Origin of the sequence: Streptomyces bullii (assembly GCF_042657145.1) — a bacterium.
In the GTDB taxonomy this organism is placed as follows: domain Bacteria; phylum Actinomycetota; class Actinomycetes; order Streptomycetales; family Streptomycetaceae; genus Streptomyces; species Streptomyces bullii.
On the sequence record NZ_JBHSNY010000001.1, the window covers coordinates 566,943 to 680,994 of the forward strand.

Sequence of the window (114,052 nt, forward strand, 5' to 3'; positions counted from 1 at the left end):
CTGCCCCCGAGCAGCTCGACGGTACGCCGACCGGGAACTGACTAGGCGTACCGGTAGATCTCGCTGTGGTCCTCCAGCTCGTCCGGTGTGACGTCCCACGGCGGCATCTTCTCGTGCCGTGCGATGACCCGGCCGTGCTGGTCGTTCCCTGGGGCGGGTGGCTTCGCCGGGAGATAACGGGCATTGGGGTGGCGCCGCTGCCAGCTGGACCAGATGAGGTCGACGAAGGCGTGGTGCATCCAGAAGACGGGGTCGTTGACGGATGCGCCGCCCACCATGTGGCCGCCGACCCAACGGTGCACCCGGTTGTGGGTGAGCCACGACGCGGGTCCCGACCCGGGCCCCCACCCCTCGAGCTTGTTGCGGAACCCCTTGGCCGACGTGGAGCCCCAGGGAGACGTGTCGTAGACGGTCTCCTGCATGACGCGCCCCAGATCCCTGGACGTGGGCAGCGTGAGCGGGTCGCGGGTGCGGCCCAGGTCACGCATGAGGTACTCGGTGTCGGTGACCCCCACCTTGATCGTCCACCGGCCGTGACGGTAGGCGAAGGGGCCGGACATCACCTGCCGGTCCGACCGCCGCCCGGTGCCGCCGAGCAGGTCGTCGGTCCACGGCACGGCGGTCGGTGTGCGGTCGCGCGTCCAGTCCCAGTACGGCAGGGTCACCGACTCGTCCACGCGGCGCAGCGCGTTCTCCAGGTCCAGCAGGAACTTGCGGTGCCAGGGCAGGAAGGACGGCGCCATGTGGGCGACGCGCAGCCCGCGCTCGCCGTCGGCGGTGTAGTACTGGATGTGCGTGCGCACGAATTCGTCGTACTCGCCCCGGCGTTTGACCTCCAGCAGCGCGTTGACGAAGCGTCGCCGTTCGGACGGCGTGAGCGTGCTGACGTCCTTACGGATGTACACCATGGCGATGCTCCCTCTCGGCTCCCCTGGCCCCACTCGGCGTATGACCGTCCTGCGGGTGACGGCTCCTGCCGCCGGGCGTGCCCGGCCGTGCGACGGGGCCGAGTTCGTCGACGGCGGCGCGCGCTGCGGCGAGCGGGGTGGCGTACGACTCGTAGTGGTCGATCATGCTCAGCCAGCTGCCGTCCGCCCGGCGCATCAGATGCAGCGGCCGACCGTCCACGGTGACGTGCCACGTGCCGGAGCCGCCGCTCCCGCACCGCCCGCCGCATCTGACGCCGGTGATGCGGCGCCCGCGATAGGTCTCGTCGAACCGCGCCTTCTCCGCGCCGGCCGACCTCGACGCCGCCAGGAACGGCGCGGCCATCACGCCGAGGGCCGCCGCGAACGCTCCCCGCACCACTCGCCGGCGTGCCGTCGTCGTCCGTCTGTGGCCGGCGCCGGCCGACATGCGGTCGTCGACGGGCAGGGGCTCACTGTGTACCGGTGCACACCGGGGTGGTCTGTTGCTCGCCAACGGTCTGTCTCCTCCTCGTCACGGGTCGGTCCCGCCCTTGCGCGGAGCACGGTCGAAAAGGGCCGATCCCGCGTGCGGCGGAATCGGCCCAGGGGCGGTCGCAGGCGCCCGAAGCACGGTGCGCGAAAAGCCCGGTAGAGGTCCGGCGAAAGCCTCGGACAACAGGGCGCCCGGACCGCTCAGTTCGGAGCGGGCACTCAGCTCGTCAGCTTGATGTTGCCCTGCTTGCCGAGGGCGCCGGTGGCCTTCTGGACGCCGTTGGGCGCCAGCGCGTTCTCCGAGCCGAGCAGGTCCGTCGCGTCCGACCCTCCCACCTTGACGCCCTTGACGGCGTTGTTCACCGCTCCGCCGAGGTCGGCGGGCTTGACCCCCGCGCCGTCCAGGGCGAGAGCGGGCGTGGCGAAACCGGCCACGAGCAGAGACCCGGCAACGACGGCGGCAGCCTTCAGAGACTTCATCGTGTTCCTTTCTTCGGCAACCCGAAAGTCACCAGCGGTAATTGCTACACCTCCTCCAACGAGCCCCCCGCGCCGTGGAAACCCCGAACGCGGAAAACCCCTGTCCTCCGCAGGAAAACTCACCCGAATGAAGGGCATGTCTTATCCGTGTTTCGCATCCTCCTATGAACGCGAGGCGAGAGCGGACGGGCGGGCGAGGCGACGTCCGTCACGCGAACGGACGTCGTACCGTCCCGCGCGAGGGTCGGTACGACGTCCGGAGAAGGGGACGAGTTGTGCCCGCTTCGCCACGCGCACAACTCCCGTTCTCAGGAAGGCGTGTCCACCGGCAGGCCGGGGATGGGCGGAACGGGCAGGCCGGTGCCGCCGAGGATGGCGGCGACGACGGCCGCGAGCTTGTTCGCCACGTCCGTGACGGCGGCGATGGCGCCGGCCACGTCACCGGACTGGGCGGCGACGACCAGGGCGTCCACGGACTCCTGCAGTTCGGCGAGCGCCTCGATCAGGGTATCGGCGCGCACACTCGCGTCGTGACGCGACGCGCTCCCCGCCGGCGGCGGCACGGACGCGGGGTTCGTCGACGTCGTCGGAGTGCTCGGCACCGCGGGCAGGGGCGCGGGGAGCGTGGTGCCGGGCGTAGCGGGAGTCGTCGTGCCAGGGGTCGTCGGCGTCGCGGGAGTTGTCGCACCAGGGGTCATGGGGCTCGCCGCGACTCTGGCGATGGCGATCCTGGCCGCGTCGCCGAGCCTGGTCGCCTCCGTGGCGGGCAGCCGGTGGTTCTGGGCCTTGAGCACGGCGTCCATCAGCGTGGTGACCGGCGGTACCACCGCGCCGATGTAACCCAGCTGCTGCACCTGGCTCTGCAGGGTGGCCGCGTCGGAGGCAGGGGCCGACTCACGAGTGCGGTCGCGCGCCGTGTCGGCCGCCACGGCGGCCGGAGCCGTGATGCCGAGCAGGAACGTGGCGCAGAGCGCGGAGGTCGCTATGCGCCGTGCCGAGAAAGCAGGCATGGGGGTCCTTTCGCAGGGAGGCGTAGGTCTTGGGGCCACCCTCAGTTCGGCGACAGCCCTCCGCAACCGAGCGGGCACAACGGGTGACGTCCGGCCTGCCCAAGGACCGGATCTCCGCTGGTGAGAGGCCCTGTCACCCCCTCCGGGAGCGCCACCCCGTTCGGCGCAGCACCCACGACGTGACGCTCGCGTCGGCCAGAGGCCGGGCGGGGTCGCCCGACCACGATGCGGGAAGTTTCGACCCTCTCATCCCTCTTGCCCGATATGAGAGAGATTCCGGGATAGAGTGACTCGTCACGAATCGTCAGAAACCCTAAGGTTCTTCGCGAAAGGGCAACGCCGGTCATGCGTAACGCCCGGGGTCTTTCCACTGCGGCACGCACGGGGATCCGCCTGTCCGACAGCCCGTCAGGCCGGAACGCCGGCCTTTCAGATCGTTCCGCGCGGTGATGAGCAGCCACCCCTCCGGATCGTTGCTCAGCGCGACGCGGCGGGCGGCTTCGCCCCACATCCTCCATGTCACCCAGCCGGTGGACGGCGGCGTCGCCCGTGTGGTCGCCGATCTGGTGCGTTCACAGCGTGCGGCCGGTCTCGACGTCACCGTCGCCTGTCCCGACGGCGACCTGGCACAGGCGCTGCGGGAGCTGGGCGCGGGCGTACGGCACTGGCCCGCCACGCGGGCGCCGGGACGGTCGCTTCCGGATGAGGTGCGTCGGCTCGCGCGCGTCGTCGGCGAGGTCCGGCCCGACGTGCTGCACGCACACAGCGCCAAGGCCGGGCTGGCCGCCCGGCTGGCAGTACGGGGGCGGTTCCCGACGGTGTTCCAGCCGCACGCCTGGTCGTTCGAGGCGGTCGGCGGTCTCGCGGCGGCGGCTGCCCTGGCGTGGGAGCGGTGGGCGGTGCGGTGGACCGCCCGCGTGGTCTGCGTCAGCGAGGCGGAGCGCGCGCTGGGCGTACGCGCCGGAGTCCGTGCCCCTTGCCGGGTGATCCCGAACGGGGTCGACCCGGAGCGTTTCCGCCCCACCGCCGGCACCGCTCCACGAGCCGTTCCGGCACCGCTCGCCGGCCTCGATCCAGCCGCTGCGCTGGTGGTGTGCGTGGCGCGGCTGTGTCGGCAGAAGGGTCAGGGCGTGCTGCTCGACGCGTGGCCCTCGGTGCTGCGGCGGGTGCCCGGGGCCCGGCTGGTGCTCGTCGGGGACGGGCCGGACGAGGGGCGGCTGCGGCACCGGGCGCCCGAGGGCGTGCTGTTCGCCGGTGCCGTCGCCGATGCCGCGCCCTGGTACCAGGCCGCCGACCTGGTGGTGCTGCCGTCCCGCTGGGAGGGCATGGCGCTGGCACCGCTGGAGGCGATGGCGTGCGGGCGGCCCGTGGTGGTCACGGACGTGGCCGGGGCCCGCGAGAGCCTGCCGCCCGGCCACCGGGCGCACTGTCTGGTTCCCGCCGGCCGACCGCGCCCGCTGGCCGACGCGCTCACCAGGCTGCTGCTCGATGCGCCGCTGCGCGAGTCGCTCGGCCGCCAGGGGCGCCGCCACGTACTGACCGCGCACGACGTGCGGCACTCGGCCGAGGCGGTCGCGGCCCTCTACCGCGAACTCCTCGGCTCCGGGCGCACGGTCACCCACGGCGCGGAACACACCGAGTGCAGGGAGTCCATCCGCTCGTGACCGTCGAACGTACCGTCCCTCCGCCCGCAGGCCAGCCGACGAAACCGGGATTTCCGCCCCTCTCGGTCCTCCCCCCGCGCGGCGCCCCCGGCGGCTACCGGTTCCCCGCCCGGCAGCGAACCGCGGCGCGGGGCGCACCCGCGCTGCCCCTGCTCGTCGCGGACGCGGTCGCCGCGCTCACCGCCGCGCCGGCCCTCCCCCACCCCCTGCTGACCGCGCCCCTGCTGCTCGCCGTCCTCTGGCTGAACGCGCAGGCGGCGCTGTACCGGCCCGTCGCCGTACCCGCCGTCATGGACGAACTCCCCGCCGTGTGCGCCCGGATCACCCTGAGCTGGTGCGCGCTCGCGGCCCTGGTGGCGGCGCTCTCCCCGGCGCACGCGCTGTCGGCCGGCACGCTGCTGACCGGCTGCGCCCTGCAGGCGGCGGTCGGTTGCGCCGGTCGCGGCGCGGTGCACTGGCGTCGCCGCCGTACCCTGGCCCGCCACCCCGCCGCGGCCCTCGTCGTGGGCCCGCCCGCCACCGCCCGGCGCGTGGCCGCCGCCTTCCTGCGCCGCGCGGAGTGCGGTCTGAGACCGGTGGGCATCGTCGCCGACGACGCGGCCGACGGTGAGGGGCTGCCGGTGCTTAGCACGCCGGAGGAGGTGCAGCGGGCCGTCATCCAGAACGGCGTACGGGCCGTGCTCGTCGTGCGGCCCACCAGCGCCCAGGACCCGCGGGTACGGGAGCTGGCCCAGGCGGGCTGCGCGCTGTGGGAGGTCGACGCCGACGTACCGGCGGCGTACGACCGGGCCGGGAGCCGCGCGCCCCGGCCCTCCGCCGCGCGGGAGCGGATCGCCGGCTTCTCCTGCCACCGCCTGGACTTCCGCCGCCGCTACGACAGCCCCGCCAAGCGCGTCTTCGACGTGCTGGTCTCCGGGGTGCTGCTCGTCCTCGCCGGCCCGGTGCTCCTGGTCTGCGCCGTCGCGCTGCGGATCAGCGAGGGGCCGGGCGTCGTCTTCCGTCAGGAGCGCGTCGGCAAGGACGGCCGCCCCTTCACGCTCCTGAAGTTCCGCACCCACCGCCCGGCCGACGTGCACGAGGCCGCGACCCGCTGGAGCGTGGCGGGCGAGCGGAGCATGAGCCCGTTCTGCCGCTTCCTGCGCCGGTCCTCGCTCGACGAGCTGCCCCAGCTGTGGAACGTCTTCCGCGGCGACATGAGCCTCGTCGGGCCGCGCCCCGAACGCCCGTACTTCGTCGCCGGGTTCAGCCGCACCCACCCCGGTTACGCCGCCCGCCACCGCATGCGCACCGGCATCACCGGGCTCGCCCAGGTCCACGGGCTGCGCGGCGACACCTCCATCGAGGACCGCGCCCGATTCGACAACGCGTACATCGACGACTGGTCGCTGTGGCTGGACATCCGCATCCTGCTGCGCACGGCCGCAGCGCTGACCCGCCCGACGGGGAGCTGAACGCCGGTGAGACACGCACGCGCCCTGCCGGCCGCTCGCGGGCTGATGCCCGTCCTGCCGGTGATCGCGGTGATCGCCCTGCTGGCGCTGCCCGTCGCGCCGGGCGGCGAGGGCGGCTGGACTCCCGCCGACGCCGCCTCCGGTGCCGTCGTGCTGTGCTGCGCCGTACGACTGCTGCACCGCCGGCGACGCCCCCTGTCGCCGACGGCCGCCGTGGTGCTGGGCCTGCCCGTGGTGGGGATCGCGGTCGCGGCGGCGGGAGCCGGGGAGCCCGGCGCGGCGGTCACGGGATTCTCGCGCTACCTGCAGATCTTCGTACTCGTGCCCGCGGCCGTCATGCTGCTCGTCCGCGACCGGCGCGACGTGCGGCTGCTGGCCTGGTCGGTGGTGGCGCTCGCGGTGTGGCAGGGGGCCGTCGGGGTGCACCAGTACGCGACCGGGACGGGCGCCTCGTACATGGGCCAGGAGATCCGGGCGGTGGGCACCTTCGGGCCCGGGGACGTCACGGGGATGGCGACCGTGGTCGGGTTCGGACTGGTGTGCGCGGTGGGTCTGGCGCTGGTACCGGGGCCCGTGCGGCAGCGGGTGTGGGCCGTGGTGTGCGCGGTGCTGCTCCTCGTGCCGCTGGCCGTGTCCTTCAGCCGCGGCGCGTGGATCGCGACGGCCCTCGCCTGCGCGGCGCAGCTGGTGCTGGCGGGCCTGCGGCGGGCCGTGGCGGTGGGCGCGGCCGTGGCCGCCGCCGCCGTGGTTCTCGTCGGGGGGTTCGGCATCGGGTCCGCCCTGCTTCAGGAGCGGTTGAGCAGCATCGGACAGGTCGCCGACGCCCCGGACCAGTCGGTGACCGACCGGTACACGATGTGGGCGGCGGCCTCCGACATGTGGCGCGAGCGGCCGCTCACGGGCGTCGGCCTCAAGGGCTTCCCCGACCACCGCGACAGCCACGCCTCACTGGCGCTGTCCTCGGGCAGCGACGTCGAGGGCGCGGGGATGGAGTACCGGAAGCAGCCCCTGCTGTCGCCGCACAACATGTACCTGCTGCTGCTCGGTGAGCAGGGCCTGACCGGGCTGCTGGCGCTGGCGGGGAGCTGGCTGGCGCTGCTGGTGCTGGGGTTGCGGAGGCTGGTCCGCGCCCGCAGGGCGCGGGACGCCGGTCTCGACTGCGGGCTCGTCGCCTGCGGGCTGCTGGTCTGGCAGCTGACCGACTTCGCGTACGCCGACATCGGCGGGCCCTCGACCGTCCTCACCGCCGTCTGCCTCGGGCTGACGGCGTGGTGGGCGCTGGCCCGTCCGGAGCCGGCCGCATCCGGTCTCTCCGGGGAGGCCGCGGCACGATGACGCTCACACCCCCGCGGGCAGAGGACACCACGGTCGCCCCGGCACGCCCCGGCCCGGACACAGCCGGCCCCCCGAACACCCAGGAGACCGCAGGCACCACCTGTGTCTCGCGCGGCTTCCTGGCCAGGGCCGCGTTCGTCACCGTCGTCCTCTCGCTGGCCGGTGCCCTGCTGGGCCTCGGCCGGGACCAGGCGCTGGCCCATCTGTTCGGGGCCGGGACCGAGACGGACGCCTTCCTGGTCGCCTGGACGGTGCCGGAGTTCGCGTCGACGCTGCTGATCGAGGACGGCCTCGCCTTCGCCCTGGTACCGGCGTTCAGCGCGGTCGTGGCCCGCCGCGCGCGGGGCGGCCCGGGCGATCCGGTGCGCGCCCTGGTCCGCGCCACGCTGCCCCGCCTGGCCCTGGCGTGCGCCGTGGTGTCGGCCTTGCTCGTCTGGGGGGCGCCGTACCTGGTCCAGGTGCTGGCGCCGGGGCTCCCGGACCCCGGGCTGGCGGTGGACTGCACCCGCCTGACCGGCACCTGCGTCCTGACCTTCGGTCTCGCCGGCTACTGCAGCGCGGCCCTGCGCGCGCACCGCCGTTTCGTCGCGCCCGCGGCCATCTACGTCGCCTACAACACCGCTGTGATCACGGCGATGTTCGTCCTCGGCGGCCGGTGGGGCGTACGGGCTGCGGCGGTCGGCGTCGCGGTGGGCGGGGCGCTGATGGTCGCCACCCAACTGCCTTCTCTGCTGCGGGAGTTGCGTCGCAGGCGGACGCCCCCAGGGAAGCAGGTGACGGACTCCCCGGCGGTGGACCGGCGCGCCATGAACCTGGCCCTCGTCGTCACCGTCCTGCTGTTCGCCCTGTGCCGCCAGTCGCAGGTCCTCATCGAGCGCTTCCTGGCCTCCACGCTCCCCGCCGGCGCCATCTCGCATCTGAACTACGCCCAGAAGGTGGCCCAGATGCCGATGGTCGTCGCCCTGATGCTGTGCACGGTCACCTTCCCGGTGGTGTCGCGGGCACTGGCCGAGGGCGACACCGAGCGGGCCCGTGACCGCGTCGAGCGCGATCTGCGGGCGGTGTCGGGTCTCGTGCTGCTCGGCACCGCGGCCGTCGTCGCGTGCGCCCCGCAGCTCGTCCACCTCCTGTTCCAGCGGGGCGCTTTCACCGCGCAGGACACCGCGGCCACCGCCGCCGTCATGCGGGTGTACGCCCTCGGCCTGCTGGGGCACGCCCTGGTGGGAGTGTTCGTCCGGTCCTACTTCTCGGCGGGGCGGCCCACCTGGTACCCCGTGGCCGCGATGGCCGCCGGGATCGTCGCCACCGCGTGGATCGGCGCGGGGGCGGTCGGCTCGTGGGGCGTGCTGGGAATCGCCGCGGCCAACGCGGTCGGCATCACCCTCACCGCCCTGATCCTGCTGCACGGCATGGAGACACGCGGCGTGCCGGTCCGCGTCCGGCCGCTGCTGGCCGCGTTGGGCAGGCCGCTGCGGGCGGCGGTGGCCGCCTGCGGCGTGGGCGCGCTCTGCGCGAGCCTCGTCGACTCCCCCGTCCTCGGGCTGGCGGCCGGTGGCACGGCCGTGACCGTCGTCTTCCTCCTGCTCGCCCGGAAGCCGGGCGGACAGCGCCTGGCACCCGCACTCCACACCGTCACCCGGAGGCTCTCCCATGCTCGTTTCCGCTGACCGCGGCCCCTCGGCCGCCCCCGCAGCCGGCACATCCCGGCGCCGAACGGGCCCGGCGCCCTGGGTGGCGATGTACCACTCCGTGGACGACTGCTCCGACGACCCGTACCGCATCACCGTCTCCCCCGGCCGCCTCGACCGGCAGCTCGGCTGGCTGCGCCGCCGGGGCCTGCGCGGCGCCGGGGTGCACGAGCTGCTCGCCGCGCGCGCCCGGGGAGAGGGACAGGACCTGGTGGGCCTGACCTTCGACGACGGGTACGCCGACTTCGTCACGCACGCCCTGCCGCTGCTGCGCCGCCACGGCTGCGGCGCCACGCTGTTCGTGCTGCCGGGCCGGCTCGGCGGCGAGAACGCCTGGGACCCGTGCGGCCCGCGCAAGCCGCTGCTGTCGGCCGAAGGCATCCGGCAGGCCGCCGCCGAGGGTGTCGAGATCGGCTCGCACGGCCTCACCCACGTGGACCTGACCCGGGCCGACGACGCCCTGCTCCGCGCCGAGGTCAGGGACAGCAGAGCAGCGCTCCGCGACGTGCTCGGCACGGACGTCCACGGCTTCTGCTACCCGTACGGACGGGTCGACCACCGCGCCGTCGACGCCGTGCGGGATGCGGGCTACAGCTACGCCTGCGCCACCGAACCCGGCGACCTGTCCGGCGTTCTCGCCCTTCCCCGCGTGCATGTCGGCGAACGGGACACGGCCTGGCGGCTGCGGCTGAAGCGCCTGCTGCGCCGCCGCCCCGTCGAGGGAGTGTGAGTCCGCGCGATGCCCGGGTGGAAGGCCCTGCACATCATCACCGGCCTCGGTGTCGGCGGTGCCGAACAACAACTCCGGCTGCTGCTGCGCCACCTGCCCGTCGACTGCGACGTCGTGACGCTCACCAACCCCGGGCCGGTCGCCGAGGGCCTGAGGGCGGACGGCGTCCGTGTCGTCCATCTGGGCATGGCCGGTAACCGCGACGTGTCCGCCCTGCCCCGCCTGGTGCGCCTGATCCGGTCCGGCGGCTACGACCTCGTCCACACCCACCTCTACCGCGCCGGTGTGTACGGCAGGGTCGCCGCGCGCCTGGCGGGCGTCCGGGCCGTCGTGGCCACCGAGCACTCCCTCGGCGGCACCCAGTTGGAGGGCCGCGCCCTGACCGCCGGCGTGCGCGCGCTGTACCTGGCCAGCGAGCGGCTGGGCCACGCCACGGTCGCGGTCTCGCCCACGGTGGCCGACCGGCTCCGGCGGTGGGGTGTGCCCGAGCCGCGCATCGAGATCGTGCCCAACGGCATCGACGTGGCACGCTTCCGCTTCGACCCGGTCGGCCGCGAACGCACCCGCCGCCGGCTCGGGCTGCCCGAGGGCGCGTACGTCATCGGCGGCATCGGCCGGCTCACCGCGGGCAAGCGGTTCGGCGTCCTGATCGAGGCGCTCGCCCGACTGCCCCCCGATCACAGGCTCCTGCTGGTCGGCGGCGGCCCGGAGGAGAACGTCCTGCGGCGCACCGCCCAGCGGGCCGGGGTGACCGACCGGGTGCTGTTCACCGGCGAACGGCCCTACGACCCCGAAGGTTCCCGCGGCCTCGATCTGCCGTCGCTGACCTCGGCCATGGATGTGCTGGCCTCGCCCAGCCCGGAGGAGTCCTTCGGTCTCGCCGTCGTGGAGGGCCTGGCGGCGGGGCTGCCGGTGCTCTACAGCTCGTGTCCGGCCGTCGAGGACCTCCCGCCGCACCTGTCCGCCGGGGCCCGCCGGGTGCGGGGCGGTGCGGAGGCGTTCGCCCGCGCCCTGGCCGAGACCCGCGCCCTGAGCGAGACCCGCGCCCCCGACGAGGCCGGGCCGGGTCGCCCACCGAGCCGCCCGGTCTCCGCCGCCGCCCGCCACTACTGCATCACCCGCACCGCCGCACGGCTGATGGACGTGTACGCGTCCGCCGTCTCCTGCTCGTCCCCGTCGCCCCTGGGAGTGACTCCACGATGACCTCCGACACCGAGACCCAGACGACCCTGTCGAACCCGGCGAACCCGGCGAACCCGGCGACCCCGGCGCCGCCGACCCGTCGGCACCCCGCACGCAGCCGCATGAGAGCGCTGCCGCCGTGGTCCCTGCTCGCGGCCGGCACGCTGGCCGGTGCCCTGGCCGGCGGCGCGTACGGCGCCCTCACACCGCCCGCCTACTCGGCCACGGCGTACGTCGTCGCCGTACCCACCAAGAAGTCGGACCCCCAGGCGGCGCTCGGCTTCGCCCAGGCGTACGGCCGCGTCGCCACTCAGCTCGCGGTGCTCGGGGACGCCCAGGAGGGGGCGGGCGTGCCGGTGCGGACGCTGCTCGAGAACGTGCGGACGGCGACCTCCCCGGACGCCCCCATGGTCGCCGTGACGGCCACCGCCGCACGCCCCGGCCTCGCCGTCGACATGGCCGACGCGGTCAGCCGCGCGCTGACCCGGCACGCCGACCGCGCCAAGGACGCCACGCACGTCGAACTCACACGGTTCTCCCGGGCCGTCAGGCCCACGGAACCGTCGTCGGCGTCCCCGGCGCTGACCGGCCTGGTCGGCGCGAGCGCGGGCGGCCTGCTCGGCGGCCTCGCGCTGCTGGTCCGCCCGCGCCGCGCCCCCGCCGGCGGGGCGCATCCGGCCGTCGTGCCCCACCCGGCCGCCGCCGACGCGCACGGACAGCAGTGAGCGGGGTGCTGCGGGCCCGCGAGGGCACTCTGCGGGTCGAACTGTGCACCGACGACCGGGAGTTCGCGGCACTGGCCCCGGCCTGGGAAAGGCTCTACCGAAGCTGCGACGCGGCGACCCCGTTCCAGAGCCACGCCTGGCTGCACTCGTGGTGGACCTCGTACGGCACACCCGGCCGACTGCGGCTGCTGCTCGTGCGGGACAGCGACACCCCCGGGGAACAGGGAGAACTCCGCGCGGCCGCGCCGCTGATGCTGGTGGTGCGCCCTGTGCCCCGGCTCGTCCCGCTGGGCGGGGCCATCTCCGACTTCGGGGACGTACTGCTCGACGACGGGCACGCCGGCCCCGCGGCGGCCGCCCTCTCCGATGCCCTGTCGGCGGCCGCCGGCACCGCGCTGATCGACTTCCGCGAAGTGCGGCCCGGCAGCGCGGTCGAGCGCGTCTACGAGCAGTGGCGGGGACCCCGTCTGCGCGTGCGCGACTCACTCTGCCTGGACCTGCCCGCCGTGCCGATGGAGCAGTTGGTGGCCCGGCTGCCCGGGGCGAAGGCCCGGCGGGCGCGGGCCAACCTGCGCAAACTGACCGCGCTGGGCGTGACACGCCGGACCGCTCCCCCCGACGAGGTGGGCGCGGCGCTGCGGCGGCTCCTCGCCCTGCACCGGCTGCAGTGGCAGGACCGCGGGGTGACACCGGAGCACCTGCGGGAGCGGTTCGCCGCGCATCTGGTGCGCGGGGTCGGCTCGTTGGTGCGTTCCGGTGACGCCGTGGTCACCGAGTTCCTGCTGGACGGCGAGGTGGTGGCCGTCGACCTGACGCTACTGGCCCCGCGCCTGGCGGCCTGCTATCTGTACGGCGTCCATCCGCTGCTGCGGGAGCGGAAGGCGGACATCGCCGTGATGCTGCTGGACGCCTGTGCCCAGCACACCGTCACCGGCGGGTGCGGTGCGCTGAGCCTGCTGCGCGGCGACGAACCGTACAAGCGCCGCTGGCGCCCCGAGCCGGTGGTCAACCAGCGGCTGCTGCTGGCCCGGCGACGCACCGTCCCGCTGCTGTCGGCGGTCGCCTGCGAGGTCGCCGCACGCAACCGGGGCCGGGAACTCGTGCGCGGGTGGAAGGAACGGGGCGGCGGGAAGGCGTGAGCCGCCCACCGCCTCCGTTCGTCGCGCGGTCACCGGTTGCGCGGCCACCAGTCGAAGCGGACGCAGAGCCGTCCGCCGAACAACTGCTCGACCCAGTCGCCCAGGTTCAGCGATGAGCACTCCGAGCGGAACAGCGGCGCCGACGGGGGCTGGGGCACCGGTGTGGGCAGCGGTTCCGACGTCGGCTGGGGCAGCGGCAGCGGACCGGTCCCGGGCTCGGTACGGCCGAAGAGCGCGGCCCGGTACACCTCGGCCGCCTTCGGGTTCTGCCGGCACTGCCACACGCCGTGCGGGCAGTAGTCGGTGAGCGTGTGGTACAGCGGCTTGTGCTGGTCGATCCAGGCGAGCATGCGCCGCATGTACTCCGCGTTGTCGCCGTTGCGGAACAGGCCCCACTCCGGGAACGAGATGGGCTTGCCGTGTTCCTTGGCGAAGTCGACGTGCTTCTGCAGTCCGTACGGCTCCGTCACCTGCCCGTCGAACGACAGGCCCTGCGGCTGGTCGTAGGTGTCCATGCCGATGATGTCGACGGTGTCGTCACCCGGATAGCACTCCGTCCACGGAACGGCGTCCAGTCCGCGGCTCGGCGTGAAGTCGAACCGGAACTTCTGCCCCGGCACCGCGCGCATGGCGGTGACGATCCTGTTCCAGTAGGCCTTCCAGGCCTGCGGGTCCGGGCCGCACCGATGGGTGTACGTCGTGCCGTTCATCTCCCAGCCGAGTACGAGCACGGTGTCCGGCACCCGCAACGCGATCAGCCGCTCGGCCAGGCGGCGGAAGTGCACGTCGAACTCCCCGGCCGCGCCGCGGCGCAGCAGGGAGCGAACCTCGGCGTCGGAGAGGCGCTCCTCGTTGCGTTCCAGCATGGGCACGTTGAGGACGAACATCCGGTCGGCCTTCTCCCGACGCCAGGCGGCCCAGTAGTCGAGGAAACCGGGGGCACCCTCGATGTTGCTCCAGCGGTCACCCGGCAGGTACGTGTGCCCGACGCGCAGTTCGGTACCGCCCAGCCACTGACTGAATCCGGCCATCAGGGCGACACCGTTGGACCCGTAGTCCAGGTAGGCGCCGAAGGCGGGTTGCGGGGCGAGGGGGACGGGCGGCGCGGACGGTACGACCGTGCCTGCCGTCGCGGACCCAGCGGGCGCGGGCGATGTCGGTACGGGCGATGCGGATACGGGGGCTGTCACCTGGGGCGTCGGCGGCACGGGCGGCGTCGGTACGGCCGCTGCGGGCGCGGGCGACGTCGAGACCGGCGCTGTCGGCACAGGCGTCCGGGCGGCGTTCTCGGTCTCGGCGCCCACGGCGTGCTCCAGTCCGGTCGACAGGGTGGCCGACGCGAGAAACCCGGCCGCGATGTACACAGGCCATCTTCTGCGGCGGCGTTTCTGAGTCGCCATGGCTGCCCCTTTCTCGCCGGCGGCAGCAGCCGCAGCGTGCGCGCTGCCACCCGTTTATCCGTATCCGCTCCATTGACCAGTCCTATATATGCCCGTATGACTAATGTGGTTCTCTGCCTGAGCTCACTGCGACCACTCGCACGAGTGAGCCAGGGCCGAGGAAAATGAGGTGAATTCGCTGTGCCCCGCGCATTTCACCGCGGGGTGGCCTGCGGGAACGCACTCGGGTGCCGGACGTGGCAACGTCCGGCACCCGGAGTACAGCACTACCGACGGGACGCGGCTCGGCCTCGTCGATACAGGATGACGCCACTGGTCAGCAGCAGCGCGGCCGCGCCCGAGGCCGCGATCGCCTGCTTGCCCACGCCGGTTTCGGGGAGGTGGGGCGGCTCCACCGGGGGCGAGGCCGGCGGCTTCGCCGGTGGCTCGGAGTGCGAAGGGGGCGGCGTCACCGGCGGCTTGTGGGTCGGCGGTGACGTGGTGGGCGGCTTCGCCGGCGGCGTGGTGGGCGGCTTGGTGGACGGTGTGTCGCCGTAGCCGCCCGGTTCCTCGCCGTACCCGGAGTCATCGCCGTAGCCGGAGTCCTCGCCGCGCCCCGAGTCTGCACCGTAGCCGGAGTCCTCGCCGTAGCCGGGGTCTTCGCCGTGGCCGGGGTCTTCGCCATGGCCGGAGTCCTCGCCATAGCCGGAGTCACCGTCGTAGCCGCCGTCGTGCTCGGCACCGGCGTCCTCACCGTAACCGTCGCCGTGCTCGGCACCGGCGTCTTCGCCATAGCCACCGCCGTCCTCGGCGCCGGCGTCCTCACCGTAACCGTCGCCGTGCTCGGCACCGGCGTCTTCGCCATAGCCACCGTCGGCCTCGGCGCCGGCGTCCTCGCCGTAACCGGACTCCTCATCGGAGCTGACGTCCTCGTCATAGCCGGGGTCGGCCTCGGCGCCGGCGTCCTCGCCGTAACCGGACTCCTCACCGGAACCGAAGTCGCCCTCGGTCCCGGCCTCTTCGCCATGGCCGGCGTCACCGTCGGCACCCACATCCTGGCCGTAGCCGGAGTCCTCTTCGGAGCCGGCGTCCTCGCCATAGCCCGAGTCGGCCTCGGCCCCGGCGTCCTCGCCGTAACCGGCTTCCTTCTCAGAGCTGACGTCCTCGCCGTAGCCGGAGTCACCCTCTGCTCCGGCTTCCTGGCCGTAGCCGGCGTCCTCGGCAGAACTGACGTCCTCGCCATAGCCGGAGTCGTCGCGAGAGCCGACGACCTCGCCGTGGCCGGACTCACCGCGGGAGGCGACCGTCTCGCCGGACCCGTTGCCCGCGGCCTGACCGGTCCCGCCGGCACCAGCCGCGGAACTGTTGCCGCCCTGACCCACGGGCCGACGGCCCTCACTGCGGCCGGAGTCGCGGGAGGCGGCGGACGACACCTGCGGCTTCGGGCCGCTGGTGCAGGAGTTTCCGTAGGACGGGGCGGTCGCGGCATCCTTGCCGAGGGACTTGTCACAGGCGTTGACGGACGCCTCGGAGTGCGAGTCCGCGAACGCCGTGATTCCGTACAAGGGCAGGATGCTCGTGGCGGCGGCAGCCACGACAATTCCCCTACTCAGGTTCTTTCGCAATCTCGTCGTCTTCCTGTTCGAAGAAAAGGGAAAGGGCCGGTTGTGCCCGAGGGATCGAGTCCTGAGCCGGCCGGTGCCACAGGCCGGGACCGGGTGGGAGTGCAGGCCACACGCACACCGCAGCATCGCCAGTCATGTACGAGCCATGCAGACTGCCTCCTGCGTGGTGACGAGAGGGCTGGCGCTCTCGTCAGCGTTTCCTCCTCTTCTTACGGCTGTGTCCCGAGACGGCTTCCCGCCTTCCGTAGTTCCGCCTCCGCTTGATCTTCTGGCTGGTCCAGTGATGGGACCCGGTGAAATGCCAGTACTGACAGTCAGAGCATCGGTAGATACGGTCGGGGATTTTCTCCAGTAGCGGCTGCTTGACCAGCCAGAGCCTCGCCTCGGATTCACTGCGGAACGATGCTTTTCCGGTCTCCGGACAACGCGGCAGGATGAGCGTATCAGTCATATTCTCTCCGAAGCGTGATCGACTCACACCCCCCTTGGAGAAGGATGGAGGGATGGGATCGATACTGCATGAGCAGTAATCCTCGGCCAAGAAGGTGACACCCTTACGGGCGAGCAGACATCGGATTTCATCCGAACGGCCTCGTTTGGCGATTGATATGAATGGGACCTGCCGGACGACAGGCGAGCGAACCACCCGAACGGCGGTTCGCGAGTTATCCCCCCACGGAAACACGGCAGCGACCATCAATGAGATGGCCGCTGCCGGTATGTGATCGACTCTGCATCACGGACCCAGGGTGAGTCGGTCGGACTGCTCACTTCTGGCGGCGGCCGTCTCCACCTGCAGGGGATCGTCCCCGAACCAGCCGCCGGAAGAAATGGGCCGATCAGCCGCGCGGGGCGGCCTGCGTGCAGAAGTTGCCGATGTTCGTGATGCTGTCGCCCAGGACGCTGACCGACGGGGCGATCGTGATCGTGGATGCGCGGAACTGCTGCTCGCATTCCAGAGCCTGCGCGTTTCCGACGGTGGTGTCGGAGCCACCGTCGTCGGCAGCCTGGGCGGTCCCGGCGCCCGTCAGGCCGATGCTGCCGACAACGGTGGTCACCAGCATGACCTTCTTGAACCTGCGCATACGGATCTCCATTTTTTCACTCTCGGCCACTACCAACGTGTGGCCACAACCAGCGCAAAAAGGGGAGGTCGAGCTCCAGCTGCCTCGACATCCCCTTGCGCGAGTTTCGGACTCTCCGCCCCGCGGTCCCCTGGCGAACGACATTCGATCAGGGACACAAACGGGGAGAGGGGCCGGGAAGCGGGTCTCGTACCGCGGGTACGAGACCCAGCTCTTCACGGCGTCTTGGAATCAGCCCGTGAGGGGCTCAGTCACCGATCACCGTGCAGAAGTTGCCGGTGTCCGCGTCCAGGTCGCCGGTGCCCGGGGTGACGGTGATGTCGCCGGCTTCGAACGACTGCTCACAGTCCACGACCTGCAGGTTGTCGACGAAGACATCGCCCGGGTACGGACCGTCGTAGCCATTGGCCTGGGCCACGCCGCCACCGACGAGACCCATGCCGCCGACCAGGGCTGCAACAGCCGCGGCCCTCTTGAGCTTCTGCATTCGCATCTCCGATTTCTCCACGCACACGACCCTCCTTACGGACCGTGCCCGAACAATCACTGACGATAACACACACCTCCCTAAACGCCGCATTCCTGACACACCCGAATGAGTGAGATGAATACTCCTATATACGATTTATAGGTATCGAAATCACTGGATCACACCCACGCCCCGCCAAACACCGAAGGCCAGTCGCCGACGAGTTGGGCAGCAAAAAGGACGGCAAGAAGAATCGAGGGGCGGGCTCGCGCCTCCGCGCGAGCCCGCCCCTCAAAGCGTCTTGGAATCAGTCCTCGACAGACCCGATCACCGTGCACTGGTTGCCGGTCTCAGCCTCGAAGTCACCAGCACCCGGCGTGAGGGTGATGTCGCCAGACTCGAACGCCTGCCCGCACTCGACGGCCTGCAGGTTGCCGATGGCGACTGCGCCCGGGTACGGGTCGCCGTCCTTTTCGCAGGCCTGGGCAACGCCGCCGCCGACAAGGCCCATGCCGCCGACCATCGCTGCTACGGCTGCGGCCTTCTTGAGCTTGTGCATCGCATCTCCGATTTCTCCACGCACACGACCCTCCTTACGGACCGTGCCCGAACAATCACTGACGATAACACACACCTCCCTAAACGCCGTATTCCTGGCACATCCGAATAAGCGTCCTCAATACACCCTTTTTAGTGACACGAGAATCACCGGACCACAGAAAGCCGACACGACTAAAACGCAAGGGGCGGGTTTCGCACCTCAGCGCGAAACCCGCCCCTCAAAGCGTCTTGGAATCAGTCCTCGACGGACCCGATCACCGTGCAGAAGTTGCCGGTGTTCGCCTCCGTGCTGCCCTCACCGCCGCCGATGGTGATGGCGCCAGACTCGAACGACTGCTCGCACTCGACGGCCTGGACGTTGTTGACGAAAACGTCGAACGGGTCGTCGTAGTCGTGGCCGCCGGCGTGGGCAATGCCGCCACCGACAAGACCCATGCCGCCGACCATGGCTGCCACCGCCGCGGCCTTCTTGAGCTTCTGCATAACATCTCCGTTTTCTCCACGCACACGACCCTCCTTACGGACCGTGCCCGAACAATCACAGACGATAACACACCCCCCACTAAAGCCGCATTTCTGACACACCCAAATGAGTGTTTCCAAAAGCGCCTCTTTCAGTGATGCGAAAATCGCCTCACTGAAAGCCGGCACGACGAAACTTGAGGGGCGGATTTCGCACCTCAGCGCGAAACCCGCCCCTCAAAGCGTCTTGGGATCAGTCCTCGACAGACCCGATCACCGTGCAGAAGTTGCCGGTGTTCGCCTCGGTGTCGCCCAGGTCCCCGGTGACGGCGATGTCGCCAGACTCGAACGACTGCTCGCACTCGACGGCCTGGACGTTGTTGATGAAAACGTCGAACGGGTCGTCGTAGTCGTGGCCGCCGGCGTGGGCGATGCCGCCGCCGACAAGGCCCATGCCGCCGACCATGGCGGCGACGGCTGCGGCCTTCTTGAGCTTCTGCATAACATCTCCGATTTCTCCACGCACACGACCCTCCTTACGGACCGTGTCCGAACAATCACAGACGATAACACACGCCTCTCTAAACGCCGCATTCCTGATGCACCCGAATGAGTGGCATCAATATTGCTATATATGCTTTAGCGATATGGGAATAACCGAACCGCGTCCGATCGGGTGCGCCCGAGAAAGGAGGAAGGGGCGGTCAGGGGGTGCAGAGCGTGGTGGTCTCACTGTCGGCCTGCAGCGTCGCGCAGGCCTGCGTGACCTTCGGAACGGTGAGAGTGACGCTCTGCTGAACGCCGGCCTGGACGGTCTGCTGCCAGCTCAGAAGTACGGCGCCGTCCGCGCTGAGGCTCACTCCGACGGTCCGCGACGCAGCGCAGCTGATGCTGAGGCTGATTTTGCTGTTCGCCGTGTCGCTGATCTTCTGGATGGCGACCGTACAGGGGAAGGCGCGCTGCGGAGCGGCGTGTGCGGGTGCGGGTGCGGCGGCGACGACGAGCGGTGCGCAGGTCAGCAGCACGGCGGCGGCCGAACGAAGCATGCGGTGAGGCATGGGTCCTCCCGGGCGGTACGGGGACCGACCACGCGCGAGGCGGACGGCACCCATGAGTGCGGCGCCGGAAATGTCCCCTCGGCGCCTTTCGGGAAGATGTGATCACGAGTGGGCGCACTCCGCAACGCACGTGCGCCGACCGGTTGATGACTTCGCCTCAGTGACGGGCGTGTGCGTGTGCCTGTCAGCCGCGGTACAGCGCGTCGATCTCCTCCGCGTACGCCGCCGTGACCGCGTGGCGTTTGATTTTCAGGGACGGGGTGAGCAGGCCGTTGTCCTCGGTGAAGTCGCCGTCCAGCAGACGGAACGCGCGGATGGACTCGGCGCGGGAGACCGCCTGGTTGGCGTAGTCGACGGCCTTTTGGACCTCGGCGCGTATGCGCGGGTCACGGACGACCTCGGACATCGGGGTGCCGGAGGGCAGTTTGCGGACCGCGAGCCAGTGGGCGACGGCCTCGGGGTCGAGGGTGATCAGGACGCCGACGTAGGGCCGGTTGTCGCCGACGACGAGGCACTGGCCGATGAGCGGGCGGCTGCGCAGCCGGTCCTCCAGGACGGCCGGGGAGACGTTCTTGCCGCCGGACGTGACGATGAGGTCCTTCTTGCGGCCGGTGATGGTGAGATAGCCGTCCTCGTCCAGGGCGCCGAGGTCGCCGGTGGTGAACCAGCCGTCGGTGAGGACCGCGTCCGTGGCGGCCGGGTCGTTCCAGTACGAGCCGAAGACGATGCCGCCGCTGACGAGGACCTCGCCGTCGTCGCCGATGCGGACGGCGGTGCCGGGGACCGGCAGGCCCACGGTGCCGGGGCGGGGTGTGAGGGGCGGGACGATGGTGGCGGCCGCGGTCGTCTCGGTCAGGCCGTAGCCCTCGTAGACGAGGATGCCGGCGGCGTAGAAGAAGAGGTTGAGGTCGCGGTCGAGCGGTGAGCCGCCGCTGATGGCGTAGCGCATGCGGCCGCCGAGCTCCATGCGGATACGGCGGTAGACGAGCAGGTCGTACAGGGCCCAGGCGGCGTACAGGCCCGGTCCGGGGCCCTTTCCCCTGCCCAGGAACCTGTTCAGGTGCGCCTCGGCGAAGCGGACGCCGATGCGGTGGGCGCGGTCGAAGGAGGCGCCGCGGCCCATCTTCTCGGCGGTGGCGCGGCCGGTGTCGTGGATCTTCTCGAAGAGGTACGGGACTCCGACGAGGAAGGTGGGCCGGAACGCCTTGAGAGCCGGGCGGAGTTCGTCGGGCTTGATGCTGGGGCAGTGGCCGATCTCGATGCGGGCCAGCAGGCAGGCGATCTGGAGGGTGCGGCCGAGGATGTGGGCGAGCGGGAGGAACAGCAGGGTGGAGGCGGTCTGGCCGGTGACCTCCTTGAAGATGGGGTGGAGCAGTTCGACGGTGTTGGCGGCCTCGGCGTGCAGGTTGGCGTGGGTGAGGACGCAGCCCTTGGGCCGGCCGGTGGTGCCGGAGGTGTAGCAGACGGTCGCGACCGTGTCGGGGGTCAGGGCGGTGCGGCTCTTGGTGACCGCCTCGTCGGGGACGTCCCGGCCGAGGGCGGTGAGGTCGTCCAGCGCGCCGCCGTCGAGGTGCCAGATCCGCGGGGGCTGGGGGTGTCCGGCGGTACCGGTGGTCACGGTGGCGGCGTTCTCGGCGGTCTCCGTGACGACGTACCGGGCGCCGGAGTCGCGGACGATCCATTCCACCTGGTCGGCCGAGGACGTGGCGTAGACGGGCACCGTCTGGCCGCCGGCCGACCAGATCGCGAAGTCCAGCACCGTCCACTCGTAGCGGGTGCGGGACATCACCGCGACCCGACCGCCGGGTTCCAGGCCTGCGGCGATCAGGCCCTTGGCGACGGCGGTGACCTCCTGGGCGAAGGCCGCCGCGGTGACGGGGTGCCAGGTGCCGTGCCGTTCGCGGCGCAGGACCACGGCATCGGGGGCCTGCACCGCGTTGGTGAACGGGATGTCGGCGGTGCTGCCGGTCGTCGGCCGGGGGGCGAGAGGTGCGGCGCGCACCTCGCGTACGGCGCCGTGTGCGTCCCTGACGGTCTCGATCTTCGTGCGGGTGGCCAGATCGGTGCGCTGTTTCGCCCGCTTCAGATCCCTGCGTACGCCCATGACGGCTCCCGGTCGCGGCTGAGGTGACGTGCTGCCGTACTTACTTACTCCAGGGTCAACTTACTCGCGCGTAAGGAAAGGTCAATGGGGCCGGTTCACTTCAGTCGGCTCGCCGTCTCGATCGCCTGGGCCAGCCGGCGCACGTCCCGGTCCTCCGTCCTGGCCGCCAACGCGTCGGCCCGCTCGGTGAGTTCGGACAGGCTCGGGGCGCCCGGGAGGGTGCGGCCGGTGGTGCGGAGGTGGTCGGCGAAGTAGGCGGCGGTGGCGGTGACCTGGAGGCCGCGGCCGGCGGTCCAGACGGAGTCCTGCAGCTCGCCGGTCTCCAGGGCGCCGGTCTCCTCGTGGGGGGCGCGGGTGCTCGGGTCGAGCCAGCGGACGGTGGCGGTGGCGAGGTGGCCGTGGGCTCCGGACTTGGTGCGGACGGCGTACAGGGCGGTGACGATGTGGCCGGGGCCGACCTCGCCGCCGTCGACGCGGTCGTCGCGGAAGTCGTCGTCGGCGACACGGCGGTTGTCGTAGCCGATCAGGCGGTACCGGGTCACGGTCGCGGGGTCGAAGGCGACCTGGGCCTTGGCATCGCGGGCGGTCAGCTCCACGTGGCGCGGGAGCTGCTCGCAGAAGACCTCGCGGGCGTCGGCCGCGTTCGACACGTACACCGTGTGGCCGTCGCCCTTGTCGGCGAGGCGTTCCATCAGGGCGTCGCCGTAGTCGCTGCCGACGCCCACGCCGAAGAGGGTGATGCCGTGTTCACGGCGTTCGCCGGCGATCCGCTCCAGGATCGTGTCGGGGTCGGTGTCGCCGGTGTTGGCGAGGGCGTCGGAGACCAGGACGACCCGGTTGGTGGCGCCCGCGCGCAGGCCCTCGACGGCGGTGGCGTAGCCGGTCGCCACGCCCGCGCCGAGGTTGGTGGAGTCGGTGGGCTTTAGGCCCTCGATGGCCTCGTGGATCTCGTCGCGGTGGCCGTCGAGGCGGGTCATGGGCAGGACGGTCTCGGCCTCGTCGCTGAAGGTGACGATCGCGACGGAGTCGTCGTCGCGCAGCCGGTCCGTCATCACGGACAGGGACTGCTGGGCGAGGTCGAGGCGGCCCGGCTCGGCCATGGAGCCCGAGATGTCGATGACGAAGGTCAGGGCGGCGGGCGGACGTTCGCCGGAGTCCCCGGCGGGCCGGGTGGCCAGGCCGACGCGGACCAGGGACCAGTCCTCGTCGTCGGTGCGGGCGCCGTCGACGGTGACCGTGAACCCGTCGCCGTCCGGGCGCACGTAGTCCTGACGGAAGCTGTTGACGAACTCCTCCGGGCGGACCGTCGACGGCTCGGGCAGCCTGCCCTCGGCCAGGGCACGGCGGGCGTAGCCGTAGGAGGCGGTGTCGACGTCGAGCGCGAAGGTGGAGAGGTGGTCCTGCGACGGGCGGGTCCGGTCGCGGTTGAGGTCCTCGGGGCCGGCCGGGGCCGGGAGACCCGAGTGGTGATCGCCGCGGTCCACCGCGGAGTCGTGGCCGCCGGTGCCGCTCGCGCCGCAACCGGTGAGCAGCAGGCCGCCCGCCGTGGTGAGCGCGAGCAGCGTGCCGCGCAGCCTCCGTGCCGGGTGCGTCGTGCCCCGCTCTTGTCGCTTCATCGTCCGTAGCCCCCTGGTCCGTTGACTGGTCCGTCGACGTGACTGTGACGCCGTAGGGGGCCGAAACGTGCGGCACGGACCGTTGCGGATGCGTCTCGAAGAGGGCACGGAGGCGGCCCGTCGAGACCGGAGGGCGATCCTCCGTCGACCTAGGACACCACGTCCTTGCGGGCGAAACCCCTGAAGGCCAGGGCGAACAGCACGAGGGCGTACGTCACGGACAGGGCCGTGCCCTGGATCATGCGGGACCAGTCCATCTGCGGCTGCACGGCGTCCAGCCAGGCGTACTGCCAGTGCGCGGGCAGGAAGTCGCGCCAGTCGCCGAGGGCCGTCACCTCGTCGAGGACGCTGCCGATGATGGTCAGGAACACCGCGCCGCCGACCGCGCCCAGCGGCGCGTCCGTCCGGGTGGACAGCCAGAACGCCAGCGCGGCGGTGACCAGTTGGGACACGAAGACGTACGCCACCACGATCAGCAGGCGCTGGGCGGCCGTGCCGGTGGGCAGGGTGCCGCCGGTGGGCAGCTCCAGCGGACCCCAGCCGTACGCCGCCGTGCCGACGGCGAGGGCGACGACCGGCAGCAGCACCAGCGCGGCCAGGCTGAGGGTGAGGCCGACGACGAGCTTGGACCACAGCAGGCGGGCCCGCGGCACGGGCGCCGCCAGCAGGTAGCGCAGGGAGGACCAGCCGGCCTCCGAGGCGACCGTGTCCCCGCAGAACAGGGCGACGGGGATGACGAGCAGGAAGCCCGCGGAGGCGAAGAGGTTCACCGCGGCGAAGTTCGCACCGGACGCGGTGGCCGTGTCCATCAGGTTCACCCGGTCGTTGCCGGCGCCCGGTTCGCCGCCGATCCGGAAGGCGACGAGGAGGACGATCGGCAGGGCGAACAGGACCGCGCCCATGACGAGCGTGCGGCGCCGCTTCAGCTGCCGGACCAGCTCGACCCTCAGGGGCAGCGTGCGGCCCGCACGGTACCCGTCGGCCACTGCGGCGCGGTCGGCGAGCGTGCTCATGCTTCAGCTCCGATCAGGGTGAGGAAGGCGTCCTCCAGGCGGCGGTGGGGGCCGATCGACTCGACGGGCACCTCCAGGCGGACGAGTTCGGCGATCAGGCGCCGGGTCGTGCCGTCGGCGCCGAGGCGGACCAGGAGTCCGTCGTCGGTGCGCACGGCCGAGGCGACGCCCGGCAGCGCGGCGACCTTCTCGACGACCGCGTCCTCGACGGGCTCGGCCGTGCCCACCAGGAGGGTGTCGCCCGAGCCGACGATCTCCGCGACCGGGCCCGCCTGCACGAGTCGGCCGTGGTCCATGACCACCAGGTGGGTGCAGGTCTGCTCGACCTCCGCGAGGAGGTGGCTGGAGACGATGACCGTGCGCCCGGCCGCCGCGTACCGGATCATCACCTCGCGCATCTCGCGGATCTGGGGCGGGTCGAGGCCGTTGGTCGGTTCGTCGAGGATGAGCAGGTCGGGCAGGCCCAGCATGGCCTGGGCGATGGCGAGGCGCTGGCGCATGCCCTGGGAGTAGGTGCGGACCGTGCGGGCCAGCGCGTCGCCGAGCCCGGCGATCTGCAGGGCCTCGTCCAGGTGGGCGTCCTCGGGCGGGCGGCCGGTCGCGCGCCAGTACAGCTCCAGGTTCTCGCGGCCCGACAGGTGCGGCAGGAAACCCGCGCCCTCGACGAAGGCGCCGACCCGGGACAGCACCGGGGCGCCGGGGCGGATGGCGTGGCCGAAGACGCGGATGTCCCCGCCGTCCGGCGTGATCAGGCCCATCAGCATGCGCAGGGTCGTCGTCTTGCCCGCGCCGTTGGGGCCGAGCAGGCCCAGCACCTGGCCCTTCTCCACGCGGAAGGACAGGTCCCGGACCGCGTACCGGTCGGACGACTTCGCGTACCGCTTGGTCAGACCGGTGATCTCCAGGGGGACGTCGGCCAGCGCCGGGTCGGGGGCGGGTGTCGCCGTGCGGCGCCTGCTCGTCAGCAGCAGTGCCAGCGCGATGCCCGCGCCGGCGAGCGGCATCCAGAACACCCACGCGGGCAGCGGGCCGTCGGTGGCCGTGCCGGCCAGTGCCGTCGGGATCGCCAGGTCGCCCTTGAGGGAGACCGTGTACGTCGCCGGGGCCGTCGGGGAGGCGTAGCCGAGGTCCGTGGAGGACAGGACCAGGCGCAGCCGGTGGCCGTCGTCCACCTCATGGTCGATCGCCGGGAGGGTGATGCGGACGTCCCTGCCGGCCTTCGCGCCCTCCACCCTGACGGGCGTGACCGACTGCGAGGGCAGCACCGGCTGGGTGCGGCCCGGGCCGACGTCGTACACCTTCGCGAAGAGCACGGCGTCGTCGCTCGTCGACTTCACGTGCACCGTGACCGTCGGGGAGCCGGTGATCTGCACGTCGTCCCGGAACGGCGCGGACTCGAAGGCGGCGAACTGGCCCGGGAAGTCGAGGGACACGCCGATGCCGAGCGAGGAGAGCCGGCTGAGGCCCGCCGCGCTGCCGAGGCCGGGCAGGGCCGAGACGGCGGGCGGTGAGGCTCCGGCCGGGTTGTCGAAGCGCTGCTCGCGCCCGGTCAGGGGGATGGCGCGCGGGTCGCTCTCCAGACCGGGGTAGCGATCCGCGGTCACACCGCTGAGCCGGGGTTCGCCGTCGCCGGAGCCGGTGCCGAGGGTGCGGGTGACCCGGAAGGCGGGGCCGGTGTCGGTGCCCTTGTCGTCCTTGAGGTAGCGGTCGAACCACGCCTGTGCGCGACCCTGGACGCGGCCGGTCTCCAGGTCGCCGCCGTCGTGTCCGCCGGCGATCCAGTCGACGTCGACCGGTGCGCCGTTGGCGCGGATGGCCTTCGCCGCCTGGTCGGCCTGGTCGAGCGGGAAGAGGGAGTCGGACTGGCCCTGCACGAGCAGCGTGGGCACCTTGATGCGGTCGGCGACGGCGGACGGCGAGCGCTCCCGCAGCAGTTCGCTCGCCTCGGGGTACGGGGTGCCCGACTCGGCGACCCGCTCGTACATCCGGCACAGCGCGGGCTCGAACCGGTCGCAGCCGCCGCCGGTGTTGACGAAGATGCCGGCCCACAGCTTCTTGAACACGCCGTTCGGGAACAGCGCGTCGGCGAGGTTCCAGTACGTGATCGCGGGGGCGATGGCGTCCACCCGGCTGTCGTGGCCCGCCGCCAGCAGCGCGATCGCGCCGCCGTAGGAGGCGCCGGTCACGCCGACGCGCGGGTCGCCGGGCTTGTCGAGCTCGACCTGGGGCTGTTTGGCGAGCCAGTCGATCAGCTTGGACACGTCGGCGACTTCGCCCCGGGGGTCGTTCAGGCCGATCTTCCCCGTCGACCTGCCGAAGCCGCGCGCCGACCAGGTGAGCACCGCGTAGCCGTCCCGGGCCAGGTCCTCCGCCTGCCGGCGCACGTCGTCCTTGCTGCCGCCGAAGCCGTGGCCGATCAGGACGGCGGGGCGGCGGCCGGCCGCGCCGGAGGTGAAGTACGAGGTGTCGATGCGCACCCCGTCCCCCAGGGCCATGACCCGGTCGGTGCGCCGCACCGGGGGTGTGTCGTCGGAGGCGACGGCCGACCCCACCGTCCAGGTACCGGCGCCGGCGAGCACCACGACGGCGGGCCCGGCGGCGAGCAGCCGCCGGGGCCTTCGCAGCAGCGCCCGCCATCCGGGCAGTCGAAGATCCATGCGTCAACGGTACGGGGTGAAGCTGTCGGGAAGTTATCGACCGGAGGCCGAACTCCGGACCCTCCCTGGGAGGTACACGACCGCTGTGGCGTACCGCGGTCGTGGTACGGGCGGAGCCGCGATACAGCCCGCGCCCCGGTGAGGGCGCCTACGCCTCAGGGATCGACACGAGCCACCGCGTCTCCCGGCGGGGACGGAGGTAGAGGGCCCAGTACAGGGTGGCCGCCGCGGTGATGCCGCCCGTCCACAGCAGGTGGCTCGTCTCCTGTTGAGTGAGGATGTACGTGAGGACGACGATCAGCAGGGCCGGTGCCGCCGGCCACAGCGGCATGCGCCACGCGCGGGTGTGCCGGTGCGCGCCGCGCCGGGCGAGCAGGGCGGCGACCGCCACGAGCAGGTACATGCCGGTGACGGAGACCCCCGTGACGCCGTACAGGGTGTCCAGGTCGACGAAGCACAGGGCCGCGCCGGGCACGCCCACCGCGAGCGTCGACACCCACGGGGAGCCGAGGCGGCCGAGCTTGGCGAGAAGGTGGTTCACCGGCTCGGGCCAGGCCTTGTCGCGGGCCGAGGCGAAGAGCACGCGCGAGTTCTGGATGACCATGACGATGCCCGCGTTGACGATGGCCAGGGCCACGCAGAGGCTGACGAAGGTGCCGACGGCGGAGTTGGACCAGGCGGTGACCATGGTGCCGATGTCGCCGCCGGTCAGCGCCCGGAGGTCCGGGGCGCCGAGCGTGATGGCGGCGACCGGGACGAGGATGATCACCGCGGAGATGCCGAGGGTGGCGAGCACCGTGCGGGCGACCGTGCGGCGCGGGTTCTCCAGTTCCTCGGAGAGGTACACGGCGGTCGAGAAGCCCTGCGTGACGAAGAGCGCGATGGCGAGCCCGGAGACGACCAGCAGGGCCGTGACGGTGTCCGTGCCGCCGTCCGCGCCGGCGACCTTCATCGAGACCAGGGTGCCGGGGCCGCGCTCGGCGTGCGCGAAGCCCAGGACCGCGACCACGGCCGCGGCGACGACCTCCAGGACCAGGAAGACGCCGGTGATCCAGGCGTTGGCGCGCAGGTCGAGCAGCCCGGCGAGGGTGGCGAGCAGCATGACGCCGGCGCCGGCCGTCGACGCGTCGAGGTGCACGACCGGCGCGAGGTAGTCGGCCGTGCCCATCGCGATGACCGGCGGGACGATCATCACGACCAGCAGCGACAGCACGAACACCAGCCAGCCGGCCAGCCGCCCGGCCAGTGTCGAGACCATGGCGTACTCGCCGCCCGCGCTGGGGATCAGCGTGCCGAGCTCGGAGTAGCAGAACGCGACGGCGACGCAGAGCAGCGAGCCGATGGCGATGGTGAGCGCGGTGGCGGTGCCGAGCGAGCCGAACAGGTCGGGGACGACCACGAACAGCGTGGAGGCGGGCGTCACGCACGACAGCGTGAGCAGGGTGCCGCCGACCACGCCGATGGAACGCTTGAGCTTCAGGGGACTGCCCGGCGGCTGCGGGACGGCGGTCTCGACAGGGCGGAGCGTGTCGGTCATGCGGCGGTTCCGATCGACTCGTACGGCGCGTGCAGCGGGGATTGCGCTGCATGGAACCCCGACGGAAACCGTCACGTCAATAGCCGTTTACCTACGAAATCCGAAGCTACAAGCCGCTCTTCCTGTCCATTTGGTCACAACACCTCAGTCGGCTCGGGTTGCTTGGCGCCCTGCGGGAACCGCAGGGCGCCGCCCGGAAAAAACCTCAGTGGTTGCGCGGGAAGCCCAGGTCCACGCCCGCCGGAGCGTCCGCCGGGTCCGGCCAGCGGGTGGTGACGACCTTGCCGCGGGTGTAGAAGTGCGTGCCGTCGTTGCCGTAGATGTGGTGGTCGCCGAAGAGCGAGTCCTTCCAGCCGCCGAAGGAGTGGTAGCCGACGGGGACCGGGATCGGGACGTTCACGCCGACCATGCCGGCCTCGACCTCCAGCTGGAAGCGGCGGGCCGCGCCGCCGTCCCGTGTGAAGATCGCCGTGCCGTTGCCGAACGGCGAGCCGTTGATGAGGTCCAGCGCCTCCTCGTACGTCTCGGTGCGCAGCACGCACAGCACCGGGCCGAAGATCTCGTCCTGGTAGGCCTTGGCGGTGGTCGGCACCTTGTCCAGCAGCGAGATGCCGATCCAGTGGCCGTCCTCGTGGCCGTCGACGGTGTAGCCGGTGCCGTCCAGGACGACCTCGCAGCCCTCCTCGGCCGCGCCCGTCACGTACGACGCCACCTTGTCGCGGTGGGCCTTGGTGATCAGCGGGCCCATCTCGGACGCCGGGTCGTCGCCCGGGCCGATCTTGATCTTCTCGGCGCGCTCGCGGATCTTCTCCACCAGCGTGTCGCCGATCGCGCCGACCGCCACGACCGCCGAGATGGCCATGCAGCGCTCGCCGGCCGAGCCGTAGGCCGCCGAGACGGCCGCGTCGGCCGCCGCGTCCAGGTCGGCGTCGGGCAGGACCAGCATGTGGTTCTTCGCGCCGCCCAGGGCCTGGACGCGTTTGCCGTTGGCGGAGGCGGTGGTGTGGATGTAGCGGGCGATGGGGGTGGAGCCTACGAAGGAGACGGCCTTGACGTCCGGGTGCTCCAGCAGCCGGTCCACGGCCACCTTGTCGCCGTGCACGACGTTGAAGACGCCGTCCGGCAGCCCCGCCTCGGCGAGCAGCTCGGCGAGACGGACGGACGCCGACGGGTCCTTCTCGCTCGGCTTCAGCACGAAGGTGTTGCCGCACGCGATGGCCATCGGGAACATCCACATCGGCACCATCGCCGGGAAGTTGAACGGCGTGATACCCGCGACGACACCGAGGGGCTGCCGGATCGCGGCCACGTCGACCCGGTTGGCGACCTGCGTGGACAGCTCGCCCTTCAGCTGCACGTTGATGCCGCACGCCAGGTCGACGATCTCCAGACCGCGCGCGACCTCGCCGAGAGCGTCCGAGTGCACCTTGCCGTGCTCGGCGGTGATCAGCTCGGCGATCTCGTCGCGGTGCGCGTCCAGCAGCGCGCGGAACCGGAACAGGATGGACGTGCGCTGGGCCAGGGACGACTGGCCCCAGGTGGCGAAGGCCGCCTTGGCCGCCGCGACCGCCGCGTCCACCTCCTCGACCGAGGCGAACGCGACCTTCGTGGTCACCTCGCCGGTCGCCGGGTTCGTCACCGGCCCGTACGCACCCGAGGCGCCTTCGGCGGTCCTGCCGCCGATCCAGTGGTTGACGATCTTCGTCATGCCGGGGAACTCCTTCACAGATGGCGGCGTCGGGTGGCGACGTGCCGTTCGTACAGCTCACGTGCCTTGACCGCGGACGGCCGTGTCGCGGTCTCGGCCACGGGAACATCCCACCAGGCCTGGGCGGGCGGCGCGCCCGACACAGTGTCTGCCGTTTGGGTCTCCACGTAGACACATGTGGGAGTGTCCGCGGCCCGGGCCTCCGCCAGCGCCGCCCGCAGGTCCCGTACGGTCTTCGCGCGCAGCACCCGCAGGCCGAGGCTGGCCGCGTTGGCGGCCAGGTCGACCGGCAGCGGGGCGCCCGTGAACGTGCCGTCGTCGGACCGGTACCGGTAGGCGGTGCCGAACCGCTCGGCGCCCACCGTCTCCGACAGGCCGCCGATGGACGCGTACCCGTGGTTCTGCACGATGACCACCTTGACGGCGATGCCCTCCTGCACGGCCGTCACGAGCTCCGTCGGCATCATCAGGTACGTGCCGTCGCCGACCAGCGCCCACACGGGACGGTCGGGGGCCGCCAGCTTCACGCCGATCGCGGCGGGGATCTCGTAGCCCATGCAGGAGTAGCCGTACTCCAGGTGGTACTGGTCCGACGACCGGGTCCGCCACAGCTTGTGCAGGTCGCCGGGGAGGGAACCGGCCGCGTTGACGACGATGTCCGACTCGTCGACCAGCGCGTCCAGCATGCCCAGGACCTGCGGCTGGGTCGGCCGGATGTCGGGTTCGTCCGCCTCGTAACAGGCGTCGACGCGCTGCTCCCAGCGCTCCTTGTCCTCGGTGTACTCGCGGGCGTAGGAGTCGGTGACCCGGTAGGCGTGCATCTCCAGGGCCTCGGTCAGTTCCTCCAGGCCGCTGCGGGCGTCCGCGATCAGCGGCATCCCGGCGAGCTTGTGGCCGTCGAAGGGGGCGATGGTGAGGTTGAGGAAGCGGACGTCCTCGCCGGTGAACAGGGTGCCGGAGGCCGTGGTGAAGTCGGTGTAGCGGGTGCCGACGCCGATCACCAGGTCGGCGGTGCGGGCCAGTTCGTCGGCCGCGGCCGTGCCGGTGTGGCCGATGCCGCCGACGTCCTGGGGGTGGTCCCAGCGCAGGGAGCCCTTGCCGGCCTGGGTGGAGGCGACCGGGATGCCGGTGGTCTCGGCGAACTCGGCGAGCGCTTCCTCGGCGCGGCTGTGGTGCACGCCGCCGCCCGCGACGACCAGGGGCCGCCGTGCGGCCCGGACGGCCCGTACGGCCTCGGCGAGCTCCGTCGGGTCGGCGCCGGGACGCCGTACCACCCAGACGCGCTCGGCGAAGAACTCCTCCGGCCAGTCGTACGCCTCGGCCTGCACGTCCTGCGGGAGGGCGAGCGTGACCGCGCCCGTCTCGACCGGGTCGGTGAGCACCCGCATGGCCTGCAGGGCCGAGGGGATCAGGGCCTCGGGGCGCGTGATCCGGTCGAAGTACCGGGACACCGGGCGCAGGCAGTCGTTGACGGACACGTCGCCCGCGTACGGCACCTCCAGCTGCTGCAGGACCGGGTCGGCGGGCCGGGTGGCGAAGACGTCGCCGGGGAGCAGCAGCACCGGGAGGTGGTTGATGGTCGCGAGCGCGGCTCCGGTGACGAGGTTGGTGGCGCCCGGGCCGATGGAGGTCGTCACCGCGTGCGTCGACAGGCGGTTGGACTGGCGGGCGTAGCCGACCGCCGCGTGCACCATGGCCTGCTCGTTGCGGCCCTGGTGGTAGGGCATCACGGGGGATGCGGGGGAGGTCCCCCCACTGGGCACGGTCGCGTACTCGACGAGCGCCTGGCCGATCCCGGCGACGTTGCCGTGGCCGAAGATGCCCCACGTCGCGCCGATCAGCCGCCGCCGTACGCCGTCCCGCTCGGTGTACTGGGCGGCCAGGAAGCGGACGAGTGCCTGTGCGACCGTGAGCCTCGTCGTTGAGGTCATCGGTAACCCCCTGGGTTTCTCCGTGGTCCGGGTGGAAGCGGATCCGGCGGAGGCGGATCCGTCACTCCCGTACGGCTCCACCGTGCCGTATGACTCGACGGCGCGCGCACGGAAGGCCGGTGGACCCCCCGCCGCACGCGGCGTGACGCGGGTGGGGAACCTCCGGCGCGGGACCGTGGCGGGCGGGGAGTCGTCGCTCGCACTTCGCTCCTGCCAGGGCGAAGCGGACTCCCACGCCGGAGGCGATCGGGGGCCGGGCGGCGCGGTGCCCGCCCGGCAGGGGGACGGTGCCGGTCATACGGCGGCCCTCACAGCAGTCCTACGGCGGTGTCCACCGCGGCGGCCACGTCGCCGTCCGCCGGATACAGCAGCGAACGGCCGACGACGAGGCCGCGCACGGTGGGCAGTTGCAGGGCGCCGCGCCACTTCTCGTACGCGGCGGTCTGGTCGTCGCCGACCTCGCCCCCGAGGAGGACGGCGGGCAGGGTCGAGGCCGCCATGACCTCGGCCATGTCGTCGGGGTTCTCGGTGACCGGGACCTTCAGCCAGGTGTAGGCCGAGGTGCCGCCCAGCCCGGAGGCGATGGCGATCGACTTGGTGACGGCTTCGGCGGACAGGTCGTTGACGACCCGGCCCGTGGTGCTGCGGTGGCTGAGGAACGGCTCGACGAAGACCGGGAGGCGGCGCGCGGCCATGTCGTCGATGGCACGGGCGGTGGACTCCAGGGTGGTCAGCGAGCCCGGGTCGTCGTAGTCGACGCGCAGGAGCAGCTTGCCGGCGTCGAAGCGGAGACGCTCGATGTCCTCGGGGCGGTGGCCGGTGAAGCGGTCGTCGAGCTCGAAGCTGGCGCCCTGCAGACCGCCCCGGTTCATGGAGCCCATGACGACCTTGCCGTCCAGGGCGCCGAGCAGGAGCAGGTCGTCGAGGATGTCGGCGGTGGCCAGCACGCCGTCGACGCCGGGGCGGGACAGCGCCAGGCAGAGGCGTTCGAGGAGGTCGGCGCGGTTCGCCATGGCCAGGCGCCGGTCGCCGACGCCGAGCGCGCCGCGCGCCGGGTGGTCGGCGGCGACGATCATCAGCCGGCCGGAGTCGCCCAACAGCGGCCTGCGCACGCGGCGGGCGGCGGCCTCGGCCACGGCCTCGGGGCGGTGGACCCGCAGCCGGACGAGTTCGCAGACGTCGACGGTCACCGTACGGCCCCCGCGGTGAGCGCCGCCCGGACCTCGTCCGGGGTCGGCATGGCGGACGAGCACTCCAGGCGGGAGGCGACGATGGCGCCGGCGGCGTTGGCGTGCCGCATGGTCGTCTCCAGGTCCCAGCCGGCCAGCAGCCCGTGGCACAGGGAGCCGCCGAAGGCGTCGCCGGCGCCGAGCCCGTTGAGGACGCGCACGGGCAGGGGCGGCACCTCGGCCTGCTCGCCCTCCCGGTTGACGGCCAGGACGCCCTTCGGGCCCTGCTTGACGACCGCGAGCTCGACGCCGGCGTCGAGGAGGGCGCGGGCGGCGGCGTGGGGTTCGCGGACTCCGGTGGCGACCTCCACCTCGTCGAGGTTGCCGACGGCGACCGTGGTGTGGCGCAGGGCCTCCTGGTAGAAGGGCCGGGCCGCGTCCGGGTCCGTCCAGAACATGGGGCGCCAGTCGAGGTCGAAGACCGTCGTGCCCGACTTGGCGCGATGGGCGAGGGCGGCGAGGGTCGCCGTACGGCTCGGCTCCTCGCTCAGGCCCGTGCCGGTCATCCAGAAGATGCGGGTCTCACGGATGGCGTCGAGGTCGAGGTCGTGGGCGTCGATCTCCAGGTCGGGCGCCTTGGGCTGCCGGTAGAAGTACAGCGGGAAGTCGTCCGGCGGGAAGACCTCGCAGAAGGTGACCGGGGTCGGCAGGCCGGGCACCGCCGTGACCCAGCGGTCGTCGACACCGAAGTCGCGCAGGGCCTCGTGCAGGTAGGTGCCGAAGGGGTCGTCGCCGGTACGGGTGATCACCGCCGTACGGCGTCCGAGGCGGGCCGCGGCGACCGCGACGTTGGTGGCGGAGCCGCCGAGGAACTTGCCGAAGGACGTGACCTGCGGCAGCGGGACACCCGTCTGGAGCGGGTAGAGGTCCACTCCGATCCGCCCCATGGTGATCAGGTCGTACGCCATCGTGGTCCCTTCGGTATTGGCTCTCCCCGGCTTTGTAGTCCCGCACGCGAAGCCCTGTCAATGTTTTGTCCGGACATTCGGACCACACTTTGACAGCGCTTTCCGGGCTGTCCGGGAATGCGGGATTTCCTGCGGGGCGCACCTCCGGGGGGTGGGGCGGGTCCGGTGGCTCGCCGGCGTTCACGTGGCGTCCAGGCACGGGCCCCGCTGCTCCCGGGGGTTCGTGTCACGTCCGGGGACGGGCCCCCCGCCTCCCAGGAGTCGGCGGCCGGGGCCGCTGGGCGGCCCGCAGCGGGCCCGTACGGACGGCGGCCGGGCGTTTGGCGGGAGGGGGCCCGGGCCGACAGGCCGCCGCCGCGCACCGTGAGTCCACGGTCGTGGCGAGCAGCGGTCTTGGTGAGCCGTCCGCGTGCCCTCGCGTCAACGCGCCCCGCCGTCGGACCGTCGGGCTCGTTTGCCTCATCCGTGTCACAAAAGCCCGCTTCGTGTCACATGTGTCGCATGTACGCGGGCCTTCCGTCACACCCGTCGCACAGGCCCTGCCCTGTGATCACCGTGCGTCGTTGACCGGGCACATGGCTTGGTGATCGCCAGCGCACCCGGCTCCCCCGGACGGCCGCTTCCGGCCGCCGCCGCGGTGCGCGCAGGGAGGTGCAACTCATGACGGACCGAAGGCTCTGGTCCTACAAGGAGATCGCTGCCCACATCCGGGTGCAGCCGGACACCGTGCGCTCCTACCGCAAACACGGCTTGCTGCCCCCGCCGGACCACGTGGAGGGCGGCAAACCGTTCTGGTACGCGGACACGGTCCGGGCCTGGGTGGCCTCCAGGCCCGGCAACCGGGGGCGCAGAGCGGCTGAGGAGTCCTGACGGTCGCCGTGGGCCCGTCAGCCCGTCAGCCGTCGGCCCGTCAGCTCCAGGGCTCGGCGACCGTCACACCCGCCCCCGGCGCCGTCCCCATCGCCGCCAGCGCCGAGGGAACCGCGTCCAGCGTGATCGTGGACGTCACCAGGAGGTCGGGGCGCAGCACACCCGCCCGGACCAGCTCCAGCATCGGCGGATAGGTGTGCGCGGCCATGCCGTGGCTGCCGAGGAGTTCGAGCTCCAGGGCGATCGCGCGGGCCATCGGAACCGGCGTCGTACCGGCCGGCGAGGGCAGCAGACCGACCTGGACGTGTCGGCCGCGGCGGCGCAGGCCGTCGATGGAGGCGGCGCAGGTGGCTGGCGAGCCGAGAGCGTCCAGGGAGAGGTGGGCACCGCCGCCGGTGAGGTCACGGACCGCCGCCGCCGTGTCCTCGGCGCGCGAGGCGTCCACACACCGCGTCGCCCCGAACGTCCGCGCCAGGTCGAGCGCCTGGGGTGAGACGTCGACGGCGACGACCCGCGCCCCCGACGCCGCCGCGATCATCACCGCCGACAGGCCCACTCCCCCGCAGCCGTGCACCGCGACCCACTCCCCCGCCGCGACCCGCCCCTGCTGCACCACCGCCCGGTACGCCGTGGCGAACCGGCACCCCAGCGAGGCCGCCGTCGCGTACGACATCTCCTCGGGTACGGCGACGAGGTTCACGTCGGCGTGGTCCAGCGCCACGTACTGGGCGAAGCTGCCCCAGTGGGTGAAGCCGGGCTGAGTCTGCCGCTCGCAGACCTGCTGGTCGCCCGCCGCACAGGCCGGGCAGGTGCCACAGGCGCACACGAACGGCACGGTGACCCGGTCACCGGGGCGCCACCCGGTCACCCGGGCGCCCGCCTCCTCGACGACACCGGCGAGCTCATGCCCGGGCACGTGCGGCAGCGCGATGTCCGGGTCGTGCCCCTGCCAGCCGTGCCAGTCGCTGCGGCACAGCCCGGTGGCCTCGACCCGCACCACGACCCCGTGCTCGGCGGGCCGGGGGTCCGCCACCTCGCGCACTTCGGCCGGTTCCCCGTACTGCTCGAACACCACGGCCCGCATCCGCCGCCCTCGCCCTTCTGCTCGATGGCTCGCTCCGGCGGAACGCTATCCGCCCACCTCCACTCTGTCCCGCGCGCCCCGGCCCTCCTCTGTCTCGGCGACCGCCGGCCCCGCCTCCCCCTCGCTCATCCCGAACCGCTGATGGAAGCGCCGCAGCGGCCCCGGTGCCCACCAGGTCGCCCGTCCCGTGAGGCGCATGACCGCGGGGACCAGCAGGCTGCGGACGATCATCGCGTCCATGAGGACCGCCAGGGCGATGCCGAGGCCGAGCATCTTGGTGTTGGTGACGCGGGAGGTGCCGATGGCGATCATGACCACCGCCAGGATGACCGCCGCGGCGGTGATCAGACCGCCCGTGCGCTGCAGGCCGTGCCGGACCGCCTGATCGTGGTCGCCGGTGTGGTCGTACTCCTCCTTGATGCGGGAGAGGAGGAAGACGCCGTAGTCCATGGAGAGGCCGAAGGCCACGCAGAACATCAGGACCGGCAGTGTGGTCTCGATGGAGCCGGGACTGGTGAAGCCGAGCAGGCCGGAGAGGTGGCCGTCCTGGAAGACCCAGACGACCGCGCCGAACATCGCCGTCAGGCTCAGCGCGTTGAGGACCACCGCCTGGAGGGGGATCAGCACGCTGCCGGTCAGGAGGAAGACCAGGAGCAGGGTGACCAGGGCGATGAAGACGGCGGCCTCCGGCAGGCGTTGCGCTATCGCGTCCTTGGAGTCGACCAGGACGGCCGCCGCGCCGGTCACCTCGGTGTCGAAGGGGGCGTCCAGCGCCCGCAGTTCGCCCACCAGGCGCTGGGCGGGCTCGTCGACGGCCTCGCCCTCGGGCAGCACCGTGAAGTAGGCGGACTCGCCCTTGACGAGGGGCCCGTCGACCCGCAGGACGTCGGGCAGGCCGGCTATGCGCTGCTTGTAGGCGGTGTACTGCGCCTGGGTCGCGCGGCCCTCGGCGAGGACTTCCAGGCCGCCGCCGGGGCTGCCGGGAAAGTTCTCGCGGATGTGCTGCTGCACGGTGTGGGACTCGGCGGTCGAGGGCAGCTGACGGTCGTCGGCGGTGCCGAACCTCACGCCGAGGAACGGCAGTCCGAGCAGCACCAGCACGGCTGTGGTGCCGAGCGCGAAGAACGGGGCGCGGCGCATCACGAGCGTCGCCGCGCGGGCCCAGCCCCTGCCCTGCGCGTCGGGAGCCCGCGCGGGCCTGTCGCGGCGGAACAGGCGGCGCAGGTCCAGCGCGTTGACCCGGTGGCCGAGGAGCACGAGGGCCGCCGGGAGCAGGATCAGTGCGGCTGCCGCTGCCAGCAGGACGACGGCGATGCCGGCGTAGGCGAAGGAGCGCAGGAAGTACTGCGGGAAGAGCAGCATCGCCGCCAGGGAGACCGCCACCGTGAGGGCGGAGAAGAGCACGGTGCGGCCGGCCGTGCGCAGGGTCGTGGCGACCGCCGTCGACGGGTCGGCGCCGGCGGCGAGTTCCTCGCGGAAGCGGCGGACGATGAAGAGCGCGTAGTCGATGGCGAGGCCGAGGCCGAGTGCCGTCGTGAGGTTCAGCGCGAAGACGGACACGTCCGTGAGTTCGGTCAGGCCGCGCAGTACGGCGTTGGTGCCGAGGATGGCGACGATGCCGATGCCGAGCGGGAGCAGCGCGGCGATCGCGCTGCCGAAGACCATCACCAGCAGCACCAGCGTCACCGGCAGGGCGATCAGCTCGGCCCGGGTCAGGTCCTCCTGGATGATCGTCTGCATCTCGTGCCGCACGGCGACCGGGCCGCCGACGGCGACCTCCACCGGGCCGTGTCCGCCCCGGTAGCGGGGTGCGATGCGGTCGAGGGTCTCGCCGGCCTCCTTCTCGTCGCCCGTGAGGCGGGCGGCGATCAGCGCCTCGCGGCCGTCCTCGGCGCGCAGGGCGGGGGCGCCGGACTGCCAGTAGGAACCGACCCCCGTGACGCCCTTCTCGCCGGACAGGCGGGCGGCGAGGCGCCTGGCCTCGGCGGCGACCGCCGGGTCGTCGACCGAGGCGCGGCCCGCGTCGACGAGCAGCAGGAAGTTGGGCTGGGAGCCGGGGAACTCGCGCTCCAGTGCCTTGGTCGCGTACGTGGACCCGGCGTCCGGGTCCTCCCAGCCGCCGGCGCCCAGGCGGTCGGCGACCCCGCTGCCCGCCAGCACGGCGAGCACGGTGAGCACCAGGGCCGCCAGCAGCGACAGCCGGGGGCGGGCGGTGACGAGACGGGTCCACCTGCCCGCCCGGGGCGGCTTGTTGACTTCGGTCATCGTGCGGTGTCCCCTTCACCGTGAAGCCGTGCCCGACGCCTTTGCGCAGGCGGAAGGCATGGATCTGCCGTTGCCATAGACTGGCGAACACGAGAGATCGCTCGCGTTTCACAAGAATGCGAGCGGTCGCTCGCGTTTGTCAATCGCGTCCGAGGACCTGGGGATAACGCGTGCCCGACACGACCGAGAAGAGGCCCGAGAAGGAACCGGCGGCCGACGCCCGCCCACGCCGCCGCCAGGCGCGCGGCGAGCGGCGCATCGCGCAGCTGCTGGAGGCGGCCGCCTCCGTCTTCTGCACCACCGGCTACACGGCCGCCAGCACCAACGCCATCGCCCGCGAGGCGGGCGTCTCGCCGGGCACGCTGTACCAGTTCTTCCCGAACAAGGAAGCGATCGCGATCGAGCTGGGTGAGCGGCTCATGCACGAGATGCGGGAGACGTACAGCGAGGCCCTCGCGCCGATGGACCCGGCGACCCCGCTGGAGGAGGCCGTCGCCGCCGCGGTGGACCGCTTCATCGACTTCAACTGCCGCCATCCGGTGTTCTTCGCGCTCATGCACGGCCCCGACATCCCGGGCCGCATCGCCGAGGAGCACGACGCGCTGCACGCGACCCTGGTGAGCCGGGTCGAGGCGCTGCTGTCGCCGTACCTGCCGGACACCCCCGGACCGGACGTCGCCCGCACCGCGCGGATGTGCGTGGGCCTCTACAAGGCCGGCCTGGAACTGGTCCTCGCCCACGAGGGCGAGGAGCGGGAGGCGTACATCCGGGAGCTGAAGAACGTGCTCTACCGCTACCTCGAACCCCTCGTCATGGACTAATACCCCCTAGGGGTATACCCTGGTGACATGGCCCCTAGGGCCCCCTCAACCCCAACGGCCTCGATGAGGAGTAACGACATGACCGGCCAGACCGACACCCAGGGCCCCGTCACCACTGTCTACAAGGTGAGCGGAATGAGCTGCGGACACTGCGAGGGCGCCGTCTCCGGCGAGATCTCCCAGATCCCCGGCGTCAGTGCGGTGAAGGCCGTCGCCTCCAGCGGCGAGGTCACCGTCGTCTCCGCCGCCCCGCTCGACGAGGAGGCCGTGCGCGCCGCCGTCGACGAGGCCGGTTTCGAACTGACCGGCAAGGCCTGATCCACGCCCGAGCCGGGCACCCGCGACCCCGGGGCCGTGCCGCCGCCACCGGCCCCACGTCCCTGCGGCCCACACAGCCCGGCCCTCCCCGGCGAGGACTTACTGGAGTACGGACATGACCAGCACCACCGACCGGGCCCCGGCGGACACGACGCCCCGGGTGCGTGAGGTCGAGCTGCTCATCGGCGGGATGACCTGCGCCTCCTGCGCGGCCCGCGTCGAGAAGAAGCTCAACCGCATGGACGGCGTCACCGCGACGGTCAACTACGCCACGGAGAAGGCCCGGGTCACCTACCCCGCGGACACCGAGGTCGCCGACCTCATCGCGACGGTCGTGAAGACGGGGTACACCGCCGAGGAGCCCGCCCGGGAGAAGGCCCACGAGGAGAGCGCGGAGGAACCCGAGCTGTCGGCCCTGCGCCGGCGCCTCGCCGTCTCGGTGCTCCTCGCCCTCCCCGTCGTGCTGCTGGCGATGGTCCCCGCCCTCCAGTTCGACAACTGGCAGTGGCTCTCGCTCGCCCTCGCCGCACCCGTCGTGGTCTGGGGCGGCCTGCCCTTCCACAGGGCCGCCTGGACGAACGCGCGGCACGCCGCGGCCACCATGGACACGCTGGTCTCCCTCGGCACGCTGGCGGCGTTCGGCTGGTCGCTGTGGGCGCTGTTCCTCGGCGACGCGGGCATGCCGGGCATGCGGCACCCCTTCGAACTGACCGTCTCCCGCGCGGACGGCGCCTCGACGGTCTACCTGGAGGTGGCCGCCGGCGTCACCGCCTTCATCCTGCTCGGCCGCTACCTGGAGGCCCGTTCCAAGCGCCGCGCCGGAGCGGCCCTGCGCGCCCTCATGGAACTGGGCGCCAAGGACGTCGCCGTGCTGCGCGACGGACAGGAGGTGCGCATACCGGCGGACCGGCTGGCCGTCGGCGACCGGTTCGTCGTACGGCCCGGCGAGAAGATCGCCACCGACGGGACCGTGGTGGACGGCACCGGCGCGGTCGACGCCTCCATGCTGACCGGCGAGTCGGTGCCGGTGGACGTGACCGTCGGCGACGCGGTCACCGGCGCCACGGTCAACGCCGGCGGCCGGATCGTCGTCGAGGCCACCCGCGTCGGCGCCGACACACAGCTCGCGCGGATGGCGAAGCTGGTGGAGGAGGCGCAGAACGGCAAGGCCGAGGTGCAGCGACTGGCCGACCGGATCTCCGCCGTCTTCGTGCCGGTGGTGCTGCTGATCGCGGCCGGCACGGCGGGGGCGTGGCTCGGCCTGACCGGTGACGCGGTCGCCGCGTTCACCGCCGCCGTCGCGGTCCTGATCATCGCCTGCCCGTGCGCCCTGGGCCTCGCCACACCGACCGCGCTGATGGTCGGCACCGGGCGCGGCGCGCAGCTCGGCATCCTGATCAAGGGCCCGGAGGTGCTGGAGTCCACGCGCCGGGTCGACACGGTCGTCCTGGACAAGACCGGCACCGTCACCACCGGCCGTATGACCCTCCAGGAGGTGTACGTCGCCGAGGGCACGGACGAGAAGCAGGTGCTGCGGCTGGCCGGCGCGCTGGAGCACGCCTCCGAACACCCCGTCGCCCGGGCCGTCGCCGCGGGCGCGGCGGAGCGCGTCGGGACGCTGCCCGAGGCCGAGGGCTTCGAGAACGTTCCCGGCCGGGGCGTACGCGGGTGCGTGGAGGGCCGTGAGGTGGCCGCGGGCCGCCTCTTCGACCGCCTTCCGGAGGAGTTGGCCCGGGCCCGCCGCGAGGCCGAGGAGAACGGCCGTACGGCCGTCGTGGTCGGCTGGGACGGGGCGGCGCGCGGTGTGCTCGCCGTGGCGGACGCGGTCAAGGAGACCAGCGCCGAGGCGGTGCGCGAGCTGCGGGCGCTGGGACTTACGCCGGTGCTGCTGACGGGGGACAACCGGACGGTGGCCGAGGCGGTGGCCCGGGCGGTCGGCATCGACGCCGGCGACGTGGTCGCCGAGGTGCTGCCGGAGGACAAGGTCGCCGTCGTACGGCGGCTCCAGGGCGAGGGCCGGCGCGTGGCCATGGTGGGCGACGGCGTCAACGACGCGGCCGCGCTCGCCGCCGCCGATCTGGGCCTGGCCATGGGCACCGGCACGGACGCGGCGATCGAGGCCGGTGACCTCACGCTGGTCCGCGGCGATCTGCGGGTGGCCGCCGACGCGATCCGGCTGTCGCGCCGGACCCTGGCGACGATCAAGGGCAATCTGGTGTGGGCCTTCGGCTACAACGTGGCCGCGCTGCCGCTGGCCGCGGCCGGGCTGCTGAACCCGATGATCGCGGGGGCCGCAATGGCGTTCTCGTCGGTGTTCGTGGTGACGAACAGCCTCCGGCTCCGGGCGTTTCGCTGAGTTCGCAGCGCGTTCGCGGAGGTTTGCAGGGGGAGTCCCTCTGGAGTCCGGTACGACCCTCACATAAGCTCTTCACAAGCCTCGCGCATCTTCCTTACGCTTGGGTCTCGTTCGGTGTATCCGGGCTCTTGCGTACCTAAAGGACATATGCAAGAGACGCAGATCACAGTGATGTGAACGTAACCATCGAAGGGGTTCGAAGGTCTAAGTTGGCGATGTCGGGCAGCGTCTTGGGGGGCGCTTCCTGGCATCTGAGGATGTCTTGGGGGACTTCCTCAGAGATGCGTTGCCGGGACACGTACACCGGGAAGCTTTGAGCGGCCCTCCCGACGTGCGCTGTCCCGGCAGACCGCACAGCGGTACCCGAGTGCGACGAGTTTTGCTCGTTTCGCTCACACAGCGATTCAGGCGCTGTCCTCACAGACGCCCGGCCGGATCCCGTGGGGGGAATCCGCACCGGGACATGGGAAGGCGCCCTGGTCGTCGGCCCGTGGGGGGACCGGCGCCGGGGCGCCTTCTTTTTTCCGCTGTTCCCGAGGCCCGCCTCGTCCGCTGCGCCAGGGGGCCCGCCTCGCGGTCAGGCCCCCGGTGGCGGTCAGAAGGTCAGCGCTCCTCGACCGGAACGAAGTCGCGCTCCACCACGCCGGTGTAGATCTGGCGCGGGCGGCCGATGCGCGAACCCGGCTCCTTGATCATCTCGTGCCACTGGGCGATCCAGCCCGGCAGCCGGCCGAGGGCGAACAGGACCGTGAACATCTCGGTCGGGAAGCCCATCGCCCGGTAGATCAGGCCGGTGTAGAAGTCGACGTTCGGGTAGAGGCTGCGCGAGACGAAGTAGTCGTCGGAGAGCGCGTGCTCCTCCAGCTTCAGCGCGATGTCCAGCAGCTCGTCGGACTTGCCGAGGGCGGACAGCACGTCGTGCGCGGCGGCCTTGATGATCTTGGCCCGGGGGTCGAAGTTCTTGTAGACCCGGTGGCCGAAGCCCATCAGGCGGACGCCGTCCTCCTTGTTCTTCACCTTGCGGATGAAGGAGTCGACGTCGCCGCCGGAGTCGCGGATGCCCTCCAGCATCTCCAGCACCGACTGGTTGGCGCCGCCGTGCAGCGGGCCCCACAGGGCGTTGATGCCGGCGGAGATCGAGGCGAACATGTTCGCCTGCGAGGAGCCGACCAGGCGGACCGTGGAGGTCGAACAGTTCTGCTCGTGGTCCGCGTGCAGGATCAGCAGCTTGTCCAGCGCGGAGACCACGATCGGGTCGAGCTCGTACTCCTGCGCGGGGACCGAGAACGTCATGCGCAGGAAGTTCTCGACGTAGCCGAGGTCGTTGCGCGGGTAGACGAACGGGTGACCGATCGACTTCTTGTACGCGTACGCCGCGATCGTCGGGAGCTTGGCGAGCAGGCGGATCGTGGAGAGGTTGCGCTGCCGCTCGTCGAACGGGTTGTGGCTGTCCTGGTAGAAGGTGGACAGCGCCGAGACGACCGACGAGAGCATGGCCATCGGGTGGGCGTCGCGCGGGAAGCCCTTGTAGAAGTTCTTGACGTCCTCGTGCAGCAGGGTGTGCTGCGTGATGTCGTTCCGGAACGCGGTGAGCTGGTCGACGGTCGGCAGCTCGCCGTTGATCAGCAGGTAAGCGACCTCCAGGAACGTGGAGCGCTCGGCCAGCTGCTCGATCGGGTAGCCGCGGTACCGGAGGATGCCGGCCTCGCCGTCCAGGTAGGTAATAGCGGATTTGTAGGCGGCGGTGTTGCCGTAGCCGCTGTCCAGTGTCACCAGACCGGTCTGGGCGCGGAGCTTGCCGATGTCGAAGCCCTTGTCGCCGACGGTGCTGTCGATCACCGGGTAGGTGTACTCGTTGCCGTCGTACCGCAGTACTACAGAGTTGTCGCTCACGTCTTCCCTCACCGACGTTGTGCCTCATCTTCGAGGTGCCCTGACTGTCTCTACCATCCCCCACTTGGCTCAGGAGAGTGCACTCGGGGTCGGGCATTGGGCTTACTGGCGGCACTCAGTGCCGCCAACTTGCTCATCCTGCCCGCTGTGTTCCCCAACTGGAAGTGCCTTGTGACCTTTGCGACTCGTTTGATCGATCATTTTTTGGGATGTCCGTCGCGAAGGGCCCGTGAGGCCTGTCTCCCAGGGTGTTTTCAACCCTCCAGAGCGCGGGGTGCGAGCCGGAAGTCGAGTGCCGTGCAGCGCCGGCCCGCCGACACCGTGCGCACCGCCTGTCCGATCGCCTTGCGTGAGCCGACGAGGACGACCAGCCGCTTGGCGCGGGTGACCGCCGTGTACAGCAGGTTCCGCTGGAGCATCATCCAGGCGCCCGTGGTGACCGGGATGACGACCGCCGGATACTCGCTGCCCTGGGAGCGGTGGATGGTCACGGCGTACGCGTGAGCCAGCTCGTCGAGCTCGTCGAACTCGTAGGGAACCTCCTCGTCCTCGTCCGTCAGCACCGTCAGACGCTGGTCGACCGGGTCGAGCGAGGTGACCACGCCCACGGTGCCGTTGAAGACACCGTTCTTGCCCTTCTCGTAATTGTTGCGAATCTGAGTGACCTTGTCGCCGACACGGAACACACGTCCACCGAACCTTTTCTCGGGCAGGTCGGGACGGCCGGGGGTGACGGCCTGCTGGAGCAGGCCGTTGAGGGTGCCCGCTCCGGCCGGGCCGCGGTGCATCGGGGCCAGCACCTGGACGTCCCGGCGCGGGTCCAGCCCGAACCGGGCCGGGATACGGCGGGCCGCGACGTCCACGGTGAGCCGTCCGGCGGCCTCCGTGTCGTCCTCGACGAAGAGGAAGAAGTCCTTCATGCCGTCGGTGACCGGGTGCTGTCCGGCGTTGATGCGGTGCGCGTTGGTCACCACCCCCGACTGCTGGGCCTGGCGGAAGACGCGGGTGAGACGGACGGCGGGGATCGGACCGCCGTCCGCCAGGAGGTCCCGCAGCACCTCGCCCGCGCCGACGCTGGGCAGCTGGTCCACGTCCCCGACGAAGAGCAGGTGCGCGCCCGGGGGCACGGCCTTGACCAGCTTGTTGGCGAGCAGCAGGTCCAGCATGGACGCCTCGTCGACCACCACCAGGTCGGCGTCCAGCGGGCGGTCCCGGTCGTAGGCGGCGTCGCCGCCGGGCTTCAGCTCCAGCAGGCGGTGGACCGTGGAGGCCTCGGCGCCGGTGAGCTCCGACAGGCGCTTGGCGGCCCGGCCGGTCGGGGCGGCCAGCACCACCTTCGCCTTCTTGGCGCGGGCCAGCTCCACGATCGAGCGCACCGTGAAGGACTTGCCGCAGCCGGGGCCGCCGGTGAGGACGGCCACCTTCTGGGTGAGGGCGAGTCTGACGGCCGCCTCCTGCTCGGGGGCGAGATCGGCCCCCGTACGGCCCCTGAGCCACCCCAGGGCCTTGTCCCAGTCCACCTGCCGGAAGCCCGGCATACGGTCCTCCTCGGTGCGCAGCAGGCGCAACAGCTGGGCGGACAGGGAGAGTTCGGCACGGTGGAAGGGCACGAGGTACACGGCGGTGACGGGCTCCGGGCCGCCGTCCGGGCCGGGCACCTTCTCCCGTACGACGCCGGGGTCCTCGCCCTCCTCCGCCGGCTCGGCGAGCTCGGCGAGGCACTCGATGACGAGGCCGGTGTCGACCTGGAGCAGCTTGACCGCGTCCTTGATCAGCTGCTCCTCCGGCAGGAAACAGTGGCCCTGGTCGGTGGACTGCGACAGCGCGTACTGCAGGCCTGCCTTGACGCGCTCCGGGCTGTCGTGCGGGATGCCGACGGACCGGGCGATCTTGTCGGCGGTGAGGAAGCCGATGCCCCAGACGTCGGCGGCCAGCCGGTAGGGCTGGTTCTTCACGACGGAGATCGAGGCGTCGCCGTACTTCTTGTAGATGCGCACCGCGATCGACGTGGAGACCTCGACGGTCTGGAGGAAGAGCATGACCTCCTTGATCGCCTTCTGCTCCTCCCAGGCGTCGGCGATCTTCTTCGTGCGCTTGGGCCCGAGCCCGGGCACCTCGATGAGCCGCTTCGGCTCCTCCTCGATGATCCTCAGCGTGTCCAGGCCGAAGTGCTGGGTGATGCGGTCGGCGAAGACCGGGCCGATGCCCTTGACCAGGCCCGAGCCGAGGTAGCGGCGGATGCCCTGGACGGTGGCGGGCAGGACGGTCGTGTAGTTCTCCACGTGGAACTGCCTGCCGTACTGCGGGTGGGAGCCCCAGCGGCCCTCCATGCGCAGGGACTCACCGACCTGGGCGCCGAGCAGCGCGCCGACGACCGTGAGGAGGTCGCCGCCTCCCCGGCCGGTGTCGACGCGTGCGACCGTGTAGCCGTTCTCCTCGTTGGCGTACGTGATGCGTTCCAGGACGCCTTCGAGGACGGCCGGTCGTCGCTCCCCGTTCCCCGCGCGTGGGGAACTCCCCGCCTGGTTGGACATGATCCGACCGTACCGCCCGGGTCCGACAGTGGCGGCGGCCTGTGGAAGACGGGGTGCCCGTACGGCGCGCCCGGCACGGCGGGCTCGGTCACCCGGCCTGCGCGACCACGTGGTTGATCACCCGCTCGAACTCCTCGGTCGGCGAGAACTCCACGATCTCGCAGTCCTCCAGGATCACCGGGACGTGGCCGGGCGGCCAGTAGTACGCCTGCCCCGCCTCGTAGAACTCCTCGCCCTGGGCCGTGAGCAGCCGCAGGCGGCCCTTGAGCACGTAACCCCAGTGCGGGCACTGGCACGCGTCGTCGGGCATGCCCTTCAGGGCCGGGCCCATGTCCGTGCCCTGCGGGAAGGCGAGGTAGCCGACGGACATGCCGCCGCCGATCGGCTTCATGCGCAGTTCGGCTCCGTCTCCTTGCAGGGCGACGGGGACGTCGTTCCGAGTGGCGGACGTCATGACTCCTCCGCTTCCGGCCCGGCAAGGCCTTCGAGGAAACCACCCCGTACGTCCAGCCTGGCCCGGCCCCGATCGGCACGCGACCGGTGGGCGGGGTTCATCACGATCCGGTCTCGGGAGGGGGCCGAGGGCTTGCCGCAGGCCCGTGTAATCGATTCCAATCCTCCGTGGACCGTGGATGTAATCGATTCCACGCGCTGAGTCCGCAGGAGCTTCCCGGGCTCCACGAGTTCCACGAGGAGGTGGGGCGACGATGGCGAGCATCAAGGACGTCGCCGCCGAGGCGGGTGTCTCCGTCGCCACGGTCTCGCGCGTCCTGAACGACCACCCGTCGGTCAGCGCCGACGCACGCACGCGCGTGCTGGCCGCCGTCGAGGCCCTGGGCTACCGCCCGAACGCCGTCGCCCGCTCCCTGCGCACCGACCAGACCCACACCCTCGGCCTGGTCATCAGCGACGTGATGAACCCGTACTTCACCGAACTGGCCCGCTCCGTCGAGGAGGAGGCACGCGCCCTCGGCTACAGCGTCATCATCGGCAACGCCGACGAACGGCCCGACCTCCAGGACCACCACGTGCGGACCCTGCTCGACCGCCGGATCGACGGCCTGCTGGTCTCCCCCACCGACGGCGGCTCGCCGCTGATGCTGGACGCCGCGCGCGCGGGGACGCCGATGGTGTTCGTCGACCGGTGGATCCCGGGCGTCGACGTGCCGGTCGTCCGCGCGGACGGGCGGGCCGCCGTCCGGGACCTCGTGGCGCATCTGCACGGGCTCGGGCACCGACGGCTGGCGATCATCGCGGGCCCGGCGGCGACCACGACCGGCCGGGAACGCGTGGAGGCGTTCCGGGAGGCGCTGGCCGCGTACGGGCTCGTCCTGCCGGCCGCGTACGTCGGCCAGGGCGACTTCCAGGCCGAGAGCGGACGCCGGGTCACCGAGGGCTTCCTCGACCTGCCCGAGCCGCCCGAGGTCGTCTTCGCCGCGGACAACCTGATGGCCCTCGGCGCGCTGGACGCCGTCCGCGCGCGCGGGCTGCGGATTCCCGGCGACATCGCGCTGGCCGCGTTCGACGACATCCCGTGGTTCGTGCACACCGATCCGCCCGTCACCGCGATCGCCCAGCCCACGGGCGAGTTGGGGCGCGCCGCCGTGCGCGCGCTGGTCGACCGCGTCGAGGGGCGGACCGGCGAGTCCGTCACCCTCCCCGCCCGTCTCGTCGTACGCCGCTCGTGCGGCGAGCCGGCCCCCGAACAGTCCCCCGTACGAAGGAGTACGACGTGAGCGACCCGGACGAGTTGCTGCGCATCGAGGGCATCCGCAAGACGTTCCCCGGCGTGGTCGCGCTGGACGGCGTCGACTTCGACCTGCGCCGTGGTGAGGTGCATGTGCTGCTCGGCGAGAACGGCGCGGGCAAGAGCACCCTCATCAAGATGCTGTCGGGCGCCTACACGCCCGACGCCGGCCGGATCCTGGTCGGCGGCGAGGAAGTGCGCATCCAGGGCGCGCAGGACTCCGAACGCCTCGGGATCGCCACCATCTACCAGGAGTTCAACCTCGTTCCCGATCTGACGGTCGCCGAGAACATCTTCCTGGGGCGGCAGCCGCGCCGCTTCGGGATGATCGACCGGAAGACGATGGAGGAGCGGGCCGCCGCCCTGCTGGAGCGGGTCGGCGTGCGGGTGTCGCCACGCGCGCGCGTGCGTGAACTCGGCATCGCCCGCCTGCAGATGGTGGAGATCGCGAAGGCGCTGAGCCTGAACGCGCGCGTGCTCGTCATGGACGAGCCGACCGCGGTGCTCACCTCCGAGGAGGTGGACAAGCTCTTCGCCATCGTGCGCCGACTGCGCGAGGACGGCGTGGGGATCGTGTTCATCACGCACCACTTGGAGGAGATCGCCGCCCTCGGCGACCGGGTCACCGTCATCCGGGACGGCAGAAGCGTCGGCCAGGTGCCCGCCGCCACGCCCGAGGACGAGCTCGTGCGCCTCATGGTGGGGCGGTCGATCGAGCAGCAGTACCCCCGCCGGCGGCCGGAGACCGGCGAGGCGTTGCTCCGGGTCGAGGGACTGACCCGGGACGGCGTCTTCCACGACGTCGGCTTCGAGGTCCGCGCCGGTGAGGTCGTGGGCATCGCGGGGCTGGTCGGGGCCGGCCGTACCGAGGTCGTACGGGCGGTGTTCGGCGCCGATCCGTACGACGAGGGGGTCGTGGAGGTGGCGGGCGCCCCGCTCCGGCGCCATGACGTGAACGCCGCCCTGGAGGCGGGCATCGGGCTGGTGCCCGAGGACCGCAAGGGCCAGGGGCTGGTGCTGGACGCCTCCGTCGAGGAGAACCTCGGCCTGGTGACGCTGCGTTCGGCCACCCGCGCGGGGCTCGTCGATCTCAGGGGGCAGCGGGAGGCCGCCGCCCGGATCGCCGAGCAGCTGGGCGTCCGCATGGCGAACCTGGGCCAGCACGTGCGGACCCTGTCCGGCGGCAACCAGCAGAAGGTCGTCATCGGCAAGTGGCTGCTGGCGAACACCAAGGTGCTGATCCTCGACGAGCCGACCCGCGGCATCGACGTCGGCGCCAAGGTCGAGATCTACCAGCTCGTCAACGAACTCACCGCCCAGGGCGCCGCCGTCCTGATGATCTCCAGCGATCTGCCCGAGGTGCTCGGCATGAGCGACCGGGTGCTGGTGATGGCGCAGGGCCGGATCGCCGGCGAGCTGCACGCCGACGAGGCCACCCAGGACGCCGTGATGGCACTCGCCGTGAGCACCCCTACGACCGGAACGGAGGCCCCCCGTGGCCACTGACACGCTCAAGAGCACCGCGGGCGCGGGTGGCGCCTCGGGCGGTCTGCGCCGCCTGCTGCTCGACAACGGCGCGCTGACCGCGCTCATCGTCCTCGTCGTCGCGATGTCGGCGCTGTCCGGCGACTTCCTGACGGCCGACAACCTGCTGAACGTCGGCGTCCAGGCGGCGGTCACCGCCATCCTGGCCTTCGGCGTCACCTTCGTGATCGTCTCGGCGGGCATCGACCTGTCGGTCGGTTCCGTGGCCGCCCTGTCGGCCACCGTGCTGGCCTGGAGCGCCACCTCCGAGGGCGTCCCGGTCCTGCTCGCCGTCCTGCTGGCCGTCGCGACCGGCATCGCGTGCGGCCTGGTCAACGGCTTCTTGATCTCGTACGGCAAGCTGCCGCCGTTCATCGCGACGCTGGCGATGCTGTCGGTGGCGCGCGGCCTGTCCCTGGTCATCTCGCAGGGCTCCCCCATAGCCCTGCCCGACTCGGTCGCGCACCTGGGCGACACGCTGGGCGGCTGGTTGCCGGTGCCGGTGCTCGTGATGGTCGTCATGGGCCTGATCACGGCGTTCGTGCTCGGCCGGACGTACATCGGCCGCTCGATGTACGCGATCGGCGGCAACGAGGAGGCCGCCCGGCTGTCGGGTCTGCGGGTGAAGAAGCAGAAGCTCGCCATCTACGCGCTGTCCGGACTGTTCGCGGCCGCCGCGGGCATCGTGCTCGCCGCGCGCCTGTCGTCGGCGCAGCCGCAGGCCGCGCAGGGCTACGAGCTCGACGCGATCGCCGCCGTCGTCATCGGCGGCGCCTCGCTGGCGGGCGGCACCGGCAAGGCGTCGGGGACGCTGATCGGCGCGCTGATCCTGGCCGTGCTCAGGAACGGACTCAACCTGCTGTCGGTGTCGGCCTTCTGGCAGCAGGTCGTGATCGGTGTCGTCATCGCGCTGGCGGTGCTGCTGGACACCGTGCGCCGCAAGGCCGGTGCCACCACGGCGCCCGCGGGCGCCTCCGGAGGCGGGAAGGGGAGGCAGGCAGCGACGTACGTGATCGCGGCCGTGGTCGCGGTGGCGGTCGTCGGCGCGATGTCCTTCCTGCACGGCGGCTCGTCGGCGGCGAAGACGCAGAAGATCGGCCTGTCCCTGTCGACGCTGAACAACCCGTTCTTCGTGCAGATCCGGGCCGGTGCCGAGGCCGAGGCGAAGAAGCTGGGCGTGGACCTGACGGTCACGGACGCGCAGAACGACGCCTCGCAGCAGGCCAACCAGGTGCAGAACTTCACCAGCGAGGGTCTCGGCTCGATCGTCGTCAACCCCGTGGACTCGGACGCGGCCGGCCCGTCGGTCCGCTCGGCGAACACGGCGGACATCCCCGTCGTCGCCGTCGACCGGGGCGTCAACAAGGCCGACACGGCCGCCCTGGTCGCCTCCGACAACGTCGCCGGCGGCAGGCTCGGCGCGAAGGCGCTCGCCGAAAAGCTCGGCGGCCAGGGCACGATCGTCGTCCTGCAGGGCCAGGCGGGCACCTCCGCCAGCCGGGAGCGCGGCGCGGGCTTCGCCGAGGGCCTGAAGGCCTACCCGGGCATCAAGGTCGTCGCCAAGCAGCCCGCCGACTTCGACCGCACCAAGGGCCTGGACGTGATGACGAACCTGCTGCAGGCCCACCCCGACATCGACGGTGTCTTCGCCGAGAACGACGAGATGGCGCTCGGCGCGATCAAGGCGCTGGGTTCCAAGGCCGGGAAGTCGGTCCAGGTGGTCGGCTTCGACGGCACGCCTGACGGGCTGAAGGCGGTCCGGGCGGGCACGCTGTACGCGTCGGTCGCCCAGCAGCCGAAGGAGCTGGGCCGGATCGCGGTGGCCAACGCGCTGCGGGCGGCCGAGGGCAAGAAGGTCGAGGAGATGGTGAAGGTGCCGGTGAAGGTGGTCACGCGGCAGAACGTGGCCGGCTTCGGCGGCTGACGTCGGACAGCCGGGTCACCTGGCCGGGGAGCCGGGTCACCTTCTGTGGGAAGCCGGTTGATGTGGGGAGTCGATCAATGAACGACTACGACCTCCTGGTCGTGGGGTCGGCCAACGCCGACCTGGTGATCGGTGTCGAGCGCCGGCCGGCCGCCGGGGAGACCGTGCTCGGCTCCGATCTGGCCGTCCACCCGGGCGGCAAGGGCGCGAACCAGGCGGTCGCGGCCGCCCGGCTCGGGGCCCGTACGGCCCTGCTGGCCCGGGTCGGCGACGACGCGTACGGCCGGCTGCTGCTCGACTCGCAGCGGGCGGCCGGCGTGGACACGGTGGGCGTCCTGGTCGGCGGTGCGCCGACCGGCGTCGCGCTGATCACCGTGGACCCGTCCGGGGACAACAGCATCGTGGTCTCGCCAGGCGCGAACGGCCGTCTGACGCCCGAGGACGTCCGGGCGGCGGGAAGCCTGTTCCACGCCTCCCGGGTGGTCTCCACGCAGCTGGAGATCCCGCTGGAGACGGTCGTGGAGGTCGTACGGAGCCTGGCGCCGGGCAGCCGCTTCGTGCTGAACCCGTCACCGCCGCGCCCGTTGCCGCAGGAGGTGCTGGCCGCCTGCGACCCGCTGATCGTCAACGAGCACGAGGCGAAGGTGATCCTGGGCGGCGCCGCCGCCGTGGGGGACACCCCCGAGGACTGGGCGCGGATCCTGCTGGCGAAGGGGCCGCGCTCGGTGGTGGTGACGCTGGGCGCGCGGGGCGCGCTGGTGGCCTCAGCGGAGGGCGTCTCGCGGGTGCCGTCCGTGACGGTGCGCGCCGTGGACACCACCGGCGCGGGCGACGCGTTCACCGCGGCGCTGGCCTTCCGGCTCGGCACGGGTGAGTCGCTCGCCGAGGCGGCGGCGTACGCGGCCCGGGTGGGTGCGGCGGCCGTCACCAAGGAGGGCGCACAGGAGTCCTTCCCGACCTCGGAAGAGGTCGCGGCCCTGTGAAGAAGAGCGGGATCCTCAACCGTCACCTCTCCGGTGCGCTGGCCGAACTGGGCCACGGGCACGGCGTGCTGGTGTGCGACGCGGGCATGCCCATACCCGACGGGCCGCGCGTGGTCGACCTGGCCTTCCGGGCCGGGGTGCCGTCCTTCGCCCAGGTGCTGGACGGTCTGCTGGCCGAGCTGGTGGTCGAGGGGGCGACGGCGGCGACGGAGGTACGGCGGGCCAACCCGGCGGCGTCCCGGCTGCTGGAGGACCGCTTCCCGGAACTGGGCCTGGTACCGCACGAGCGTCTCAAGGCACTGTCGGCGAACGCCCGGCTCGTCGTGCGGACCGGGGAGGCACAGCCGTACGCCAACGTGCTGCTGCGCTGCGGGGTCTTCTTCTGACGACCTCCACTGGAGCCCCCGGCCCGCGGGATCTGAATGCTTCGAGGGGGCCCGGTCCGTCGACCGGGCCCCCTCGGCTTTTCCCTCCCCCTCAGAACCCCCGTGATCCCCCGGATCCCCCTCCGAGAAGTTCTGATGCCCTGTACGACATGCCGGGCGGGGGAAGGGTTGCACGGCCCTGGGAGAATTTCTCGCCGGTTTCTTTCCCGCCCCCGCTCCCTACGATGTCCCGTGGGCAGAACGAGTCCGTGCGGTGCGCGTTGGGGGGCGTGTGGCCATGCTGGTGACGGAGTTCCGGACCGAGGTCGTACCACCGGCGGAGCGGTGGGACCTGTGGCAGGACATCGCCGGGCGGACCCATGTGCCCAACCTGCTGCGCAGTGAGCGGACGGAGGACTTCCGGGCCACCATGCGTGTGCTGCCGCTCGGTGACCTGCAGGTCGCCGACCTGAGCTTCCCGCAGATGGACACCGTGCGCACACCGCGGATCATCCGGCGGTTCGACCCGGAGGTCTACCAGATCAACTGCCAGTTCACGGGCGACGGCGGCATCGCGCAGGACGGACGCCAGGCCGTGTTCCGGGCGGGAGACCTCGTCCTCGCCGACAGCAGCCTCCCTTACGACGTGCGGCTCAACCGGACCTCCGAGCGGACGTCGGCGGTGGTGGTCACCGTCCCCCGGGCGCTGCTGCCGCTGCCGCCGCGCACGGTCCGGCGGTTGCTGGCCGTGCCGATCCCGCTCGGCCAGGGCCTGGGCGGGGCGCTGTACCGCTGGCTGGCCGACCTCGCCCACCGCGCCGACGAGTTCACCGCGGCCGACGTGCCGACGCTGGCCACCGTGACCACCGACCTGCTCGGCTCCGTGCTGGGCAGGTGCCTGGACGCCGAGGACGTGCTGTCCCCGGAGTCGCGGCGCCGCGCACTCCACACCCGTATCCGGGACTTCATCGACCAGCACCTTGGCGATCCGTCCCTGTCGCCCGCCACCGTCGCGGCGGCCCACGGCATCTCGGTGCGCCGGCTGCACCAGCTGTTCGCGGCGGAGGGCGCGAGTCCCGCGGCCTGGATCCGCCACCGCCGCCTGGAGCGCTGCCGCCGCGACCTCGCCGACCCGCGTCTGAGCGGCCGGTCCGTCCAGTCCATCGCCGCCCGCTGGGGGTTCACCGACCCGGCGACCTTCAGCCGGGTGTTCCGGCGGGCGTACGGGATGACGCCGACCGATCACCGTCACCATGCCGGCCCGCCTCCGTCCTGAGCGGGGGCTGCCGAAATCGACAAAACGCCTGCACGGACGGTCAAGGACGCGTGCGCCCGGTTCTCCCATGCTGGTGTCCGTGCACCGTTGGGGGGCGTGTGCACAGCGGGGATGAGGGGGGAGGCGGCGTGCGGTGCCGGAACGGTCGGGGCCTGTCCGGCGCCGCACGCCGACGCCCGCGACGGTTGGGAGACCGCGTTTGCGGGGGTACGGGGGGTACCACGGAAGGGCGGGTGGATACGTCGTCCCCCTGCCGCCTGGACGACCCGCCGGTCACCCGCCGGTGGGGTGGGCCGCCCCGCGACGGGAGCGGCCCACCCGGCACGTCACGCCGCGTGCTCCGCGAAGCGGCGGGCGGTCTCCGCCAGCACCTCCCGTCCGTCGCGGGCCCACAGGCCGGCGTTGAAGAGTTCCACCTCGATCGGGCCGGTGTAGCCGGCGGCCTCCACGTAGCCCTTCCACTCGCGCATGTCGATCGAGCCGTCGCCGAGCTGGCCGCGGCCGGTCAGGACGCCCTCCGGCAGGGGGGTCGTCCAGTCGGCGAGCTGGAAGGTGTGGATGCGGCCGCCCGCGCCGGCCCGGGCGATCTGCCGCGGGGCCGTGTCGTCCCACCAGATGTGGTACGTGTCGACCGTGACGCCGACCTGGTGGGCCGGGAAGCGCTCCGCGAGGTCGAGGGCCTGGGCCAGGGTGGAGACCACGCAGCGGTCGGAGGCGTACATGGGGTGCAGCGGCTCGATGGCGAGCCTCACGCCGTGCGACTCCGCGTACGGCCCCAGCTCGGCCAGCGCGTCCGCGATGCGTTCCCGGGCGCCGTGCAGGTCCTTGGAGCCGGCGGGCAGGCCGCCCGAGACCAGCACCAGGGTGTCGGTGCCCAGCGTCGCCGCCTCGTCGATCGCGCGGCGGTTGTCGGCCAGGGCCTCGGCCCGTTCGGCCGGGTCGATCGCCGTGAAGAAGCCGCCCCGGCACAACGTGGTCACCGTCAGACCGGCGTCCCGGACCAGCTTGGCCGTGGCCTCCAGGCCGTAGGACTGGACCGGCTCGCGCCACAGGCCCACGTTGCGGATGCCCAACTCCCTGCATGCCTCGACCAGTTCGGCCAGCGGTAGCTGCTTCACCGTCATCTGGTTGACAGAGAGGCGTTCCAGGCGTTCCGACGCCGCGCTCACCGGGTCACTCCGTACACGCTCAGCAGGGTCTTCATCCGCTCCTCCGCCAGCTTCGGGTCCGGGAACAGGCCGAGGCCGTCTGCGAGTTCGTAGGCGCGGGCGAGGTGGGTCAGGGAGCGGGCCGACTGCAGGCCGCCCACCATCGTGAAGTGGGACTGGTGGCCCGCCAGCCAGGCCAGGAAGACCACGCCGGTCTTGTAGAAGCGGGTCGGGGTCCGGAAGAGGTGGCGGGACAGCTCGACCGTGGGGTCGAGGAGGGCGCGGAAGCCCGCGGTGTCGCCCGTGTCCAGGACCCGCACCGCCTCCGCCGCCAGCGGGCCCAGCGGGTCGAAGATGCCGAGCAGCGCGTGGCTGAAGCCCTGCTCGTCGCCCGCGATCAGCTCGGGGTAGTTGAAGTCGTCGCCGGTGTAGCAGCGGACGCCCTGCGGCAGCCTCCGCCTCAGGTCGATCTCGCGCTGCGCGTCCAGCAACGACACCTTGATGCCGTCGACCTTGTCGGGATGGGCCGCGATCACCGACAGGAAGGTGTCCGTCGCCGCGTCCAGGTCGCTCGACCCCCAGTAGCCCTCCAGGGCCGGGTCGAACATCGGGCCCAGCCAGTGCAGGATCACCGGCTCGGCGGCCTGGCGCAGGAGGTGGCCGTAGACCTCCAGGTAGTCGTCCGGGCCCTTCGCCGACGCCGCGAGGGCCCGGGACGCCATCAGGATGGCCTGTGCGCCGGACTCCTCGACGACGGCCAGCTGTTCCTCGTACGCCGCCCGGACCTCCTCCAGGGTTCCGGCGGCGATCTGGTCCGTGCCCACACCGCAGGCGATCCGGCCCCCGACCGACTTCGCCTCCGCGGCCGACCGGCGGATCAGCTCGGCCGCGCCCGCCCAGTCCAGGCCCATGCCGCGCTGCGCGGTGTCCATGGCCTCGGCGACGCCCAGCCCGTGGGACCACAGGTGGCGGCGGAAGGCGAGGGTGGCGTCCCAGTCGACGGCGGCGGGCGAGTCGGGCGACACGTCCGCGTACGGGTCGGCCACCACGTGGGCCGCCGAGAAGACCGTGCGGGAGGTGAAGGGGGCCCCTGGGGCGAGGGCCAGCGGCTCGGTGCGGGGCTCGTACGGCCGCAGCCGGCCGGTGGCGTCGGGCAGGTGGATCGTCACAGCGTGATCTCCGGTACGTCGAGGCGGCGGCCCTCGGCCGAGGACTTCAGGCCCAGCTCGGCGAGCTGGACACCGCGGGCGCCGGCGAGCAGGTCCCAGTGGTAGGGGGCGTCGGCGTAGACGTGCTTGAGGAACAGCTCCCACTGGGCCTTGAAGCCGTTGTCGAACTCCTGGTTGTCCGGGACCTCCTGCCACTGGTCGCGGAAGACCTCGGTGGCGGGGATGTCCGGGTTCCAGACCGGCTTGGGGGTGGCCGAGCGGTGCTGGACGCGGCAGTTGCGCAGGCCCGCGACCGCCGAGCCCTCCGTGCCGTCCACCTGGAACTCGACGAGCTCGTCGCGGTTGACGCGGACCGCCCAGGAGGAGTTGATCTGGGCGATCGCGCCGCCTTCGAGTTCGAAGACGCCGTACGCGGCGTCGTCGGCGGTGGCGACGTAGGGCTTGCCGTTCTCGTCCCAGCGCTGCGGGATGTGGGTGGCGGTCAGGGCCTGGACGGACTTCACGCGGCCGAACAGCTCGTGCAGGACGTACTCCCAGTGCGGGAACATGTCGACGACGATGCCGCCGCCGTCCTCGGCGCGGTAGTTCCAGGACGGGCGCTGGGCGGGCTGCCAGTCGCCCTCGAAGACCCAGTAGCCGAACTCGCCGCGCACGGAGAGGATCCGGCCGAAGAAGCCGCCGTCGATGAGGCGCTTCAGCTTCAGCAGGCCCGACAGGAAGATCTTGTCCTGGACGACGCCGTGCTTGATGCCGGCCTCGTTCGCGAGGCGGGCGAGTTCCAGGGCGCCCTCCAGGCCGGTGGCGGTCGGCTTCTCGGTGTAGAGGTGCTTGCCCGCGGCGATGGCCTTCTTGAGGGCCTCCTCGCGGGCGGAGGTGACCTGCGAGTCGAAGTAGATGTCGACGGCCGGGTCGGCGAGGACGGCGTCCACGTCGGTCGAGATGTGCTCCAGGCCGTGCTGCTCGGCCATCGCCCTGAGCGCGTGCTCACGGCGGCCGACCAGGATCGGCTCCGGCCACAGCACGGTGCCGTCGCCGAGGTCGAGGCCGCCCTGCTCGCGGATGGCCAGGATGGAGCGGACGAGGTGCTGGCGGTAGCCCATGCGCCCGGTCACGCCGTTCATGGCGATACGCACCGTCTTGCGTGTCACGTCATTCCCTTCATAGGCGCCACCGGCGCCACCGGCGGCACGGGCCTCCCCGATCCCTCCGGTTCACTGGTGAGCGATACAGCAAGCGCTTTCTATGTGTAAGAAGCTAGCCTCTGCACAGCGGTCTGGACAAGACCAGTGCGGGGAGGAGTTGTTCGAGGGGGCGAACAACAGGGGCTACGGGCCGTAAGGTCTCCTCGGAACCATGGCCATGGGCCTGTGTGTGTACGAGGGCGTACGACGAGATGCGCGACCGGAGGACGACGAGATGACGGTGACCCTGGCGGACGTGGCGGCCCGCGCGCAGGTCTCGCCCGCGACGGTGTCGCGCGTGCTGAACGGGAACTACCCCGTGGCCGCCTCCACCCGTGAGCGGGTGCTGAAGGCAGTGGACGAGCTGGACTACGTGCTCAACGGGCCCGCGAGCGCCCTGGCCGCCGCCACGTCCGACCTGGTGGGAATCCTGGTGAACGACATCGCCGACCCGTTCTTCGGGATCATGGCGAGCGCCATCCAGGCCGAGATCGGGGGCCCTGGCGGGCGCGCGGGCGGGGAGAGACTCGCGGTCGTGTGCAACACGGGCGGCTCCCCCGAGCGCGAACTGACCTATCTGACCCTGCTCCAGCGGCAGCGGGCGGCCGCGGTCGTGCTGACCGGCGGGGCCATCGAGGACGCCGCGCACCAGGCGGCGATGGCCGCGAAGATGCGGAAGCTGGCGGACGCCGGGACGAAGGTGGTGCTGTGCGGACGGCCGCCGGCGCAGGACACCGGGGCGATCGCGCTGACCTTCGACAACCGCGGGGGCGGACAGGAGCTGACCGAGCACCTGATCGGGCTCGGGCACCGGCGGCTCGGCTACATCGCGGGCCCCGAGGAACGGACGACCACGCGGCACCGCCTGGAGGGCCACCGGGCGGCGCTGGCCGCGCACGGCATCACGGAGGACCCGCGCTGGACCGTGCACGGGCGCTACGACCGGCAGTCCGGCTACGAGGCCACGCTGGAGCTGCTGCGCCGCGACCCGTCGCTCACGGCCGTCGTCGCCGCGAACGACTCGGTCGCGCTCGGCGCGTGCGCGGCCCTGCGGGACTCCGGGCTGCGCATCCCCGAGGACGTGTCGGTGGCCGGCTTCGACGACCTCCCCTTCAGCGTCGACGCGGTGCCCTCCCTGACGACGGTACGACTGCCCCTCGCCGAGGCCGGCGCCCGCGCCGGCCGCATAGCGATGGGCCGCGAGGAGCCGCCGCCCGGGGGGATCGCGTCGGTGCGCGGGGAGTTGATGGTGCGGGGGTCCACGGGGGCGCCGCGAGCCTGACGAGGCGGTGACCGACTGGGGCGGGGCCGCAGGCCACCGCCCGCTGACCCGGCTCGGCCTCGGCGGCCGGCTGCTTCCTTCGGTCGGCCGGACGACCGCCGCGTGCCGGCTCGGTTCGGTCTCGGTGGCCACCTGCTTCGTCGGGCGGGCCGGATGATTGCCCGCCCCCTGGCTCCACGTTCCGCCTCAGCGGGCGCCTGCTTCACCGGGGCGAGCCGGATGACCACCCTGCGCCACGTTCCGCACGGCGGGCGCCTGCTTCACCGGGCGAGCCGGAACCGCCGACCCCGGGTCGGCTCGGCGGTGTGGGCGACCGCTCAGTCGCCGGGCGTGTCGGAGACGTACTGCTCCTGCCCGTAGCCCAGTGACCAGTCCGCGGACGTGTTCTCGGTGAGGGCGATGAACACGTTCCGCGGTTCCGTGCGGGCGTACCGCTCGGCCAGCTCGGCGATGCGGTGGTACAGGGTCTGCTTCTGTTCGGGGGTGCGGCCTGCGCGCAAGGTGATCGACACGTAGACGATTCCGGCGTCGTGGGGGACGCCGAGGTAGTCGCCGTGGCGCAGGGTGCCGCTCGTCCCGTCGTGGCCGGTGAGGATTGGAAGCAGTCGTTCGGTGGGATGCCGAGCGACTCGACCAGGGCCTCCTGGACGGCTCGGCCGAGCGCCCGAACCGGTCGGTGTCCGTTGTGAGCGCGTCGATGCGGACGAGCGGCATGGCGGCGGTTCCCCTCTCCGGGTGTGGTGACGGCTCCGACGGCGAGCGTACATACCAGTAGGTACAGAAGGTGGTGGCGCCGGGGATGAAGTTTTCCGAGGTTTCTCCGCGGTGCGCGATGATTTTCGGGCGGGGCGGCGGTCTTCTTAGGCGTACAGCACGCCCGAACGAGGGAAAACAGGAGCCGGCCCCATGCGCATCATGATCAGCGAGTTCATCAGTCTCGACGGTGTCGTGCAGGCCCCCGGCGGGCCCCAGGAGGACACCGACGGCGGTTTCGCGCACGGCGGCTGGAGCCACGCCTTCTTCGACCCGGAGGTCGTCGGTGGGGCCTTCGACGCGGCACTGGAGGAGGCCGACGCACTGCTGTTCGGGCGTCGTACGTGGCAGGCGATGGCGGGGGCCTGGCCCGAGCGGGCCGGAGATCCGTTCGCCGACCGGATGAACGCCATCCAGAAGTACGTCGTCTCCGGCACCCTCGGCGACTCCGACCTGACGTGGGACAACACCACCCGCATCCCGGGCGACGACGCGGTGGCCCACCTGCGCAAGCTGCGCGAGAGCGACGGCGGCACCCTCCTGGTGATGGGCAGCCCCACGCTCGCCCGCACGCTCCTCAGCGAGGGCCTGGTTGACGAACTGCGGCTCATCGTCATGCCGGTGATCCTCGGCGGCGGCAAGTCGATCTTCCCGGACGACGGCACGAAGGCCGCCTTCGAGCTGGTCTCGACCACGACCGGACCGGCGGGCGCGCAGGTGTGCGTCTACCGGGCCGCCACGGCGTAACAGGCACCGGGAACGGGCGCCGCACCACCGTGGACGGGCGGCGCCCTCCGGCCTAGGCTCGGTTCCGGGGGATTTCTGACTGAGTCAGAGATCGTGGCCTGATCCCGCACGCGCCGAGTCGACGACCGGAGGCGATCATGACCGTCCAGGACGTCCGCGCCTTCAACCGCTTCTACACCAACGTCATCGACGCGCTCGACTACAGCCGCCGGCTGTACGCCCCGTACACCCTCACCGAGTCCCGGGTCCTCTACGAGCTCGCGCACTCCCCGCACACGGACGTGGCCGACCTGCGCGCGGAACTCTCCCTGGATGCCGGGTACCTGAGCCGGATCCTGAACAGGTTCGAGCGGGACGGGCTGGTCGAGCGGGTGCCCTCGCCCCGCGACCCCCGGCGCCGGCGCATCACGCTCACCGCACGCGGCCGGGAGACCGCTGACCTGCTCGGCGAGCGGTCCGGCCAGGCCGTCGGCGCTCTGCTGTCGAAGGTGCCCGCCGCAGACCGGTCCCGGCTAGCCGAGGCCATGCGCACCATCCGCGAGATCCTCTCCGACCCGCGTCCTCCCCGCGCGGAGGACGTCGTGCTGCGCGAGCCCGGCCCCGGCGACCTCGGCTGGATCGTGCAGCGCAACGCCGCGCTCTACGCCGCCGAGTACGGCTGGAACGCCGACTACGAGGGCCTGGTCGCCAGGATCGTCGCCGACTTCGCCGGGGACCACGACCCGCACCTGGAGCGGGTGTGGATCGCCGAGTCGGAGGGACGGCCGGTGGGGTGCGTGATGTGCGTGCGGGACGAGGTGCCGGGGGCCGCCCGGCTGCGGCTGCTGCTGGTCGAACCGGACGCCCGCGGACTCGGCATCGGGGACCGGCTGGTCGGGGCCGTCGTCGACTTCGCGCGCGGCGTCGGCTACCGGGAGGTCGTCCTGTGGACCAACGACGTCCTCACCGCCGCCCGCCGCATCTACCAGCGGCACGGCTTCGTCCTGGTGGCCGAGAAACCCCACCGCTCCTTCGGCCGGGACCTGGTCGGCCAGGACTGGCGGCTCGACCTGCGCGCAACGCCCGAGTGACGAACCCGAGTGACGAAGAGGAGTCACCGGCCGGTGTGCCGGGTAGGGTCCGTCCACATGAAGCTGGCGTTCTCCACCCTCGGCGTCCCCGGCCTGCCCCTGACCGACGTGCTGCGGCTCGCGACCGCGCACGGCTACCACGGCGTCGAACTGCGCGCCCACCCCGAGGAACCGGTGCACCCCGGCCTCGGCCCGGGCGAACGCGCCGACGCGGCCGCCGCGTTCAAGGCGTCCGGCGTCGAGATCCTGGGCGTCGCGGGATACGCGCGGGTCGCCGCGCCCGGCGACGACGAGCCCGTCCTCACCGAGATCCGTGACCTGCTCGACCTCGCCCGCGACCTGGGCGCCCCGTACATCCGGGTCTTCCCCGGCGGCGATCCGGCGCAGAGCCCCGAGGAGGCCGACGCGACGGCCGCCCGGCGTCTGGGCACCGCCGCCGAGTACGCCACCGACGCCGGCGTGCGCATCCTGCTGGAGACCCACGACTCGCACCGCACCGCCGCCGACGCGATCCGCGTCCTCGGCCTGGTCGGCCACCGCCAGGTCGGCGCCCTGTGGGACGTCATGCACACCTGGCTAGGCGGCGAGCAGCCCTCGGAGAGCTACGCGGCGCTCTTCCCCTACCTCGGCTACATCCAGGTCAAGGACATCGCCTCCGCCGACGACACGACCCCGCTGGCACTCGGCACCGGTGTGCTGCCGCTGACCGAGTGCGTGGAGGTCCTGTCCCGGCACGGCTGGGACGGCTGGCTGTGCTGGGAGTACGAGAAGCGGTGGTACGAGGCCGCCGCCCCGCTGCCCGGCCTGCTGGACGCCGGACGCGAGCACCTGTCCCGGCTGCTCAACGACTCGGCGTGACCCAACAGCTCGGTGTCCCCCACCGGGTCGGCGCCGTCCGGTAAATCATTGGCCCGGGCGGCGGGCGGCCGGATAGCGTTCCGCGCCGTGACCCAGCCCGCGCCGCGCTCCGCCGTCTTCTCGTGAGTCTCACCCGCACGTTCGTCGACGTGCGCCCCTTACGGACGTCCCCGGTGTTCCGGCGGCTGCTGGTCGGCCGCACGGTGTCCACGCTGGGCAGCTTCATGACCATGGTCACCGTGCTGTACCAGGTCTGGGACATGACGCACAGCGCGGTGTGGAGCGGCGCGGTGGGGCTGGCCCAGGCGTTGCCCCTGGTGGTCCTCGGCCTGTTCGCCGGCGCGTGGGCGGACCGGGGCGACCGGCGGCGCATCTTCCTGTTCGCCACGGTCGGCCAGGCGGTCTGCGCGTCGCTGCTGGCGGTGCAGGGCTTCACCGGGCACGTCCCGGTGGCCGGGGTGCTCGCCCTGGTCGCCGCGCAGTCCTCGTTCGGCGCGGTCGCCGGGCCGGCGGCCGGGGTGTTCGTACCCCGGCTGCTGCCCAAGGAACTGGTCGCGTCCGGCCTGGCCCTCCACCAGGTCACCGGTCAGGCGATGATGCTGCTCGGGCCGGCCCTCGGCGGCCTGTTCCTCGGCTGGTTCGGGATCGGCGTCTGCTACCTGCTGGACGCCGTCAGCTTTCTCATCGCCTTCTACGGCGCCTTCGGCCTGCCCGCGCTGGCACCGGAGGGCGAGCCGTCCCGCGCCGGGTTGCACGGTGTGCTGGACGGCCTGCGCTTCCTGGCCGGCCACCGGGTGGTGCGCGGCGCGCTCGTCACCGACCTCGCCGCCACGCTCCTGTCGATGCCGGTCGCCCTGTTCCCGCTGGTCAACGCCGAGCGCTTCGGGGGCGATCCGCGCACGCTGGGCCTGTTCCTGTCGGCCCTCGCCGTCGGCGGGGTCACCGCGTCGGCGCTGTCGGGCACGGTCACCGGGCTCGGCCGTCCCGGTCTGGTCATGCTGTGCGGCGCGGGCACGTGGGGCGCGGCCCTCGCCCTCTTCGGCCTGATGACCGACCCGTGGGCGGGCCTGGGCCTGCTCGCGCTGGCGGGCGCAGCCGACTCCGTGTCGGTCCTCTCCCGCACCACGATCGTGCAGACCCGCACCCCCGACGCCCTGCTCGGCCGGGTGACGGCCGCCGAGCAGATCGTCGGCCAGGCCGGTCCCCACCTCGGCAATCTGCGCGGGGGCGTGCTGGCCGGCTGGACCTCGGGCGCGACGTCCCTGGTGACGGGCGGTCTGCTGTGCCTGCTCGCGGTGGTGTACGTCGGCACGAGCACACCCGAGCTGCGCGACAAGGCACCCGCACCGGACGAACGGTGAACCGCGACGCCCACCCAACCGCACCGCCCGCCCCGGCACCGCGCCGACGAACAGTGAGCCGCGACGCCCACCCGGGCACCGCACCGGACGAACGGTGAACCGCGACACCCGCCCGGGCACCGCTCCGGCCCACCCGCCTCACCGGCCCCTGGACCACCGACTTCGGGAAATCCGGCCCGACCCGGGAACCCCACCCCACCCCCGCCCGTCCAATGCGCAGGTTGCCGGATGAGTCACCGTGGTGCGGTGTCGGCCCTCGCTGCTGGCTGCGATCGCTGACCACCCTCTCCGCCGTGCCGCGGCCGGCAGCACGCCGCCATCGGCGCGCCCCCCTCCAACTGCGCCGATGGCGGCCCCCGTTCGGTTACTGTGCATTCCCTTGACCGGCAGAAACTTCCCGGTTATTGGTGACGTCCTGGAAGTTTCCTTCAGCGGTTCTCCTCCGGAAGGAGCGCACGTGCCCGACACCAGCACGGGAAGCACAGGAAACACCGCGACCCCCTCCAGACGTTCCGTCCTCGCCGCCATAGCGGCCGTCACCACCGCCCTGGCCGTGCGTGGCACCGCGCACGCCGGCGCCGCCCCCGACGACGCCCGGCTCCGCGCCCTCGTCTCGCGCATGACGCTCGAGGAGAAGGTCGGCCAGCTCTTCGTCATGCGGGTGTACGGCCACTCCGCCACCGCCCCCGACCAGGCCGACATCGACGCCAACCTCAAGGAGATCGGGGTCCGTACCGCCGCCGAGCTCATCGCCAGGTACCGGGTCGGCGGCATCATCTACTTCGCCTGGGCGCACAACACCCGCGAGCCGCACCAGATCGCGGACCTGTCCAACGGGATCCAGAAGGCGTCCCTCGATCTGCCGCGCGGGCTGCCCGTGCTGATCTCCACCGACCAGGAACACGGCATCGTCGCGCGCGTCGGGAAGCCCGCCACGCTGTTCCCGGGGGCGATGGCGATCGGCGCCGGCCGGTCGCGCTCCGACGCCCGTGCCCTCGGCCGGATCGCGGGACGCGAGCTGCGCGCGATGGGCATCCGGCAGGACTACTCCCCCGTGGCCGACGTCAACGTCAACCCCGCCAACCCGGTCATCGGCGTACGGTCCTTCGGCGCCGACCCGAGGGCCGTGGCGGCGCTGGTCGCGGCCGAGGTGTCCGGGTACCAGCGCTCGGGCGTCGCGGCGACCGCCAAGCACTTCCCCGGGCACGGCGACACCGAGGTCGACAGCCACACCGGCTTCCCGGTCATCACGCACAGCCGCGGCCAGTGGGAGGCGCTGGACGCACCGCCGTTCCGCGCCGCGATCGAGGCCGGCATCGACTCGATCATGACCGCCCACCTGATGGTTCCCGCGCTCGACGACTCCGGCGACCCGGCCACGCTCTCCCGGCCGATCCTCACCGGCATCCTGCGCGGCGAGCTCGGCTACGACGGGGTCGTGGTCACCGACTCCCTCGGCATGGAGGGCGTACGGACCAAGTACGGCGACGACCGGGTGCCGGTGCTCGCGCTGAAGGCGGGCGTGGACCAGCTCCTCAACCCGCCCGATCTGGACCTCGCCTGGAACGCCGTCCTGAAGGCGGTCCGCAGCGGCGAGCTCACCGAGGCACGGCTCGACGCATCGATCCTGCGCATTCTGCGGCTGAAGGCGAAGCTGGGGCTGTTCCACGCTCCGTACGTCAGCCACTCCGGTGTCGAGCGCACGGTGGGGACCAAGGCGCACCTGGCGGCGGCCGACCGGATCGCCGAGCGGACCACCACGCTGCTGGTCAACGAGGGGAACCTGCTGCCGCTGTCCCCGCGCGGGCACGCCAGGCTGCTGGTCGTCGGCGCCGATCCCGCCTCGCCCTCGGGGACCACGGGCCCGCCGACGGGGGTGCTCGCCGCCGCCCTGACCGAACTCGGCTTCACCGCCACCGCCCTGTCGACCGGCACGGCACCCTCCGCGGCGACCATCGCCCGGGCGGTCGCGGCGGCCCGGGAGGCGGACGCGGTGGTGGCCGGGACGTACAACGTCACGGCGGGCAGCAGTCAGCGGACGCTGGTCGAACAGCTCGTGGCGACCGGGAGGCCGGTGGTCGCGATCGCCGTCCGCAACCCCTACGACGTGGCCCGGCTGCCCTCGGTCCCCGCCTTCCTGGCGACCTACTCCTGGACCGACGTGGAACTGCGGGCGGCCGCGCGCGTCATCGCGGGGCGGGTCGAACCGCGCGGGAAGCTGCCGGTGGCCGTGCCGCGGGCGGACGATCCGGCGCAGGTGCTGTACCCGATCGGGCACGGGCTGTCGTACTAGACGTACGCCACGTACCGGGCGCACCGCCCCCAACATGCGCAAACCGTCCCGTATGTGTGGCGTGGCCCGCCGCGGCGGGCCACGCTGGTCGGGGGTACTCGGGGGGATGGCGATGCGCGGGAGAAGATCCGTGGGGGTGGTGTGCGGGCTGCCGGCGCTGCTCGCGACGCTGCTGACGGGCTGCCAGGGTGCGGCGACCGGGGAGGAGGACGGCCGGCTGGGCGAGCGGTCGTCGGCGGCGGAGTCGCCGGTGCCGACCCGGCCGTCCGGGTACGGGGCGGTGTTCCTCGCGGTCGACGAGTGCAGCTCCTTCGGCACGACGAGCTTCACCGAGGTGCCGTGTGCCGGTGAGCGGGCGGCGGCCCGGGTCGTGGCCCGCCACGACGGCGCGGTGGGCGACGGGCCGCGCTGCCCGGCGACCACGGACTTCGTGCTGCACATCAGCGAGCAGCGGCCCGCGTCCGACGAGGACGGCGACGGGGCGGTGCCGCGCGGCTACGCCTGCATGCGCAACCTCCAGCCGCCGCACCCCGGCGACCCGGGCGGTGGGGGCGGACCCCGAACCATCGTCGGCGACTGCGTCTACGGCTCCGGCGACGGCCAGGTCCGCGAAACGGCCTGCGACGGCCGGGAGAAGGAGAAACCGCAGTACAAGGTGACGAAGGCGGTGAAAGCCCGCGCCGACTGCCCACCGTCGACGGCCCTGTACGTCCGCCTGGGCGGCGACACACCGGTGGGCTGCGCCCGGCGACTGTGAGCGACGGCCGGGAGCCGGAACCGGCACACGGACGCGGCGCCGGCCCGGCGTCGCCACCGGCCCGGTGCCCACACGACTGCCAGCCGTGAAAAGCCACTTCGCGCCGGGCGGCGGCACGTCGATCGGCTGCGCCCGGCCGCTGTGAGCCCCGAGTGGGTGCGGCCGGGCGCGGCGCGTCACGGACGCAGCGTCAGCTCGCGGCGGACGTCACGCTTGTCGAGCTTCGCGTCGAACTTCGCCAGCGGCCTGGCCGCCGACGGGTCGGACTGGACCGCGGCCGGGGCGACGCCCGCCCACTTCAGGATGCGGGCCGTGGCGAGGGCCTTCTCCTCGGGAACGAGACCGGCGACGTTCGCGCCGTGGTTCATGCCGGGGGCCGTGAGGACGTAGGAGTCCTTCGCGCCCTTGCCCAGGCGGAACGGCTCGGCGCCCCACGGGTCGTTCTGGCCGTAGACGAAGAGCATCTGACGGGCGTTGTGGCGGACCCAGGTGTCGACGTCCCGCATGGCCCAGGGCTGGAACGTCATGGGGATCGAGCGGGGCACGAAGTGGCGCGGCGGCAGGTAGCCGTAGCGGAGGTACTGCTTCTCGATGTGCGGGAACTCGATCGTCGGCGCGCCCAGCTGCGTGCCGGCCTGGTAGTAGTACGGCGTGTACGGCTCCAGGCCCTGGTCGGCGTACGCGGCGAAGCCCACGATCGTGTCGACCGTGGTCCAGATCTCCTCGTCGGTGGCGTTCTCGGCGTCGGCCGGGATCCGGTCGCAGTCCTTCAGCAGGCTGTACTGCCAGAAGCCCCACACGTAGTCGAGCACGACCGCCTCGTACGCCTTGTCCAGGCTGCCGATCGTGCTGAAGGTGAGGCCCTCGGCGTCGGCGTACGCCTGGTACCGCTTCTCCAGCGACTCGCGGCGCACCAGCGCCTCGCGCTGCACCGCGTTCAGCCGGTCACGGCACTCCTTGGTGCCGACGGTGGCGAAGAAGCGGTCGTAGGCCGAGTCCTCCTTGTTCACCACGTCGTTGGGGGCGACGTACGCGACGACGCCGTCCATGTCGCGCGGGTAGAAACGCTCGTAGTAGGTGGCGGTCATGCCGCCCTTCGAACCGCCCGTGGAGATCCAGTTCTTGCCGTAGATCTGCTTGAGCGCCGTGAAGACGCGGTGCTGGTCGCTGGCGGCCTGCCAGATGTCCAGCTCGGACCAGTCGGCCGGGTCGGGCCGGGACGGGGTGAAGAAGCGGTACTCCAGGGAGACCTGGTTGCCGTCCACGATCTGGGTCGGCTCGCTGCGGCGGGGCGTCGTGGAGACGTTGTAGCCGCTGGTGAAGAAGACCGTCGGGCGGGAGACGTCCTTGTGCAGCACGGTGATCCGCTGCTGGAACGTGCCCTTCGCCGGGTTCCGGTGGTCGACCGGCTGGGTGTAGTTCAGGACGAAGAAGCGGTAGCCGGTGTACGGCTTCTCCTCGACCAGGCTCATGCCCGGTATCGCGAGCAGCCTCTCCTCGATGTCAGCGGTGCTGGACGGGCCGGTGGCCTCCGGCTCGGCGGCGGTGGCCGCACCGGCCGTGCTCAAGGTGCCTATGAGCACCGTGAGCGCCAGCAGCCATCTGAGCGCCTTGCGCATGCGCACTCCCCTGTGAGACAGATGTGCGCCGGAAGCTAGCGGACCAACTCACCGCAGCACCAGGGGACATGGGGAAAACCCTGTACGGGGGCCCGGGGTGGGGAGGGGTGTCAGCACAGGATCCAGCCGGAGCTGACCGACCCGCGGCCCACCCGGCCCTTGATCCACACGCAGCGCTGCCCGGCGTGCACGGTCACCGGGCCGGCCCGGTACTTGTACCGCCCCTCGTCGACGACCGGCCAGCCGCCCCGGGCCTGCACGCTGACCGACATCTTCCGCTTGGTGCCGGGCCGCTTGGGCAGGGTGACGGCGCAGACGTAGCCGTTGCGTTTGTAGACGAGCACCGTGCCCGTGGAGAACGGCAGCGTTCTGACCTTGCGCCCCGCGCAGTACGCGGCGGCCTGCGCCTCGCCCGGCGCCGCGACCGCGAGCAGGCCGGACGCGGTCAGTACGGCCATGCCGAGCGCCAGGCGGCGACGTATCGCTCCGGTGTCCACTGTCGTCCTCCCGTACCGCGACCACCACGAATCGGCGTACGGGTGTACGGACGCATGACGTATGTCGGATGGTTGCGCGGTCGTCACCAGGACGCGCCGACCGGCTCCTCCGGTTCGGCCTGACCGACGAAGGTCCGCCACAGCTCCGCGTACCGCCCGCCGCGTGCCAGCAGCTCCTCGTGCGTGCCGTCCTCCGCGACCCGGCCGTGGTCCATGACGACGACCCGGTCCGCGCGGGCGGCGGTGGTCAGGCGGTGGGCGACGACGAGGGTCGTGCGGCGGCCCGCCAGGCGATCCGTCGCCTGGTTGACCTGCGCCTCGGTGGCCAGGTCCAGGGCGGCCGTCGCCTCGTCGAGGAGCAGGATGTCCGGGTCGACGAGTTCGGCGCGGGCCAGGGCGATCAACTGGCGTTGCCCAGCGGAGAGGTTGCGGCCGCGTTCGGCGACCTCGTGGAGGTAGCCGCCCTCCAGGGTGGCGATCATCTCGTGGGCGCCGACCGCGCGGGCCGCCGCCTCCACCTCCGCGTCGGTGGCGTCGGGGCGGCCGTAGGCGATGGCGTCGCGGACGGTGCCCTGGAAGAGGTACGCCTCCTGGGGGACGACGCCGAGACGGTGCCGGTAGGAGGTGAGGTCGAGGCCCCGCAGGTCCGCTCCGTCGACGGTCACCCGTCCGCTGGTCGGGTCGTAGAACCGGGCCACCAGCTTCACCAGGGTCGACTTGCCCGCGCCGGTCTCGCCGACGAAGGCGACGGTCTGCCCGGCCGGGATGCGCAGGTCGACCCCGCTCAGTGCCGCGTCGCCCTCGTCGGCGGCGCCGTAGGAGAAGTGCACGTTCTCGAAGGCGATCTCGCCGCGCAGGGAGCGCACCCGGCGGGGCTCGTCGGCCACCTTCGTCGACGTCGGCTCCCGCAGCAGCTCCTGGATGCGGCCGAGGGAGACGGTCGCCTGCTGGTAGCCGTCGAAGACCTGGGAGAGCTGCTGCACCGGCGCGAAGAACAGGTCGATGTAGAGCAGGTACGCCACGAGCGCGCCGGTCGTCAGCGTCCCGTCGTCGACCCGGGCGCCGCCCACGACCAGCACGGCCACGGCGGCCGCCGACGACAGGAACTGCACGAACGGGAAGTACACCGAGATCAGCCACTGGCCGTGCACGCGGGCCCGCCGGTAGCTGTCGCTGCTCTCGGCGAACCGCCGCCCGCCGTCCCGCTCCCGCCGGAACGCCTGCACGATCCGCAGCCCGGACACCGACTCCTGGAGGTCGGCGTTGACCACCGACACCCGTTCGCGGGCCAGTTCGTACGCCTTCACGCTCGCCCGGCGGAAGAAGTACGTGGCGACGATCAGCGGCGGCAGCGTCGCGAAGACGACGAGGGCGAGCTGTACGTCGATGACGAGCAGGGCGACCATGATGCCGAAGAAGGTGACGACCGAGACGAAGGCCGTGACCAGGCCCGTCTGGAGGAACGTCGACAGCGCGTCGACGTCGGTCGTCATCCGGGTCATGATCCGGCCGGTCAGCTCCCGCTCGTAGTAGTCGAGCCCGAGCCTCTGGAGCTGGGCGAAGATCTTCAGCCGGAGCGCGTACAGGATCCGCTCCCCGGTGCGTCCGGTCATGCGGATCTCGCCGGACTGGGCCGCCCACTGGACGACCACCGTCAGCAGGCCGAGCAGCGAGGCCGCCCAGACGGCGCCGAGGGCGAGCTGGGTGACCCCGGAGTCGATGCCGTGCCGGACCAGCACGGGCAGGAACAGTCCCGCGCCGGCGTCGACGGCGACCAGCCCGAGGCTGACCAGGAGGGGAAGGCCGAAGCCTCCGAGCAGCCTGCGCAGGCCGTAACTCTCCTCCGGCCGGACCGCCCGCGCCTCGTCGACGTCGGGAGTGCCGGTGGCCGGGGGCAGCGCCTCGACCTGGGCGAGGAGTTCGGGGGTGGCGGGGCTGCCGTCCATCGCCGTGTCGCGGGGCTCGCGTTCCCCCGCCCACAGCCTCGGCGTGATGCCCCGCTCGGCGTCGAACTCCGCGTCCAGCTCGTCCCGTACGGAGGTGTCCTCCTGCGGCGCGGCCGGCTGGGCGTGGCCCGGGGAGACGGCGCCCAGCTCGTCGGGGTCGGTGAGCAGCCGCCGGTACAGGGCGGACCGCTGCTGGAGTTCCTCGTGGGTGCCGAGGTCGGCGAGGCGGCCGCCGTCGAGGACGGCGATGCGGTCGGCGAGGTTGAGGGTGGAGCGGCGGTGGGCGATCAGCAGGGTGGTGCGGCCCCGCATGACCTCCCGCAGCGCCTCGTGGATCTCGTGCTCGACGCGGGCGTCCACGGCGGAGGTGGCGTCGTCCAGGACCAGCAGCCGCGGGTCGGTGAGGATCGCGCGGGCCAGAGCGATGCGCTGGCGCTGGCCGCCGGAGAGGGTCAGGCCGTGCTCGCCGACGGTGGTGTCGTAGCCGTCGGGCAGCTCGGCGATGAACCGGTCGGCCTGGGCGGTGCGGGCGGCGGCCTCGATCTGCTCCTGGGTGGCGTCCGGACGGCCGTAGGCGATGTTGTTGCGGACGGTGTCGGAGAAGAGGAAGGAGTCCTCGGGGACCAGCCCGATCGCGGCCCGCAGCGACTCCAGGGTCAGCTCGCGCACGTCGTGGCCGCCGACGAGGACGGCGCCGTGTGTGACGTCGTAGAAGCGCGGCAGGAGCAGGGAGACGGTGGACTTGCCGGAGCCGGAGGAGCCGACGACGGCGAGGGTCTCGCCCGGGCGGATCTCGAAGGAGAGCCCGTCGAGGACCGGGCGGGCGGGGTCGTAGCCGAAGGAGACGCAGTCGAACTCGACGGTCGCGGGGGCGTCGTCGGGCAGTTCCTTGGTGCCGTCGGCCAGCGACGGCTCGGTGTCGATCAGCTCCAGGACGCGTTCGGTGCCCGCCCGGGCCTGCTGCCCGACGGTGAGCACCATGGCGAGCATGCGGACCGGGCCGACCAGCTGGGCGAGATACGTGGAGAAGGCGACGAACGTGCCGAGCGTGATGTGCCCGCGCACGGCGAGCCAGCCGCCGAGCGCCAGCATGGCGACCTGGCCGAGGGCGGGCACGGCCTGGAGGGCGGGGGTGTAGACGGCGTTCAGTCGGATGGTGCGCAGCCGACCGGCGAACAGCCGCCGGCTGACCTCCCTGACCTTCCCGGTCTCCTGCTCCTCCTGCCCGAAGCCCTTCACCACGCGGACACCGCTGACGGCACCGTCGACCACGCCCGCGACGGCGGCGGCCTGGGCCTGGGCGTACCAGGTGGCGGGGTGCAGCCGGGTGCGGCTGCGCCTGGCGATCCACCACAGGGCGGGGGCGACGGCGAGCGCGACGAGCGTGAGCGGCAGCGACAGCCACGCCATGATCACCAGGGAGATGAGGAAGAGCAGGATGTTCCCGATGGTCATCGGGAGCATGAAAAGCAGGCCCTGGATCAGCTGGAGGTCGCTGGTGGCGCGTCCGACGACCTGCCCGGTGGACAGTTCGTCCTGGCGCCGCCCGTCGAGCCGGGTGATCGTCGTGAACATCGCCGTCCGCAGGTCGTGCTGGACGTCGAGGGCGAGCCGGCCGCCGTAGTAGCGGCGGATGTAGGTCAGGACGTAGACGGCCAGCCCGGCGCCGACGAGGGTGGCCGCCCAGGGTGCCATGGCGCGGGTGTGGCCGCCGACGACGTCGTCGATGATCACCTTGGTGATCAGCGGGACCAGCGCCATGACGGCCATGCCGGCCAGGGACGAGCCGAGGGCCAGGACGACGTCCTTGGGGTAACGCCAGGCGTAGCCCCACAGTCGTCGTGCCCAGCCGGGCCTGCCCTGCCCGGCCCCACCCCGTTGCGATCCCACGCCGGTGCCCTCCGATCGTCCTGCTTTACCGGAAGGCACCAACACGGACAGAGGCGGATTTCATCCCTCCGCGACCTTCCCGGGACCAAGGTCCCGGGCGGCCCGGGCGCTGGTCCTACGACCTGGGCCGGGGCCCGCGACCGGGCCGGAGTCCTGCGTCGTGGACCAGGGCCGTGTCAGATCCGCACCCGGAGACTGTAGAACCGGGTCGTCTGGACGGGGTTGTGGTTGTCGTCGCTGACCAGGAGCACCTTCAGGCGGTCCTTCGCACGGCCCGTGATCGTCATGCCCTCGATGTTGTCGAGGAGCGGGTTGGGCTGCGGCTGCCTGGCGGTGGCGCCCAGGGAGGGGCAGGTGGCGAGGTCGGCGAGCAGCGTCTTGCGGATCAGCCGGACGCCGGGCTGACCCGTGAGGGTGTCGATGCCGCTGGTGTCGGTGGCGTGGCGCAGGTCGGCCAGGTAGAGGCGGACCGTGTTGCCGACGCCGGGGGTGAAGCCGCGCTCCAGGACGAGGAGGCGGCCGTCGGGGGTCGCCTGCACCTCGGGGACGCCCAGGCCGGAGTCGACCGGGTAGGCGTACTGGGCGGCGGGCCGGAAGTGCCCGTCCGGCGTCCGCCGCCAGGTCGGGAAGCGCACGATGCCGATGCTGTCGCCGGACAGGGCGTACTCCGTCGACGCGAGCAGGGTTCGGCCGCCGGGCAGCAGGGTCAGGCCCTCGAAGGTGCCGTTGGGCTGAGCGCGCCCCGCGGGGCTCACGCGCAGGGCGTCCGGCACGGGGAGGGAGTCGAGGAGGCGGCCGGCCCGGGAGTAGCGGCGGACGGACGGCTCGGTCTCGGAGGTGACCAGCCGGGTGCCGTCGCGGTCGACGACGAGGCCCTCGGAGTCGAGGGCGGTGCCGTCGTCGTCGGCGAGCGGGACGACGCTCTCGGGCGCGAGGGTTCCGGCGTCCAGGTCGAACAGAGCCGAGCGGTCGGACAGGGCAGCGAGCGAACCGTCCCTGTCGACGGCGAGCGCGGACAGGTTGCCGACGAAGGTGCCGTCGTACGTCGTCTTGTCGAGCGCGTCGGAGAAGCGGTCGATGGAGACGGACGGCGAACAGGCGTGGCTCTCGGCCGCGTCGGCCGGACCGGCGGCGGACAGGCAGGTGGCCGCCGCCAGGCCGGCGGTGACGGTGGCGAGAAGGTTTCTCAGGCGCATGGGCGTCACCGTAGGACGGGCCGGTGACGGCCGGGAGTCCGTGCGGTGAAGCGTCATCGGGCGGCGGCGAGGTCCCGGTGGACGACCTTGGCCACGCCCTGGATCGTGGCGATGCCGTAGTTCATGGTGCTGTTGCCGTGGGTGAGCACGGTGATCGTGTAGTCGTGTCCCCCGCCGTCGAAGGTGCCGACGCTGTGCACCCGCCAGCCGTGCGTGGAGCGCTGGAGCCAGCCGTTCTTGACGTGCACGGCGACCCCGGAAGGCGCTCCGTACGGGGTGCCCCAGCGCTGCGAGGAGACGACCTGGCCCATCAGCTTCAGGGTGTAGGCGCGCGCGTTGTCGCTGAGGACGGTGTTCCTGGCGGTGAGCAGCCTGAGCAGTTTCTGCTCGTCGGTGACGGTGATCTGGGTCAGGCCCCAGTAGCCGTTCGCGCCGGGCTTGGTCTGGGTCATGCCGGCGGCGGTGAGGAAGCCCTTGATCTTCGTCAGGCCCAGCTGCTTCCACAGGGTGGAGGTCGCGGTGTTGTCCGACTTGGTGATCATGGCCTTGGCGAGCGAGGCCTCGCGGTCGGTGAGGTAGCGGCCCTGTCTCTTCGCGTCCCACAGCAGCGTGGTCAGGACGGTGACCTTGACGACGCTGGCGGAGTCGTAGGCGGTGGAGGGCCGCAGGGTGCAGGTCGTCCTGCTCGTCCGGTCGTACACGCCGACCGCGACGGTGCCCTTGCGGCCGGCGAGCGCGCCGGTGATGTCCCTCTTCAGCTTGTCGGCGAGGCCCGCCTTGGCGGAGGCGCAGCTGACGGTCGGTGTGGTGGCCGCGGCGGCCGTGCCCGCGGCCACGCCGGGTATGAGCGCGCCGACGGCCGCACCGGCCGTCAGGAGTCTCGTACGGCGGGATGTCCCAGGAGTCATGCACCACTTGACTCACGGGCGGGCGTAAAAGGTTGTCCCCGCAGGGCAGTTCTTTGCCGTCCGCCGGTCCACTTCGGTCCGCTTCCGTCCGGTCCCGTCATCCGATCGACATGTTTTAGTCATGGACACGATCACGCACTCGTGTCACTCTCCCGGTGCCGCCTCCATTCAACCCGCGTAGATGGGACACCCCACATGCTGGCGACACGCATACGCCGCTGGAAGCCGGTGGCGCTGGCCACCGCCGCCGTCCTGGCCGGCCTCACCGCCCCGGCGCTCACCGCGACCCCGGCCGCCGCGACCACCACCGCGTACGACACGACGTACTACCGCGACGCGGTCGGCAAGACGGGCACCGCCCTGAAGTCGTCCCTGCACACGATCATCAGCAGTCAGAACAAGCTGTCGTACGCGGCGCTCTGGGAGGCCCTCAAGGTCACCGACCAGGACCCGAACAACAGCGGCAACGTGATCCTGCTGTACTCGGGCAAGTCCCGCAGCAAGAGCCTCAACGGCGGCGACGTGGGCGACTGGAACCGCGAGCACGTCTGGGCGATCTCCCACGGAGACCTCACCACCTCCACCGGCCCGGGCACCGACCTGCACCACATCCGCCCCGAGGACGTCCAGGTCAACTCCATCCGCGGCAACAAGGACTTCGACAACGGGGGCGGCACCTTCACCAACTCCGGCGGCAGCCTGACCGACTCCGACTCCTTCGAGCCGCGCGACGCGGTCAAGGGCGACGTGGCCCGCATGATCCTCTACATGGCCGTCCGCTACGAGGGCGACGACGCCTGGGCCGACCTGGAGCCCAACGACCGCGTGGCCAACGGCAGCGCGCCCTACACGGGCCGCCTCTCCGTCCTGAAGCAGTGGAACGAGCAGGACCCGCCGGACGCCTTCGAGGAGCGCCGCAACCAGGTCGTCTACGACACCTACCAGAAGAACCGCAACCCGTTCATCGATCATCCGGAGTGGGTCGAGGCGATCTGGTAGGCGGCCGGATCACGGCGAGGTGTTACTCGTGCCGGGAGCCGGCCAGGCGGTCGCCCCGGCTCTCGGCGATCCGGCACACCTCGGTCAGCGACTCCCTCATCCGCTCCAGCAGGAACCGGAGTTGTTCACACGTTGCCCGCCGGTCGGCCACCAGGTCGGCCGCGTGGCCGAGGAGTTCACCGGCCATCGCGAGCTGCACGCTCTCGACCGTGTCGGCCACCCGCGAGACGACTCCGGCCCCGTCGGTCACGAGGTAGCACCGCTTGCCTTCCGCGCCCTCCCAGGGCAGCAGCCGCAGCGTCACCTCCCGCCCTCCGCGCACACCGTGTGCACCATGCCGAGCGAGCCGATGCCGATGCCCAAAACCGTGGCCGGCTGTGCCGCGCGGGGACTGTGCGGACCGACATGGTGGACGGTCGGGCCGCTCGCACGCGCCGCGTCGTCCTTCGGGTCGGGACGGAAGCGCGTCGGACTCAGCAGTAGGCGCAGCACCGTGAAGACGCGGGCGATACGGTGTCCCATGTCGTCAGCTCCCTAGCGTTCGTTGATGGCCACACCCCCGGACCGGTGGCTCGGTCGCGGGGGCTTTCGCTTTCTGTAGCGATGCCCTCACAGCATGAGAGGGCGCGGGCTAGGCTCGCCAGAGGGTCGGATGTGACCAGTCATCTGTCACAAAGGAGTTGGCTCTGTGGGCAGCATCTACGGCGACTGGCTCAAGGAACGTCGCGAGGCGGCCGGGCTGACGCAGCAGCAACTGGCGGACATGGCGGTCATGACGCGTTCGCACATCGCCCACATCGAGGCGGGCCGCCGGGTGCCGTCGAAGGAGGACGCGCGACGGCTGGACAGGGCGCTGAACACGGGGAACGTACTGAGCAGCTTTCTGCCGCAGGACGACGACGCGTCGATCGCCGAGTACTTCGAGAAGGTGCGCGTACTCGAACAACAGGCGGTGATGATCCGCGAGTTCGCCCTGGCGTACGTCCCGGGCATCCTCCAGACGAAAAGGTACGCGCGTGCGGTTCTGGGCGCGGCGTTCCCTCCTGTGAGTGACGAGGAATGTGACAGGCGCGTTGTCACACGCCTTGAGCGCGCGAAGATCCTCGACGATCCGGGGGCGCCGGTGGTGTGGGCGATGCTGGACGAGACGGTTCTGCGGCGTCCCATCGGTGGCGCGGACGTCATGGCGGAGCAGATCATGCACGTCGTTCGTCTCGCGGAGACCGGACGTATCCGCGTGCACGTGCTGCCGTTTGCCGTTGGCCATCATCCGCTGATGAGCAGCATGCTCACGCTGATGTGGTTCGAGGACCAACCACCGCTGGCGTACACCGAGGGCGGGCACGTGGGGAAAGTGCACGATGCCCCGTCCGCAGTCCGGAAGTTGCAGCATCGCTACGATCTCGCCCTGAGTGACGCGATGCCGTTGAAGGACTCACTGGCCCTGCTCAGGGCCACTGCGAAGGAGTACGGGCACCATGACTGAGCACACCATCCCGGACGCGGCCACGCTGATCGGCTGGCGCAAGTCGTCGTACAGCGACGACAACGCCGGCAGCTGCCTCGAAGTCCTCGACCACCACCCCTGCGGCGTCCCCGTCCGCGACTCGAAGAACCCTCACGGCCCCGCCCTGCTCTTCTCTCCTGCGGGCTGGTCGTCCTTCGTCTCGGCGCTCAAGACGGATGCGTAGGCGCGAACATCCGCAACACCGCCGGAAGCACCACCACCGACGGCCCAGGTGAACCCAGTGCCTCCGTCAGGTCCCGCTCCAGGGTCTCGGGGGTCGTACGGACCCCGGGGACCCCGAAGGACTCCGCCAGCGCCACGAAGTCGGGCCGGGTCAGCTCCGTCGCCGTGGCCTGGCCGAACGCGTCCGTCATGTACTCGCGCAGGATGCCGTAGCCGCCGTCGTCGACGATCAGCCAGGTGACGTCCAGGTCGTGCTGGCGGGCCGTGGCGAGCTCGGCGACGGAGTACAGCGCCCCTCCGTCGCCGGAGACCGCGAGGACCGGCCGGGTGGGGTCGGCGACCGCCGCGCCGAGGGCCGCGGGGTAGGCGTAGCCGAGGCCGCCGGCGCCCTGGGCCGAGTGCATGGTGTTGGGGGCCTTGGGGTCGAAGGCCGACCAGGCCCAGTACGACAGGATCGTCATGTCCCAGAACGAGGGGGCGTGGGCGGGCAGGGCCCGGCGCACCGACGCCAGCACTTCCTGTTCCAGGGTGAGTTCCTGGGAATCGAGGCGCTCGGCGACCTTGGCGAGCACCTCCCGCACACGCTCGGGGGCGGCCGGGTCGCTCCGTTCCGTCACGGTCTCCAGCAGCGCCTGCAGCGCCAGGCGCGCGTCGGCGTGGATGCCGAGCGCCGGGTGGTTGGACTCCAGCTTGCCGAGGTCGGCCTCGATCTGGATGACGCGGCCCCGCGGCCTGAAGGTGTGGTAGTTCGAGGAGAGTTCGCCGAGGCCCGAGCCGACCACCAGCAGGACGTCGGCGTCCTCCAGGAAGTCCGTGGTGTGGCGGTCCTCCAGCCAGGACTGCAAGGACAGCGGGTGGTGCCACGGGAACGCGCCCTTGCCGCCGAAGGTGGTGACGACCGGGGCCTGGAGCCGCTCCGCCAGCCGACGCAGCTTCTTCGAGGCGTCCGAGCGCACCACTCCCCCGCCCGCCACGATCGCCGGGCGGGCGGCCCTCGACAGCAGGTCGGCGGCCACGGCCGTCAGTTCCGGGCGCGGCGGCAGGTCGTCGGGGGTGGCGTCCATCCCCGTCACGACCGGGATCACCGTCCGCGCCAGCAGCACGTCCTGCGGGATCTCCACCCACACCGGGCCGTGCGGCGCGGTCAGCGCCGACTTCCAGGCCGCCGCGATCGCCGAGGGGATCTGGGACGGGGTGCGGACCGGGTGGACGGACTTGACCACGCCCCGGAACGAGGCCGCCTGGTCGGGGAGTTCGTGCAGATAGCCGTGGCGGCCGCCGCCCAGGCCGGCCGTCGGGACCTGGCTGCCGATGGCCAGCACCGGGGCCGAGGCCGCCGCCGCCTCCTGCAGTGCGGCCAGCGACATCAGCGCGCCCGGCCCCGTCGACAGCAGCAGCGGCGCCGCCTCACCCGTGATCCGGCCGTAGGCGTCCGCCGCGAACCCGGCGTTGTTCTCCACCCGCAGGCCGACGTACCTGAGGTCCGAGCGGCGCAGGGCGTCGAACATCCCGAGGGCGTGCTGGCCGGGCAGGCCGAAGACGGTCGTCGCGCCGAGCCCGGCCAGGGTCTCCACGACCAGGTCTCCGCCGGTGCGGCCAGGAGGAGGGTTCAGCGCGGCCTCCGTCTGGGCCGGTGTCGGGCGGAGCTCCAGGTCGTGGTCGTGAGTCACTTCGCGTGGGCCTCGGCAATCTGTCGGGTCATGATCGTCGTCAGTTCGTACGCCGTGTGGGACGCGGCCACCGACGTGATCTCCGCGTGATCGTACGCGGGGGCCACCTCGACGACGTCCGCCGAGACCAGGTTGCAGGACGCCAGGCCGCGCAGGATCTCCAGCAGTTCGCGCGAGGTCATGCCGCCGGCCTCGGGGGTGCCGGTGCCGGGGGCGTGGGCCGGGTCGAGGCAGTCGATGTCGATGGAGATGTACAGCGGGCGGTCGCCGATGCGCTGGCGCAGCTGGTCGGCGATCTCGTCGGCGCCGCGGCGGTAGACGTCCGCCGAGGTCACGATGCCGAAGCCCATCTTCTCGTCGTCGGTGAGGTCCTGCTTGCCGTACAGCGGGCCGCGGGTGCCGACGTGCGACAGGGCGGAGGTGTCGAGGATGCCCTCCTCCACCGCGCGGCGGAACGGGGTGCCGTGGGTGTACTCGGCGCCGAAGTAGGTGTCCCAGGTGTCGAGGTGCGCGTCGAAGTGGAGCAGGGCGACCGGGCCGTGCTTCTTGGCGACCGAGCGCAGCAGCGGCAGCGCGATGGTGTGGTCGCCGCCCAGCGTCATCAGGCGCGCGCCCGTGCCGAGCAGCTCGTCCGCCGCCGCCTCGACCGTCTCCACGGCCTCGTTGATGTTGAACGGGTTGACGGCGATGTCACCGCCGTCCGCGACCTGGGCGAGGGCGAACGGGGAGGCGTCCTGCGCGGGGTTGTACGGGCGCAGCAGCCGGGACGCCTCACGGATGGCGTTGCCGCCGAAGCGGGCGCCCGGCCGGTACGAGACGCCCGAGTCGAACGGCACGCCCACCACGGCGACGTCGGCGCGGCCGACCTCGTCGAGGCGGGGCAGCCGGGCGAAGGTCGCGGGGCCGGCGTACCGCGGGACGCGGGAGGAGTCGACGGGGCCGCGCGGCGTCTCGGTGCTGCTCATGGGGAACTGCCTTCTTTCCTGCGCTTCATCGCGTATGAACACGTGTGTACTGCTCTGTACCGCTTGCTCTACGACTCTACTGGGGAGCCGGAACCGCTTCAGACAAGCGTTCGGAGGCCCGTCCGGCGAGGCGTGCGCCAGGCGGCGAGGACAGCCGCGCCGGGGGTGACGAGGACCGACCCTAGGTGGCCGGACAGCGCCTGCGAAGTGTACGTTTCATCCACTCGTACGGAACGAAGTGGAGGGAACGTCCATCGTGCCGGACCCCGCTGTTCCGCCCACGCCGCCGGTGCCCCTCGCCGCCCTGCTGGCCCGCGAGGACCTGGCCCTGCGGCAGATCGCCGGGCCCCAGGGCCCGGACGTCACCCTCCACTGGGCGCACACCTCGGAGATGGCGGACCCGTACCCGTACCTGCTGGGCGGTGAGCTGCTGCTGACGGCGGGCGTGCACATCCCGGAGGCGGTGGGGTCGGGCACATACTTCGACGACTATGTGGCGCGGATCGTGGCGGCGGGCGGCGCGGCTCTCGGCTTCGGTCTCGCGCCGGTGCACGACACCGTGCCGGACGGCCTGGTCGCGGCCTGCGAGGCGCACGGGCTGCCGCTGCTGGAGGTGCCGCCGCAGACCACCTTCTCGGGGGTGGCCCGCGCGGTCTGGCAGCTGATGGCCCGGGCCCGGACGGCGGAGCTGCGCCGGGTGACCGAGGCCCAGCAGAGCCTGGCGGCCGCCGCCGCCCGCCCCGACCCGGTGCCGTCGGTGCTGCGGCAGCTGGCCGGGCGGCTGGGCGGCCGGGCGGTGCTGTTCGGGCCGGAGGGGGCGCAGCTCGCGGCGGCCGGGCGGGCCGTCGCCGAGGAGGTGGGCGAGGCGCTGGCGGAACTGGCGCGGGTCGTCACCATGCGGGCGTCCGCCACCGCCACCGACACCCGCGCCTCCACCCACCTCGCCGCCTACGCCCTCGGTACCGGGCGGGGCTTCGTGCTCGCCGTCGCGACCGCGCGGCGCGACCCCGGTGACCACACCATCGCCTCCGTGGCCGCCGTGCTGCTCTCCCTCCTCACCGGCGAGCAGCAGAGCGGCACGGGCGCGGCCCGCTCCTCGGCGCTGGTACGGCTGCTGCTGGGCGCCCCGCCCGAGGAGGTGGCGCCGTTGCTCGGCGGGGAGCGGTGGCATGTCGTGCACGCCCGGCCGGACGGGGCCGCCCCCGACGTGGTCGCGGCGTCCGCGCTCGGCGCCGCCCTCGGATCGGCGCTGGTCGACCTGGCCGGGGACGTCGTACGGGTCCTGGTGCCGGCCGGCCGGGCCCCGACCCCGCCGCCCGGCTGGACCCTGGGGGTCAGCGCGCCCGTCGCCCCGCGCGACTGGCCCGCCGCCGACACCCAGGCGGCCCGCGCCCTGGCCCGGGCCCGCGCCACCCGGACCGCCCTGGTCCGGCACGGCGACCGGCCCGTCCTGGCCGACCTGGTGGCGCCCGACGAGGCCGCGGCCCACGCCCGCGCCCTCCTCGCCCCGGTCGCCGGGCAACCCGCCCTCACCGAGACGCTGCGCACCTGGCTGTCGCTGCACGGCAGTTGGGACCGCACCGCCGTCGCCCTGTCGGTGCACCGCAACACGGTGCGGCAGCGCATCGCCCGCTGCGCCGCGCTGCTGGACGCCGACCTGGACGACCCGGACGTACGGATGGAGCTGTGGTTCGCGCTGCGGCGGATCTGAGTACCTGAGCGCAGGCCGGCTGAGTACGTGACGCACGTCCCAGCGGTCGATGCGCCAGGGACGCCACGCGCACGGCTCCTTCACAATGGGTGCCATGCCGATACCCGGGACACCCAGCCGCGCCGAACTCGTCGACCACCTCGTCAGGACGCGCATCGCGGGCGACGTCGCCACCCCGCGCGAGAACAACCTCTCCCACTACCGCCAGCTGGCGAACGGCAACCGCCACTACTGGCTCGGCCTGGAGCTCGGCGACCGCTGGACCGACGAGCAGGACGTGCTCGCGGTGATGGCGGAGCGGGTGGGTGTCAACGACGATCCGGAGTACCGGTACGGCCAGGACACCATCGACCCGGAGCTGACCGTCGCGGCCCTGGAGCGCCTGGCCGGACGGCTGCGCAAGGCCGCCGACGGCGGGCAGCGGGTGCTGTTCGCCACCGGTCACCCCGGCGGTCTGCTCGACGTGCACCGCGCCACCGCGGCGGCCCTGCGCGCCGCGGGCTGCGAGATCGTCGTGATCCCGGACGGGCTGCAGACGGACGAGGGGTACGTCATGCAGTTCGCGGACGTGGCGGTGCTGGAGCACGGCGCCACGCTGTGGCACACCCACTCCGGCGAGCCGATGAAGGCGATCCTCACCGCGCTGGAGCGCGAGGGCCGCCCGCTGCCCGACCTGGTCGTCGCCGACCACGGCTGGGCCGGTTACGCCGGACAGCACGGCGTCGACTCCGTGGGCTACGCCGACTGCAACGACCCGGCGCTGTTCCTGGCGGAGTCGGAGGGCACGCTCCAGGTGGCGGTGCCGCTCGACGACCACGTGGTCAGCCCCCGCCACTACGACCCGATGACGGCGTACCTCCTGACGGAGGCCGGGCTGATCTGACCCACGGGTCACCGGGGGGCACGGAGACAACAGGTGACCGGGGGCGAGGCCGCAGGTGGCCGAGGGCACGGAGGCCGCAGGTGGCCGAGGGCACAGAGTCCGCAGGTGAACCGGGACACTGAGGCCGCCCCCCTAACCCGGCGGCACGGAAACCGCACCGTGACCCGGGGGCACGGAGGCCGCACCTGACCCGGGCGGCACGGAGACCACAGATGCCTCGGAGCGAGCCGCAGGTGACCGGGGGCGCGGAGACCACAGGTGACCAGGGACACGGAGCGCCGCACGTGACCCGGGGCGCGCGGAGGCCGCACCTGATCCGGGCGCACGGAGACCGCACCTGGCCCGGGGGGATACGGAGACCGCGGACGACCGGGGGGACGGACCCGCCTGCCCCCGGTCACCGGGGGACGCGGACCACGCCCTCCTGGATCACCGAAATGGCCAGACGGCCGTCCTGCGTGTAGATGCGGGCCTGGCCCAGCCCGCGCCCGCCGTGCGCCGACGGCGATTCCTGGTCGTACAGCAGCCACTCGTCGGCACGGAACGGCCGGTGGAACCACATCGCGTGGTCCAGCGAGGCCCCGACGACGTCGCCGACGGCCCAGCCGCCGCGCCCGTGCGCGAGCAGCACGGAGTCCAGCAGCGTCATGTCGGAGACGTACGTGGCGAGGACGACGTGCAGCAGCGGGGAGTCGGCCAGCTTGCCGTTGGTGCGGAACCACACCTGGGAGTGCGGCTCGCGCGGCTCGCCGAACCGGCCGAACGGCGGCTCGTCGACATAGCGCAGGTCCACCGCGCCCCGCGCCTCGATGAACCGCTCCACCACCTCCGGGTCGAGGTGGGCGTAACCGCGCAGCCGCTCCTCGGAGGTGGGCAGCGTGGCCGGATCGGGCGACGGCGGCTTGGGCGCTTGGTGGTCCAGGCCCTCCTCATGCGTCTGGAAGGACGCCGAGAGGTGGAAGATCGGCTTGCCGTGCTGGACCGCGACCACCCGGCGGGTGGTGAAGGAGCGGCCGTCACGGATCCGGTCGACGGTGTAGACGATGGGCGCGCCGGGGTCGCCGGGGCGCAGGAAGTACGCGTGGAGGGAGTGCGGCGGACGGTCCTCGGGGGCGGTCCGGCCGGCGGCCACCAGCGCCTGCGCCGCGACCTGCCCGCCGAAGACGCGCGGGACGACGGCGGAACGGGACCGGCCGCGGAAGATGTCCTCCTCGATCTGCTCCAGGTCGAGCAGATCGAGGAGGTCCTGAAGTGCCTGACTCATGAGGTCAGTTGTATTCGGCAGGGGTTTCGCGGGCCTTACAGGCCCATGTCCTTCGCGATGATCGTCTTCATGATCTCGCTGGTGCCGCCGTAGATGCGGTTGACGCGGTTGTCGGCGTACAGGCGGGCGATCGGGTACTCGTTCATGTAGCCGTAGCCGCCGTGCAGCTGGAGGCAGCGGTCGATGACGCGGTGCGCGACCTCGGTGCAGAACAGCTTGGCGCTGGCGGCCTCGGCGGGGGTGAGCTCGCCGGCGTCCAGGGCCTCCAGGGCGCGGTCGGCGACGGCCTCGGCGGCGTCCACCTCGGCCTGGCAGGCGGCCAGTTCGAACTTGGTGTTCTGGAAGTGGGCGACCGGCTTGCCGAAGACGGTGCGCTCCTGCACGTACTGCTTGGCGAACCGGACGGCGGCCTTGGCCTGCGCGTAGGCGCCGTAGGCGATGCCCCAGCGCTCGGAGGCCAGGTTGTGGCCGAGGTAGTAGAAGCCCTTGTTCTCCTCACCGAGCAGGTCCTCGACCGGGACCTTGACGTCGACGAAGGCGAGCTCGGCGGTGTCGGAGGTGCGCAGGCCCAGCTTGTCGAGCTTGCGGCCGATGGAGTAGCCCTCGGACTTGGTGTCCACGGCGAACAGGGAGATACCGAAGCGGCGGTCCTCGGCGGTCGGCGCGGAGGTCCGGGCGCAGACGATGACCTTGTCGGCGTGCACGCCGCCGGTGATGAAGGTCTTGGCGCCGTTGAGGACGTAGTGCGTGCCGTCCTCGCTGAGCTTGGCGGTGGTCTTCATGCCCGCGAGGTCGGAGCCGGTGCCCGGCTCGGTCATCGCCAGCGCCCACATCTCCTCGCCGGTGACGAACTTCGGCAGGAAGCGCTTCTTCTGCTCGTCGGTGGCGAGCATCTTGATGTAGGGCAGGGCGAGCAGCACGTGCACGCCGGAGCCGCCGAACTGCACGCCCGCGCGGGCGGTCTCCTCGTAGAGGACGGCCTCGAACTTGTGGGTGTCCAGGCCGGCGCCGCCGAACTCCTCGGGCACGTTGATGCCGAAGAGGCCCAGCTCGCCGAGCTTGTAGTAGAAGTCGCGGGGCGCCTGACCCGCCGCGAACCACTCGTCGTACACCGGCGCGACCTCGGCCTCGATGAAGGCGCGAAGGGTCTCCCGGAACGCCTCGTGATCCTCGTTGAACACCGTACGGCGCACGTCCGCCACCTCCACGTACCTCGGGCATGTCTAAGCGCTTGCTCAGATCAAGGTACCGGCGGGTAGCCTCAGCCGTCCAGAGAGGAAGGTCCGTAACGCTCGTCACTCACCGGGCTTGCCGAGGTGCCGGAATGCGGACCTGCCGACCGCCCCGGGAGCGAAGGGCACCGAGCCGCCCGCGCGCCGCGGGATCACTCGCCCGCGGCCGCCGCCGCGAACGCCCCCCGGGCCATCCGGTGCAGCAGTTCCGCCGTGGCCCCGCGACCCGGGAGCGACCCCGGCCGGCCCAGGTGCGGTGTCGAGTTCAGCAGGCCGAAGACCGAGTGGACCGCCGAGCGGGCGGACGGTTCGGCCAGCGCCGGGTACACCCTGCGCACCACGTCCACCCACAGCTCGACGTACTGCCGCTGGAGCTGTCGCACCAGCTTGCGGTCGCTGTCCCGGAGGCGGTCCAGCTCACGGTCGTGCAGGGTGATGAGGGGACGGTCGTCCAGCGCGAAGTCGATGTGCCCCTCGATGAGCGAGTCGAGGACCGTCTCCGGACCGGCGTCCCCGTCGGACTCGGCCAGACGGCGCTTCGCACCGGTCAGCAGCTGCCCGCTGATACCGACCAGCAGCTCCGCGAGCATCGCGTCCTTGCCCGCGAAGTGCCGGTACAGCCCGGGTCCGCTGATGCCGACCGCGGCGCCTATCTCGTCGACCCCGACCCCGTGGAACCCGCGTTCGGCGAACAGCCGGGCGGCCTCCTTGAGGATCTGCTCGCGGCGGGTGAGGGCGTCGGTTCTGGTGGCCATGAAAACAATTCTAGACAGCGAGGTTAGCGGTCGTTAACCTGAAGGAAATGCGTTAACGCTCATTAACAAGGTGAGGGGACCGCAGGATGCACGAGGCACCGGAGCTTCACAGCGCGGCAGATCCCGCGTCGGAGGCCTTTCGGGCCAACGAGGAGGCGCACCGCGTCCTCGTCGAGGAGCTGCGCGCGAAGCTGGCCACGGCCCGGCTGGGGGGTGGCGAGAAGGCGCGGGCGCGGCACACCGCGCGCGGCAAGCTGCTGCCGCGCGACCGCGTGGACACCCTTCTCGACCCGGGCTCGCCGTTCCTGGAGCTGGCACCGCTGGCGGCCGACGGGATGTACGACGGGCAGGCCCCGGCCGCGGGCGTCATCGCCGGGATCGGCCGGGTCGGCGGACGCGAGTGCGTGGTCGTCGCCAACGACGCGACCGTCAAGGGCGGCACGTACTACCCGATGACGGTGAAGAAGCACCTGCGGGCCCAGGAGGTGGCCCTGGAGAACCGCCTCCCGTGTGTCTACCTCGTCGACTCCGGCGGCGCCTTCCTGCCGATGCAGGACGAGGTCTTCCCGGACCGCGACCACTTCGGCCGGATCTTCTACAACCAGGCCCGTATGTCCGGCGCGGGCATCCCGCAGATCGCGGCCGTGCTCGGCTCCTGCACGGCGGGCGGGGCGTACGTCCCGGCCATGAGCGACGAGGCCGTGATCGTCCGCAACCAGGGAACGATCTTCCTCGGCGGTCCCCCGCTGGTGAAGGCCGCCACCGGCGAGGTCGTCAGCGCGGAGGAGCTCGGCGGCGGCGAGGTGCACTCCCGCGTCTCCGGCGTCACCGACCACCTCGCCGAGGACGACGCCCACGCCCTGCGGATCGTGCGGACCATCGTCTCCACCCTCCCGGCGCGCGGCCCGCTGCCCTGGGAGGTCACCCACTCGGTGGAACCGAAGGTCGATCCGTCCGGGCTGTACGGCGCCGTGCCCGTCGACCCCCGCACGCCCTACGACGTCCGCGAGATCATCGCACGCGTGGTCGACGGCTCGCGCTTCGCCGAGTTCAAATCCGAGTTCGGCCAGACCCTGGTCACCGGCTTCGCCCGGATCCACGGCCACCCGGTGGGCATCGTCGCCAACAACGGCATCCTGTTCTCCGAGTCCGCCCAGAAGGGGGCCCACTTCATCGAGCTGTGCGACCAGCGCGGCATCCCGCTGGTGTTCCTCCAGAACATCTCCGGCTTCATGGTCGGCCGGGACTACGAGGCGGGCGGCATCGCCAAGCACGGCGCCAAGATGGTCACGGCCGTGGCCTGCACGCGCGTGCCGAAACTGACCGTCGTGGTCGGCGGCTCGTACGGCGCCGGGAACTACTCCATGTGCGGCCGGGCCTACTCGCCCCGTTTCCTGTGGATGTGGCCCAACGCCAAGATTTCCGTCATGGGCGGCGAGCAGGCCGCCTCCGTCCTCGCGACCGTCAAGCGGGACCAGCTGGAGGCACGCGGGGAGACCTGGCCCACCGAGGACGAAGAGGCGTTCAAGGCGCCGATCCGCGCCCAGTACGAGCGCCAGGGGAACGCCTACTACGCGACCGCCCGCCTCTGGGACGACGGTGTGATCGACCCGCTGGAGACCCGTCAGGTGCTGGGCCTGGCCCTGACCGCCTGCGCCAACGCGCCCCTGGGTGAACCCCAGTTCGGCGTCTTCCGGATGTGAGGGGGAGCTGACGACGATGTTCGAGACAGTCCTGGTGGCCAACCGCGGCGAGATCGCCGTACGCGTGATCCGCACCCTGCGGTCGATGGGCGTGCGCTCGGTGGCCGTCTTCTCCGACGCGGACGCCGACGCCCGGCACGTCCGCGAGGCCGACACTGCGGTCCGGATCGGCCCGGCACCGGCGGCAGAGAGTTACCTGTCGGTGGAGCGGCTGCTGGACGCCGCCGCCCGCACCGGCGCCCAGGCCGTCCACCCCGGCTACGGCTTCCTCGCCGAGAACGCCGGTTTCGCGCGCGCGTGCAGCGACGCGGGGCTGGTCTTCATCGGCCCTCCCGCGGACGCGATCGCCCTCATGGGCGACAAGATCCGCGCCAAGGAGACGGTGCAGGCCGCCGGCGTTCCCGTGGTCCCCGGCGGACGCGACCCGCATCTGTCGGAGGCGGCCCGCAAGCTGGGCGCGCCCGTGCTGCTGAAGCCCTCGGCGGGCGGCGGCGGCAAGGGCATGCGCCTGGTGCGCGACCTGACCCGGCTGGAGGAGGAGATCGCCGCCGCCCGCCGCGAGGCCCGCGCCTCCTTCGGCGACGACACGCTCCTCGTCGAGCGGTGGATCGACCGCCCCCGGCACATCGAGATCCAGGTGCTGGCCGACGGCCACGGAGGCGTCGTCCACCTCGGCGAGCGCGAGTGCTCGCTCCAGCGCCGCCACCAGAAGATCATCGAGGAGGCGCCGTCCGTCCTGCTGGACGAGGAGACCCGGGCGGCGATGGGCGAGGCGGCGGTCCAGGCGGCCCGCTCCTGCGGCTACCGGGGCGCGGGCACGGTGGAGTTCATCGTCTCCGGCGAGGACCCGACCTCGTACTACTTCATGGAGATGAACACCCGCCTCCAGGTCGAACACCCCGTGACCGAGCTGATCACGGGCCTGGACCTGGTCGAGTGGCAGCTGCGGGTGGCGGCGGGCGAGCCGCTGCCGTTCGGCCAGGACGACGTCCGGCTCACCGGCCACGCGATCGAGGCCCGCATCTGCGCCGAGGACCCGGCGCGCGGCTTCCTCCCCTCCGGCGGCACGGTCCTCAGCCTGCGCGAGCCGCAGGGCGACGGCGTGCGCACCGACTCCGGGCTCAGCGAGGGCGCGGAGGTCGGCAGCCTGTACGACCCGATGCTGTCCAAGGTCATCGCGTACGGCCCCGACCGCGCCACGGCCTTGCGCAAGCTGCGCGCGGCCCTCGCGGAGACGGTCACGCTGGGCGTCCGGACCAACGCCGGTTTCCTGCGGCGGCTGCTGGCGCATCCGGCGGTCGTGAGCGGGGAGCTGGACACCGGCCTGGTCGAGCGCGAGGTGGACGGCCTGGTCACCACGGAGGTACCGCAGGAGGTGTACGAGGCTGCGGCGGCCGTACGGCTCGACGAGCTGCGTCCCCGGGGCGACGACTGGACCGACCCCTTCTCGGTGCCGAGCGGGTGGCGGCTGGGCGGCGAGCCGAAGCCGGTCACCTTCCACCTGCGGGCCTCCGGCGGCGACCCGGTGGCATACGCCCCGCGCGGCAGCCACACCGTCACCGACGACGAGGTGTCGGTCGTGCTGGACGGCGTCCGCCACACCTTCCACCGCGCAGCCGACTGGCTCGGCCGCGACGGCGACGCCTGGCACGTACGCGACCACGACCCGGTCGCCGCGTCCCTGACCCGGGCCGCGCACGCGGGCGCGGACTCGCTGACGGCGCCCATGCCGGGAACGGTCACCGTCGTCAAGGTCGCGGTCGGCGACGAGGTGACCGCCGGGCAGAGCCTGCTGGTGGTGGAGGCGATGAAGATGGAGCACGTCATCTCCGCCCCGCATGCCGGCACGGTCACCGAACTGGACGTGGCGCCGGGCACGACGGTCGCCATGGACCAGGTGCTGGCGGTCATCGCGGCACATGACGCGGAGGGGGCGACGGAGCAATGACAGTCGGCGGACTCCCCATGACCGTCCCCGCGACGGGACTGCCCACCCGTGTCCGCGTCCACGAGGTCGGCGCGCGCGACGGCCTGCAGAACGAGTCGTCGACCGTCCCGACGGAGGTCAAGGCGGAGTTCATCCGCCGCCTGGCCGACGCGGGCCTGACGACGATCGAGGCGACGAGTTTCGTGCACCCGAAGTGGGTGCCCCAACTGGCCGACGCCGAGCGGCTGTTCCCTATGGTCTCCGATCTTCCGGTGGCGCTCCCGGTCCTCGTCCCGAACGAACGGGGCCTGGACCGCGCCCTGGCGCTGGGTGTCCGCCGTGTCGCGGTCTTCGCCAGCGCGACGGAGTCCTTCGCCAAGGCCAACCTCAACCGCACGGTGGACGAGGCGCTGGCCATGTTCGAACCGGTGGTGGCGCGGGCGAAGGAGGGCGACGTCCACGTCCGCGGCTACCTGTCGATGTGCTTCGGCGACCCGTGGGAGGGCGCGGTCCCGGTCCCGCAGGTGGTCCGGGTCTGCCGGGCGCTGCGGGACATGGGCTGCGACGAACTGAGCCTCGGCGACACGATCGGCGTGGCGACCCCGGGCCATGTCACCGCCCTGCTGACGGCGCTCGGCGAAGCCGGCGTCCCGGTCTCCGCGGTGGGCGTGCACTTCCACGACACCTACGGGCAGGCCCTGGCCAACACCCTGGCCGCCCTGCGGTACGGCGTGACCACGGTCGACGCCTCGGCCGGCGGCCTCGGCGGCTGCCCGTACGCGAAGTCGGCGACCGGAAACCTCGCCACCGAAGACCTGGTGTGGATGCTGCGCGGCCTCGGCATCGACACCGGAGTCGACCTCGGCCGTCTTGTCGCCACGAGCGTGTGGATGGCCGAACAGCTGGGCCGGCCCAGCCCGTCCCGCACCGTCCGAGCCCTGTCCCACGAGGACACCAAGGAGCAGTGAACGACCATGGACCACCGCCTCTCCCCTGAACTGGAAGAACTCCGCCGCACCGTGGAGGAGTTCGCGCACGACGTCGTGGCTCCCAAGATCGGGGACTTCTACGAGCGGCACGAGTTCCCGTACGAGATCGTCCGCGAGATGGGCCGCATGGGCCTGTTCGGGCTGCCGTTCCCGGAGGAGTACGGCGGCATGGGCGGCGACTACCTGGCCCTGGGCGTGGCCCTGGAGGAACTGGCCCGGGTCGACTCCTCGGTGGCCATCACCCTGGAGGCCGGGGTCTCCCTGGGCGCGATGCCGATCCACCTGTTCGGCACGGAGGAGCAGAAGCGCCAATGGCTCCCGCGCCTGTGCACGGGCGAGATCCTGGGTGCGTTCGGCCTGACGGAACCGGACGGCGGCAGCGACGCCGGGGCGACCCGCACCACGGCCCGCCTGGACACCTCGACCGACGAGTGGGTGATCAACGGCACCAAGTGCTTCATCACCAACTCCGGCACGGACATCACGGGCCTGGTGACGGTCACGGCGGTGACGGGCCGCAAGCCGGACGGCCGCCCGGAGATCTCGGCGATCATCGTCCCGTCGGGCACCCCCGGCTTCACGGTCGCCGCCCCCTACTCCAAGGTCGGCTGGAACGCCTCCGACACCCGCGAACTCTCCTTCTCGGACGTCCGCGTCCCGGCGGCGAATCTGCTCGGCGAGGAGGGCCGCGGCTACGCCCAGTTCCTCCGCATCCTCGACGAGGGCCGCATCGCCATCGCGGCGCTCGCGACGGGCCTGGCGCAGGGCTGCGTCGACGAATCGGTCAGGTACGCGAAGGAACGCCACGCCTTCGGCAAGCCGATCGGCGCCAACCAGGCGATCCAGTTCAAGATCGCCGACATGGAGATGAAGGCCCACACGGCCCGCCTGGCCTGGCGCGACGCGGCGAGCCGCCTGGTGGCAGGCGAGCCCTTCAAGAAGGAGGCGGCCCTGGCGAAGCTCTACTCGTCGACGATCGCGGTCGACAACGCCCGGGACGCCACCCAGATCCACGGCGGCTACGGCTTCATGAACGAGTACCCGGTGGCCCGCATGTGGCGGGACTCCAAGATCCTGGAGATCGGGGAGGGCACGAGCGAGGTGCAGCGGATGCTGATCGCGCGGGAGTTGGGGCTGGTGAGCTGACCGGAGGACGTGGAGGGCCGGGTCGAGCCGAGGCGCGAGCGGGAGTACCGCCGCAACTCGGCACCGCCCGGCCCGACTCGGCATACCGGCGTTCCCCGTGGCCCCCGCTGGTCGTGACGCGGGTCACCGTCCCTGAGGGCGTCGCAGACCCTTCACCGGGGCATCGCAGACCGGGCACCCCCTGGACAAGATCTGAGGTTAGGCTAACCTAAGCCTGATTCCAGCCAAGTGGCCCGTCAGGTGTGCACGCTGTGGCTCCGTACGCATGAAAGCAGATCCACCCATGTCGAACGCCAGAACCGCCCGCTTCTCCCGTCGCGGCTTTCTCGCCACCGGTGGCGCCCTCGGTCTGGGCGCCCTCGTGACCGCCTGCGGCGGCAGCGACTCGAAGGACGGCGGCTCGGACTCGACGGCGGCGGGCAAGTCGAAGTCCGGTCCCTGGTCCTTCAAGGACGACCGCGGCACGACCGTGAAGCTCGACAAGGTTCCCGCGAACATCGTCGCCTTCACCGGTGTGGCCGCCGCCCTCTATGACTACGGCGTCCAGGTCAAGGGAGTCTTCGGCCCGACCAAGACGGCCGACGGCAAGCCCGACGTCCAGGCCGGCGACATGGACGTCAGCAAGGTGACCGTCCTCGGCAACGCCTGGGACCAGTTCAACGTCGAGAAGTACGCGGCCCTCGCGCCCGACGTGCTGATCTCCACGATGTTCGACGACGCCGGCACGCTGTGGTACGTCCCTGAGACGTCCAAGGACAAGATCGCCAAGCTCGCGCCGAGCGTCGGCATCTCCGTCTACGACCGCCAGCTGACCCAGCCCCTGCAGCGCATGTGGCAGCTCGCCGAGTCGCTCGGCGGGGACATGACGGCCGCCAAGGTCACCGAGGCGAAGAAGCGTTTCGAGGAGGCCTCCGAGCGGCTGCGCAAGGCCGCCAAGGCGCACCCCGACATCAAGGTGATGGCCGGTTCCGCGAGCCAGGAGCTGTTCTACGTCTCCGGCACCAACCTCTCCGTCGACCTGGAGTACTTCAAGGCCCTCGGCGTGAACTTCGTCGAGCCCTCCGAGAAGGCCAAGGCGAAGACCGGCGGCTGGTTCGAGTCGCTGAGCTGGGAGAACGTCGACAAGTACGCGGCCGACATCATCATGATGGACGACCGCTCCTCGACCATCCAGCCCGCCGACATCACCGAGGCGACCTGGAAGAAGCTGCCCGCGGTCAAGGCCGGCCAGGTCATCCCGCGCTCCCCGGAGCCGATCCTGTCGTACGACAAGTGCGTCCCGCTGGTGGAGAACCTCGCCAAGGCCATCGAGACGGCCAAGAAGGTCGGCTGACACCCGCGCGACACCCCCACAGCCCCCCTGACCAGCCATCAGGAGTCCCCATGACGACGGCCGTGGCCGCCCCGTTCCGTTTCTTCTCCCTCCAGGTCGTACGGACGAGGCGGCTCGGCCCGTCCCTCGTCCGGGTCACCTTCACCGGTGCCGATCTGCACGCCTTCCACTCCGACGGGCGTGACCAGTCCCTGTCGCTGTTCCTGCCGCACCCCGGGCAGCCGGAACCCGTGGTGCCGCTCGAACTGGGCGACGGGTGGTGGCAGGGATGGCGCGAACTCCCGGACGACGTACGGGCCGTGATGCGGTCGTACACGCTCCGGGCCCTCCGGCGCGACCCCGACGAGATCGACATCGACTTCGCGCTGCACGGCGTGGAGCCGGGTGCCGGGGTCCAGGCGGGGCCCGCCTCCCGGTGGGCCGCCGGAGCCGCCGCCGGCGACCGGGTCCTGGTGCTCGGGCCGGCCGTCGCGGACAACCGGGCGATCCGGTTCCGGCCGCCCGAGGACACCGACCTGGTGGTCCTGTGGGGCGACGAGACCGCCGTACCGGCCGTCTCGGCCATCGTCGAGTCACTGCCGGCCGGTACCCGTGCCCGGGTCTGGCTGGAGGTGCCGCACGCCGGGGACATGCAGGACCTCAGCACCGAGGCCCACGCCGAGATCACCTGGCTGCTGCGGGACGAGCACCGCGCGCAGGGGCCTGCGGGCACCCCCCTGGCCCTCGACACGCTGCGCGCCGCCGAACTCCCGCCCGCGGACAGGCCGTACGTCTGGATCGCGGGTGAGTCCGGCTGTGTGAAGCTGCTGCGCCGGCACTTCGTGGGCGAGCGCGGCATCGACCGCAGGCGGGTCACGTTCGTGGGCTACTGGCGCCGCGGCCTGACGGAGGAGCAACTGCGCGAACAGGGCTGATCCTGCCGCGACATGGCGCCGAGGCGCTGCCGGTCCGGGAGTGATCACCATCACGGCAGGGGCCGGGCCTGCGGAATGAGACTTAGGTTAGGCTAACCTAAGTGGAACTCGGGGTTCCGGCCCCGCTTCCGTCCCGTACCGGACTGTCCCCACCGGAGGACCCCCACATGCGCTCGCACCTGCTCAACGACACCACCGCGGAGCAGTACCGCCGCTCCGTGACCGACGGAGTCGAGCGGGTGGCCGCCAAACTCGCCACCACCTACCGGCCGTTCACCGGCGTCACGGTCGATGCGCTCGCCCCCCGCATCGAGCGGATCGACCTCGACCAGCCGCTGCACGACACGACGGCCGTCCTCGACGAACTGGAGGACGTCTACCTCCGGGACGCCATCTACTTCCACCACCCCCGCTACCTGGCCCACCTCAACTGCCCAGTAGTCATCCCGGCGGTGCTCGGCGAGGCCGTCCTGTCCGCCGTCAACTCCTCCCTGGACACCTGGGACCAGTCGGCCGGCGGCACCCTCATCGAGCGGAAACTGATCGACTGGACGGCCGGCCGCATCGGCCTCGGCCCGGCCGCCGACGGCGTGTTCACCTCCGGCGGCACGCAGTCCAACCTCCAGGCGCTGCTGCTGGCCCGCGAGGAGGCCAAGACGGAGGACCTGGCGAAACTGCGCGTCTTCTCCTCCGAGGTCAGCCACTTCAGCGTGAAGAAGTCGGCGAAACTCCTCGGGCTGGGGCCGGACTCGGTCGTCTCCATCCCCGTCGGCCCCGACAGGCGGATGCAGACCGTCGCGCTCGCCCGCGAGCTGGAGCGCTGCACCCAGGACGGCCTGGTCCCCATGGCCGTCGTCGCCACCGCCGGCACCACCGACTTCGGCTCCATCGACCCGATGCCGGAGATCGCCGAGCTGTGCGAGCAGTACGGCGTGTGGATGCACGTCGACGCCGCCTACGGCTGCGGTCTGCTCGCCTCGCTGAAGTACCGGGACCGCATCGACGGCATCGAGCGCGCCGACTCCGTCACCGTCGACTACCACAAGTCCTTCTTCCAGCCGGTGAGTTCCTCAGCCGTACTGGTGCGGGACGCCGCCACCCTGCGCCACGCCACCTACCACGCCGAGTACCTCAACCCGCGCCGCATGGTGCAGGAGCGCATCCCCAACCAGGTGGACAAGTCCCTGCAGACCACCCGCCGCTTCGACGCGCTCAAGCTGTGGATGACGCTGCGGGTGATGGGCGCCGACGGCATCGGGCAGCTCTTCGACGAGGTGTGCGAGCTGGCCCAGGAGGGCTGGAAGCTGCTCGCCGCCGACCCGCGCTTCGACGTGGTCGTCGAGCCGGCCCTGTCCACCCTCGTCTTCCGCTACATCCCGGCCTCCGTCACCGACCCGGCCGAGATCGACCGCGCCAACCTCTACGCCCGCAAGGCCCTGTTCGCCTCGGGCGACGCGATCGTCGCGGGCACCAAGGTCGACGGTCGTCACTACCTGAAGTTCACCCTGCTCAACCCCGAGACGAAGGCGTCCGACATCGCCGCCGTCCTCGACCTGATCGCCGGCCACGCCGAGCAGTACCTGGGAGAGTCCCTTGACCGCGCTTGCTGAATCCACGGACACGACCTACGACTTCGTGGGGATCGGGCTCGGCCCCTTCAACCTCGGACTGGCCTGCCTGACCGAGCCGATCGCCGAACTGAACGGCGTCTTCCTGGAGTCCAAGCCGGACTTCGAGTGGCACGCCGGGATGTTCCTCGACGGCGCCCACCTCCAGACCCCGTTCATGTCGGACCTGGTCACCCTCGCCGACCCGACGTCCCCCTACTCCTTCCTCAACTACCTGAAGGAGAAGGGCCGGCTGTACTCGTTCTACATCCGGGAGAACTTCTACCCGCTGCGGGTCGAGTACGACGACTACTGCCGCTGGGCCGCGCACAAGCTGAGCAGCGTCCGCTTCGACACCACGGTCACGGAAGTCCGGTACGAGGACGGCCTGTACGTCGTGCGGACCGCGGCCGGCGAGGAGCTCCGAGCCCGCCACCTCGTCCTCGGCACCGGCACCCCGCCCCACATCCCCGAGGCCTGCCAGGGCCTGGGCGGCGACTTCATCCACAACTCCCGCTACCTCCAGCACAAGGCGGAGCTGCAGAAGAAGCGGTCGATCACGCTGGTCGGCAGCGGCCAGTCCGCCGCCGAGATCTACCACGACCTGCTCAGCGAGATCGACGTCCACGGCTACCGGCTGAACTGGGTCACCCGCTCCCCGCGCTTCTTCCCGCTGGAGTACACCAAGCTCACGCTGGAGATGACGAGCCCGGAGTACATCGACTACTACCACGCGCTCCCCGAGCGGACCCGCTACCGCCTCACCGCCGAGCAGAAGGGCCTGTTCAAGGGCATCGACGGCGAGCTGATCAACGAAATCTTCGACCTGCTGTACCAGAAGAACCTCGGCGGCCCGGTCCCCACCCGCCTGCTCACGAACTCGGCGCTGACCAGCGCGGCGTACGAGAACGGCACGTACACGCTCGGCTTCCGGCAGGAGGAGCAGGAGAAGGACTTCGAGCTGACCTCCGAGGGCCTGATCCTCGCCACCGGCTACCGGTACGTCGAGCCGGAGTTCCTCAAGCCGATCCGCGACCGGCTGCGCTACGACTCCCAGGGCAACTTCGACGTGGCGCGCAACTACGCCGTCGACGTCACCGGCCGGGGCGTGTTCCTGCAGAACGCGGGCGTCCACACGCACAGCATCACCTCCCCCGACCTGGGCATGGGCGCGTACCGGAACGCGTACATCATCCGCGAGCTGCTGGGCAGCGAGTACTACCCGGTCGAGAAGACGATCGCCTTCCAGGAGTTCGGCACATGAGCGGCAACGCCATCGGCGCTCTCACCCTGCGCCCCCTCGACCCCCTCAAGGACGCCGAGCTGCTGCACGGCTGGGTCACCCACCCCAAGGCGGCCTTCTGGATGATGCAGGACGCGAAACTGCAGGACGTCGAGCGCGAGTACATGAGGATCGCGGCCCACGAGCACCACCACGCCTACCTGGGCCTGCACGACGGCGAGCCGGCGTTCCTGATGGAGAAGTACGACCCGCGGTACGTCGAGCTGGTCGGCCTGTACGAACCCGAGCCAGGCGACGTCGGCATGCACTTCCTGGTCGCGCCGACGGACCGGCCCGTCCACGGGTTCACCAAGGCCGTCATCACCGCCGTGATGGAGGAGCTGTTCGCGGACCCGCGCACGCGGCGGGTCGTGGTGGAGCCCGACGTGAGCAACAAGGCGGTGCACGCGCTGAACGAGGCCGTCGGCTTCGTGCCCGTGCGTGAGATCGACAAGCCGGAGAAGCGCGCGCTGCTCAGCTTCTGCACGCGTGAGCAGTTCATGGCTGCCCGAGGAGTGGCGATATGACCCTGTCCGACGCCGTGGCCCACCTCTCCCCCGAGCGCTGGGAGCAGGCCAACCGCCTCCTGGTCCGCAAGGCCCTCGCCGAGTTCGCGCACGAGCGGCTGATCACTCCGGAGCGGGACGGGGAGGAGTACGTCGTCCGCAGCGACGACGGCCTGACGTCCTACCGTTTCACCGCGGTCCGCCGTGCCCTGGACCACTGGCAGGTGGACGCCGGCTCGATCACCCGGAACCGTGACGGCGCCGCACTGCCCCTCGCGGCCCTGGACTTCTTCATCGAGCTGCGCACCTCGCTCGGGCTGAGCGACGAGATCCTGCCGGTCTACCTGGAGGAGATCTCCTCCACCCTCTCCGGCACCTGCTACAAGCTCGCCAAGCCGGAGGTCAGCTCGGCGGAGCTCGCGCGCGGCGACTTCCAGGCCGTCGAGACCGGCATGACCGAGGGCCACCCCTGCTTCGTCGCCAACAACGGCCGGCTCGGCTTCGGCATCCACGAGTACCTGTCGTACGCGCCGGAGACGGCGAGCCCGGTCCGCCTGGTCTGGCTGGCCGCGCACCGCTCCCGGGCCGCCTTCACCGCCGGTGTCGGCATCGAGTACGAGTCCTTCCTGCGGCAGGAACTGGGCGAGGAGACGGTCGAGCGCTTCCACCGCGAGCTCACCGGCCAGGGTCTCGACCCGGCCGACTACCTCCTCATCCCCGTCCACCCCTGGCAGTGGTGGAACAAGCTCACCGTCACCTTCGCCGCCGAGGTGGCCCGCAGGCACCTGGTGTGCCTGGGCGAGGGCGACGACGAGTACCTGGCCCAGCAGTCCATCCGGACGTTCTTCAACCGGTCCCACCCCGAGAAGCACTACGTCAAGACCGCCCTGTCGGTCCTCAACATGGGCTTCATGCGTGGGCTGTCCGCCGCCTACATGGAGGCGACCCCGGCGATCAACGACTGGCTGGCCCAGCTCATCGAGGGCGATCCGGTGCTGAAGTCGACGGGCCTGTCGATCATCCGGGAGCGGGCGGCGGTCGGCTACCGGCACCTGGAGTACGAGCAGGCGACGGACCGGTACTCGCCGTACCGCAAGATGCTCGCCGCGCTGTGGCGGGAGAGCCCGGTGCCCACCCTCCGGGAAGGCGAGCAGCTCGCCACCATGGCCGCTCTCGTGCACGTGGACCACGAGGGCGCGTCCTTCGCGGGCGCGCTGATCGAGCGGTCGGGCCTGACGCCGACGGAGTGGCTGCGGCACTACCTGCGGGCGTACTACACCCCGCTGCTGCACAGCTTCTACGCCTACGACCTGGTCTTCATGCCGCACGGCGAGAACGTCATCCTCGTCCTGGAGGACGGAATCGTGCGGCGGGCGATCTACAAGGACATCGCCGAGGAGATCGCGGTCATGGACCCGGACGCGGCGCTGCCGCCCGAGGTCGCGCGGATCCGCGTCGAGGTCCCGGAGGACAAGAAGCTCCTGTCGATCTTCACGGACGTCTTCGACTGCTTCTTCCGCTTCCTCGCCGCGAACCTCGCCACCGAGGGGATCCTGGAGGAGGACGGCTTCTGGCGCGCGGTCGCCGAGGTGACCCGCGAGTACCAGGAGTCGGTGCCCGAACTCGCCGACAAGTTCAAGCAGTACGACCTGTTCGCCCCCGAGTTCGCGCTGTCCTGCCTCAACCGCCTCCAGCTGCGTGACAACCGGCAGATGGTGGACCTGGCCGACCCCTCCGGCGCCCTCCAGCTGATCGGCACCCTGGAGAACCCGCTCGCGCGGTTCTGACCCCCGGAACAGGCGGGCACCCCGGTGTACGGTCCACCGGGGTGCCCGTCAGCATCACCGTGCGGGCCAGGGCACCTGCGGCGAGCGGTAGTAGCCGATGCCCAGGGCGTCCCATCTGGGCCCCTGGGCCGCGAGCCGCACCCGGTAGTCCTCCCAGTCGTGCGTGGCCGCCGGCGACCAGCCGAGTTCGGCGACGCCCGGCAGCCTCGGGAAGGCCATGTAGTCGATGTGGGCGGGGTTCTCGACGGTCTCCGTCCACAGCGGGGCCTCCACGCCCCGGATCGCCGAGGCGGGTACGCCCGGCAGATAGGCGCCCGGATCCCAGTCGTAGGACCGTTGGACCTCGACGTATCCGGCCCAGGACAGGCCGAGCGGGGTGTCCTTGGTGTACTTCATGTCCAGGTAGATCCGGTCGGCCGGGGACAGGACGAGTCCCGTCCCGCTCTGGGCGGCCTTCGCCACCTGTGCCTTCTCCTCGGGGCTCGTGCCGTCCAGGCCCCAGTACTGGGCGAGCGCGCCCTTGGCCGGGGTGGCGCCGGTCAGCTGGTGCCAGCCGACGACCGTCTTGCCGTACTCGGCGACGATCGGCTGCACCCGGTCCATGAACCTCACGTAGTCGGCGTGGCTGGTGGAGTGCGCCTCGTCGCCGCCGATGTGCAGGTGGCGTCCGGGGGTGAGGGCCGCGACTTCACGGATGACGTCGTCGACGAAGTCGTACGTGATCTCCTTGGAGACGCACAGCGAGCTGAAGCCCACGTCGGTGCCGGTGTAGAGCGGGGGCGCCACGCCGTCGCAGTTGAGCTCGGCGTAGGAGGCGAGGGCCGCGTTGGTGTGGCCCGGCATGTCGATCTCGGGGACGACCTCCAGGTACCGGGAGGCGGCGTACCGCACGATCTCCTTGTACTGGTCCTTGGTGTAGTAGCCGCCGGGGCCGCCGCCGACCTGGGTGGAGCCGCCGTGGGTGGCCAGGCGCGGCCAGGAGTCGACGGCGATGCGCCAGCCCTGGTCGTCGCTGAGGTGCAGATGCAGCTTGTTGATCTTGTAGAGGGCGAGCTGGTCGATGTAGCGCTTGACCTGGTCGACGGTGAAGAAGTGGCGGGAGACGTCGAGCATGGCGCCGCGCCAGCCGTAGCGCGGGGTGTCCGTGATGGTGCCGCCCGCGACCAGCCAGGGCCCGGGCTGCACGGAGTCCTTCTCGACGGCCGGCGGGAGGAGTTGGCGCAGGGTCTGCACGCCGAGGAAGAGGCCGGCCGGGGTCCCGGCGCTGATGGTGACGTGCCGGTGGCCGCTGTCCAGCCGGTAGCCCTCGGGGCCGAAGTCGCCCTCTGCCAACCGCAGTCGGATGCCGCCCGGGCCGTGCGCGGTGACCGGCAGGCGGTAGCCGGTCGAGGGGCGCAGCAGGTCCGCGAGGTACCGGCCGACGCGGTGGGCCTCGCGGGAGCCGTCGACGCGGATGTGCGTGCCGGGCGTGATGCGGTACGGGGAACCGCCGGGCTCGACCGACGCGGGGGCCGGGACCACCCGGTTCAGTGGGACCGCGGACCGCTGGTCCGGTGCCGCCGGTGACGCCGGTGTCGCCCCGACGGCGAAGACACCGGCTGCCGCGACGAGCAGCAGCGATCCGAGAACTCGGGTCGTACGGGGAGTCGTTCTGTGGTGCCGTCTCACATGCGCTCCCTTCAGGATTGGTAGAGACCACTCTCCCGCAGATCGAGTGAAACAATCCCCGCATGGCGGAAATCATCCAGAAGGACGGCACGTGGAGCTTCGACGGGGACGCCCTGCGCCTGACTCCCGGACGGGACAAGAACGTCAGCCTGTTGCGCAAGACCCTGGGCGAACTCGTCGTGCCGCTGGGGGCGTTGGCGGGAATATCGTTCGAGCACGGGAAGAAGGCGGGGCGGCTCCGGTTACGGCTGCGGGACGGCGCCGACCCGCTGCTGCACGCGACCGGCGGACGGCTCACCGAGCCCCACGACCCGTACCAGCTGATCGTGGAGTCCGACCGCCACGGCGTCGCCGAGTACTTCACCGACGAGGTCCGCAACGCGCTGCTCCTGGACGAGGTGCCGTCCGAGCCGGTGGGTGAGTACCTGCTGCCGGGCCCCGCCGTACCGCTCTCCGTGTCGGCCGGGGACGGCACCGCGAGCTTCGACGGCGAGCGGATACGCCTGGAGTGGAACTGGAAGACGGAGGACGCCAAGGCCGCCGCGGGCACCCGCACCCTCGCCGTCGCCGACATCACCGCCGTGGAGTGGCAGCCGGCGGTCGGCCTGGAGAACGGTCACCTGCGCTTCACCGTGCGCAACGCGCCCACGAAGGCGCCCGCGAAGTACGACCCCAACGCGGTGGAGCTGTGGGGGTTCAGGAAGGACCCGCTGATGGCGCTCGTCGCGGCCGCCGTGCAGGCCCGCCTGCCGCATCCGGCCCAGACCGCCGCCACGGAGGCCCGCCCCCCGGAGCCGGAGGCACCCCGGCAGGCCGCGCCCGCCGCCGAGGACGACCACGACGCGCTGCTGCGCCGGCTGCGCGAGCTCGGCGAACTGCACCGCACCGGGGTGCTGACGGACGAGGAGTTCACCCTCGCCAAGCAGGCGATCCTCAAGCGAATGTGACCGAAGTCTCCATCGGCGACTGAAGACGGCGCCTCCTGCCCGGAATCGGGCAGGAATCTTGCGAAAGCGCCGCCGGTACCCCAGGATCTACCGAGTGCACGACGAACTCGTTGATCATCTGACGCGGTCCACGCCCCTCAGCCGGGGCGAGGCGCTGCGCGTGGTCCAGGACGTGCTCGCCTACTTCGACGAGACGACCGAGGAGTACGTCCGTCGCCGCCACCGCGAGCTCCAGGCCCAGGGCCTGGTGAACGCGACGATCTTCGAACGGATCGGGGCGGACCTGAAATACCGGGCGGTGGCACCGCCGGAGCTCACGCTCCGCCAGCTGCGCCGCATCGTTTACGGCTAGGGGACCATCTACATGTGCGGAATTGTCGGTTACATCGGGAAGCGTGACGTCGCTCCCCTGCTGCTGGAGGGGCTGCAGCGCCTGGAGTACCGCGGGTACGACTCCGCGGGCATCGTCGTCACGTCCCCGAAGACGGCGGGCCTGAAGATGGTCAAGGCCAAGGGCCGGGTCCGCGACCTGGAGGCCAAGGTCCCCGCGCGCTTCAAGGGCACGACCGGCATCGCCCACACCCGCTGGGCCACCCACGGCGCGCCCTCCGACGTCAACGCCCACCCGCACCTGGACGCCGAGGGCAAGGTCGCCGTCGTCCACAACGGCATCATCGACAACGCCTCCGACCTGCGCCGCAAGCTGGAGGCGGACGGCGTCGAGTTCCTCTCCGAGACCGACACCGAGGTCCTCACGCACCTGATCGCCCGCTCGCAGGCGACGAAGCTGGAGGACAAGGTCCGCGAGACCCTCCGCCTGATCGAGGGCACGTACGGCATCGCCGTGCTGCACGCCGACTTCCCCGACAGGATCGTCGTCGCGCGCAACGGCTCCCCGGTCGTCCTCGGCATCGGCGAGAAGGAGATGTTCGTCGCCTCCGACATCGCCGCCCTGGTCGCCCACACCCGCCAGATCGTCACCCTCGACGACGGCGAGATGGCCACCCTCAAGGCCGACGACTTCCGCACCTACACCACCGAGGGCACCCGGACGACGTCCGAGCCGACCACCGTGGAGTGGGAGGCCGCCTCGTACGACATGGGCGGCCACGACACCTACATGCACAAGGAGATCCACGAGCAGGCCGACGCCGTGGACCGCGTACTGCGCGGCCGTATCGACGACCGCTTCTCCACCGTGCACCTCGGCGGCCTGAACCTGGACGCCCGCGAGGCCCGCAAGATCCGCCGCGTGAAGATCCTCGGCTGCGGAACCTCCTACCACGCGGGCATGATCGGCGCCCAGATGATCGAGGAGCTGGCCCGCATCCCCGCGGACGCCGAGCCGGCCTCGGAGTTCCGGTACCGCAACGCGGTCGTCGACCCCGACACCCTGTACATCGCGGTCTCCCAGTCCGGTGAGACGTACGACGTGCTGGCCGCCGTGCAGGAGCTGAAGCGCAAGGGCGCGCGGGTGCTGGGCGTGGTCAACGTGGTCGGCTCCGCGATCGCCCGCGAGGCCGACGGCGGCATCTACGTGCACGCCGGCCCCGAGGTCTGTGTCGTGTCGACCAAGTGCTTCACGAACACCACGGTCGCCTTCGCCCTGCTCGCCCTGCACCTGGGCCGCACCCGTGACCTGTCCGTCCGGGACGGCAAGCGGATCATCGAGGGCCTGCGCAAGCTGCCCGGGCAGATCGCCGAGATCATGGAGCAGGAGGAGGAGATCAAGAAGCTGGCCGAGCAGTTCGCCGAGGCCCGCTCGATGCTCTTCATCGGCCGCGTCCGGGGCTACCCGGTGGCCCGTGAGGCCTCCCTGAAGCTCAAGGAGGTCTCGTACATCCACGCCGAGGCCTACCCGGCCTCCGAACTCAAGCACGGTCCGCTGGCGCTGATCGAGCCGGCCCTGCCGACGGTCGCGATCGTCCCCGACGACGACCTGCTGGAGAAGAACCGCGCGGCCATGGAGGAGATCAAGGCCCGCCAGGGCCAGATCCTCGCCGTCGCCCACCAGAGCCAGGAGAAGGCCGACCACACCATCGTCGTCCCGAAGAACGAGGACGAACTGGACCCGATCCTCATGGGCATCCCGCTCCAACTCCTCGCCTACCACACGGCGCTGACCCTCGGCCGGGACATCGACAAGCCGAGGAACCTCGCCAAGTCGGTGACGGTGGAGTAGAGCGCCGTCCCAGGCCGGACGACGGAACGGACCCCCACGTGCTGCCACCGCACACGGGGGGTCCGCTCATCACGCCGGGGCCGCCCGAACCCCGGCTCGGCTGCCGACTAGCCGGTGGCCGTCACTCCCCGGCCGGCAGCACGCCTCGGAAGCGCCGTAGGCCAGTGCGCCGGCGCCGCGGTCGCCGCGTACCAGGCCACGGCCCCCGCCGCCACGGCGAACCAGCCGCCGACCTTGGCGAGACTCCCGTTGTCGGCGAAGCTTCCCAGCGCGAGAAGCAGCAGCGAGACGAAGAACAGCCCGTACGTCGCCCTGCCGAGCTGGTCACCACCGGCCACGGTCAGGGACAGCACGACAAGGGCGAACAGCAGCAGGAACAGCCCCGCCGCATGGCCGGCGGCCTCGGCCGACACGGCCCAGGTGAACCACAGCGCCCCGAGCACCGAGAACGCCGTACCACCGGCGGCGTCACCCTCGCGGAGCGCCACCAGCCCGGCGACGAAGAGGGCGATACCGCCCACATACTGGGCGACTGACACCGCGTCAGCCGCCGACACACCGTCGATCACGGCGGTATGCCCCAGCCCGAAGGCCAACAGGGTGATTCCGAGGGCCAGTCGACCGGCCACGGTGGTGATTCCGCTTCCCGCGGAGACGTCTTTGTCCACGGCGGGCTCCCTTCGTGCAGGTGCAGTCGTGCGGTGACCGGTATATGCCCTTCACAAGGGCACAAACACCTCTACGCACGAGTAGGTTCCCGCAGGGCGCAAGGGAGTTGACGCTCGGTCGAGACTCAGGGAATGACGACGACGGGGCGCTGCGCCCGCTTGGCGAGCCGCCCGGCGACGGAGCCGAAGATGCGCCCCGCGATGCCGTGGGTGGAGCCGACCACGATCGCGTCGGCCTCGTACTCCCGGCCCACCTCTTCGAGTTCGTGGCAGATGTCACCGCCGCGCTCGACCAGGATCCACGGCACCTCGGCGAGGTAGTCCGCGCAGGCGAGTTCCAGCCCCAGCACCTCGGTGCGGTGGTCGGGGACGTCGACGAAGACCGGCGGCTCGCAGCCCGCCCACACGGTGGTGGGCAGCCGGTTGGCCACGTGGACGATGATCAGGCCCGAGCCGGAGCGCTGCGCCATGCCGATCGCGTACGCGAGAGCACGTTCACTGGAGGTGGAGCCGTCGAAGCCGACGACGACGCCGTGCCTGAAGGCGGGGTCGCACGAATGGCGTGGCTCTTCCGCCGCCAGGGGATCGGCCGCCGTCGGGTCGGCGACCGGCCGCTTGCGGTCCGCGGGTTCGAAGAATTCGTGACCGGCCATGGCTGTCTCGGCGTTGTGATCCTTGTTGGGTGGGACGACAGTGTGCGGCGGAGCTGTGTCCGGGAATCATCTTCCCAACCCCATACCCCCAAGGGTACGGCGGCACGCCTCCTTCGCCCAGAGCCCGCGCACCCTCCGTGGCGGGTTCAGGGGAGCATGCACGAGGGGGCGCCCGGAACGCAATGGTTGCTGCGCTGTACAGCGGTTTGCACGGGATGCGCGCACCCCCGGGAGGGAGCCGCGACCTGCGGACGCACAGTGACCGACGGTTCGGCCGGGCGTTGAACACCGTGAGCCACGCCACAGGGAGCCCCCATGTCCGGACGCCGTCGCCCTTCCGGGGCAGACCGCGCGACCACGCCGTCCCGCGACACCGTGACCGACGTGGTGCGCTGGGCGGCCTTCAGCTGCCTGCTCGTCCCGGTCGTCCTGCTCTGGTACGGCAGCTCCCTGGCCGGCGCCGCCGGTACAGCGCTCGGTCTCGCGGCCGTCACGGGCGTCTGCCGCGTCCTGCTGCGGCAGTCCGAGCGCGGCGCGGCCCGCCTGCTCGCCGAGGACCGCTCGGTCCACCGGGGCCGGCACCAGCGGACCGGAACGGGAGCTCACAGGGGCGCACGGCACAGCGGGGGAGATACACCGGTCGGCTGACCGGTTTCCGCGCACACGAACGCCGGTTTTCAGCCAACTTCTGGTTCTCGTGCATCCCCCGCCGTCACCACCCCGCACCCCCCGTTCCACCTGCACGGAAAGGGCCTCAGGGGCCCTGCGCACCCTACGTGGATTGGCCACCGCGACGAGGCGCACTTCCTTGCGCCCTCCCCGAGTGCAACGCTTCGTGATCGAATGCTTCACGCCAAGTTGCCAAGTCGACAATGCGCCGAGTGCCGAACCGGCCACCTCGGCGCGACGCGACACAGTAGATTCGATCTTGACTGTCTACGGCGGGGGACTCGTGCAGGACCGAGGGGAAACGTGCAGGAGCGACACAACCGAGGAGCCGCGACCACCGAGGGGGGCTTAGCAGTATGAGCCACGACTCCACTGCCGCGCCGGAAGGCGCAGCCCGGAAGCTGTCCGGGCGACGCCGCAAGGAGATCGTCGCGGTGCTGCTGTTCAGCGGCGGCCCCATCTTCGAGAGTTCCATTCCGCTGTCGGTGTTCGGAATCGACCGCCAGGACGCCGGCGTGCCGCGCTACCGCCTGTTGGTGTGTGCCGGCGAGGAAGGCCCGCTGCGGACCACAGGGGGCCTGGAACTCACCGCACCGCATGGCCTGGAAGCGATCTCGCGCGCGGGCACGGTCGTCGTGCCGGCCTGGCGCTCGATCACTTCGCCACCGCCGGACGACGCGCTCGACGCACTGCGCCGGGCCCATGAGGAGGGCGCCCGCATCGTCGGGCTGTGCACGGGCGCCTTCGTCCTCGCGGCGGCGGGCCTGCTGGACGGCCGACCCGCGACCACACACTGGATGTACGCGCCGACGCTGGCCAAGCGCTACCCGTCGGTGCACGTCGATCCACGGGAGCTGTTCGTGGACGACGGAGACGTACTGACGTCGGCGGGCACGGCGGCCGGCATCGACCTGTGCCTGCACATCGTGCGCACGGACCACGGCAACGAGGCGGCAGGGGCCCTGGCCCGCCGTCTGGTGGTCCCGCCGCGCCGGTCGGGAGGCCAGGAGCGCTACCTCGACAGGTCTTTACCCGAGGAGATCGGCGCCGACCCGCTCGCCGAGGTCGTCGCCTGGGCGCTGGAGCACCTCCACGAGCAGTTCGACGTGGAGACGCTGGCGGCACGCGCGTACATGAGCCGGCGTACGTTCGACCGCCGCTTCCGTTCGCTGACCGGCAGCGCGCCGCTGCAGTGGCTGATCACACAGCGGGTGCTGCAGGCGCAGCGGCTGCTGGAGACGTCGGACTACTCGGTGGACGAGGTGGCGGGCCGCTGCGGCTTCCGCTCCCCGGTGGCGCTGCGCGGCCACTTCCGCCGCCAGCTGGGCTCCTCCCCGGCCGCGTACCGGGCGGCGTACCGCGCCCGGCGCCCCCAGGGCGAGCGGCCGCAGGACACCGACGGCTCGCCGGCCACGTCGGGACCGGCCGGGCAGCAGGGCCAGCCGGGCGGGGGGCACGCGGGCCAGCAGGGACACGCGGGTCAGCCGGGCCAGTCGCCCGCCGCCGCCTCGCACCCGGAGAGCCCGGTGCCGATGCAGTCCCGCCGTACGGCGGCGAGCGCCGTCGGCTCGTCGGCGCCGCTGTCCGCCTCGGCGTCGTCGGACCACGGCCGCGAGGCGTACCTCCACAGCCGGGCGAGTTTGCCGGGCCAACGCAGCGGAACATGACGTGACGGCGACGGGCCGGGGGTGACGCCCCCGGCCCGTTCGTCGGCCAGGACTGATCGGCCCGCGTGGCGAGATCAGTCTGGCCCAGCACGCTCGATCGTCCTGACCGTGCGGCCCCCACCTGCCCTCCCGGCGTCCCTGACACGCTCACCGTGTCCGCCGCACCCCGCTCACCGCCGGGCACCGCGACCGCGCACGACGGGCTCAGCGCGTGGCGGCGCGCCGTAGGGTTGGACGCATGAACGATCGCATGGTGTGGATCGACTGCGAGATGACCGGCCTCTCGCTGTCCGACGACGCGCTCATCGAGGTGGCCGCCCTCGTCACCGACTCCGAGCTGAACGTGCTCGGCGAGGGCGTGGACATCGTCATCCGTCCGCCGGACTCGGCCCTGGAGACGATGCCGGAGGTGGTGCGTCAGATGCACACCGCGTCCGGGCTGCTCTCGGAGCTCCCGAACGGCACGACCCTGAAGGACGCCGAGGAGCAGGTCCTGGCGTACGTGAAGGAGTACGTCAAGGAACCCGGCAAGGCCCCGCTGTGCGGCAACTCGGTCGGCACGGACCGCGGCTTCCTGCTGCGCGACATGCCGACGCTGGAGGACTACCTCCACTACCGGATCGTCGACGTCTCCTCGATCAAGGAGCTGGCCCGCCGCTGGTACCCGCGCGCGTACTTCAACAGCCCCGAGAAGAACGGCAACCACCGCGCCCTCGCCGACATCCGCGAGTCCATCGCCGAACTGCGCTACTACCGCGAGGCCATCTTCGTCCCGCAGCCCGGCCCCGACTCCGACACCGCCAGGACGATCGCCGCGAAGCACGTCCTGCCCGCTCAGCAGGCGTGACAGGGCCTCTCGGAGGGGCGCCGCGAAAGCCGGGCGCGAGCACCCCTTCGGACCCTGTACACTTTTTCTCGGCCGGTCGGGGAAGCGACTGATTCCCACGCCGGCCATGGTGGGTGTAGCTCAGCTGGTAGAGCACCTGGTTGTGGTCCAGGATGCCGCGGGTTCGAGTCCCGTCACTCACCCTCCGTAGAGAGGCCGATGACCTGGGTAATGGGTCATCGGCCTCTCTCGTTCTCTTCGTGGCCACACCGATGGCCACCCGGGATCTTCGAGAAGGGCTCTCCCTTCCACCCATGGCGCACGCCCTCCCGCAGGATGTGCTCGGCCCTGGGCCGGTCACCCAAAGCAGCCGGGCCGCCTATCGCAGCAGCGGCTTGCCGTGCTGCGCGCACAGCACCCGGCGAACGCCTCGGCGTCGGCGCCGCCCGCGGCACCACCGGGTCAGGGGCGGTGCCGCGGGCGGCCGGTGGCTCACCAGTAGAGGGCGTCGGCCACGTCGTCCTGCCAGTAGGTGACGAAGGCGGAGCTGTTGACGTAGGTGCCGCCGTTCGGAAGCTTCAGGGTCTGGGGCTTGCCGGTGGAGCCGTCCATCGCCCTGCCGGCGAAGACCACGTCCAGCGTCTTGTGGGTGGTGCCCTTACCGCCGTCCGGGCTGTACGTCCCGATGCCGGCGTAAGCGGACTCGCCGGGGGCGAGTGTGACCACGGCCTGGGGCTGGCTGTCCTCCAGCCACGGGACGGCCGCCTGGGCGTTGGCGCCGAAGCCGAGGTACGGCGCGCCGTAGGCGTTGCACGGCTTGGTGCTGGTGTTGGTGGCCGTCAGCAGCAGGTGGTTGATCGGGCGGGACACCTCGCTGACGGTCAGCTTGGTGTTGGCCGTGGTGCAGGGAGTGGTGACGACGGCCGTCTTCTTCGGCGCAGCCGAGGCCGTCTGCGCGGCGGCCTGGACGCCGACGAGCGCCAGGGCGGCGACGACCATGGAGGAGGCGGCCGCACGGGTGGTGACGCGGTGGGCGATACGCATGATGTGGCTTCTCTCTGTGACGTTTCGGAAGGTGATATTCCGTTTTTGGGTTCTCGCTCGGTCCCGCCGGAGCGAGTCGTTTCGTGGTGAAGGCGAACTGAGCGCGTCCCTCGCCGTGTTGGCGGGTCGGCGGCGTGTTCGAACGGCTCAAGCCTGTGCCACACGCTGTCCCAGGAGCCACTTCTGCCGGATTTCCGGGACGCTGGAACGTAGGAACCGCCCGTGACCTGGGAGAACGTCAGGTCCCTGGAACGCCGCACGGGACGGCGGGCGGGCACGGCGGCCGGGGGACGGACACCGCTTACCCGCCCTGACGGATCAGATCGGCGGCGCACTCGGCGACGGACACCACGACGTCCTGCGGGTGGCCGCGGCTGATGACAGGCATGACGGACGGGTCCGGCCAGCCGCAGCCCGGTGACGCCGCGCATCCGCAGGCGCGTGTCGACGACGCCGCCGATACGGCAGGTGCCGGGTGTCAGACGGTGCCGGCCGCGTCACGGACGTACCGCTCCAACTCCTCGGGGTCGGCGCCGTCCTGCCACGGCACCGTGCCCCCGTTCGGCCTGGGCCGGTTCGTCCCCAGGGCGCCGAGCCACCTCCCCGGGGTCACCGCCCGCCAGACCGCCGCCAAGTCCCGTGAGTCGAACCGTTCCTCCTGAGCGGCGCGCGTGGCACGTTCCACCACCGCGAGCTGTTCCGCCGTACCCCGCCAGGCCCGTTCCTCGTCTCCCGCGTCCAGGTGCAGGCCCAGCGTGCGACCCGTCGGCGCGCCACGGCATCACCACCCTGGCCGCTCACGACGACGCCCGCGCCACCAGCTCCGTCGCCAGCACCACCTGCCGCCGCTCCAGCCCACGCGACGCCGGCGGGCGGCGGTCGGCGATCTCGCTCAGCAGGAGGTCGATCATCCTGCGGCCCATCTCCTCGATCGGCTGGCGGACGCTGGTCAGCGGCGGGTCCATGTGGCGGGCGATGGCGGAGTCGTCGTAGCCGACCAGCGCCACGTCGTCGGGGATGCGGCGGCCCGCCTCGCGCAGCGCCTGGCGGGCGCCGGCCGCGGTGACGTCCGAGGCCGCGAACACCGCGTCCAGATCGGGACGGCGGTCCAGGAGCGCCGCCATCGCGCGGCGACCGCCCTCCTCCGTGAAGTCGCCCGACTCGATGAGGAGTTCGTCCACCTCGTGGCCCGCATCGCGCAGGGCCTCGCGGTAGCCGTCGATACGTCGCTGGGCGCCGTAGACGTCGAGGCGGCCGGTGATGTGGGCGATACGGTGACGGCCGCGCTCCAGCAGGTGTTCGACGGCCTGGCGGGCACCGCCGTAGTTGTCCGAGTCCACGGAGGTGAGCGTCTCCCCCGCCGATCTGGGACCGCTGATCACCGCCGGGATCTCCAGCTGGGCCAGCAGGTCCGGCAGCGGGTCGTCGGCGTGGACGGAAACCAGCAGGACGCCGTCCACGCGGTGGGCCGCCAGGTACTGGGCGAGCCTGCGGCGCTCCCGGTCGCTGCCGGCGAAGATCAGCAGCAGCTGCATCTCCGTCTCGGACAGCTCGGCCCCGACGCCCTTGAGCATGTCCGAGAAGTACGGCTCCGCGAAGAACCGGGTCTCCGGCTCGGGCACGACCAGGGCGATCGCGTCGGTGCGGTTGGCGGCCAGGGCGCGGGCGGCGGTGTTCGGGACGTAGCCGAGTTCCGCGACCGCCGCCTCGACGGCCGCACGGGTCGCGTCGCTGACCCGGGGCGAGCCGTTGATCACCCGGGAGACGGTGCCGCGGCCGACTCCGGCGCGCGCCGCCACCTCTTCGAGGGTGGGCCGGCCTCCGCTCCGGCCCCGCGCTCCGTGGCTTGCCATGGGCTCCGCCTTCCGTCGTGTGTCACGCTGGCCTGGAATCTAACAGCCCCGTCAGAGGGGGTGACCGCTCCCCGGAGCCGGTGCTTCCCGGACCTCCGCTTGGGCCCGCACGGCACCCCGCGCGAGTGGTCCGGTGGCTGAAACGAGTCAGTCACGGAAGCATTCGTACCGGCCCACGGGTCCAGTTAACAGCCCGATAACTGAACGCATTTCTCGGCGCTCGCTCCCTTGACACCCCCGCTCCGACCGGCAACCCTTCAACACATCACTGGTGGGAGCGCTCCCACGGTACCTGACACATACACATCCCGCACGTTCCCCGCCCGAGCCGCAGCGAGTAAAAAGGGCCCAACCATGCCGTTGGCCCGGGGGGTCGGCACGTCAGGGCAACAGGAGGACCTCAGATGCGAGCACGTAAGGCGGTAGTGCTGGCGGCCGTCGCGTCGCTGGGCGCCGGGCTGCTGGCCGGCTGTGCCGACGACGGCGGCAACGGTTCCGACTCGTCGGGCGGTGGCGACGGCAAGACCGTCATCACCCTGGGTCTCTTCGGCACCTTCGGCTTCAAGGAGGCCGGTCTCTACGCCGAGTACGAGAAGCTCCACCCGAACATCAAGATCCAGGAGAACGTCACCGAGCGCAACGAGAACTACTACCCGGCGCTCGTCAACCACCTGACCACCAACAGCGGCCTGATGGACATCCAGGGCGTCGAAGTCGGCAACATCGCCGAGGTCGTCAGCACGCAGGCGGGCAAGCTCGAGGACCTCTCCAAGGCACCGGGCGTGAAGAAGGACGACTTCCTGGACTGGAAGTGGCAGCAGGCCACCACCAAGGACGGCCAGACCATCGGTCTCGGCACGGACGTGGGCCCGATGGCGATCTGCTACCGCAAGGACCTCTTCGAGAAGGCCGGGCTGCCCACCGACCGCGACGAGCTGGCGAAGATGTGGGCGGGCGACTGGCAGAAGCTGGTCGACGTCGGCCAGGAGTACAAGAAGAAGGCGCCCAAGGGCACCACCTTCATGGACTCCCCCGGTGGCCTGATGAGCGCGATCCTCAGCAGTGAGAAGGTCCGGTTCTACGACGAGTCCGGCAAGGTCATCTACAAGGAGAACCCGGTCGTCAAGGACGCCTTCATGCTGACCGCGAAGGCCGCCGAGGACGGTCTGGTCGGCGCCCAGTCGCAGTTCCAGCCGGCCTGGGACTCCACGATCGCCAACAGCAAGTTCGCCGCGATGTCCTGCCCGCCGTGGATGCTCGGGTACATCGAGAGCAAGTCGAAGCCGGAGAACCAGGGCAAGTGGGACGTCGCCCCCGCGCCCAAGTCCGGCAACTGGGGCGGCTCCTTCCTGACCGTGCCGAAGAGCGGCAAGCACGTGAAGGAGGCCACGGAACTGGCCGCCTGGCTGACCGCGCCGGAGCAGCAGGCGAAGCTGTTCGAGAAGCGGGGCAGCTTCCCGAGCACGCCGTCCGCCTACGACACCCCCGCGGTGCAGAACGCGAAGAACAAGATGACCGGTGACGCCCCCATCGGCAAGATCTTCGCCGAGGCCGCGAAGACCAGCCCGGTCCAGGTCATCGGACCCAAGGACCAGATCATCGGGTCGAGCCTGAACGACAACGGCCTGGTCCTGGTGACGAAGGGCAAGTCGCCGGAGGAGGCCTGGGAGACGGCGACCAAGACCATCGACAACAACCTGGACAAGTGACCCGTATGGCCACCCGTCACGACACCGCCGCGCCCCCCGCCGAGGAGGGGGGCGCGGCCCCGGCCCGCCCGGCCCCGGGCAAGGGGGCCGTCCCGGTGGACGAGCGCCGCCGGGCCCGGCTGTCCCGCCGCTGGCAGCGGGACGTGCGCTGGAGCCCGTACGCCTTCGTCTCGCCGTTCTTCCTGCTGTTCGTCGCGTTCGGTCTGTTCCCGCTGATCTACACGGGCTGGGCCTCGCTGCACCAGGTGGAGCTGACGGCGCCGACCGACATGAACTGGGTGGGGCTGCGCAACTACACGCGCATCTTCGACGACGACTTCTTCTGGAACGCGGCGAAGAACACCCTGACCATCGGCGTCATCTCGACCGTTCCGCAGCTGCTGATGGCGATGGGCATCGCCCACATCCTCAACTACAAGCTGCGAGGCTCGACCTTCTACCGGGTCGTGATGCTCGCGCCGTACGCGACCTCGATCGCCGCCGCCTCCCTGGTGTTCGTGCTGCTCTTCGGCCGCGACTACGGCATGATCAACTGGGTTCTGAACCAGGTCGGCATCGACCACATCGACTGGCAGAACGACAAGTGGCCCTCCCAGATCGCCGTCTCGACCATCATCATCTGGCGCTGGACCGGCTACAACGCGCTGATCTACCTGGCGGCGATGCAGGCCATCCCGCAGGACCTGTACGAGTCGGCGGCCCTGGACGGGGCCAACCGCTGGCAGCAGTTCTTCCATGTGACGCTGCCGTCGCTGCGGCCGACGATCCTGTTCACGGTCGTCGTGTCGACCATCGGCGCCAGCCAGGTCTTCGGTGAACCGCTGCTGTTCGACGCGAACAAGGGCGCCTCCGGCGGTGCGGAGCACCAGTTCCAGACGCTGGGCCTGTACCTGTACGAGCAGGGCTGGGTCAACCAGCACCTGGGCCGGGCCTCGGCGATCGCGTGGACGATGTTCCTGATCCTGATCGTCGTCGGCATCGTCAACTACGTCATCTCGCGCCGGCTGCGCGCCAGTAGTTAA

Annotated in this window: 95 protein-coding genes, 1 tRNA gene and 2 pseudogenes; 49 read left to right on the top strand and 49 right to left on the bottom strand. The window is 71.7% G+C overall.

Annotation, left to right across the window (positions count from 1 at the left end; genetic code table 11):
* Positions 1 to 41 precede the first annotated feature (41 nt).
* The 4 genes from ACFPZJ_RS02580 to ACFPZJ_RS02595 all read right to left on the bottom strand — a co-directional run bounded on the left by ACFPZJ_RS02580 (position 42) and on the right by ACFPZJ_RS02595 (position 2,890).
* Complete coding sequence (locus ACFPZJ_RS02580) at positions 42 to 908, bottom strand: tyrosinase family protein (RefSeq protein WP_381016515.1); 867 nt, start codon at positions 906 to 908, stop codon at positions 42 to 44.
* Positions 892 to 1,356, bottom strand: coding sequence for a tyrosinase family oxidase copper chaperone (locus ACFPZJ_RS02585; protein WP_381016518.1), 465 nt, complete (start codon positions 1,354 to 1,356; stop codon positions 892 to 894). Before ACFPZJ_RS02585 ends, ACFPZJ_RS02580 begins: the two co-directional genes overlap by 17 nt.
* Before the next feature lie 263 nt (positions 1,357 to 1,619).
* On the bottom strand, positions 1,620 to 1,880 hold the full coding sequence (locus tag ACFPZJ_RS02590; protein ID WP_381016521.1) for a hypothetical protein: 261 nt from the start codon (positions 1,878 to 1,880) through the stop codon (positions 1,620 to 1,622).
* Between the two features lie 308 nt (positions 1,881 to 2,188).
* A complete protein-coding gene (locus tag ACFPZJ_RS02595) occupies positions 2,189 to 2,890 on the bottom strand; it encodes a hypothetical protein (RefSeq protein WP_381016523.1) in 702 nt (233 codons plus the stop codon).
* Between the two features lie 449 nt (positions 2,891 to 3,339).
* On the opposite strand from ACFPZJ_RS02595, the gene ACFPZJ_RS02600 reads away from it, so the two are divergent.
* From ACFPZJ_RS02600 to ACFPZJ_RS02635, 8 genes are all read left to right on the top strand, one after another.
* Entirely contained in the window at positions 3,340 to 4,554 is a 1,215-nt protein-coding gene (locus tag ACFPZJ_RS02600; protein ID WP_381016526.1) for a glycosyltransferase family 4 protein, read from the top strand.
* Complete coding sequence (locus tag ACFPZJ_RS02605; RefSeq protein WP_381016529.1) at positions 4,551 to 6,005, top strand: exopolysaccharide biosynthesis polyprenyl glycosylphosphotransferase; 1,455 nt, start codon at positions 4,551 to 4,553, stop codon at positions 6,003 to 6,005. Before ACFPZJ_RS02600 ends, ACFPZJ_RS02605 begins: the two co-directional genes overlap by 4 nt.
* A gap of 6 nt (positions 6,006 to 6,011) precedes the next feature.
* Positions 6,012 to 7,340, top strand: a complete 1,329-nt coding sequence (locus tag ACFPZJ_RS02610) for an O-antigen ligase family protein (RefSeq protein ID WP_381016532.1) — start codon at positions 6,012 to 6,014, stop codon at positions 7,338 to 7,340.
* Entirely contained in the window at positions 7,337 to 9,007 is a 1,671-nt protein-coding gene (gene murJ / locus ACFPZJ_RS02615; protein WP_381016533.1) for a murein biosynthesis integral membrane protein MurJ, read from the top strand. Before ACFPZJ_RS02610 ends, murJ begins: the two co-directional genes overlap by 4 nt.
* Complete coding sequence (locus ACFPZJ_RS02620) at positions 8,991 to 9,758, top strand: polysaccharide deacetylase family protein (RefSeq protein ID WP_381016535.1); 768 nt, start codon at positions 8,991 to 8,993, stop codon at positions 9,756 to 9,758. The genes murJ and ACFPZJ_RS02620 overlap by 17 nt, the downstream gene beginning before the upstream one ends.
* A 9-nt stretch (positions 9,759 to 9,767) precedes the next feature.
* Complete coding sequence (locus tag ACFPZJ_RS02625) at positions 9,768 to 10,961, top strand: glycosyltransferase (protein WP_381016538.1); 1,194 nt, start codon at positions 9,768 to 9,770, stop codon at positions 10,959 to 10,961.
* 101 nt (positions 10,962 to 11,062) lie between these two features.
* Positions 11,063 to 11,665, top strand: coding sequence for a YveK family protein (locus ACFPZJ_RS02630; RefSeq protein ID WP_381017289.1), 603 nt, complete (start codon positions 11,063 to 11,065; stop codon positions 11,663 to 11,665).
* Positions 11,662 to 12,804: a GNAT family N-acetyltransferase gene (locus ACFPZJ_RS02635; RefSeq protein ID WP_381016540.1), complete on the top strand. Its 1,143-nt coding sequence runs from the start codon at positions 11,662 to 11,664 to the stop codon at positions 12,802 to 12,804. The genes ACFPZJ_RS02630 and ACFPZJ_RS02635 overlap by 4 nt, the downstream gene beginning before the upstream one ends.
* Before the next feature lie 29 nt (positions 12,805 to 12,833).
* Here ACFPZJ_RS02635 and ACFPZJ_RS02640 read toward each other — a convergent pair whose 3' ends face one another.
* The 18 genes and pseudogenes from ACFPZJ_RS02640 to iolC form a co-directional block, all read right to left on the bottom strand.
* Positions 12,834 to 14,204, bottom strand: a complete 1,371-nt coding sequence (locus tag ACFPZJ_RS02640; protein WP_381016543.1) for a glycoside hydrolase family 26 protein — start codon at positions 14,202 to 14,204, stop codon at positions 12,834 to 12,836.
* A 266-nt stretch (positions 14,205 to 14,470) separates the two neighbouring features.
* Positions 14,471 to 15,748: an LPXTG cell wall anchor domain-containing protein gene (locus tag ACFPZJ_RS02645; protein ID WP_381016544.1), complete on the bottom strand. Its 1,278-nt coding sequence runs from the start codon at positions 15,746 to 15,748 to the stop codon at positions 14,471 to 14,473.
* Between the two features lie 899 nt (positions 15,749 to 16,647).
* On the bottom strand, positions 16,648 to 16,893 hold the full coding sequence (locus ACFPZJ_RS02650) for a hypothetical protein (protein ID WP_381016547.1): 246 nt from the start codon (positions 16,891 to 16,893) through the stop codon (positions 16,648 to 16,650).
* Positions 16,894 to 17,140: 247 nt separating this feature from the next.
* Complete coding sequence (locus tag ACFPZJ_RS02655) at positions 17,141 to 17,401, bottom strand: hypothetical protein (RefSeq protein ID WP_381016549.1); 261 nt, start codon at positions 17,399 to 17,401, stop codon at positions 17,141 to 17,143.
* 268 nt (positions 17,402 to 17,669) lie between these two features.
* Positions 17,670 to 17,921, bottom strand: a complete 252-nt coding sequence (locus tag ACFPZJ_RS02660) for a hypothetical protein (RefSeq protein ID WP_381016551.1) — start codon at positions 17,919 to 17,921, stop codon at positions 17,670 to 17,672.
* A 236-nt stretch (positions 17,922 to 18,157) separates the two neighbouring features.
* Positions 18,158 to 18,406 carry a hypothetical protein gene (locus ACFPZJ_RS02665; RefSeq protein ID WP_381016552.1) on the bottom strand — a complete coding sequence of 83 codons (249 nt, stop codon included), beginning with the start codon at positions 18,404 to 18,406 and terminating at the stop codon, positions 18,158 to 18,160.
* 232 nt (positions 18,407 to 18,638) lie between these two features.
* Positions 18,639 to 18,887, bottom strand: a complete 249-nt coding sequence (locus ACFPZJ_RS02670; protein ID WP_381016554.1) for a hypothetical protein — start codon at positions 18,885 to 18,887, stop codon at positions 18,639 to 18,641.
* A gap of 202 nt (positions 18,888 to 19,089) precedes the next feature.
* Positions 19,090 to 19,431: a hypothetical protein gene (locus tag ACFPZJ_RS02675; RefSeq protein WP_381016555.1), complete on the bottom strand. Its 342-nt coding sequence runs from the start codon at positions 19,429 to 19,431 to the stop codon at positions 19,090 to 19,092.
* Positions 19,432 to 19,627: 196 nt separating this feature from the next.
* Positions 19,628 to 21,547, bottom strand: coding sequence for an AMP-dependent synthetase/ligase (locus ACFPZJ_RS02680; protein ID WP_381016558.1), 1,920 nt, complete (start codon positions 21,545 to 21,547; stop codon positions 19,628 to 19,630).
* Positions 21,548 to 21,642: 95 nt separating this feature from the next.
* Positions 21,643 to 23,163: a vWA domain-containing protein gene (locus ACFPZJ_RS02685; protein WP_381016560.1), complete on the bottom strand. Its 1,521-nt coding sequence runs from the start codon at positions 23,161 to 23,163 to the stop codon at positions 21,643 to 21,645.
* Positions 23,164 to 23,312: 149 nt separating this feature from the next.
* Positions 23,313 to 24,176: an ABC transporter permease gene (locus ACFPZJ_RS02690; RefSeq protein ID WP_381016563.1), complete on the bottom strand. Its 864-nt coding sequence runs from the start codon at positions 24,174 to 24,176 to the stop codon at positions 23,313 to 23,315.
* Positions 24,173 to 26,833, bottom strand: coding sequence for a CocE/NonD family hydrolase (locus tag ACFPZJ_RS02695; protein WP_381016565.1), 2,661 nt, complete (start codon positions 26,831 to 26,833; stop codon positions 24,173 to 24,175). The genes ACFPZJ_RS02690 and ACFPZJ_RS02695 overlap by 4 nt, the downstream gene beginning before the upstream one ends.
* Before the next feature lie 148 nt (positions 26,834 to 26,981).
* Positions 26,982 to 28,370, bottom strand: a complete 1,389-nt coding sequence (locus ACFPZJ_RS02700) for an APC family permease (RefSeq protein WP_381016568.1) — start codon at positions 28,368 to 28,370, stop codon at positions 26,982 to 26,984.
* A 205-nt stretch (positions 28,371 to 28,575) separates the two neighbouring features.
* A complete protein-coding gene (gene mmsA / locus ACFPZJ_RS02705) occupies positions 28,576 to 30,078 on the bottom strand; it encodes a CoA-acylating methylmalonate-semialdehyde dehydrogenase (protein WP_381016571.1) in 1,503 nt (500 codons plus the stop codon).
* A gap of 14 nt (positions 30,079 to 30,092) precedes the next feature.
* Positions 30,093 to 32,009, bottom strand: coding sequence for a 3D-(3,5/4)-trihydroxycyclohexane-1,2-dione acylhydrolase (decyclizing) (iolD, locus tag ACFPZJ_RS02710; protein WP_381016574.1), 1,917 nt, complete (start codon positions 32,007 to 32,009; stop codon positions 30,093 to 30,095).
* A 154-nt stretch (positions 32,010 to 32,163) separates the two neighbouring features.
* Positions 32,164 to 32,274 (bottom strand): annotated as a pseudogene (locus ACFPZJ_RS02715) (5-deoxy-glucuronate isomerase); the annotation flags it as partial.
* Between the two features lie 43 nt (positions 32,275 to 32,317).
* On the bottom strand, positions 32,318 to 33,199 hold the full coding sequence (locus ACFPZJ_RS02720) for a Cgl0159 family (beta/alpha)8-fold protein (RefSeq protein ID WP_381016576.1): 882 nt from the start codon (positions 33,197 to 33,199) through the stop codon (positions 32,318 to 32,320).
* Positions 33,196 to 34,146: a 5-dehydro-2-deoxygluconokinase gene (gene iolC / locus ACFPZJ_RS02725; RefSeq protein WP_381016579.1), complete on the bottom strand. Its 951-nt coding sequence runs from the start codon at positions 34,144 to 34,146 to the stop codon at positions 33,196 to 33,198. The genes ACFPZJ_RS02720 and iolC overlap by 4 nt, the downstream gene beginning before the upstream one ends.
* 660 nt (positions 34,147 to 34,806) lie before the next feature.
* On the opposite strand from iolC, the gene ACFPZJ_RS02730 reads away from it, so the two are divergent.
* The gene (locus ACFPZJ_RS02730) at positions 34,807 to 35,016 is read left to right on the top strand and encodes a helix-turn-helix transcriptional regulator (protein ID WP_381016580.1); all 210 of its coding nucleotides are present in this window, start codon (positions 34,807 to 34,809) and stop codon (positions 35,014 to 35,016) included.
* A gap of 40 nt (positions 35,017 to 35,056) precedes the next feature.
* Here ACFPZJ_RS02730 and ACFPZJ_RS02735 read toward each other — a convergent pair whose 3' ends face one another.
* Together ACFPZJ_RS02735 and ACFPZJ_RS02740 are read right to left on the bottom strand one after the other, a co-directional pair.
* Entirely contained in the window at positions 35,057 to 36,100 is a 1,044-nt protein-coding gene (locus tag ACFPZJ_RS02735; RefSeq protein ID WP_381016583.1) for a zinc-dependent alcohol dehydrogenase family protein, read from the bottom strand.
* Positions 36,101 to 36,145: 45 nt separating this feature from the next.
* Entirely contained in the window at positions 36,146 to 38,365 is a 2,220-nt protein-coding gene (locus tag ACFPZJ_RS02740; RefSeq protein ID WP_381016586.1) for an MMPL family transporter, read from the bottom strand.
* 170 nt (positions 38,366 to 38,535) lie between these two features.
* Between ACFPZJ_RS02740 and ACFPZJ_RS02745 the strand changes: the two genes are divergently transcribed.
* From ACFPZJ_RS02745 to ACFPZJ_RS02755, 3 genes are all read left to right on the top strand, one after another.
* Positions 38,536 to 39,186 (top strand): TetR/AcrR family transcriptional regulator, encoded by a 651-nt coding sequence (locus tag ACFPZJ_RS02745; RefSeq protein ID WP_381016588.1) that lies wholly within the window; start codon positions 38,536 to 38,538, stop codon positions 39,184 to 39,186.
* 78 nt (positions 39,187 to 39,264) lie between these two features.
* Positions 39,265 to 39,504: a heavy-metal-associated domain-containing protein gene (locus ACFPZJ_RS02750; RefSeq protein WP_381016591.1), complete on the top strand. Its 240-nt coding sequence runs from the start codon at positions 39,265 to 39,267 to the stop codon at positions 39,502 to 39,504.
* 115 nt (positions 39,505 to 39,619) lie between these two features.
* Positions 39,620 to 41,860 (top strand): heavy metal translocating P-type ATPase, encoded by a 2,241-nt coding sequence (locus ACFPZJ_RS02755; protein WP_381016594.1) that lies wholly within the window; start codon positions 39,620 to 39,622, stop codon positions 41,858 to 41,860.
* Positions 41,861 to 42,463: 603 nt separating this feature from the next.
* On the opposite strand, the gene ACFPZJ_RS02760 is transcribed toward ACFPZJ_RS02755, so the two are convergent.
* The 3 genes from ACFPZJ_RS02760 to ACFPZJ_RS02770 form a co-directional block, all read right to left on the bottom strand.
* Positions 42,464 to 43,753: a citrate synthase gene (locus ACFPZJ_RS02760; RefSeq protein WP_381016597.1), complete on the bottom strand. Its 1,290-nt coding sequence runs from the start codon at positions 43,751 to 43,753 to the stop codon at positions 42,464 to 42,466.
* Between the two features lie 254 nt (positions 43,754 to 44,007).
* Positions 44,008 to 46,287, bottom strand: coding sequence for an SF1B family DNA helicase RecD2 (gene recD2, locus ACFPZJ_RS02765; RefSeq protein ID WP_381016599.1), 2,280 nt, complete (start codon positions 46,285 to 46,287; stop codon positions 44,008 to 44,010).
* An 88-nt stretch (positions 46,288 to 46,375) separates the two neighbouring features.
* On the bottom strand, positions 46,376 to 46,741 hold the full coding sequence (locus ACFPZJ_RS02770) for a cupin domain-containing protein (protein ID WP_381016601.1): 366 nt from the start codon (positions 46,739 to 46,741) through the stop codon (positions 46,376 to 46,378).
* A 253-nt stretch (positions 46,742 to 46,994) separates the two neighbouring features.
* Here ACFPZJ_RS02770 and ACFPZJ_RS02775 point away from each other — a divergent pair, with 253 nt between their 5' ends.
* The 6 genes from ACFPZJ_RS02775 (at position 46,995) to ACFPZJ_RS02800 (ending at position 54,106) form a co-directional block, all read left to right on the top strand.
* Positions 46,995 to 48,023: a LacI family DNA-binding transcriptional regulator gene (locus tag ACFPZJ_RS02775; RefSeq protein WP_381016603.1), complete on the top strand. Its 1,029-nt coding sequence runs from the start codon at positions 46,995 to 46,997 to the stop codon at positions 48,021 to 48,023.
* Positions 48,020 to 49,540, top strand: coding sequence for a sugar ABC transporter ATP-binding protein (locus ACFPZJ_RS02780; protein ID WP_381016605.1), 1,521 nt, complete (start codon positions 48,020 to 48,022; stop codon positions 49,538 to 49,540). Before ACFPZJ_RS02775 ends, ACFPZJ_RS02780 begins: the two co-directional genes overlap by 4 nt.
* Positions 49,530 to 51,482, top strand: a complete 1,953-nt coding sequence (locus ACFPZJ_RS02785) for an ABC transporter permease/substrate-binding protein (protein WP_381016608.1) — start codon at positions 49,530 to 49,532, stop codon at positions 51,480 to 51,482. Before ACFPZJ_RS02780 ends, ACFPZJ_RS02785 begins: the two co-directional genes overlap by 11 nt.
* Positions 51,483 to 51,559: 77 nt before the next feature.
* Positions 51,560 to 52,465 carry a ribokinase gene (locus tag ACFPZJ_RS02790; protein WP_381016611.1) on the top strand — a complete coding sequence of 302 codons (906 nt, stop codon included), beginning with the start codon at positions 51,560 to 51,562 and terminating at the stop codon, positions 52,463 to 52,465.
* Positions 52,462 to 52,851: a D-ribose pyranase gene (gene rbsD, locus ACFPZJ_RS02795; protein ID WP_381016614.1), complete on the top strand. Its 390-nt coding sequence runs from the start codon at positions 52,462 to 52,464 to the stop codon at positions 52,849 to 52,851. The genes ACFPZJ_RS02790 and rbsD overlap by 4 nt, the downstream gene beginning before the upstream one ends.
* A gap of 277 nt (positions 52,852 to 53,128) precedes the next feature.
* Positions 53,129 to 54,106, top strand: coding sequence for an AraC-like ligand-binding domain-containing protein (locus ACFPZJ_RS02800; RefSeq protein ID WP_381016617.1), 978 nt, complete (start codon positions 53,129 to 53,131; stop codon positions 54,104 to 54,106).
* Between the two features lie 326 nt (positions 54,107 to 54,432).
* On the opposite strand, the gene ACFPZJ_RS02805 is transcribed toward ACFPZJ_RS02800, so the two are convergent.
* Genes ACFPZJ_RS02805 through ACFPZJ_RS02815 form a run of 3 tightly spaced genes read right to left on the bottom strand, consistent with a single transcriptional unit; the run spans position 54,433 to position 57,571 of the window.
* Positions 54,433 to 55,230, bottom strand: coding sequence for a sugar phosphate isomerase/epimerase family protein (locus ACFPZJ_RS02805; RefSeq protein ID WP_381017293.1), 798 nt, complete (start codon positions 55,228 to 55,230; stop codon positions 54,433 to 54,435).
* Positions 55,231 to 55,271: 41 nt separating this feature from the next.
* Entirely contained in the window at positions 55,272 to 56,423 is a 1,152-nt protein-coding gene (locus ACFPZJ_RS02810; protein WP_381016620.1) for a dihydrodipicolinate synthase family protein, read from the bottom strand.
* Positions 56,420 to 57,571 carry a Gfo/Idh/MocA family protein gene (locus ACFPZJ_RS02815; protein ID WP_381016623.1) on the bottom strand — a complete coding sequence of 384 codons (1,152 nt, stop codon included), beginning with the start codon at positions 57,569 to 57,571 and terminating at the stop codon, positions 56,420 to 56,422. Before ACFPZJ_RS02815 ends, ACFPZJ_RS02810 begins: the two co-directional genes overlap by 4 nt.
* A gap of 268 nt (positions 57,572 to 57,839) precedes the next feature.
* On the opposite strand from ACFPZJ_RS02815, the gene ACFPZJ_RS02820 reads away from it, so the two are divergent.
* Positions 57,840 to 58,886: a LacI family DNA-binding transcriptional regulator gene (locus ACFPZJ_RS02820; RefSeq protein WP_381017295.1), complete on the top strand. Its 1,047-nt coding sequence runs from the start codon at positions 57,840 to 57,842 to the stop codon at positions 58,884 to 58,886.
* Positions 58,887 to 59,203: 317 nt separating this feature from the next.
* On the opposite strand, the pseudogene ACFPZJ_RS02825 reads toward ACFPZJ_RS02820, so the two are convergent.
* Positions 59,204 to 59,600, bottom strand: a pseudogene (locus ACFPZJ_RS02825) (tautomerase family protein).
* 192 nt (positions 59,601 to 59,792) lie between these two features.
* On the opposite strand from ACFPZJ_RS02825, the gene ACFPZJ_RS02830 reads away from it, so the two are divergent.
* From ACFPZJ_RS02830 to ACFPZJ_RS02855, 6 genes are all read left to right on the top strand, one after another.
* Positions 59,793 to 60,386 carry a dihydrofolate reductase family protein gene (locus ACFPZJ_RS02830; protein WP_381016626.1) on the top strand — a complete coding sequence of 198 codons (594 nt, stop codon included), beginning with the start codon at positions 59,793 to 59,795 and terminating at the stop codon, positions 60,384 to 60,386.
* Between the two features lie 137 nt (positions 60,387 to 60,523).
* On the top strand, positions 60,524 to 61,456 hold the full coding sequence (locus ACFPZJ_RS02835; protein WP_381016628.1) for a bifunctional helix-turn-helix transcriptional regulator/GNAT family N-acetyltransferase: 933 nt from the start codon (positions 60,524 to 60,526) through the stop codon (positions 61,454 to 61,456).
* 57 nt (positions 61,457 to 61,513) lie between these two features.
* Positions 61,514 to 62,314, top strand: coding sequence for a sugar phosphate isomerase/epimerase family protein (locus ACFPZJ_RS02840; protein ID WP_381016631.1), 801 nt, complete (start codon positions 61,514 to 61,516; stop codon positions 62,312 to 62,314).
* Between the two features lie 122 nt (positions 62,315 to 62,436).
* On the top strand, positions 62,437 to 63,675 hold the full coding sequence (locus tag ACFPZJ_RS02845; RefSeq protein WP_381016634.1) for an MFS transporter: 1,239 nt from the start codon (positions 62,437 to 62,439) through the stop codon (positions 63,673 to 63,675).
* Between the two features lie 457 nt (positions 63,676 to 64,132).
* Positions 64,133 to 65,968, top strand: coding sequence for a glycoside hydrolase family 3 protein (locus ACFPZJ_RS02850; RefSeq protein ID WP_381016637.1), 1,836 nt, complete (start codon positions 64,133 to 64,135; stop codon positions 65,966 to 65,968).
* A 112-nt stretch (positions 65,969 to 66,080) separates the two neighbouring features.
* Positions 66,081 to 66,725: a hypothetical protein gene (locus ACFPZJ_RS02855; RefSeq protein ID WP_381016640.1), complete on the top strand. Its 645-nt coding sequence runs from the start codon at positions 66,081 to 66,083 to the stop codon at positions 66,723 to 66,725.
* A gap of 176 nt (positions 66,726 to 66,901) precedes the next feature.
* Here ACFPZJ_RS02855 and ACFPZJ_RS02860 read toward each other — a convergent pair whose 3' ends face one another.
* The 5 genes from ACFPZJ_RS02860 to ACFPZJ_RS02880 all read right to left on the bottom strand — a co-directional run bounded on the left by ACFPZJ_RS02860 (position 66,902) and on the right by ACFPZJ_RS02880 (position 74,781).
* The gene (locus ACFPZJ_RS02860) at positions 66,902 to 68,344 is read right to left on the bottom strand and encodes a S28 family serine protease (RefSeq protein ID WP_381016643.1); all 1,443 of its coding nucleotides are present in this window, start codon (positions 68,342 to 68,344) and stop codon (positions 66,902 to 66,904) included.
* 110 nt (positions 68,345 to 68,454) lie between these two features.
* Complete coding sequence (locus tag ACFPZJ_RS02865; protein ID WP_381016646.1) at positions 68,455 to 68,841, bottom strand: hypothetical protein; 387 nt, start codon at positions 68,839 to 68,841, stop codon at positions 68,455 to 68,457.
* A gap of 83 nt (positions 68,842 to 68,924) precedes the next feature.
* Entirely contained in the window at positions 68,925 to 72,677 is a 3,753-nt protein-coding gene (locus ACFPZJ_RS02870) for an ABC transporter ATP-binding protein (RefSeq protein ID WP_381016649.1), read from the bottom strand.
* Positions 72,678 to 72,853: 176 nt separating this feature from the next.
* Positions 72,854 to 73,873: an esterase-like activity of phytase family protein gene (locus ACFPZJ_RS02875; protein ID WP_381016652.1), complete on the bottom strand. Its 1,020-nt coding sequence runs from the start codon at positions 73,871 to 73,873 to the stop codon at positions 72,854 to 72,856.
* 53 nt (positions 73,874 to 73,926) lie between these two features.
* Positions 73,927 to 74,781 carry a serine hydrolase gene (locus ACFPZJ_RS02880; RefSeq protein WP_381016654.1) on the bottom strand — a complete coding sequence of 285 codons (855 nt, stop codon included), beginning with the start codon at positions 74,779 to 74,781 and terminating at the stop codon, positions 73,927 to 73,929.
* A gap of 195 nt (positions 74,782 to 74,976) precedes the next feature.
* Here ACFPZJ_RS02880 and ACFPZJ_RS02885 point away from each other — a divergent pair, with 195 nt between their 5' ends.
* Positions 74,977 to 75,780, top strand: coding sequence for an endonuclease I family protein (locus ACFPZJ_RS02885; RefSeq protein WP_381016656.1), 804 nt, complete (start codon positions 74,977 to 74,979; stop codon positions 75,778 to 75,780).
* A 22-nt stretch (positions 75,781 to 75,802) separates the two neighbouring features.
* Here the strand turns inward: ACFPZJ_RS02885 and ACFPZJ_RS02890 are convergent, their stop codons facing one another.
* Together ACFPZJ_RS02890 and ACFPZJ_RS02895 are read right to left on the bottom strand one after the other, a co-directional pair.
* Positions 75,803 to 76,084 (bottom strand): hypothetical protein, encoded by a 282-nt coding sequence (locus ACFPZJ_RS02890; RefSeq protein ID WP_381016659.1) that lies wholly within the window; start codon positions 76,082 to 76,084, stop codon positions 75,803 to 75,805.
* Complete coding sequence (locus ACFPZJ_RS02895; protein ID WP_381016662.1) at positions 76,081 to 76,302, bottom strand: hypothetical protein; 222 nt, start codon at positions 76,300 to 76,302, stop codon at positions 76,081 to 76,083. The genes ACFPZJ_RS02890 and ACFPZJ_RS02895 overlap by 4 nt, the downstream gene beginning before the upstream one ends.
* A 166-nt stretch (positions 76,303 to 76,468) precedes the next feature.
* Between ACFPZJ_RS02895 and ACFPZJ_RS02900 the strand changes: the two genes are divergently transcribed.
* Together ACFPZJ_RS02900 and ACFPZJ_RS02905 are read left to right on the top strand one after the other, a co-directional pair.
* Positions 76,469 to 77,266: a helix-turn-helix domain-containing protein gene (locus ACFPZJ_RS02900; protein WP_381016665.1), complete on the top strand. Its 798-nt coding sequence runs from the start codon at positions 76,469 to 76,471 to the stop codon at positions 77,264 to 77,266.
* Positions 77,259 to 77,471, top strand: a complete 213-nt coding sequence (locus ACFPZJ_RS02905; RefSeq protein ID WP_381016667.1) for a DUF397 domain-containing protein — start codon at positions 77,259 to 77,261, stop codon at positions 77,469 to 77,471. Before ACFPZJ_RS02900 ends, ACFPZJ_RS02905 begins: the two co-directional genes overlap by 8 nt.
* On the opposite strand, the gene ACFPZJ_RS02910 is transcribed toward ACFPZJ_RS02905, so the two are convergent.
* Both ACFPZJ_RS02910 and speB read right to left on the bottom strand, forming a co-directional pair.
* Positions 77,455 to 79,140, bottom strand: a complete 1,686-nt coding sequence (locus tag ACFPZJ_RS02910; protein ID WP_381016670.1) for a thiamine pyrophosphate-binding protein — start codon at positions 79,138 to 79,140, stop codon at positions 77,455 to 77,457. The genes ACFPZJ_RS02905 and ACFPZJ_RS02910 overlap by 17 nt on opposite strands.
* Entirely contained in the window at positions 79,137 to 80,105 is a 969-nt protein-coding gene (gene speB, locus ACFPZJ_RS02915; RefSeq protein ID WP_381016672.1) for an agmatinase, read from the bottom strand. Before speB ends, ACFPZJ_RS02910 begins: the two co-directional genes overlap by 4 nt.
* 256 nt (positions 80,106 to 80,361) lie before the next feature.
* Here speB and ACFPZJ_RS02920 point away from each other — a divergent pair, with 256 nt between their 5' ends.
* Together ACFPZJ_RS02920 and ACFPZJ_RS02925 are read left to right on the top strand one after the other, a co-directional pair.
* Positions 80,362 to 81,816 (top strand): PucR family transcriptional regulator, encoded by a 1,455-nt coding sequence (locus tag ACFPZJ_RS02920; protein WP_381016675.1) that lies wholly within the window; start codon positions 80,362 to 80,364, stop codon positions 81,814 to 81,816.
* Between the two features lie 94 nt (positions 81,817 to 81,910).
* Entirely contained in the window at positions 81,911 to 82,699 is a 789-nt protein-coding gene (locus ACFPZJ_RS02925; protein WP_381016678.1) for a phosphatase, read from the top strand.
* Positions 82,700 to 83,096: 397 nt separating this feature from the next.
* On the opposite strand, the gene ACFPZJ_RS02930 is transcribed toward ACFPZJ_RS02925, so the two are convergent.
* The 3 genes from ACFPZJ_RS02930 to ACFPZJ_RS02940 all read right to left on the bottom strand — a co-directional run bounded on the left by ACFPZJ_RS02930 (position 83,097) and on the right by ACFPZJ_RS02940 (position 85,950).
* Positions 83,097 to 83,963 (bottom strand): acyl-CoA thioesterase, encoded by an 867-nt coding sequence (locus ACFPZJ_RS02930; RefSeq protein ID WP_381016681.1) that lies wholly within the window; start codon positions 83,961 to 83,963, stop codon positions 83,097 to 83,099.
* Between the two features lie 35 nt (positions 83,964 to 83,998).
* Positions 83,999 to 85,156 (bottom strand): acyl-CoA dehydrogenase family protein, encoded by a 1,158-nt coding sequence (locus ACFPZJ_RS02935; protein WP_381016684.1) that lies wholly within the window; start codon positions 85,154 to 85,156, stop codon positions 83,999 to 84,001.
* Between the two features lie 191 nt (positions 85,157 to 85,347).
* Entirely contained in the window at positions 85,348 to 85,950 is a 603-nt protein-coding gene (locus ACFPZJ_RS02940; RefSeq protein WP_381016687.1) for an SACE_7040 family transcriptional regulator, read from the bottom strand.
* An 86-nt stretch (positions 85,951 to 86,036) separates the two neighbouring features.
* Here ACFPZJ_RS02940 and ACFPZJ_RS02945 point away from each other — a divergent pair, with 86 nt between their 5' ends.
* From ACFPZJ_RS02945 to ACFPZJ_RS02990, 10 genes are all read left to right on the top strand, one after another.
* Positions 86,037 to 87,653: a carboxyl transferase domain-containing protein gene (locus ACFPZJ_RS02945; RefSeq protein WP_381016690.1), complete on the top strand. Its 1,617-nt coding sequence runs from the start codon at positions 86,037 to 86,039 to the stop codon at positions 87,651 to 87,653.
* 16 nt (positions 87,654 to 87,669) lie between these two features.
* Entirely contained in the window at positions 87,670 to 89,601 is a 1,932-nt protein-coding gene (locus ACFPZJ_RS02950) for an acetyl/propionyl/methylcrotonyl-CoA carboxylase subunit alpha (protein WP_381016692.1), read from the top strand.
* The gene (locus ACFPZJ_RS02955) at positions 89,598 to 90,548 is read left to right on the top strand and encodes a hydroxymethylglutaryl-CoA lyase (RefSeq protein WP_381016694.1); all 951 of its coding nucleotides are present in this window, start codon (positions 89,598 to 89,600) and stop codon (positions 90,546 to 90,548) included. The genes ACFPZJ_RS02950 and ACFPZJ_RS02955 overlap by 4 nt, the downstream gene beginning before the upstream one ends.
* A gap of 6 nt (positions 90,549 to 90,554) precedes the next feature.
* Positions 90,555 to 91,715: an acyl-CoA dehydrogenase family protein gene (locus tag ACFPZJ_RS02960; RefSeq protein WP_381016696.1), complete on the top strand. Its 1,161-nt coding sequence runs from the start codon at positions 90,555 to 90,557 to the stop codon at positions 91,713 to 91,715.
* Positions 91,716 to 91,998: 283 nt separating this feature from the next.
* Entirely contained in the window at positions 91,999 to 93,048 is a 1,050-nt protein-coding gene (locus ACFPZJ_RS02965; RefSeq protein WP_381016697.1) for an ABC transporter substrate-binding protein, read from the top strand.
* Positions 93,049 to 93,098: 50 nt separating this feature from the next.
* Positions 93,099 to 93,962 carry a siderophore-interacting protein gene (locus tag ACFPZJ_RS02970; RefSeq protein WP_381016700.1) on the top strand — a complete coding sequence of 288 codons (864 nt, stop codon included), beginning with the start codon at positions 93,099 to 93,101 and terminating at the stop codon, positions 93,960 to 93,962.
* A gap of 167 nt (positions 93,963 to 94,129) precedes the next feature.
* Complete coding sequence (gene desA, locus ACFPZJ_RS02975; RefSeq protein ID WP_381016703.1) at positions 94,130 to 95,572, top strand: lysine decarboxylase DesA; 1,443 nt, start codon at positions 94,130 to 94,132, stop codon at positions 95,570 to 95,572.
* Positions 95,556 to 96,833, top strand: coding sequence for a lysine N(6)-hydroxylase/L-ornithine N(5)-oxygenase family protein (locus ACFPZJ_RS02980; RefSeq protein WP_461096437.1), 1,278 nt, complete (start codon positions 95,556 to 95,558; stop codon positions 96,831 to 96,833). Before desA ends, ACFPZJ_RS02980 begins: the two co-directional genes overlap by 17 nt.
* Positions 96,830 to 97,378, top strand: coding sequence for a GNAT family N-acetyltransferase (locus tag ACFPZJ_RS02985; RefSeq protein WP_381016706.1), 549 nt, complete (start codon positions 96,830 to 96,832; stop codon positions 97,376 to 97,378). The genes ACFPZJ_RS02980 and ACFPZJ_RS02985 overlap by 4 nt, the downstream gene beginning before the upstream one ends.
* Positions 97,375 to 99,144 (top strand): IucA/IucC family protein, encoded by a 1,770-nt coding sequence (locus ACFPZJ_RS02990; protein WP_381016709.1) that lies wholly within the window; start codon positions 97,375 to 97,377, stop codon positions 99,142 to 99,144. The genes ACFPZJ_RS02985 and ACFPZJ_RS02990 overlap by 4 nt, the downstream gene beginning before the upstream one ends.
* A gap of 54 nt (positions 99,145 to 99,198) precedes the next feature.
* Here the strand turns inward: ACFPZJ_RS02990 and ACFPZJ_RS02995 are convergent, their stop codons facing one another.
* Positions 99,199 to 100,812, bottom strand: a complete 1,614-nt coding sequence (locus tag ACFPZJ_RS02995; protein WP_381016712.1) for a beta-N-acetylhexosaminidase — start codon at positions 100,810 to 100,812, stop codon at positions 99,199 to 99,201.
* A gap of 62 nt (positions 100,813 to 100,874) precedes the next feature.
* On the opposite strand from ACFPZJ_RS02995, the gene ACFPZJ_RS03000 reads away from it, so the two are divergent.
* The 3 genes from ACFPZJ_RS03000 (at position 100,875) to glmS (ending at position 103,941) form a co-directional block, all read left to right on the top strand.
* Entirely contained in the window at positions 100,875 to 101,759 is an 885-nt protein-coding gene (locus tag ACFPZJ_RS03000) for a DUF4429 domain-containing protein (RefSeq protein ID WP_381016715.1), read from the top strand.
* A 94-nt stretch (positions 101,760 to 101,853) separates the two neighbouring features.
* Positions 101,854 to 102,111: a hypothetical protein gene (locus ACFPZJ_RS03005; RefSeq protein ID WP_381016718.1), complete on the top strand. Its 258-nt coding sequence runs from the start codon at positions 101,854 to 101,856 to the stop codon at positions 102,109 to 102,111.
* A gap of 12 nt (positions 102,112 to 102,123) precedes the next feature.
* Positions 102,124 to 103,941, top strand: coding sequence for a glutamine--fructose-6-phosphate transaminase (isomerizing) (glmS, locus tag ACFPZJ_RS03010; RefSeq protein WP_381016720.1), 1,818 nt, complete (start codon positions 102,124 to 102,126; stop codon positions 103,939 to 103,941).
* 107 nt (positions 103,942 to 104,048) lie between these two features.
* Here the strand turns inward: glmS and ACFPZJ_RS03015 are convergent, their stop codons facing one another.
* Entirely contained in the window at positions 104,049 to 104,609 is a 561-nt protein-coding gene (locus ACFPZJ_RS03015) for a GPR1/FUN34/YaaH family transporter (RefSeq protein WP_381016723.1), read from the bottom strand.
* Between the two features lie 125 nt (positions 104,610 to 104,734).
* Positions 104,735 to 105,262: a universal stress protein gene (locus tag ACFPZJ_RS03020; RefSeq protein ID WP_381016726.1), complete on the bottom strand. Its 528-nt coding sequence runs from the start codon at positions 105,260 to 105,262 to the stop codon at positions 104,735 to 104,737.
* Between the two features lie 315 nt (positions 105,263 to 105,577).
* On the opposite strand from ACFPZJ_RS03020, the gene ACFPZJ_RS03025 reads away from it, so the two are divergent.
* From ACFPZJ_RS03025 to ACFPZJ_RS03040, 4 genes are all read left to right on the top strand, one after another.
* A complete protein-coding gene (locus ACFPZJ_RS03025) occupies positions 105,578 to 105,910 on the top strand; it encodes a hypothetical protein (RefSeq protein WP_381016728.1) in 333 nt (110 codons plus the stop codon).
* 377 nt (positions 105,911 to 106,287) lie between these two features.
* Positions 106,288 to 107,598 carry a helix-turn-helix domain-containing protein gene (locus ACFPZJ_RS03030; RefSeq protein ID WP_381016731.1) on the top strand — a complete coding sequence of 437 codons (1,311 nt, stop codon included), beginning with the start codon at positions 106,288 to 106,290 and terminating at the stop codon, positions 107,596 to 107,598.
* Positions 107,599 to 107,836: 238 nt separating this feature from the next.
* Positions 107,837 to 108,445 carry an oligoribonuclease gene (gene orn / locus ACFPZJ_RS03035; RefSeq protein ID WP_381016734.1) on the top strand — a complete coding sequence of 203 codons (609 nt, stop codon included), beginning with the start codon at positions 107,837 to 107,839 and terminating at the stop codon, positions 108,443 to 108,445.
* Positions 108,446 to 108,554: 109 nt separating this feature from the next.
* Positions 108,555 to 108,627: transfer RNA gene (locus ACFPZJ_RS03040), tRNA-His, on the top strand.
* 289 nt (positions 108,628 to 108,916) lie between these two features.
* Here the strand turns inward: ACFPZJ_RS03040 and ACFPZJ_RS03045 are convergent.
* The 3 genes from ACFPZJ_RS03045 to ACFPZJ_RS03055 all read right to left on the bottom strand — a co-directional run bounded on the left by ACFPZJ_RS03045 (position 108,917) and on the right by ACFPZJ_RS03055 (position 111,321).
* Positions 108,917 to 109,468 (bottom strand): DUF4232 domain-containing protein, encoded by a 552-nt coding sequence (locus ACFPZJ_RS03045; RefSeq protein ID WP_381016737.1) that lies wholly within the window; start codon positions 109,466 to 109,468, stop codon positions 108,917 to 108,919.
* Between the two features lie 478 nt (positions 109,469 to 109,946).
* Entirely contained in the window at positions 109,947 to 110,156 is a 210-nt protein-coding gene (locus ACFPZJ_RS03050; RefSeq protein WP_381016740.1) for a hypothetical protein, read from the bottom strand.
* A 109-nt stretch (positions 110,157 to 110,265) separates the two neighbouring features.
* The gene (locus ACFPZJ_RS03055) at positions 110,266 to 111,321 is read right to left on the bottom strand and encodes a LacI family DNA-binding transcriptional regulator (protein ID WP_381016743.1); all 1,056 of its coding nucleotides are present in this window, start codon (positions 111,319 to 111,321) and stop codon (positions 110,266 to 110,268) included.
* Positions 111,322 to 111,725: 404 nt separating this feature from the next.
* On the opposite strand from ACFPZJ_RS03055, the gene ACFPZJ_RS03060 reads away from it, so the two are divergent.
* Positions 111,726 to 113,030 carry an ABC transporter substrate-binding protein gene (locus ACFPZJ_RS03060; protein ID WP_381016746.1) on the top strand — a complete coding sequence of 435 codons (1,305 nt, stop codon included), beginning with the start codon at positions 111,726 to 111,728 and terminating at the stop codon, positions 113,028 to 113,030.
* 5 nt (positions 113,031 to 113,035) lie between these two features.
* Positions 113,036 to 114,052: a carbohydrate ABC transporter permease gene (locus ACFPZJ_RS03065; protein WP_381017301.1), complete on the top strand. Its 1,017-nt coding sequence runs from the start codon at positions 113,036 to 113,038 to the stop codon at positions 114,050 to 114,052.

Bases quoted from the DNA above. Each gene is read 5' to 3' on its own strand.
- ACFPZJ_RS02950 (WP_381016692.1), top strand. From the start codon at position 87,670: ATGTTCGAGACAGTCCTGGTGGCCAACCGCGGCGAGATCGCCGTACGC.
- ACFPZJ_RS02690 (WP_381016563.1), bottom strand. From the start codon at position 24,176: ATGAGCACGCTCGCCGACCGCGCCGCAGTGGCCGACGGGTACCGTGCG.
- ACFPZJ_RS02805 (WP_381017293.1), bottom strand. From the start codon at position 55,230: ATGACGGTGAAGCAGCTACCGCTGGCCGAACTGGTCGAGGCATGCAGG.
- ACFPZJ_RS02895 (WP_381016662.1), bottom strand. From the start codon at position 76,302: ATGGGACACCGTATCGCCCGCGTCTTCACGGTGCTGCGCCTACTGCTG.
- ACFPZJ_RS02730 (WP_381016580.1), top strand. From the start codon at position 34,807: ATGACGGACCGAAGGCTCTGGTCCTACAAGGAGATCGCTGCCCACATC.
- ACFPZJ_RS03060 (WP_381016746.1), top strand. From the start codon at position 111,726: ATGCGAGCACGTAAGGCGGTAGTGCTGGCGGCCGTCGCGTCGCTGGGC.
- ACFPZJ_RS02860 (WP_381016643.1), bottom strand. From the start codon at position 68,344: ATGCGCAAGGCGCTCAGATGGCTGCTGGCGCTCACGGTGCTCATAGGC.
- ACFPZJ_RS02905 (WP_381016667.1), top strand. From the start codon at position 77,259: ATGACTGAGCACACCATCCCGGACGCGGCCACGCTGATCGGCTGGCGC.
- ACFPZJ_RS02800 (WP_381016617.1), top strand. From the start codon at position 53,129: ATGCTGGTGACGGAGTTCCGGACCGAGGTCGTACCACCGGCGGAGCGG.
- ACFPZJ_RS02640 (WP_381016543.1), bottom strand. From the start codon at position 14,204: ATGGCGACTCAGAAACGCCGCCGCAGAAGATGGCCTGTGTACATCGCG.
- iolC (WP_381016579.1), bottom strand. From the start codon at position 34,146: ATGGCGTACGACCTGATCACCATGGGGCGGATCGGAGTGGACCTCTAC.
- ACFPZJ_RS02955 (WP_381016694.1), top strand. From the start codon at position 89,598: ATGACAGTCGGCGGACTCCCCATGACCGTCCCCGCGACGGGACTGCCC.
- ACFPZJ_RS02960 (WP_381016696.1), top strand. From the start codon at position 90,555: ATGGACCACCGCCTCTCCCCTGAACTGGAAGAACTCCGCCGCACCGTG.
- ACFPZJ_RS02840 (WP_381016631.1), top strand. From the start codon at position 61,514: ATGAAGCTGGCGTTCTCCACCCTCGGCGTCCCCGGCCTGCCCCTGACC.
- ACFPZJ_RS03065 (WP_381017301.1), top strand. From the start codon at position 113,036: ATGGCCACCCGTCACGACACCGCCGCGCCCCCCGCCGAGGAGGGGGGC.
- murJ (WP_381016533.1), top strand. From the start codon at position 7,337: ATGACGCTCACACCCCCGCGGGCAGAGGACACCACGGTCGCCCCGGCA.
- ACFPZJ_RS02740 (WP_381016586.1), bottom strand. From the start codon at position 38,365: ATGACCGAAGTCAACAAGCCGCCCCGGGCGGGCAGGTGGACCCGTCTC.
- glmS (WP_381016720.1), top strand. From the start codon at position 102,124: ATGTGCGGAATTGTCGGTTACATCGGGAAGCGTGACGTCGCTCCCCTG.
- ACFPZJ_RS02985 (WP_381016706.1), top strand. From the start codon at position 96,830: ATGAGCGGCAACGCCATCGGCGCTCTCACCCTGCGCCCCCTCGACCCC.
- ACFPZJ_RS02675 (WP_381016555.1), bottom strand. From the start codon at position 19,431: ATGCTTCGTTCGGCCGCCGCCGTGCTGCTGACCTGCGCACCGCTCGTC.
- ACFPZJ_RS02875 (WP_381016652.1), bottom strand. From the start codon at position 73,873: ATGCGCCTGAGAAACCTTCTCGCCACCGTCACCGCCGGCCTGGCGGCG.
- ACFPZJ_RS02665 (WP_381016552.1), bottom strand. From the start codon at position 18,406: ATGCAGAAGCTCAAGAAGGCCGCGGCGGTGGCAGCCATGGTCGGCGGC.
- iolD (WP_381016574.1), bottom strand. From the start codon at position 32,009: ATGACCTCAACGACGAGGCTCACGGTCGCACAGGCACTCGTCCGCTTC.
- ACFPZJ_RS02695 (WP_381016565.1), bottom strand. From the start codon at position 26,833: ATGGATCTTCGACTGCCCGGATGGCGGGCGCTGCTGCGAAGGCCCCGG.
- ACFPZJ_RS02930 (WP_381016681.1), bottom strand. From the start codon at position 83,963: ATGAGTCAGGCACTTCAGGACCTCCTCGATCTGCTCGACCTGGAGCAG.
- ACFPZJ_RS02670 (WP_381016554.1), bottom strand. From the start codon at position 18,887: ATGCAGAAGCTCAAGAAGGCCGCAGCCGTCGCCGCCATGGTCGGCGGC.
- ACFPZJ_RS03000 (WP_381016715.1), top strand. From the start codon at position 100,875: ATGGCGGAAATCATCCAGAAGGACGGCACGTGGAGCTTCGACGGGGAC.
- ACFPZJ_RS02685 (WP_381016560.1), bottom strand. From the start codon at position 23,163: ATGAAGCGACAAGAGCGGGGCACGACGCACCCGGCACGGAGGCTGCGC.
- ACFPZJ_RS02620 (WP_381016535.1), top strand. From the start codon at position 8,991: ATGCTCGTTTCCGCTGACCGCGGCCCCTCGGCCGCCCCCGCAGCCGGC.
- ACFPZJ_RS02790 (WP_381016611.1), top strand. From the start codon at position 51,560: ATGAACGACTACGACCTCCTGGTCGTGGGGTCGGCCAACGCCGACCTG.
- ACFPZJ_RS02580 (WP_381016515.1), bottom strand. From the start codon at position 908: ATGGTGTACATCCGTAAGGACGTCAGCACGCTCACGCCGTCCGAACGG.
- ACFPZJ_RS02830 (WP_381016626.1), top strand. From the start codon at position 59,793: ATGCGCATCATGATCAGCGAGTTCATCAGTCTCGACGGTGTCGTGCAG.
- ACFPZJ_RS02680 (WP_381016558.1), bottom strand. From the start codon at position 21,547: ATGGGCGTACGCAGGGATCTGAAGCGGGCGAAACAGCGCACCGATCTG.
- ACFPZJ_RS02940 (WP_381016687.1), bottom strand. From the start codon at position 85,950: ATGGCCACCAGAACCGACGCCCTCACCCGCCGCGAGCAGATCCTCAAG.
- ACFPZJ_RS02970 (WP_381016700.1), top strand. From the start codon at position 93,099: ATGACGACGGCCGTGGCCGCCCCGTTCCGTTTCTTCTCCCTCCAGGTC.
- ACFPZJ_RS02700 (WP_381016568.1), bottom strand. From the start codon at position 28,370: ATGACCGACACGCTCCGCCCTGTCGAGACCGCCGTCCCGCAGCCGCCG.
- ACFPZJ_RS02855 (WP_381016640.1), top strand. From the start codon at position 66,081: ATGCGCGGGAGAAGATCCGTGGGGGTGGTGTGCGGGCTGCCGGCGCTG.
- ACFPZJ_RS02585 (WP_381016518.1), bottom strand. From the start codon at position 1,356: ATGTCGGCCGGCGCCGGCCACAGACGGACGACGACGGCACGCCGGCGA.
- ACFPZJ_RS02735 (WP_381016583.1), bottom strand. From the start codon at position 36,100: ATGCGGGCCGTGGTGTTCGAGCAGTACGGGGAACCGGCCGAAGTGCGC.
- ACFPZJ_RS02965 (WP_381016697.1), top strand. From the start codon at position 91,999: ATGTCGAACGCCAGAACCGCCCGCTTCTCCCGTCGCGGCTTTCTCGCC.
- ACFPZJ_RS02820 (WP_381017295.1), top strand. From the start codon at position 57,840: ATGACGGTGACCCTGGCGGACGTGGCGGCCCGCGCGCAGGTCTCGCCC.
- ACFPZJ_RS02755 (WP_381016594.1), top strand. From the start codon at position 39,620: ATGACCAGCACCACCGACCGGGCCCCGGCGGACACGACGCCCCGGGTG.
- ACFPZJ_RS03055 (WP_381016743.1), bottom strand. From the start codon at position 111,321: ATGGCAAGCCACGGAGCGCGGGGCCGGAGCGGAGGCCGGCCCACCCTC.
- ACFPZJ_RS03045 (WP_381016737.1), bottom strand. From the start codon at position 109,468: ATGCGTATCGCCCACCGCGTCACCACCCGTGCGGCCGCCTCCTCCATG.
- ACFPZJ_RS03025 (WP_381016728.1), top strand. From the start codon at position 105,578: ATGTCCGGACGCCGTCGCCCTTCCGGGGCAGACCGCGCGACCACGCCG.
- ACFPZJ_RS03020 (WP_381016726.1), bottom strand. From the start codon at position 105,262: ATGGCCGGTCACGAATTCTTCGAACCCGCGGACCGCAAGCGGCCGGTC.
- speB (WP_381016672.1), bottom strand. From the start codon at position 80,105: ATGAGCAGCACCGAGACGCCGCGCGGCCCCGTCGACTCCTCCCGCGTC.
- ACFPZJ_RS02925 (WP_381016678.1), top strand. From the start codon at position 81,911: ATGCCGATACCCGGGACACCCAGCCGCGCCGAACTCGTCGACCACCTC.
- ACFPZJ_RS02885 (WP_381016656.1), top strand. From the start codon at position 74,977: ATGCTGGCGACACGCATACGCCGCTGGAAGCCGGTGGCGCTGGCCACC.
- ACFPZJ_RS02595 (WP_381016523.1), bottom strand. From the start codon at position 2,890: ATGCCTGCTTTCTCGGCACGGCGCATAGCGACCTCCGCGCTCTGCGCC.
- orn (WP_381016734.1), top strand. From the start codon at position 107,837: ATGAACGATCGCATGGTGTGGATCGACTGCGAGATGACCGGCCTCTCG.
- ACFPZJ_RS02835 (WP_381016628.1), top strand. From the start codon at position 60,524: ATGACCGTCCAGGACGTCCGCGCCTTCAACCGCTTCTACACCAACGTC.
- ACFPZJ_RS02775 (WP_381016603.1), top strand. From the start codon at position 46,995: ATGGCGAGCATCAAGGACGTCGCCGCCGAGGCGGGTGTCTCCGTCGCC.
- ACFPZJ_RS02625 (WP_381016538.1), top strand. From the start codon at position 9,768: ATGCCCGGGTGGAAGGCCCTGCACATCATCACCGGCCTCGGTGTCGGC.
- recD2 (WP_381016599.1), bottom strand. From the start codon at position 46,287: ATGTCCAACCAGGCGGGGAGTTCCCCACGCGCGGGGAACGGGGAGCGA.
- ACFPZJ_RS02660 (WP_381016551.1), bottom strand. From the start codon at position 17,921: ATGCACAAGCTCAAGAAGGCCGCAGCCGTAGCAGCGATGGTCGGCGGC.
- ACFPZJ_RS02880 (WP_381016654.1), bottom strand. From the start codon at position 74,781: ATGACTCCTGGGACATCCCGCCGTACGAGACTCCTGACGGCCGGTGCG.
- ACFPZJ_RS02600 (WP_381016526.1), top strand. From the start codon at position 3,340: ATGAGCAGCCACCCCTCCGGATCGTTGCTCAGCGCGACGCGGCGGGCG.
- ACFPZJ_RS02990 (WP_381016709.1), top strand. From the start codon at position 97,375: ATGACCCTGTCCGACGCCGTGGCCCACCTCTCCCCCGAGCGCTGGGAG.
- ACFPZJ_RS02770 (WP_381016601.1), bottom strand. From the start codon at position 46,741: ATGACGTCCGCCACTCGGAACGACGTCCCCGTCGCCCTGCAAGGAGAC.
- desA (WP_381016703.1), top strand. From the start codon at position 94,130: ATGCGCTCGCACCTGCTCAACGACACCACCGCGGAGCAGTACCGCCGC.
- ACFPZJ_RS02590 (WP_381016521.1), bottom strand. From the start codon at position 1,880: ATGAAGTCTCTGAAGGCTGCCGCCGTCGTTGCCGGGTCTCTGCTCGTG.
- ACFPZJ_RS02945 (WP_381016690.1), top strand. From the start codon at position 86,037: ATGCACGAGGCACCGGAGCTTCACAGCGCGGCAGATCCCGCGTCGGAG.
- mmsA (WP_381016571.1), bottom strand. From the start codon at position 30,078: ATGACGAAGATCGTCAACCACTGGATCGGCGGCAGGACCGCCGAAGGC.
- ACFPZJ_RS02630 (WP_381017289.1), top strand. From the start codon at position 11,063: ATGAGAGCGCTGCCGCCGTGGTCCCTGCTCGCGGCCGGCACGCTGGCC.
- ACFPZJ_RS02650 (WP_381016547.1), bottom strand. From the start codon at position 16,893: ATGCGCAGGTTCAAGAAGGTCATGCTGGTGACCACCGTTGTCGGCAGC.
- ACFPZJ_RS02750 (WP_381016591.1), top strand. From the start codon at position 39,265: ATGACCGGCCAGACCGACACCCAGGGCCCCGTCACCACTGTCTACAAG.
- ACFPZJ_RS03030 (WP_381016731.1), top strand. From the start codon at position 106,288: ATGAGCCACGACTCCACTGCCGCGCCGGAAGGCGCAGCCCGGAAGCTG.